103 protein-coding genes and 23 pseudogenes (1 of these 126 running past the window's edge) are annotated in these 113,409 nt (G+C 67.5%); 80 read left to right on the plus strand and 46 right to left on the minus strand.

The window, feature by feature from the left end; translation table 11 throughout:
- From OHA88_RS43380 to OHA88_RS43400, 6 genes are all read right to left on the minus strand, one after another.
- Window positions 1–80, minus strand: the 5' end (the start) of a protein-coding gene (locus OHA88_RS43380) for a hypothetical protein (protein ID WP_328623786.1). The gene continues 118 nt to the left of window position 1, outside the view; the window shows 80 of its 198 coding nt (coding positions 1–80); it begins with the start codon at window positions 78–80; its stop codon lies off the left edge, out of view.
- Window positions 77–271 carry a hypothetical protein gene (locus OHA88_RS43385; RefSeq protein ID WP_328623785.1) on the minus strand — a complete coding sequence of 65 codons (195 nt, stop codon included), beginning with the start codon at window positions 269–271 and terminating at the stop codon, window positions 77–79. Before OHA88_RS43385 ends, OHA88_RS43380 begins: the two co-directional genes overlap by 4 nt.
- 204 nt (window positions 272–475) lie before the next feature.
- On the minus strand, window positions 476–583 hold the full coding sequence (locus OHA88_RS44815) for a hypothetical protein (RefSeq protein ID WP_328629548.1): 108 nt from the start codon (window positions 581–583) through the stop codon (window positions 476–478).
- A gap of 184 nt (window positions 584–767) precedes the next feature.
- Window positions 768–1,841 (minus strand): aldo/keto reductase, encoded by a 1,074-nt coding sequence (locus OHA88_RS43390; protein WP_328623784.1) that lies wholly within the window; start codon window positions 1,839–1,841, stop codon window positions 768–770.
- A 79-nt stretch (window positions 1,842–1,920) separates the two neighbouring features.
- Window positions 1,921–2,907, minus strand: a complete 987-nt coding sequence (locus OHA88_RS43395; RefSeq protein ID WP_328623783.1) for a zinc-dependent alcohol dehydrogenase family protein — start codon at window positions 2,905–2,907, stop codon at window positions 1,921–1,923.
- Between the two features lie 63 nt (window positions 2,908–2,970).
- On the minus strand, window positions 2,971–4,452 hold the full coding sequence (locus OHA88_RS43400; RefSeq protein WP_328623782.1) for an MFS transporter: 1,482 nt from the start codon (window positions 4,450–4,452) through the stop codon (window positions 2,971–2,973).
- 85 nt (window positions 4,453–4,537) lie between these two features.
- Between OHA88_RS43400 and OHA88_RS43405 the strand changes: the two genes are divergently transcribed.
- Window positions 4,538–4,924 carry a MarR family winged helix-turn-helix transcriptional regulator gene (locus tag OHA88_RS43405; protein WP_328623781.1) on the plus strand — a complete coding sequence of 129 codons (387 nt, stop codon included), beginning with the start codon at window positions 4,538–4,540 and terminating at the stop codon, window positions 4,922–4,924.
- Window positions 4,925–5,197: 273 nt separating this feature from the next.
- Here OHA88_RS43405 and OHA88_RS43410 read toward each other — a convergent pair.
- Window positions 5,198–5,476: pseudogene (locus OHA88_RS43410) on the minus strand (IS110 family transposase); the annotation flags it as partial.
- 109 nt (window positions 5,477–5,585) lie between these two features.
- Here OHA88_RS43410 and OHA88_RS43415 point away from each other — a divergent pair.
- From OHA88_RS43415 to OHA88_RS43425, 3 genes are all read left to right on the plus strand, one after another.
- Complete coding sequence (locus OHA88_RS43415) at window positions 5,586–6,401, plus strand: alpha/beta fold hydrolase (protein WP_328623779.1); 816 nt, start codon at window positions 5,586–5,588, stop codon at window positions 6,399–6,401.
- A gap of 707 nt (window positions 6,402–7,108) precedes the next feature.
- Entirely contained in the window at window positions 7,109–8,206 is a 1,098-nt protein-coding gene (locus OHA88_RS43420; protein ID WP_328623778.1) for an integrase core domain-containing protein, read from the plus strand.
- A gap of 167 nt (window positions 8,207–8,373) precedes the next feature.
- Window positions 8,374–9,012 (plus strand): HAD family hydrolase, encoded by a 639-nt coding sequence (locus tag OHA88_RS43425; RefSeq protein ID WP_302004021.1) that lies wholly within the window; start codon window positions 8,374–8,376, stop codon window positions 9,010–9,012.
- Between the two features lie 52 nt (window positions 9,013–9,064).
- Here OHA88_RS43425 and istB read toward each other — a convergent pair.
- The 4 genes and pseudogenes from istB to OHA88_RS43445 all read right to left on the minus strand — a co-directional run bounded on the left by istB (window position 9,065) and on the right by OHA88_RS43445 (window position 12,742).
- A pseudogene (gene istB / locus OHA88_RS43430) lies at window positions 9,065–9,859 on the minus strand (IS21-like element helper ATPase IstB).
- The gene (locus OHA88_RS43435; protein ID WP_328623776.1) at window positions 9,856–10,164 is read right to left on the minus strand and encodes a hypothetical protein; all 309 of its coding nucleotides are present in this window, start codon (window positions 10,162–10,164) and stop codon (window positions 9,856–9,858) included. Before OHA88_RS43435 ends, istB begins: the two are co-directional and overlap by 4 nt.
- Window positions 10,165–10,314: 150 nt before the next feature.
- Window positions 10,315–10,923: a hypothetical protein gene (locus OHA88_RS43440; RefSeq protein ID WP_328623775.1), complete on the minus strand. Its 609-nt coding sequence runs from the start codon at window positions 10,921–10,923 to the stop codon at window positions 10,315–10,317.
- A gap of 241 nt (window positions 10,924–11,164) precedes the next feature.
- Complete coding sequence (locus tag OHA88_RS43445) at window positions 11,165–12,742, minus strand: ISL3 family transposase (protein ID WP_443044143.1); 1,578 nt, start codon at window positions 12,740–12,742, stop codon at window positions 11,165–11,167.
- Between the two features lie 255 nt (window positions 12,743–12,997).
- Between OHA88_RS43445 and OHA88_RS43450 the strand changes: the two genes are divergently transcribed.
- Window positions 12,998–13,537, plus strand: coding sequence for an SMI1/KNR4 family protein (locus OHA88_RS43450; protein ID WP_328623773.1), 540 nt, complete (start codon window positions 12,998–13,000; stop codon window positions 13,535–13,537).
- A 1,021-nt stretch (window positions 13,538–14,558) separates the two neighbouring features.
- Here OHA88_RS43450 and OHA88_RS43455 read toward each other — a convergent pair.
- Window positions 14,559–15,497, minus strand: coding sequence for an NAD(P)-dependent oxidoreductase (locus tag OHA88_RS43455; RefSeq protein ID WP_328623772.1), 939 nt, complete (start codon window positions 15,495–15,497; stop codon window positions 14,559–14,561).
- A 517-nt stretch (window positions 15,498–16,014) separates the two neighbouring features.
- Here OHA88_RS43455 and OHA88_RS43460 point away from each other — a divergent pair.
- Window positions 16,015–16,392 carry a VOC family protein gene (locus OHA88_RS43460; RefSeq protein WP_328623771.1) on the plus strand — a complete coding sequence of 126 codons (378 nt, stop codon included), beginning with the start codon at window positions 16,015–16,017 and terminating at the stop codon, window positions 16,390–16,392.
- A gap of 219 nt (window positions 16,393–16,611) precedes the next feature.
- Here the strand turns inward: OHA88_RS43460 and OHA88_RS43465 are convergent, their stop codons facing one another.
- Window positions 16,612–20,559 carry a S8 family serine peptidase gene (locus OHA88_RS43465; protein ID WP_328623770.1) on the minus strand — a complete coding sequence of 1,316 codons (3,948 nt, stop codon included), beginning with the start codon at window positions 20,557–20,559 and terminating at the stop codon, window positions 16,612–16,614.
- Between the two features lie 413 nt (window positions 20,560–20,972).
- Here OHA88_RS43465 and OHA88_RS43470 point away from each other — a divergent pair, with 413 nt between their 5' ends.
- Complete coding sequence (locus OHA88_RS43470) at window positions 20,973–21,194, plus strand: hypothetical protein (RefSeq protein ID WP_328623769.1); 222 nt, start codon at window positions 20,973–20,975, stop codon at window positions 21,192–21,194.
- Between the two features lie 155 nt (window positions 21,195–21,349).
- Here the strand turns inward: OHA88_RS43470 and OHA88_RS43475 are convergent, their stop codons facing one another.
- Window positions 21,350–22,204: an NAD-dependent epimerase/dehydratase family protein gene (locus OHA88_RS43475; protein ID WP_328623768.1), complete on the minus strand. Its 855-nt coding sequence runs from the start codon at window positions 22,202–22,204 to the stop codon at window positions 21,350–21,352.
- A 137-nt stretch (window positions 22,205–22,341) separates the two neighbouring features.
- Here OHA88_RS43475 and OHA88_RS43480 point away from each other — a divergent pair, with 137 nt between their 5' ends.
- The 5 genes from OHA88_RS43480 to OHA88_RS43500 all read left to right on the plus strand — a co-directional run bounded on the left by OHA88_RS43480 (window position 22,342) and on the right by OHA88_RS43500 (window position 24,252).
- Complete coding sequence (locus OHA88_RS43480; RefSeq protein ID WP_328623767.1) at window positions 22,342–23,190, plus strand: helix-turn-helix transcriptional regulator; 849 nt, start codon at window positions 22,342–22,344, stop codon at window positions 23,188–23,190.
- A 77-nt stretch (window positions 23,191–23,267) separates the two neighbouring features.
- Window positions 23,268–23,480 (plus strand): hypothetical protein, encoded by a 213-nt coding sequence (locus OHA88_RS44820; protein ID WP_443044142.1) that lies wholly within the window; start codon window positions 23,268–23,270, stop codon window positions 23,478–23,480.
- On the plus strand, window positions 23,470–23,700 hold the full coding sequence (locus OHA88_RS43490) for a hypothetical protein (RefSeq protein ID WP_328623766.1): 231 nt from the start codon (window positions 23,470–23,472) through the stop codon (window positions 23,698–23,700). The genes OHA88_RS44820 and OHA88_RS43490 overlap by 11 nt, the downstream gene beginning before the upstream one ends.
- Entirely contained in the window at window positions 23,697–23,954 is a 258-nt protein-coding gene (locus OHA88_RS43495; RefSeq protein ID WP_328623765.1) for a hypothetical protein, read from the plus strand. The genes OHA88_RS43490 and OHA88_RS43495 overlap by 4 nt, the downstream gene beginning before the upstream one ends.
- A gap of 133 nt (window positions 23,955–24,087) precedes the next feature.
- Complete coding sequence (locus OHA88_RS43500; protein ID WP_328623764.1) at window positions 24,088–24,252, plus strand: hypothetical protein; 165 nt, start codon at window positions 24,088–24,090, stop codon at window positions 24,250–24,252.
- A 103-nt stretch (window positions 24,253–24,355) separates the two neighbouring features.
- Here OHA88_RS43500 and OHA88_RS43505 read toward each other — a convergent pair whose 3' ends face one another.
- Complete coding sequence (locus OHA88_RS43505) at window positions 24,356–25,063, minus strand: SDR family NAD(P)-dependent oxidoreductase (RefSeq protein ID WP_328629547.1); 708 nt, start codon at window positions 25,061–25,063, stop codon at window positions 24,356–24,358.
- Window positions 25,064–25,141: 78 nt separating this feature from the next.
- Here OHA88_RS43505 and OHA88_RS43510 point away from each other — a divergent pair, with 78 nt between their 5' ends.
- Window positions 25,142–25,942, plus strand: a complete 801-nt coding sequence (locus OHA88_RS43510) for a helix-turn-helix transcriptional regulator (protein ID WP_326580615.1) — start codon at window positions 25,142–25,144, stop codon at window positions 25,940–25,942.
- 58 nt (window positions 25,943–26,000) lie between these two features.
- Here the strand turns inward: OHA88_RS43510 and OHA88_RS43515 are convergent.
- Window positions 26,001–26,738, minus strand: a pseudogene (locus OHA88_RS43515) (transposase); the annotation flags it as partial.
- A 289-nt stretch (window positions 26,739–27,027) separates the two neighbouring features.
- On the opposite strand from OHA88_RS43515, the gene OHA88_RS43520 reads away from it, so the two are divergent.
- Genes OHA88_RS43520 through OHA88_RS43530 form a run of 3 tightly spaced genes read left to right on the plus strand, consistent with a single transcriptional unit; the run spans window position 27,028 to window position 28,880 of the window.
- Entirely contained in the window at window positions 27,028–27,861 is an 834-nt protein-coding gene (locus OHA88_RS43520; protein ID WP_328623763.1) for an alpha/beta fold hydrolase, read from the plus strand.
- Entirely contained in the window at window positions 27,854–28,450 is a 597-nt protein-coding gene (locus OHA88_RS43525; RefSeq protein WP_443044141.1) for a TetR/AcrR family transcriptional regulator, read from the plus strand. Before OHA88_RS43520 ends, OHA88_RS43525 begins: the two co-directional genes overlap by 8 nt.
- Before the next feature lie 22 nt (window positions 28,451–28,472).
- Window positions 28,473–28,880: a hypothetical protein gene (locus OHA88_RS43530; RefSeq protein WP_328623762.1), complete on the plus strand. Its 408-nt coding sequence runs from the start codon at window positions 28,473–28,475 to the stop codon at window positions 28,878–28,880.
- A 15-nt stretch (window positions 28,881–28,895) separates the two neighbouring features.
- On the opposite strand, the pseudogene OHA88_RS44825 reads toward OHA88_RS43530, so the two are convergent.
- Window positions 28,896–29,054 (minus strand): annotated as a pseudogene (locus tag OHA88_RS44825) (IS5/IS1182 family transposase); the annotation flags it as partial.
- Window positions 29,055–29,255: 201 nt separating this feature from the next.
- On the opposite strand from OHA88_RS44825, the pseudogene OHA88_RS44830 reads away from it, so the two are divergent.
- Both OHA88_RS44830 and OHA88_RS43545 read left to right on the plus strand, forming a co-directional pair.
- Window positions 29,256–29,343 (plus strand): annotated as a pseudogene (locus tag OHA88_RS44830) (transposase); the annotation flags it as partial.
- Window positions 29,344–29,641: 298 nt separating this feature from the next.
- Window positions 29,642–29,851 (plus strand): annotated as a pseudogene (locus tag OHA88_RS43545) (transposase); the annotation flags it as partial.
- A gap of 20 nt (window positions 29,852–29,871) precedes the next feature.
- Here the strand turns inward: OHA88_RS43545 and OHA88_RS43550 are convergent.
- Window positions 29,872–31,134, minus strand: coding sequence for an IS110 family transposase (locus OHA88_RS43550; RefSeq protein ID WP_328629538.1), 1,263 nt, complete (start codon window positions 31,132–31,134; stop codon window positions 29,872–29,874).
- Window positions 31,135–31,609: 475 nt separating this feature from the next.
- On the opposite strand from OHA88_RS43550, the gene OHA88_RS43555 reads away from it, so the two are divergent.
- Window positions 31,610–31,849 (plus strand): transposase, encoded by a 240-nt coding sequence (locus OHA88_RS43555; RefSeq protein WP_443044396.1) that lies wholly within the window; start codon window positions 31,610–31,612, stop codon window positions 31,847–31,849.
- Between the two features lie 140 nt (window positions 31,850–31,989).
- Here the strand turns inward: OHA88_RS43555 and OHA88_RS43560 are convergent, their stop codons facing one another.
- Window positions 31,990–32,895, minus strand: a complete 906-nt coding sequence (locus OHA88_RS43560) for a helix-turn-helix domain-containing protein (RefSeq protein ID WP_328623760.1) — start codon at window positions 32,893–32,895, stop codon at window positions 31,990–31,992.
- A gap of 154 nt (window positions 32,896–33,049) precedes the next feature.
- On the opposite strand from OHA88_RS43560, the gene OHA88_RS43565 reads away from it, so the two are divergent.
- From OHA88_RS43565 to OHA88_RS43590, 6 genes and pseudogenes are all read left to right on the plus strand, one after another.
- Window positions 33,050–33,790: an SDR family oxidoreductase gene (locus tag OHA88_RS43565; protein ID WP_328623759.1), complete on the plus strand. Its 741-nt coding sequence runs from the start codon at window positions 33,050–33,052 to the stop codon at window positions 33,788–33,790.
- Window positions 33,791–33,958: 168 nt separating this feature from the next.
- A pseudogene (locus OHA88_RS43570) lies at window positions 33,959–34,732 on the plus strand (NAD(P)-dependent oxidoreductase); the annotation flags it as partial.
- An 81-nt stretch (window positions 34,733–34,813) separates the two neighbouring features.
- Complete coding sequence (locus tag OHA88_RS43575; RefSeq protein WP_328629545.1) at window positions 34,814–35,641, plus strand: alpha/beta fold hydrolase; 828 nt, start codon at window positions 34,814–34,816, stop codon at window positions 35,639–35,641.
- On the plus strand, window positions 35,634–36,245 hold the full coding sequence (locus OHA88_RS43580; RefSeq protein ID WP_328623758.1) for a TetR/AcrR family transcriptional regulator: 612 nt from the start codon (window positions 35,634–35,636) through the stop codon (window positions 36,243–36,245). The genes OHA88_RS43575 and OHA88_RS43580 overlap by 8 nt, the downstream gene beginning before the upstream one ends.
- Complete coding sequence (locus tag OHA88_RS43585; protein WP_328623757.1) at window positions 36,242–36,385, plus strand: hypothetical protein; 144 nt, start codon at window positions 36,242–36,244, stop codon at window positions 36,383–36,385. Before OHA88_RS43580 ends, OHA88_RS43585 begins: the two co-directional genes overlap by 4 nt.
- The gene (locus OHA88_RS43590) at window positions 36,352–36,609 is read left to right on the plus strand and encodes a hypothetical protein (protein WP_328623756.1); all 258 of its coding nucleotides are present in this window, start codon (window positions 36,352–36,354) and stop codon (window positions 36,607–36,609) included. Before OHA88_RS43585 ends, OHA88_RS43590 begins: the two co-directional genes overlap by 34 nt.
- 159 nt (window positions 36,610–36,768) lie before the next feature.
- Here OHA88_RS43590 and OHA88_RS43595 read toward each other — a convergent pair.
- Window positions 36,769–37,035: pseudogene (locus OHA88_RS43595) on the minus strand (transposase); the annotation flags it as partial.
- A 692-nt stretch (window positions 37,036–37,727) separates the two neighbouring features.
- Window positions 37,728–37,928 (minus strand): hypothetical protein, encoded by a 201-nt coding sequence (locus tag OHA88_RS43600; protein ID WP_328623755.1) that lies wholly within the window; start codon window positions 37,926–37,928, stop codon window positions 37,728–37,730.
- Between the two features lie 99 nt (window positions 37,929–38,027).
- On the opposite strand from OHA88_RS43600, the pseudogene OHA88_RS43605 reads away from it, so the two are divergent.
- Window positions 38,028–38,219, plus strand: a pseudogene (locus OHA88_RS43605) (transposase family protein); the annotation flags it as partial.
- Window positions 38,220–38,290: 71 nt separating this feature from the next.
- Window positions 38,291–38,728: a hypothetical protein gene (locus OHA88_RS43610; RefSeq protein WP_328629951.1), complete on the plus strand. Its 438-nt coding sequence runs from the start codon at window positions 38,291–38,293 to the stop codon at window positions 38,726–38,728.
- Window positions 38,729–38,863: 135 nt separating this feature from the next.
- Here the strand turns inward: OHA88_RS43610 and OHA88_RS43615 are convergent, their stop codons facing one another.
- Entirely contained in the window at window positions 38,864–39,229 is a 366-nt protein-coding gene (locus tag OHA88_RS43615) for a hypothetical protein (RefSeq protein ID WP_328623754.1), read from the minus strand.
- Window positions 39,230–39,428: 199 nt separating this feature from the next.
- Here OHA88_RS43615 and OHA88_RS43620 point away from each other — a divergent pair, with 199 nt between their 5' ends.
- Window positions 39,429–39,650, plus strand: a complete 222-nt coding sequence (locus OHA88_RS43620) for a hypothetical protein (protein WP_328623753.1) — start codon at window positions 39,429–39,431, stop codon at window positions 39,648–39,650.
- A 139-nt stretch (window positions 39,651–39,789) separates the two neighbouring features.
- Here the strand turns inward: OHA88_RS43620 and OHA88_RS43625 are convergent, their stop codons facing one another.
- Window positions 39,790–40,785, minus strand: coding sequence for a helix-turn-helix transcriptional regulator (locus OHA88_RS43625; protein WP_328623752.1), 996 nt, complete (start codon window positions 40,783–40,785; stop codon window positions 39,790–39,792).
- Window positions 40,786–40,875: 90 nt separating this feature from the next.
- Between OHA88_RS43625 and OHA88_RS43630 the strand changes: the two genes are divergently transcribed.
- The 3 genes from OHA88_RS43630 (at window position 40,876) to OHA88_RS43640 (ending at window position 43,160) form a co-directional block, all read left to right on the plus strand.
- Complete coding sequence (locus OHA88_RS43630) at window positions 40,876–41,274, plus strand: VOC family protein (protein ID WP_313935094.1); 399 nt, start codon at window positions 40,876–40,878, stop codon at window positions 41,272–41,274.
- Between the two features lie 363 nt (window positions 41,275–41,637).
- Entirely contained in the window at window positions 41,638–42,459 is an 822-nt protein-coding gene (locus OHA88_RS43635; RefSeq protein WP_328623751.1) for a hypothetical protein, read from the plus strand.
- Between the two features lie 32 nt (window positions 42,460–42,491).
- Window positions 42,492–43,160, plus strand: a complete 669-nt coding sequence (locus OHA88_RS43640) for a hypothetical protein (RefSeq protein WP_328623750.1) — start codon at window positions 42,492–42,494, stop codon at window positions 43,158–43,160.
- An 18-nt stretch (window positions 43,161–43,178) separates the two neighbouring features.
- On the opposite strand, the gene OHA88_RS43645 is transcribed toward OHA88_RS43640, so the two are convergent.
- Genes OHA88_RS43645 through OHA88_RS43655 form a run of 3 tightly spaced genes read right to left on the minus strand, consistent with a single transcriptional unit; the run spans window position 43,179 to window position 46,581 of the window.
- Window positions 43,179–43,778: a hypothetical protein gene (locus OHA88_RS43645; protein ID WP_328623749.1), complete on the minus strand. Its 600-nt coding sequence runs from the start codon at window positions 43,776–43,778 to the stop codon at window positions 43,179–43,181.
- Window positions 43,779–43,798: 20 nt separating this feature from the next.
- Window positions 43,799–45,391, minus strand: a complete 1,593-nt coding sequence (locus tag OHA88_RS43650) for a helicase associated domain-containing protein (protein ID WP_328623748.1) — start codon at window positions 45,389–45,391, stop codon at window positions 43,799–43,801.
- A 56-nt stretch (window positions 45,392–45,447) separates the two neighbouring features.
- Entirely contained in the window at window positions 45,448–46,581 is a 1,134-nt protein-coding gene (locus OHA88_RS43655) for an IS630 family transposase (protein ID WP_328623695.1), read from the minus strand.
- A 140-nt stretch (window positions 46,582–46,721) separates the two neighbouring features.
- Between OHA88_RS43655 and OHA88_RS43660 the strand changes: the two genes are divergently transcribed.
- On the plus strand, window positions 46,722–47,321 hold the full coding sequence (locus OHA88_RS43660; RefSeq protein ID WP_328623747.1) for a P-loop NTPase fold protein: 600 nt from the start codon (window positions 46,722–46,724) through the stop codon (window positions 47,319–47,321).
- Window positions 47,284–47,537 (plus strand): annotated as a pseudogene (locus OHA88_RS43665) (tyrosine-type recombinase/integrase); the annotation flags it as partial. The gene OHA88_RS43660 and the pseudogene OHA88_RS43665, both read left to right, overlap by 38 nt.
- A 105-nt stretch (window positions 47,538–47,642) precedes the next feature.
- Here the strand turns inward: OHA88_RS43665 and OHA88_RS43670 are convergent.
- The 3 genes from OHA88_RS43670 to OHA88_RS43680 all read right to left on the minus strand — a co-directional run bounded on the left by OHA88_RS43670 (window position 47,643) and on the right by OHA88_RS43680 (window position 49,151).
- Window positions 47,643–47,942: a hypothetical protein gene (locus OHA88_RS43670; RefSeq protein WP_328629539.1), complete on the minus strand. Its 300-nt coding sequence runs from the start codon at window positions 47,940–47,942 to the stop codon at window positions 47,643–47,645.
- Window positions 47,943–47,973: 31 nt separating this feature from the next.
- On the minus strand, window positions 47,974–48,702 hold the full coding sequence (locus OHA88_RS43675) for a transposase (RefSeq protein ID WP_328623746.1): 729 nt from the start codon (window positions 48,700–48,702) through the stop codon (window positions 47,974–47,976).
- A gap of 95 nt (window positions 48,703–48,797) precedes the next feature.
- A complete protein-coding gene (locus OHA88_RS43680; protein WP_328623745.1) occupies window positions 48,798–49,151 on the minus strand; it encodes a transposase family protein in 354 nt (117 codons plus the stop codon).
- 869 nt (window positions 49,152–50,020) lie between these two features.
- Between OHA88_RS43680 and OHA88_RS43685 the strand changes: the two genes are divergently transcribed.
- The 15 genes and pseudogenes from OHA88_RS43685 to tpg all read left to right on the plus strand — a co-directional run.
- Window positions 50,021–52,960, plus strand: a complete 2,940-nt coding sequence (locus OHA88_RS43685; RefSeq protein ID WP_328623744.1) for an IPT/TIG domain-containing protein — start codon at window positions 50,021–50,023, stop codon at window positions 52,958–52,960.
- 1,095 nt (window positions 52,961–54,055) lie between these two features.
- Complete coding sequence (locus OHA88_RS43695) at window positions 54,056–55,447, plus strand: class-II fumarase/aspartase family protein (protein ID WP_443044140.1); 1,392 nt, start codon at window positions 54,056–54,058, stop codon at window positions 55,445–55,447.
- The gene (locus OHA88_RS43700; RefSeq protein ID WP_328623742.1) at window positions 55,444–56,400 is read left to right on the plus strand and encodes a thiamine pyrophosphate-dependent dehydrogenase E1 component subunit alpha; all 957 of its coding nucleotides are present in this window, start codon (window positions 55,444–55,446) and stop codon (window positions 56,398–56,400) included. Before OHA88_RS43695 ends, OHA88_RS43700 begins: the two co-directional genes overlap by 4 nt.
- Complete coding sequence (locus OHA88_RS43705; protein WP_328623741.1) at window positions 56,393–57,394, plus strand: alpha-ketoacid dehydrogenase subunit beta; 1,002 nt, start codon at window positions 56,393–56,395, stop codon at window positions 57,392–57,394. The genes OHA88_RS43700 and OHA88_RS43705 overlap by 8 nt, the downstream gene beginning before the upstream one ends.
- A gap of 67 nt (window positions 57,395–57,461) precedes the next feature.
- On the plus strand, window positions 57,462–58,484 hold the full coding sequence (locus tag OHA88_RS43710; protein ID WP_328623740.1) for a sugar ABC transporter substrate-binding protein: 1,023 nt from the start codon (window positions 57,462–57,464) through the stop codon (window positions 58,482–58,484).
- A 59-nt stretch (window positions 58,485–58,543) separates the two neighbouring features.
- Window positions 58,544–60,070, plus strand: coding sequence for a sugar ABC transporter ATP-binding protein (locus OHA88_RS43715; RefSeq protein ID WP_328623739.1), 1,527 nt, complete (start codon window positions 58,544–58,546; stop codon window positions 60,068–60,070).
- Between the two features lie 16 nt (window positions 60,071–60,086).
- Window positions 60,087–61,364 carry an ABC transporter permease gene (locus OHA88_RS43720; protein WP_328623738.1) on the plus strand — a complete coding sequence of 426 codons (1,278 nt, stop codon included), beginning with the start codon at window positions 60,087–60,089 and terminating at the stop codon, window positions 61,362–61,364.
- A 362-nt stretch (window positions 61,365–61,726) separates the two neighbouring features.
- On the plus strand, window positions 61,727–62,968 hold the full coding sequence (locus OHA88_RS43725) for an extracellular solute-binding protein (RefSeq protein WP_328623737.1): 1,242 nt from the start codon (window positions 61,727–61,729) through the stop codon (window positions 62,966–62,968).
- A complete protein-coding gene (locus OHA88_RS43730) occupies window positions 62,965–63,744 on the plus strand; it encodes an SDR family NAD(P)-dependent oxidoreductase (RefSeq protein ID WP_328623736.1) in 780 nt (259 codons plus the stop codon). Before OHA88_RS43725 ends, OHA88_RS43730 begins: the two co-directional genes overlap by 4 nt.
- Before the next feature lie 16 nt (window positions 63,745–63,760).
- A complete protein-coding gene (locus OHA88_RS43735; RefSeq protein ID WP_328623735.1) occupies window positions 63,761–64,231 on the plus strand; it encodes a VOC family protein in 471 nt (156 codons plus the stop codon).
- Window positions 64,232–64,242: 11 nt separating this feature from the next.
- Entirely contained in the window at window positions 64,243–64,623 is a 381-nt protein-coding gene (locus tag OHA88_RS43740) for a muconolactone Delta-isomerase (RefSeq protein WP_328623734.1), read from the plus strand.
- A 304-nt stretch (window positions 64,624–64,927) separates the two neighbouring features.
- A complete protein-coding gene (locus tag OHA88_RS43745) occupies window positions 64,928–66,013 on the plus strand; it encodes a Gfo/Idh/MocA family protein (RefSeq protein ID WP_328623733.1) in 1,086 nt (361 codons plus the stop codon).
- Entirely contained in the window at window positions 66,010–67,068 is a 1,059-nt protein-coding gene (locus tag OHA88_RS43750) for a LacI family DNA-binding transcriptional regulator (RefSeq protein WP_328623732.1), read from the plus strand. The genes OHA88_RS43745 and OHA88_RS43750 overlap by 4 nt, the downstream gene beginning before the upstream one ends.
- Window positions 67,069–67,164: 96 nt before the next feature.
- Window positions 67,165–68,298, plus strand: a complete 1,134-nt coding sequence (locus tag OHA88_RS43755; RefSeq protein WP_328623695.1) for an IS630 family transposase — start codon at window positions 67,165–67,167, stop codon at window positions 68,296–68,298.
- A gap of 113 nt (window positions 68,299–68,411) precedes the next feature.
- Window positions 68,412–68,708: pseudogene (tpg, locus tag OHA88_RS43760) on the plus strand (telomere-protecting terminal protein Tpg); the annotation flags it as partial.
- A gap of 159 nt (window positions 68,709–68,867) precedes the next feature.
- Here tpg and OHA88_RS43765 read toward each other — a convergent pair.
- Window positions 68,868–70,385: a restriction endonuclease gene (locus OHA88_RS43765; protein ID WP_328623730.1), complete on the minus strand. Its 1,518-nt coding sequence runs from the start codon at window positions 70,383–70,385 to the stop codon at window positions 68,868–68,870.
- A gap of 329 nt (window positions 70,386–70,714) precedes the next feature.
- On the opposite strand from OHA88_RS43765, the gene OHA88_RS43770 reads away from it, so the two are divergent.
- From OHA88_RS43770 to OHA88_RS43780, 3 genes are read left to right on the plus strand one after another with little or no spacing between them, the layout of a single operon-like run.
- Window positions 70,715–71,317 (plus strand): helix-turn-helix domain-containing protein, encoded by a 603-nt coding sequence (locus OHA88_RS43770; protein ID WP_328623729.1) that lies wholly within the window; start codon window positions 70,715–70,717, stop codon window positions 71,315–71,317.
- A gap of 22 nt (window positions 71,318–71,339) precedes the next feature.
- Window positions 71,340–73,502: a hypothetical protein gene (locus OHA88_RS43775; protein WP_328623728.1), complete on the plus strand. Its 2,163-nt coding sequence runs from the start codon at window positions 71,340–71,342 to the stop codon at window positions 73,500–73,502.
- The gene (locus OHA88_RS43780; protein WP_328623727.1) at window positions 73,502–74,218 is read left to right on the plus strand and encodes a helix-turn-helix domain containing protein; all 717 of its coding nucleotides are present in this window, start codon (window positions 73,502–73,504) and stop codon (window positions 74,216–74,218) included. The genes OHA88_RS43775 and OHA88_RS43780 overlap by 1 nt, the downstream gene beginning before the upstream one ends.
- Before the next feature lie 500 nt (window positions 74,219–74,718).
- On the opposite strand, the gene OHA88_RS43785 is transcribed toward OHA88_RS43780, so the two are convergent.
- Window positions 74,719–74,982, minus strand: a complete 264-nt coding sequence (locus OHA88_RS43785) for a BlaI/MecI/CopY family transcriptional regulator (RefSeq protein ID WP_328623726.1) — start codon at window positions 74,980–74,982, stop codon at window positions 74,719–74,721.
- A gap of 64 nt (window positions 74,983–75,046) precedes the next feature.
- Complete coding sequence (locus tag OHA88_RS43790; protein WP_328623725.1) at window positions 75,047–75,526, minus strand: MarR family winged helix-turn-helix transcriptional regulator; 480 nt, start codon at window positions 75,524–75,526, stop codon at window positions 75,047–75,049.
- A 386-nt stretch (window positions 75,527–75,912) separates the two neighbouring features.
- Here OHA88_RS43790 and OHA88_RS43795 point away from each other — a divergent pair, with 386 nt between their 5' ends.
- The 5 genes and pseudogenes from OHA88_RS43795 (at window position 75,913) to OHA88_RS43815 (ending at window position 78,017) form a co-directional block, all read left to right on the plus strand.
- Window positions 75,913–76,287, plus strand: a complete 375-nt coding sequence (locus tag OHA88_RS43795; protein WP_328623724.1) for a hypothetical protein — start codon at window positions 75,913–75,915, stop codon at window positions 76,285–76,287.
- Window positions 76,288–76,479: 192 nt separating this feature from the next.
- Window positions 76,480–76,686, plus strand: a complete 207-nt coding sequence (locus OHA88_RS43800) for a hypothetical protein (RefSeq protein WP_328623723.1) — start codon at window positions 76,480–76,482, stop codon at window positions 76,684–76,686.
- Between the two features lie 439 nt (window positions 76,687–77,125).
- Window positions 77,126–77,307: pseudogene (locus OHA88_RS43805) on the plus strand (mycothiol transferase); the annotation flags it as partial.
- Window positions 77,250–77,804, plus strand: coding sequence for an SMI1/KNR4 family protein (locus tag OHA88_RS43810; protein WP_328623722.1), 555 nt, complete (start codon window positions 77,250–77,252; stop codon window positions 77,802–77,804). The pseudogene OHA88_RS43805 and the gene OHA88_RS43810, both read left to right, overlap by 58 nt.
- Window positions 77,805–77,834: 30 nt before the next feature.
- Window positions 77,835–78,017, plus strand: coding sequence for a hypothetical protein (locus OHA88_RS43815; protein ID WP_328623721.1), 183 nt, complete (start codon window positions 77,835–77,837; stop codon window positions 78,015–78,017).
- Between the two features lie 73 nt (window positions 78,018–78,090).
- Here OHA88_RS43815 and OHA88_RS43820 read toward each other — a convergent pair whose 3' ends face one another.
- Together OHA88_RS43820 and OHA88_RS43825 are read right to left on the minus strand one after the other, a co-directional pair.
- The gene (locus OHA88_RS43820) at window positions 78,091–78,585 is read right to left on the minus strand and encodes a hypothetical protein (protein ID WP_443044397.1); all 495 of its coding nucleotides are present in this window, start codon (window positions 78,583–78,585) and stop codon (window positions 78,091–78,093) included.
- Window positions 78,580–78,999 (minus strand): annotated as a pseudogene (locus OHA88_RS43825) (NAD(P)-binding domain-containing protein); the annotation flags it as partial. The gene OHA88_RS43820 and the pseudogene OHA88_RS43825, both read right to left, overlap by 6 nt.
- Window positions 79,000–79,713: 714 nt before the next feature.
- On the opposite strand from OHA88_RS43825, the gene OHA88_RS43835 reads away from it, so the two are divergent.
- The 3 genes and pseudogenes from OHA88_RS43835 to OHA88_RS43845 all read left to right on the plus strand — a co-directional run.
- Window positions 79,714–80,310, plus strand: coding sequence for a TetR/AcrR family transcriptional regulator (locus OHA88_RS43835; protein WP_313935013.1), 597 nt, complete (start codon window positions 79,714–79,716; stop codon window positions 80,308–80,310).
- A gap of 661 nt (window positions 80,311–80,971) precedes the next feature.
- Entirely contained in the window at window positions 80,972–82,162 is a 1,191-nt protein-coding gene (locus OHA88_RS43840) for an IS110 family transposase (RefSeq protein WP_328623720.1), read from the plus strand.
- Window positions 82,163–82,310: 148 nt separating this feature from the next.
- Window positions 82,311–83,606 (plus strand): annotated as a pseudogene (locus OHA88_RS43845) (NF041680 family putative transposase); the annotation flags it as partial.
- A 198-nt stretch (window positions 83,607–83,804) separates the two neighbouring features.
- Here the strand turns inward: OHA88_RS43845 and OHA88_RS43850 are convergent.
- Window positions 83,805–84,461, minus strand: coding sequence for a TetR/AcrR family transcriptional regulator (locus tag OHA88_RS43850; RefSeq protein ID WP_327128861.1), 657 nt, complete (start codon window positions 84,459–84,461; stop codon window positions 83,805–83,807).
- A 107-nt stretch (window positions 84,462–84,568) separates the two neighbouring features.
- Here OHA88_RS43850 and OHA88_RS43855 point away from each other — a divergent pair, with 107 nt between their 5' ends.
- From OHA88_RS43855 to OHA88_RS43870, 4 genes are all read left to right on the plus strand, one after another.
- Window positions 84,569–85,579: a zinc-binding dehydrogenase gene (locus OHA88_RS43855; RefSeq protein ID WP_328623719.1), complete on the plus strand. Its 1,011-nt coding sequence runs from the start codon at window positions 84,569–84,571 to the stop codon at window positions 85,577–85,579.
- A gap of 20 nt (window positions 85,580–85,599) precedes the next feature.
- A complete protein-coding gene (locus OHA88_RS43860) occupies window positions 85,600–86,202 on the plus strand; it encodes an NADPH-dependent F420 reductase (RefSeq protein WP_425900939.1) in 603 nt (200 codons plus the stop codon).
- Window positions 86,203–86,287: 85 nt separating this feature from the next.
- On the plus strand, window positions 86,288–87,376 hold the full coding sequence (locus tag OHA88_RS43865; RefSeq protein WP_328623718.1) for an alkene reductase: 1,089 nt from the start codon (window positions 86,288–86,290) through the stop codon (window positions 87,374–87,376).
- A 134-nt stretch (window positions 87,377–87,510) separates the two neighbouring features.
- On the plus strand, window positions 87,511–87,678 hold the full coding sequence (locus OHA88_RS43870; protein ID WP_327128864.1) for a hypothetical protein: 168 nt from the start codon (window positions 87,511–87,513) through the stop codon (window positions 87,676–87,678).
- 82 nt (window positions 87,679–87,760) lie between these two features.
- Here the strand turns inward: OHA88_RS43870 and OHA88_RS43875 are convergent, their stop codons facing one another.
- A complete protein-coding gene (locus OHA88_RS43875) occupies window positions 87,761–89,029 on the minus strand; it encodes an IS256 family transposase (RefSeq protein ID WP_267008273.1) in 1,269 nt (422 codons plus the stop codon).
- A 399-nt stretch (window positions 89,030–89,428) separates the two neighbouring features.
- Complete coding sequence (locus tag OHA88_RS43880; RefSeq protein ID WP_328623717.1) at window positions 89,429–90,127, minus strand: TetR/AcrR family transcriptional regulator; 699 nt, start codon at window positions 90,125–90,127, stop codon at window positions 89,429–89,431.
- A gap of 262 nt (window positions 90,128–90,389) precedes the next feature.
- Between OHA88_RS43880 and OHA88_RS43885 the strand changes: the two genes are divergently transcribed.
- Complete coding sequence (locus OHA88_RS43885) at window positions 90,390–90,770, plus strand: hypothetical protein (RefSeq protein ID WP_328623716.1); 381 nt, start codon at window positions 90,390–90,392, stop codon at window positions 90,768–90,770.
- 168 nt (window positions 90,771–90,938) lie between these two features.
- Window positions 90,939–91,640: pseudogene (locus OHA88_RS43890) on the plus strand (arsenic resistance protein); the annotation flags it as partial.
- A gap of 339 nt (window positions 91,641–91,979) precedes the next feature.
- Here the strand turns inward: OHA88_RS43890 and OHA88_RS43895 are convergent.
- Window positions 91,980–92,189, minus strand: a pseudogene (locus tag OHA88_RS43895) (transposase); the annotation flags it as partial.
- Here OHA88_RS43895 and OHA88_RS43900 point away from each other — a divergent pair.
- A pseudogene (locus tag OHA88_RS43900) lies at window positions 92,184–92,318 on the plus strand (transposase); the annotation flags it as partial. The pseudogenes OHA88_RS43895 and OHA88_RS43900 overlap by 6 nt on opposite strands.
- 161 nt (window positions 92,319–92,479) lie before the next feature.
- Here OHA88_RS43900 and OHA88_RS43905 read toward each other — a convergent pair.
- Window positions 92,480–93,676 carry an IS110 family transposase gene (locus OHA88_RS43905; protein WP_328623715.1) on the minus strand — a complete coding sequence of 399 codons (1,197 nt, stop codon included), beginning with the start codon at window positions 93,674–93,676 and terminating at the stop codon, window positions 92,480–92,482.
- Window positions 93,677–94,078: 402 nt separating this feature from the next.
- Between OHA88_RS43905 and OHA88_RS43910 the strand changes: the two are divergent.
- A pseudogene (locus OHA88_RS43910) lies at window positions 94,079–94,321 on the plus strand (transposase); the annotation flags it as partial.
- 171 nt (window positions 94,322–94,492) lie between these two features.
- Here the strand turns inward: OHA88_RS43910 and OHA88_RS43915 are convergent.
- Window positions 94,493–95,743 carry an IS701 family transposase gene (locus OHA88_RS43915; RefSeq protein ID WP_443044341.1) on the minus strand — a complete coding sequence of 417 codons (1,251 nt, stop codon included), beginning with the start codon at window positions 95,741–95,743 and terminating at the stop codon, window positions 94,493–94,495.
- A 129-nt stretch (window positions 95,744–95,872) separates the two neighbouring features.
- Here OHA88_RS43915 and OHA88_RS43920 point away from each other — a divergent pair, with 129 nt between their 5' ends.
- Together OHA88_RS43920 and OHA88_RS43925 are read left to right on the plus strand one after the other, a co-directional pair.
- Window positions 95,873–96,061 (plus strand): transposase, encoded by a 189-nt coding sequence (locus tag OHA88_RS43920; protein ID WP_328623713.1) that lies wholly within the window; start codon window positions 95,873–95,875, stop codon window positions 96,059–96,061.
- 159 nt (window positions 96,062–96,220) lie between these two features.
- Window positions 96,221–96,550 (plus strand): transposase, encoded by a 330-nt coding sequence (locus OHA88_RS43925; protein ID WP_328623712.1) that lies wholly within the window; start codon window positions 96,221–96,223, stop codon window positions 96,548–96,550.
- Here the strand turns inward: OHA88_RS43925 and OHA88_RS43930 are convergent.
- Window positions 96,490–97,752 carry an IS110 family transposase gene (locus OHA88_RS43930; protein ID WP_328629540.1) on the minus strand — a complete coding sequence of 421 codons (1,263 nt, stop codon included), beginning with the start codon at window positions 97,750–97,752 and terminating at the stop codon, window positions 96,490–96,492. The two genes, OHA88_RS43925 and OHA88_RS43930, sit on opposite strands and share 61 nt — an antisense overlap.
- Before the next feature lie 419 nt (window positions 97,753–98,171).
- Between OHA88_RS43930 and OHA88_RS43935 the strand changes: the two are divergent.
- From OHA88_RS43935 to OHA88_RS43945, 3 genes and pseudogenes are all read left to right on the plus strand, one after another.
- Window positions 98,172–98,447, plus strand: a pseudogene (locus OHA88_RS43935) (transposase); the annotation flags it as partial.
- A gap of 39 nt (window positions 98,448–98,486) precedes the next feature.
- On the plus strand, window positions 98,487–98,918 hold the full coding sequence (locus tag OHA88_RS43940; protein WP_328623711.1) for an ankyrin repeat domain-containing protein: 432 nt from the start codon (window positions 98,487–98,489) through the stop codon (window positions 98,916–98,918).
- Between the two features lie 189 nt (window positions 98,919–99,107).
- Window positions 99,108–100,565, plus strand: a pseudogene (locus OHA88_RS43945) (NF041680 family putative transposase).
- A 317-nt stretch (window positions 100,566–100,882) separates the two neighbouring features.
- Here the strand turns inward: OHA88_RS43945 and OHA88_RS43950 are convergent.
- Complete coding sequence (locus OHA88_RS43950) at window positions 100,883–102,265, minus strand: dihydrolipoyl dehydrogenase family protein (RefSeq protein WP_328623710.1); 1,383 nt, start codon at window positions 102,263–102,265, stop codon at window positions 100,883–100,885.
- 704 nt (window positions 102,266–102,969) lie between these two features.
- On the opposite strand from OHA88_RS43950, the gene OHA88_RS43955 reads away from it, so the two are divergent.
- The gene (locus OHA88_RS43955; RefSeq protein WP_328623709.1) at window positions 102,970–103,617 is read left to right on the plus strand and encodes a cysteine hydrolase; all 648 of its coding nucleotides are present in this window, start codon (window positions 102,970–102,972) and stop codon (window positions 103,615–103,617) included.
- A gap of 393 nt (window positions 103,618–104,010) precedes the next feature.
- Window positions 104,011–104,169 (plus strand): annotated as a pseudogene (locus OHA88_RS44835) (DUF1622 domain-containing protein); the annotation flags it as partial.
- 162 nt (window positions 104,170–104,331) lie between these two features.
- Here the strand turns inward: OHA88_RS44835 and OHA88_RS43960 are convergent.
- Entirely contained in the window at window positions 104,332–104,916 is a 585-nt protein-coding gene (locus OHA88_RS43960) for a hypothetical protein (protein WP_328623708.1), read from the minus strand.
- Between the two features lie 657 nt (window positions 104,917–105,573).
- Between OHA88_RS43960 and OHA88_RS43965 the strand changes: the two genes are divergently transcribed.
- The 5 genes and pseudogenes from OHA88_RS43965 to OHA88_RS43985 all read left to right on the plus strand — a co-directional run bounded on the left by OHA88_RS43965 (window position 105,574) and on the right by OHA88_RS43985 (window position 109,360).
- Window positions 105,574–105,837 carry a helix-turn-helix transcriptional regulator gene (locus tag OHA88_RS43965; protein WP_328623707.1) on the plus strand — a complete coding sequence of 88 codons (264 nt, stop codon included), beginning with the start codon at window positions 105,574–105,576 and terminating at the stop codon, window positions 105,835–105,837.
- A 156-nt stretch (window positions 105,838–105,993) separates the two neighbouring features.
- Window positions 105,994–106,947, plus strand: a complete 954-nt coding sequence (locus tag OHA88_RS43970; RefSeq protein WP_328623706.1) for a DUF6083 domain-containing protein — start codon at window positions 105,994–105,996, stop codon at window positions 106,945–106,947.
- Window positions 106,948–107,100: 153 nt separating this feature from the next.
- Window positions 107,101–108,027 (plus strand): annotated as a pseudogene (locus OHA88_RS43975) (UvrD-helicase domain-containing protein); the annotation flags it as partial.
- Window positions 108,028–108,110: 83 nt separating this feature from the next.
- Entirely contained in the window at window positions 108,111–108,959 is an 849-nt protein-coding gene (locus OHA88_RS43980) for an IS5 family transposase (RefSeq protein WP_267007542.1), read from the plus strand.
- Complete coding sequence (locus tag OHA88_RS43985; protein ID WP_327129827.1) at window positions 108,956–109,360, plus strand: hypothetical protein; 405 nt, start codon at window positions 108,956–108,958, stop codon at window positions 109,358–109,360. Before OHA88_RS43980 ends, OHA88_RS43985 begins: the two co-directional genes overlap by 4 nt.
- A gap of 100 nt (window positions 109,361–109,460) precedes the next feature.
- On the opposite strand, the gene OHA88_RS43990 is transcribed toward OHA88_RS43985, so the two are convergent.
- Window positions 109,461–109,883, minus strand: coding sequence for a hypothetical protein (locus OHA88_RS43990; protein ID WP_328623705.1), 423 nt, complete (start codon window positions 109,881–109,883; stop codon window positions 109,461–109,463).
- Between the two features lie 113 nt (window positions 109,884–109,996).
- Between OHA88_RS43990 and OHA88_RS43995 the strand changes: the two are divergent.
- Window positions 109,997–110,554, plus strand: a pseudogene (locus OHA88_RS43995) (3'-5' exonuclease); the annotation flags it as partial.
- 191 nt (window positions 110,555–110,745) lie between these two features.
- Here the strand turns inward: OHA88_RS43995 and OHA88_RS44000 are convergent.
- Together OHA88_RS44000 and OHA88_RS44005 are read right to left on the minus strand one after the other, a co-directional pair.
- A complete protein-coding gene (locus tag OHA88_RS44000) occupies window positions 110,746–111,573 on the minus strand; it encodes an alpha/beta fold hydrolase (RefSeq protein WP_328623704.1) in 828 nt (275 codons plus the stop codon).
- A gap of 986 nt (window positions 111,574–112,559) precedes the next feature.
- On the minus strand, window positions 112,560–113,147 hold the full coding sequence (locus OHA88_RS44005; RefSeq protein WP_328623703.1) for a TetR/AcrR family transcriptional regulator: 588 nt from the start codon (window positions 113,145–113,147) through the stop codon (window positions 112,560–112,562).
- Window positions 113,148–113,409 lie beyond the last annotated feature (262 nt).

The following is a 113,409-nucleotide window of genomic DNA, read 5'->3' on the forward strand; positions in this document are numbered from 1 at the left end:
GCGTTCTCCTCTTCGCAGAGCGTCAGTTCCCGCTGGTTAGGGATAGCGGTGGCGATCGGGCGGGGCTGGTGGGCTGTCATGTCTGAAGCTTCCCCTCGATCCGATCTCGGGGAAACTCCAAGTCCCTGCGCACCAGCGCCGACGACAGCGCGTCGGTCAGCCCGGTCTTGTCCGCCACCCTGCGCACCGGCACGATCCCCGCCTTGCCCACCAGCTTCCGCCCACCCGCCGACAGCGACAGGCCCTCCGCCCACTCGGTAAACTTCGACACCCGGAGGGTGCCTCCTTCCCAGCATGATCCAGTTCTGGTCGAACCAGATCACAGGTACAGGCACCCTCCCTGCCGATCTCACGATCCGTTACCAGAGCTGGCCGGCACGGTGAATTCATGAGGCAAGACGGCCCTGATCGACGGCGGTGCCGCGCTCGAACAAGCTTTGTTGTCCACGGCACGCCCACCCCAGCAGACGGCCCTTCAATCAATGATGACCGGGCGCGGGCTGCGCCCGGTCATCATGAGGACGTACTCGTAGCGCGGCGGCCGGTTTTGGTAACGCCGGCGCTCCAGCGGGCCGGCGTCCACCAGGGACTTCAAGCGGCGGTCAGCATGTTCGGGGCGATGCCGAGGCTGCGCTCGAACCCGTCGAAGTGGGTGAAGCCGTCGAAGGCATCAGGCATGATCAGCATGCTCCATCACTCGCCGACGTATTCCAGGCTGCGCGCGATCGGGCCACTCCATGTCCTCCAAACTGGTCCGCCGCCTGAGATCACGCTACCGGGATCGTGGGCTCGTCGATCACGCTTGCGTCACCGCCGCGGATGGGGCTCACGCTCCACGCGTTCAGCTCGTGCGGGGTACCGAGCCTGATCGCGCTCACCTCGTCGAGCCGGGCGAACTGCGCCGGGGTCAGCGTCACTTCCAGCGCGCCCAGGTAGTCGTCGAGCTGCGCGACGCTGCGCGGGCCGATGATCGGCACGTACGCCGTGGCCGCCCGCGCGCCCTCCTGCCGCATCCAGGCGATGGCGACATGGGAGGCCGGCACGCCGAGCTCGGCCGCGACGTCGAGGACGGCGTCGACGATCGCGGTCTTCTGCGCGGTGTCCTCGAAGAACCCGACGGCCTTGAGGTCGCTGATCCGGCCGGTGGCGCCCTGGCGGTACTTGCCGGTCAGCAGACCGCCGCCGAGCGGACTCCACAGCGCCGCGCCCAGGCCAAGCGCCTGCGCCATTGGCAGCAGCTCCCGCTCGGCGGTGCGGTCGACCAGGCTGTACTCGACCTGGATACCGGCGACCGGGGACCAGCCGCGCAGCTCGGCGATGGCGGCGGCGCGCGACACCCGCCAGGCCGGGAAGTTCGACAGCCCGAAATAGCGGATCTTTCCGGCGCTGACCAGGTCGTCCAGGCCGCGCAGGATCTCCTCCATCGGGGTCAGGCCGTCAGGGGCGTGCACCCAGTACATGTCCAGGTGATCGGTGTTCAGGCGGCGCAGGCTGGCCTCGAGAGCCTGGACCATGTATCGGCGGCTGTTGCCGGTGTTGGAGACGGTCTGCGGTCCGACGCCGTTCATGCTGTACTTGCCCGTCAGCACGAAGTGGTCCCGGTCGGCGCCCAGGAACTCGCCGAGCAGCTGCTCGGATTCGCCGGCCTGATAGTTCTCGGCGGTGTCGATGAGCGTGCCGCCGGCTTCGGCGAACCGGTCGAAGATCTTGCGGGCCTCGGCGGGCTCGGCACCGGGGCCCCAGCCGCCACCGGCGCGCCAGCCGGTGCCGAAATTGGCGGTGCCGAGGCCGTACTCGGACACGCGCAGGCCATTGTTGCGCCCGAAGGTGGTGTATCGCATGGGTGGACATCTCCTAAGACGAGTAACTTGCGTTGTGTAAGGAAAGACGCGGTTCTTGGCGCCTATGAGGTGTGTCGGGTCAGCGGGGGACGGTCACGACGATCTTGCCGACCTGGGATCCTGACTCGAGACGACGGTGGGCCCTGACGATGTCCTCCAGCGGGAAGACGGTGTCGATGACCGGTCGCAGGGTCTCGCGGGCAAGGCCGTCGAGGACCCAGTCGACGGCGACCTTGCGGCGTTCGACGTCGGTGGTGAGGTCGAAGACCTTGTATCCCCGGATGGTGAGGCTCTTGCCGATCAACTCCCACACCGGCACTGTCGTGGCCTCGCTGCTCAGCGCACCGTAGATGATCACGGTCCCGCCGGGCGCGGCGGCGCCGATCAAGCCCGCCAGAGCAGGTCCTCCCACGGGGTCGAAGATGACGCGGGCGCCGTGGCCGTCGGTGAGCTCGTTCACGCGGGTGACCACGTCTTCCTCGCCCGTGACGATCACTGCCTCGGCGCCTTCGTCCAGGAGCCGCTGGCGCTTGGCGCTGGTGCGGGTCAGTGCCACGGGCCGGGCCCCCACGCTGCGGGCGATCTGGATCGCGGCCAGGCCGACGCTGCTGGAGGCCGCCGGGATGAGCACCGTGTCACCGGCCTTCAGGTCCGCGGTCTCGATGAGGGCGCCATAGGCGGTCAGGTACTGCCCCCACAGGGCCGCGGCCTGTTCCCAGGACAGTGTGTCGGGGTGCTTGACCACCGCGGTGGCGGGCGCGATGGCCAGCTCGCCGTGGATGGGGTAGTCGATGGGCCTGAAGCAGGGGATCAGGCTGACGGCATCGCCGACGGTGAAACCTTCGACATCCGGGCCGATGGCGTCGACCTCACCGGAGGCCTCCCATCCGATACCGGAGGGAAGCTCCACGAGGTGGTTGTTGCGGAGCACGGAATCCGCTCGGTTCACCCCGAGAGCCCTGGTGCGGACGCGGATCTCGCCGTGTCCGGGTTCGCGGACCTCGATGTCGTCCAGGGTCAGGACCTCGGGGCCGCCGGTGGCGTGAAATCGGACGATCTTGCTCATGTGAGTGGTCTTGCCTTTCAAGTCTGCGGAAGGAAGTGGCAGTTCAGGCTCGGCGGTCGGCCGTCACCTGGTGATCTCGGGCACCTTGTCGAGCTCCAGTTGGTCGGCGCTCCTGTCCGTCTGCGCAGTCGTCTTGCGGCGCCCCAGCGTTCCGGACAGGGCGGCGAGCAGGCCGATGGCCGCGAGCACGTTGACGGTGATCATGGCGGGGGTGAAACCGGCGAGCAGGGCGTCGGGCCCGCTCTTGCCTTCGTTTCCTGCGGTGAGGGCCGCGGTGACGATGGCGAGGCCGATCGCGCCGCCGATCTGCATGGAGGTGTTCAACAGGCCGCCGGCCAGACCTTGTTCGTGGTCAGGGATTCCCGAGGTGCCCTCGATCTGGAAGGGCGCGAATGCCAGTGTCATGCCGATGCTGAGCAGGAGCATGCTGGGCAGCACACCCACGGCGTAGGAGTGGTCCCGGGCGATGGCCAGGAGGAGCGCGTAGGCGGCCACGTGCGTGATGACGCCGGCGATGATGCTGCGCGAGGTACCGAATCGTGCGATCAGGTGCGGGATGCGCGACGAGGCCAAGGTGACGATGGCGGCGGCGGGAAGGAAGCCGAACGCGGTCTGCAGCGCCGACCACTGCAGCACCTGCTGGAAGTACAGCGTCACCACGAACTGGAAGCCGACATAGGCGCCGAAGAACATCGACAGGCCCACGTTGGCGCGCACCAGGGAGCTGGAGCGCAGGATGCCCAGACGGATCAGCGGCTGCGCGCCGCGGAGCTCGATCACCACGAAGGCGGCCAGCAGTGCGGCTGCGAGCCCGAACTCCACCAGTGTGCTCGCCGTGGTCCATCCCTTCTGCGGCGCTTCGACCACGACGTAGACGAGCAGCAGCATTCCGGCGACCAGGGTGAGTGCGCCGGGCAGGTCATAGCTGCCGACGGTGCGCGGGCCGTCCTTGGGCAGGACGCGGATGGCCGCTGCCAGGGCGATCAGCGCCACGGGCACAGGCAGGAGGAACGTCCAGCGCCAGCCGAGCTCGGTCAGTGCACCGGACAGCACCAGGCCGCTTGAGAAGCCGCTGGCACCCATGAGCGTGTAGATCCCGATCGCCTTGTTGCGGGCCGGCCCCTCGGCGAACGTGGTCGTGATGATGGACAACGCCGCGGGTAGCGTGAACGCCGCCGACACGCCCTTCAGGAGACGGGCGACGATCAGAAGGTTCCCGTCGTCGACCAGGCCGCCGACCAGTGAGGTCAGGGCGAAGACGGCGACCGCCGTCAGGAAGACGCGGCGGCGGCCGAGGATGTCGGCGGCGCGTCCGCCCAGCAACAGAAAGCCGCCGTAGCCGAGGACGTAACCGCTGACGATCCACTGCAGTGCGCTTGTGGACAGGCCGAGGTCGGCCTGGATCGAGGGCAGGGCGACACCCACCATGTTCACGTCCAGCGCGTCGAGGAACCCGACGATCGAGACGGTGAGCAGGATCCCCCACAGCCGCACGTTCCATGCGAGCGAGGACGTGGACAAGGGTGGTGGTGCGGAAGGACTCATGCCGATACGCTGACATGCTCCTACTTCGAATGCAAGTGCATCTAATGCAAACGCATTAAATGTCGGTGCATGATACGGTGGCCGCATGAATGCTGGTGACGAGCGGCACCTGGTCAAGGAGTGGCGCGATCTCCAGGTTCGGCATGCCGTCGTGTACCAGACCCTCGAGCGTGAGTTGCAGGCAGGGCACGGCATCGGCGTCAGCGAGTTCGAAGCGCTCGAAGCCCTTGCCTGCTCCGAGAACACCCAGTGCCGCGCCCAGGACCTCACCGACGTCGTGCACCTGAGCCAGAGCGCCGCGAGCCGACTGATCGCCCGAATGGAACGCGACGGTTTCCTCGAGCGCGCCATATGCGAAGCCGACCGCCGCGGCATCCTCGCCGTCCTCACCGACGAGGGCCGCAAGCGTTATCTGGAGGCCCAACCCACACACCGCTCCGTGCTCGCCAGAACACTTCGAGAGACAGGCTGACCGCTGTCCAGGTGCTAGTGAGGTGACCCCCGGAACGTGGACGCGGGGGTTTATGCCGCGAGTGAGAGTTAGCCGTCGCGTGGTGTTGCTGTTTGAACTCCATGGGGGACAGGTAGGCCGGCGCACTGTGACGCCGACGTGCGTTGTAGTGCGTGAGCCTGCGGAAGATTTCCAGCCGGGCCCGGCTCATTGTTGAGAACGTCGTCCGGTCAGGGCCTCGCGTTTCAGGCTCTGCCACAGGCTCTCGGGCGGGGCGTTGATGTCCTATGGATGTCAGGCGGCACCTCGAGCTGGTTCCGTGTCGTTGGCCGCGATGTTGGTGGGGACGATGAGTCGGTAGATCTCTCGTGCGACGTACCGCTTGAGGCAGCGGATGATCTCGCGTTTGGTCTTGCCCTCCGTGAGGCGTCGCCGCAGGTAGTCCTGGGAACGCTCCTCCCGGCGCAGGCGGCTGAGGGTGATCCTGTAGAGGGTGGCGTTGGCCTGTCGGTCACTGCCTCGGTTGAGTCTGCGGCGCTGGGTCTTGCCGGAGGGCGCCTCGACGGGGCCGCTCCATAGGGGACATGGTCCGGCGCGCGTACGCATCCGCCAGTTAGGAGTATATACTCGTATTAGTGGGGCGATCCACGCGTGAACCCCGATGACACGAGAGGGCGAACGCATGAGTGAGATCAAACCCCGGTTCCGGACGATCGACGGGCTGTCCGTCCGGTACGCCGAGAGCGAGGGGCCCCGCGACCGCGTAGCCCTGCTGTTGAGCCCGTTCCCGGTCAGCCTGTATGCCTACGACGCGACCTGGTCGCGGCTGGCCGAGCACGCTCACCTCGTCGCAGTGGACCTGCCGGGGTTCGGGCATTCCGAACTCCGGGAGGACCTGCTGTCGCCCACGGCGATGAGCGAATTCATCGTGCGGCTCGCCGACGAGTTCGAATTGGCGAAGCCACACGTCGTGGGCCCGGACATCGGCACCAGCGCGGTGCTCTTCGCCGCGGCCCACCACCCCGACCGATTCCGCAGCGCCGTCGTGGGCAGCGGCGCGGCCGCGGCCCCGGTGCAGCTGGGAAGTCCGGTGAACGACTGGGTGCACGCCGAGGACCTGGCGCCGTACCGGGCCCTGGGCCCCAAGGACATCGTGACGATCGCCCTCGACAAGATGCAGGGCTACCAGCTGCCGCAGATCGTGCGCGAAGACTATCTCGCGCCCTACGTGGGCCAGCGGATCGTCGACCAGATGGCCTACCTCCGCGCCTTCCCCATCGAACTGCCGCTCCTGCGCGAGCTGCTGCCCGGGATCGAGACGCCCGTACAGATCATCGCCGGCCGCAGGGACCACGTGGTGCCCGTGGCGAACGCCGAATACCTGCACGAGCACCTGCCCAACAGCACCCTCGATGTCCTCGAAGTCGGCCACTACACCTGGGAGGAGGGCGCGGACGACTACGCCAGGATCGTCACCGACTGGTGGCGGGCGAACTGACCTCGTCGCGGGGCGGACCGCGCACCACTGCCTCCGCTGGATGTGCTCGGCCTCGTCGAATCCGTGTGAAGGCTGGGAGTTGTCGTCAAAGTGCGCACACGCCGCTCGACGCGCTCGACGATGCCACTTCAGCGGCGGCGACTTGGCGCACCACCGGCGGGCCGTCGGAACATTGCCCTTATCGAGGGTCAGGACGGCGCCGCCCGGTATCAGGCCGCGCGGAGGGCTCGGCGGTGACGCCACCACTCGGTCACCGATCCCGTCTCGCCGCGCCGGTGGGGCGGCACCAGGGACTCTGGCCGGTTGAACCACGCGATGGTGCATGCAACACCAGCAACGGCAACGAGCCAAGGACGAGGAGCACTTCGACCACTGTGGCAGTGGGGCTCGCGGCGCCGACGACATCCGCGACACCGCCGATGGTCAGAGTCACCACCCAGACCGCGAGAGGAACGATGCCGCGCTCATGGCACTGGCCCGCTCGGCCAACGACCTCAAAGAAGGCCGCCGTACCTCCCACCCTGAGCTGGTTCTGTTCGCTACCTGGGGTGACCTGCAGGACTACGCCGAACACGAACCGTGCCCTTGCCGAAAACCTCATCCGCCCTGGTGGGAGCTTGGTGTGCGGGGTGTGCGGGGTCTCGGGCCCGGGGGCTCGAATTGGTCCTCTCGCGCGACTGGTAACCGCCCCGGCATGATTGCCGATCGTGCTGCTGCGATTGGCTTACCTGACCGTGACGAATGCGTTCGCGATGCTGCGTGTGCTGCCGATGAGCGATCGGGACAAGGACGCGGAGATCCTCGCCTTGCGCCATCAGATCACGGTGCTGGAGCGTCAACTCGGTGGCGAGAAGATCCGGTTCACCCCGAGCGATCGCGCGTTCTTGGCGGCGTTGCTGCATCGGATGCCGGTTGAGGTGCTGCGCAGGGTGCGGCTGCTGGTGCGTCCGGACACGGTGCTGCGCTGGCACCGCGATCTGGTCGCACGCCGCCATGCGGCCCGGTCCCGGCCGAAGCGCTCGGGACGGCCGCGGATCCTGCGCTCCATCCGCGCCCTGGTCCTGCGGCTCGCCCAAGAGAATCCCAGCTGGGGGTATCGCCGCATCCACGGTGAACTTCTCGTTCTCGGTATCAAGGTGGCCGCCTCCACCGTCTGGGAAATCCTCAAGGAGGCCGGGATTGATCCGGCGCCCGAACGGGCCTCCAGCACGTGGTCGGACTTCCTGCGCTCGCAGGCCGACGCCCTGTTGGCGTGCGACTTCCTGGAGACGGTCACGCTGTCCGGGGCGCGGCTGTATGTGTTCGCGGTGATCGAGCACGCCAGCCGGCGGATCAGGATCCTGGGCGCCACCGCGCACCCGACCGCCGCGTGGGTGACGCAAGCCGCGAAAAACCTCGTCATGGACCTCGAAGACGCCGAATGCCGGGCAAGGTTCCTGATCCGTGACCACGACGGGAAGTTCCCCGCCCTGTTTGACACCGTCCTCAAGGACGCGGGGATCGAGGTCGTGCTCAGCGGCGTACGGATGCCGCGCATGAACTCGATCATGGAAAGGTGGGTGCAGACCTGCCGGTGTGAGCTGCTGGACCGCACCTTGATCTGGAACCAGCGGCACCTGCTCCACGCGCTACGGGAGTTCGAAGAGTTCTACAACTCCCACCGGCCGCATCAGGGCATCGCCAACGCCCGTCCGCTGCACCCGCTGCCGGTGCCGATCACCGATCCGGAGCAGATCACCCGCCTCGACATACGGAAACGCGAACGACTCGGCGGCATCCTCCACGAGTACCAACATGCCGCCTGAACTGGGCGGATGAGGTTTTCGGCAGCAGCAGGCTCGCAACAGGGCTGCCACAAGGTTTCAAGATCGCTTGACCTTGCCCCAGAGGGAAGGGCGACAGTGTCTCCGTAGATCACACGAGCGAGCGGTGTGCGCTCGCCAGCCGGGCTGGACGAAGAGGGGGAGTTCGAGTGACGGCGACCTGCGTCATTCTCGATATCGGTGGCGTGCTGGAGATCACGCCGGAAACGGGGTGTGTGCAGCGGTGGGAAGAGCGGCTGGGGTTGCCGTTCGGCACTGTGCATGAGCGGATGCGCGACGTGTGGCAAGCCGGGAGCGTCGGGAGTATCAGTGAACGAGAGGTTCACGAGCAGGTGGCAGCACGCTTGGGGCTCGACGCGCCCCAGGTTGAAGCCTTCATGGCTGATCTCTGGGCGGAGTACCTGGGAACGCCTAACGAGGAGCTCATCGCTTACGTGCGTGGGCTGCGAGGAAGCTGCAGGCTGGGCATCCTAAGCAACAGCTTCGTCGGTGCCCGGGAACGGGAGACCGCGCTGTATCACTTCGACGAACTGGTCGAGCAAATCGTGTACTCGCACGAGATCGGCATCGAGAAGCCGGACCCGCGTGCCTTCGAGACCGTATGCGCCAGCCTGGAGGTGCGGCCGGAGAGCTGTCTGTTCATCGACGATCTCGCAGTAAATGTTGAGGCTGCTCAGGCGGCGGGCATGCAGGCGCATCTGTTCCAGGACAATGCCCGGACGATTACGCGCATCGCAGCTCATCTGGACGCTGGTCCCCGGGTTGGAGGGCCTGTCCCGCTCGGATGATGTCGGCCTGGCCGACCTTTAACGGTTGCCGGCCAGGCGGTGGAGCGGTTGATCAGCCCGCTTCTGCGTGTTCGGCACGGGCTCGGGTGCTGGCCAGGCGGTAGGAGTCGGATCCGGTCTAGATGATGGTGCCGTTGAAGGTGAGCCGGTCGACGATGGCGGCGCAGAGACGGGGGTCGGGGAAGGTCTTCGTCCAGCCTCCGAACGACTCGTTTGAGGCGATGGCGACGCTGTTCTTCTCCTCCCGCTCGGTCAGAACCTGGAACAGCAGCTCGGCGCCGTGCCGGTCCAGTTCCATGTACCCGAGCTCGTCGATGCACAAAAGGTCGACGCGGCCGTAGCGGGCGATGGTCTTGTTCAACTGCTTCTCGTCGGCGGCTTCAACCAGCTCGTTCACCAGCTTGGTGGCGAGCGTGTAGCGGACGCGGTAGCCCTTCATGGCGGCCTCGGTGCCCAGGGCGATGAGCATGTGGGACTTGCCGGTGCCGGAGTCGCCGATCAGGCGGAGCGGCTGTCCCTTCTTGATCCACTCGCAGCTGGCGAGGGTGTTGATGGTGGCCGCGTCGACGTTGGGGTTGGCGTCGAAGTCGAAGGCCCGTAGTGACTTCTCCCTCGGGAACCCGGCCGCCTTGATCCGCCGTTCCGAGCGTCGGCGGGCCCGGTCGTCGCACTCCGCCATCAGCAGCTCGGCGAGGAAGCCGCGGTAGGTCATCTGGTCCTTGGCGGCCCGGTCGGCGATGTCGGCGAACTTGTTGCGGATCGACGGCAGCCGCAGCAGACGGCAGGCGGTGTCGATGGCGGTGGTGGCGGCTTGCTCGGTCAGTCCTCGCTGGCGAGGCAGGGTCACTGTGCTTCTCCCTCTCGGTGGTCACCGCCGCTGGCGCGACGTCGGAGCAACTGGTCGTAGGGCGTCACCGAGGGCAGTGGCCTGGTGTCCGGCGGCAGGTGGTTCAGCTTCCACTCGTGCAGGAACGTCACGGTCGCCGGCGGCTGCCCGGTGGCCAGCGCAGACGAGGTGGCTGGACCGGGTTCATCCTCGGTCTGGGCGGCTTTGCGGGCCTCCAGGGCGACCGCGTCCGCGGTCAGGGCCCCGGCCCGCAACGCGGTCGCCAGACCGGCGACCAGGTACTCGTGCGGGATGTGCCGGGCCATCAGGAGCACCTCGATCAAGGCCCGGGTGCCCTCGGTGTCGCCGTGTGCCTTGACCTGGCTTTGTTCATGAGAACGGGCTCTGGCTCAACTTGTGTGACGCGGCCACTCTGAGTGATCAACAGATGCCTGGGGGTGCTGCGTGTCCCTGAGTCAGAACGGTGGGTCTTCGGAGTAACCACCTGTCCGGTCGGTCGCCCACCAGGAATCATGTTCCGCCTTGAGACGGGCGTAACGCTCGCGGGCTGCGATGTCGTCCGCGTTCTCCAGGGCGCTGGTGTCGTGACCCCATGCCTTCATGGCGTCCAGGACGCGGTCTCGATTGTGGCGGTCGGTGCTGGTGGTCAGCACACGACGGGCGTGGTCGACCAGCTCGGCCCGGTGCGCGGTGAGGACGGGGTGCTCTGCGAGGGGGATCGCAGCGACGAGGGCCGCGTCGCGTACGTCCGCGTTGTCGTGGCTGAGAAGGGCATGGACAGCGGAGAAGATCGCCGGGCGCAGGTCTCGGAACGCTCGCATCTCCCTGTCCTCGTCGAGGAACCCCTTGCCGCAGTGGCGTTCGCCGATGGCGACGCACTCGTCGTCGGCGTCGTAGGCGGTGTCGCTGAGCCACTCAAGTAGTCTCACGAGGGTCGGGCGGTGCGATGGCGTGTCGGCGTAGTGACCGAAGTCGTCTACCGCGATGGCCGGGTGGTTGAGGACGGCCGCGACGTAGAGCGCTACGGGCACAGTGGCTTCGTAGATGGTGTTCTGGTGGGTCACTTGTCTGAGCGCGTTGTCGGTGGCGGCCGCCCTGACGGCCGGGTCGGAGTTGATGATGTGTGCCAGCGCTGTCGGCAGGGATTCGCCTGTCCCGCGTACGGTGGCGAGCGACGCCCAGTCTGTATCGTCCAGGAGCGCTTGATAGTGAGGTAGCTCGTGAGGACGAGGATGCCCGGTCCGACTGCGGCGATAGGTCACAGCCGGAGGCTATAGCGTCGTCGAGTCGGCGTGGCGCGGGGTGTCATGTGTAAAGCAGGGTGCGCTTCCGTAGGAGGTTGAATCCGGCGCGCCCGAACATCTGGCGTTTCAGCATCTTGATCCGGTTGACATGACCTTCGACCGCGCCCGAGCTCCAGGGCAGGGTCAATCCGGCGATAACGGCGTCGAGGTCGCGTTCGATGCCGACTGCGAGGGTGTGGAGGCTGGGCAGGTCGTCCTGCCGGACGGCGTCGAGCCAGTGCGGCAGACGTTCGCCCTGGCGCTCAGTGAGCATGATCGCGAAGGAGCGGACGTGCCGGGCGAGGGCGTCGAGTTCGGGGCAGTGGGTTCGGACGGTCTTGAGCTGGAGCTGTTCGGGCTCAGTAAGGGTTTCTGGGCGGCTGAGAATCCATCCGGCGACGGCTCGAGGCGAGGGCGGCTGGGCGGTCACCGGCCGCGGCGAGGTGCGCTTCTTGTACAGGTAGGCGCGGACGCGCTGGTAGCTGCCTTTGTAGCCGAGCGGCACAATCTCCTCCCACAGCCTCCAGGCGTTGGTGCAGCCCTCGTTCCAGCGTTCGTCGAGGTAGGTCTTGTACTCATCGAGGATGGAGGGTCGGTTCTGCCACTGGCCAGTGAAGAGTTCTTCCGGCCGGGCGGCGTCGGCAAGCTGTTTGACGGTCCGCCAGGTCATTCCGAGCTGCCGCTGGATCGAGCGGTGACTGTGCCCGGCCTCCAGCAGTGCGTGGACGGCGGCGTGCCGGGACCGGGTTCGGTCGGCGAACCTGTGGCCGGTCGGCCACGGTGAGCCGGACTGCTCCGCTTCCTGGGCGGACTCCGGCTCGGATTCGGCGGCCGCAGGGACCAGGGCTCGCAGGCAATGGCGGTGTTGGGCGACGGCCCGTTCGGCGGCTTCGCTCAGGTTGTGCCACAGGTGCCACCGGTCCGCCACCTGGACGGCCTGCGGGGCGCCGGCGGTGGCGCCTTCGGCGAAGAACGGTGCCCGGTCCCGGCAGATGACCTCAACGCCTGGCCGTTCGGCGAGCCAGGCCGCCAGGCTCGATGCCTCCCGGTCGGGCAGCAGGTCGATGGGGACGGTGCCGTAGTGACGGCCCTTGCGGGTGGCGTACTCGTCGACGCCGACCACACGCGGGGCGTACACCTCAGGCTCGGGAAGAGCATCGACCAGCCGGAGCACGGTACTGCGGCTGACGGACACCCCCAGGACGCGGGCCATACGGGCTCCAGCCCGGCCCGCGAGGGCCAGACCGACCGCGGCCAGGGTCGACCGCAGCCGCTCGGTCCGCTGACCGTGTCGGCGTGTCAGGCCGGGTATCTGCTCGACGAAGGTACGGCGTGCGCACCCCGAGTCCCCGCAGGCGAAGCGACGAACCCTCAGCTGAAGAACAACGCTACGTCCACCGCTTGGAACATCAGCGGGAAACCGCAGGTAAGAGCCATGAACCCGGCTCGACCAGACTCCGCAGCCCGGGCACACGGCGCCGCCCGTGGTGCACTGCGCATCAACGCGCACTGTCTCGATGTTCACGTGCACCGACAGCACCGCGACGTCCGCGATCGACGGGAACAACAATTCCTTCAGCCGGAGCATGACCTCTTCCACGGCCCCGAACTGTCAGCCCAACCGCCCTTCCACCGGCCGTTTTCGGGCAACTTTGAGTACGTTCCGAAGCGGCTCAACTGTCACTCAGAGTGGCCGCGTCACACAAGTTGAGCCAGAGCCTGAGAACGGACAGCAGATGTTCACCACTTCGGGAGGCGCCTCGGCCGGGCCGTGTTCGATGTTCGGGATTTCGGACGGCACCAGCGCTGGACGGTGCCGAGATCGGCTGTCAGCCCCTTCTGTCAGCATGCTGCCGTGACAACCACACATGATCAGCGTCCCGCCGAAGCCACTCTGGACTTCCTGCGCTCCGCCTTCCCGCTGGAATGGCGCGAACCGGCGCTCGGCCATGAAGCCGTTGCAGCGTGGGAGGCGGAGAACGGCGTGGCCCTTCCGGAGCCGTACAGGACCTTCGTCGCGGACATCAGCAACGGATCGAGCCTTGGCCCCGCCGGCGACGGTGGTCTCCAGCCACTCGGCTGGCTGCCCGATACCTGGCCCGATCTCGGCCCCCGCCAGCCAGGGAAGCCGTTCCCTCTGCGGGCAGCCTGGCACTGGGAGAGCGACGATGTGGACCCCGAGGACCCCAGAATCGAAGCCACATTCAACAGCGGGTCCATCGTTCTCGGTTGTGAGGACGGGCTCTCCTTCTGGCTCCTACTGACCACCGGTCCCCGCCGTGGCGAGGTCTGGATGGTCGCCGACGTCGGTGCCGTCCCGGCGCCTGGCGACCAGGCATGGGGCTTCGAGGAGTGGGTTCAGCGCTGGCACACCGGCGACGACTGGTGGGACTGAACGCTCCGCCCTGCGCGGTCGTAGATCAAGCATCGTTCGATTTCTTGGCGCTGCTCCCGCCTCCCGAAGTGGTGAACATCTGCTGTCCGTTCTCATGAACAAAGCCAACCTGTGTAAGTCGGGGGACTCGGGGCCCATGATGGACGCGGCATCAGGGATCCTCGACCTGGTCGGCGAGCCGCTTCGCGAGGGCTATCGCAGGACCTGGCACGGTGTCATCGAATCGGTAGCTGCTGCCTCCGGGCGCTGACGGGCTGAGGCCGGTGACGGCGTCAGCGCTATCGAGTGTGGTCGCCGGGGGTGTAAGTGCTGGCAGGTTCCGGCGGCTTCGGCGGCAATGGCCTCAGCGTGGATGGTGTGGTAGCCGAGCATCTCGGCGACCGCAGATGGCGGTGCCTGCAGGACCAGTTGCCGCAGCGTGGCGGTGTGGCCGTGCCTGCGGCGGCGAGCCGTCTTCCGACCGTCGCGGCCTCCGCGATGCCCAGTTCGCGGCACAGCCGCCGCGCGGTCCAACGGCAAGCGGGGGAGTCTCTGGCTTCCTCCTTGGCGGTCCGGGGGCCGCAGGCCGCAATGGAGTAGCCCACTGCCCTTGGTCCCCGCTTGTCCTTAAGTCTGGCCCTGTCAATGACTGCAAGCCCGTGACCTTGGAGCTTTCCCTGGACGGGCCTTGGCAGGCGGTGAGGGGCTCAGGGGCGTCCGAGGGCGCGGACGGTCCAGCCCGCCTCGCGCCAGGTCTCGGTTCAGGGCGGCACCCCCGGAACGGCTCACGATTCCCAGTCTGAGAGCACCCGTTTACTTGCGCTCGGAGCCCCAGCATCCGATGACCCACGCGGCGGACGCAGACGGGCAGTCGGTCGCCCGACTCTGCGAGGCGGTGGGCCTCGTTGCGTTGATAGCGACTGTCATACGGTCACCACAGGTACGCCGTCCGGGCGGTCGGCGAGCAGAGCCGCGATGTGGTCCGCGCAACGTAGGGTGGCCGTGGCCATGGCGCTCCTGGTCATGCCGGCGACATGGGGGGTCAGCAGGGCGTTCGGCAGGCCGAAAGCGGTGAGGCGAAGGCGGCGTGTTCGTGCTCGAAGGTGTCGATGGCGGCTGCCGCGAGCGGGTGTGCGGGGTCGCGCAGCGCGTCGGCCAGCGCCTGTTCGTCGACGATCCCGCCCCGGGCTGTGTTCAGCAGAATCGACCCTGGACGCATCAGTGCCAGTTCCGCCCGCCCGACCAGCCCTTGGGTCTGCGCAGTGAGCGGCACGTGCAGGGAGACGACGTCACTCGTCGCTAGCAGTGCGGTGAGGGAGTGGGCCCGGGGCACCGACGCCTCGGCCGGACGCCGCGAGAGGGCCTGGACTTCCATGCCCAGGGCGGTCGCCCGCTCGGCCAGTGCTAGGCCGATCCGACCCAGCCCGACGATGCCCAGGGTCAGCTCCGGCAGCTCCATCGCCGGTGTGGCCGGTGGGCGCCAATTCCCGTCGTGCGAGGCCTCGTTGTGTGCCGGGAGATCTCGGATCAGGGAGAGTAGCTGGGCCAGGGTGAACTCGGCAACCGCGTTCGCGTTGGACCCCGGGGTATGGGTGACCGTGACCCCGTGACGGGCGGCTGCTGCCAACTCGACGTGATCGGTGCCCGCCCCGGCCCGCCCGACCACGCGGAGCCGGTTGATCAGCATCGCGTCGGTCGCCGCCGCGAGGAACGCGGCGCGCAGCGGCACACCGGCACGGGACTTGACCGCGTGGTAGCCGAGTCCGTCCCGGACGGTCTCGGCGAGCAGCGCGGACTCGTCGAAGGCGTCGAAGTCGGTAAAGTCCACCCGGCCGGCCCAGGCAGCCCGCGCCCCGGCGTGATCGGCCACCCGCCGGAGGTTCAGCGTGACGGCCAGCCCGTGGCCGAGCAGACGCTCCAGCTCCCGACCAAGCAATTCTCCAGGAGCCGCGTCCAGCAGCAGGACTCGGGCCCGCCACACGTGGTCCCCCCTTCCCCTGCACGACCCTACTGAGGTCCCGGGACTGCACCGCCGAGGGCCCCCGCGCTCAGATCGATCCGCACCTACTGGCGGAGCCTCTTAACGCGTCCTCTGTCGGCGTTCGGTGATCACGACGCAGCCGCGCCGGTCCCGGCCTCGCAGAGCTTCTCCTCAGCCCGGCGCCGCCGACTGCAACCCCAGCTCTTGGCACTGAAACACGGCCAAGGAAACACCGCCGCGCGTTTCACCCCTGACCTGCTGCGGAACCCCGGATCAGGCTTCTGGGACCGATGTTGCACCACCGTGTTGCAGTGTGTCGGCCGGGGCCCGGGGCTGCGCTGAGTGTTGTTGGACTGTCAGAGGCGTGCGGCATCATCGGCAGATGGCCGCCATACAAGCTCCGCCGACGTACCTGGATCGCCTTCGGTCCGACCTGGGCCTGAAGAGCGGCAGCACCGCCTCGGGTGCTGCCGAAAAATAGATCGCCAGGGCGGACAAAGCCTCCTACCGTTCCGCCATGCAGATCGTTGTGACGCTGGACTGTGTTGACACCGAAGCGCAAGCGAACTTCTGGCTCTCCGCGCTCGCCCCGCTGGACTACCGGCGCGGCTTCCACGGACCTCCCTACCTGAGCCTGGTCGGGCCCGCTCCTGCACCAACCCTTCTCCTGCAGCACGTCCCAGAACCAAAGCAGGGCAAGAACCGCATGCACCTTGACCTCGACTTTGGGACCGCAGACCTGGTGTCGGAGGTCAATCGCCTCGAACGGCTCGGCGCTGCGAGGCTCTCTGAAGAACTCAGCGAACACGGCTTTCGCTGGATCGTCGTTGCCGACCCGGAGGGCAACGAGTTCTGCGTATTCAATCCCCCGAACAGCACCAACGTTGCGGAGTAGTCATGCGGTCGGGCTGAGGTTCCACCATGGCCTGGGAAGCCGCCTGCGGCGGCTTCCCAGGCCGAAGCCTGTTCATCCGTCGATCCCCGACCCTTGCAGAGTCGTCTGGGCCTCCAGTGCCGGTATCCGGCCTTTCCGGACACTCACTAAGGGGGATCTGGCAGAACAGCCGGTGCCCTATGCCATCAAAGGTGGGGGGGCGCCGGCTGCTCTCGACGGTCACTTGAGGCCGAAGGCCCGGGTGATGGTCTGGGTGATGCCGCCGCCGTTGCGCTGCTTGGCGGTGATCCGGATGGACACGTAACTCGCCCGGGAGGGCGCGTTGACGGTCGTCTGCCAGGTGCCCTTGTTCTCCTTCAGGTCCTGCGGTCGCCAGGATGCCCCATCGTCGTAGGAGACCTCGAGCTTGAGGGAGGAGACCGCGTCCTTCGCGGCGTCACTGCCGAGGACGACGGGTGTGATGGAGAAGGCCGACTTGCGCTTCGCGCGCCCCGCGAGGTCCAGGTCCGTTCCGTAGTCGAGTTGGGCCAGCGGGATGGCTAGGTTGTTGGTGGTGCCGGAGAGGAATCTCCACTCGGTGTGTGTGGTGGTGGAGTAAGGAATGGAGTCGGTGTTCCCCTTCGTGTCGACGACGAGCCGGTACGGGAGTTTCTGCGGTTCCAGGTCGCCCACTCCGAATTCGGGTCGTGCCCCGTTCTGCATCAGCAGTTTGTCTCCTTGGTGGAGCGAGAAGCTCCGCGACATCATGCCGGTGTCACCGCTGTGGGCGGATCCTCCGTCGCCGAATCCGGCGATCATTCCGCCCATGGCGTTGCCGAAACGGTGCGGGACCTCGAAGCTGACCATACGCGGCCGGGTGATGGGCCCGAACCAGTGTTCGCTCTGCACGCTGCGCGGACGGTAGCTCACGACGTCGGTGAAGGTGGACCAGCCGTCGATGGATGCGTACTGCTGCCACTTGACGCCGTTTCCGGCGGAGACCCAGTCGGTACGGTGTCCTGCGGCGACCGGCTCCCTCGGGAACGGCGGGACGCGCGTCATCCCGTAGCCGGCATAGGGATAGGCGGCCGGCCAGTACTCGTACGACGGGCTGTCCTCCCGGCTCTCTCTGACCTGCTTGCCGGCGGGCGGGGCGAAGTTGTTGTCGATGCGGGCGAGGCTGCCGGGATCCGTTGCCGCGGAGGGGTCGTCCGGCACGCCGCCTTGGTGGTAGTCGGCCAGGTCGTACAAGTACTGCGGCGTGGGATGAGCTTCAACTGCCAGCTTGGTGCCGGAATTTCCTGCGGACCCGATCCTCTTGATCAGATCCTCGCCCTCATCCATGGTGAGCGAGGCGACCGGGATCCGTCCGGTCGTCGTTCCGTCCGCGTCGCCGTACCAGTCGGTGCTGCGGCCGTTGCCGTCGTTGACCACCAGGAGCATCGCCGCACCCGCGGCGCGCGCCGCGGCTGCCTGGCCCGTCGGGACCACGGCGCCGCCGCTGCGAACGACTACCGCCTTGCCGCGGGCGGACAGACCGGCGTAGTCGGCGGGCTTGCCGGTACCGGCGAAGACGGCGTTGACGTGCGCGGTGCCGTCGCGGAACTGAGCGGATCCCGGCTGCACCAGCAGGGTGTCGTCGAGGCTGCGGCGGCCGTAGGTGATTTCCAGTGGGGTCTGCTTGGCACGGATGCGGGTGGTGAAGACGAAGCTGCCGTTCTTCACCTTGCCCTTGGTCGGAAGCGCCCACAGGCTGTCGTACTCGGCGGATGGCAAGAGGATCTGGTGCAGAGCCTGCCCATCGTTGGGTGTGGGCTCACTTGAGGTGAAGGAGCGGAAGAGGTCGATCCTGCTGGTGGTGACAGCCGTGGGCTTGGGGGTGGCCACCTTGATCTGGCGGATGCGCGATGCGTCGAGTTCCACCTGCCGGTCGGACCTCAGGTCGAGTTCGGGAACGGTCAGTACCGCGTATCCGAGGGAGTGCGGACCGTGGCGGCCTTCCACGTCCAGTGTGGAGACGACGGTGTAGGAGCCGGGGGCCCAGCGGCTGGTGAGCGTGCCGTCCGGGGCCCACATGATGGTGGTCTTCCCGTCGGCACCTGTGATCTCGACGTCGCCGCTGACGGGCTTGCCGGATCGGTCCTTCAGGTGGACGGTCAGGTCATACTTCTCGGACTCGACGGAGAGTCCCACGGCCGTGTGCACGGCACCGGCCGCGGAGCGTGCGGTGACCTGGGCCGCGTACTGGCCCGGCGCGAGGTCCTTCGGGTCCGCCACGAGGTCGACCGTCGAGGTTCCGCGCGCGGGTACCGTGACGCGGTCGGTGGCCGACGTGAACACCCCCGCGGGCGAGTCTCCGCGGTCCACCGAGAGCTGCAACGTGATGGGGCGGTCGGTGGTGTTGGTGTAGGTGATCTTCCGCTTGACCGGCTTCCGCTTCTGGTCCGCCGACCACCGCACAAGTCCCGCGTCCACCGAACCGCTCGCGATCACCTGGTCCCTCAGGTAGGCGGCGGCGACGTCCAAGCGACCAGTGCCGGCCTGGTAAGGAGTGTAGGCGGGGGTCGGCGCGCTGGTGCTCATCAGAGCGTCCTTGATTTGCTGCCCGGTCCACTTCGGATACTTCTGGGCCAGCAGGGCCGCCGCCCCGGCAACATGGGGAGCCGCCATGGAGGTGCCGCTCTCCGTGCGGTAGTAGCCTTCACCCCCGCCGTCCATGTACTGCGAACGCGCCGCCAGCACGTCCACACCGGGGGCTGTCAGATCGGGCTTGAGGGCGTCATCCATGAGGCGTGGCCCGGCGCTGGAGAACGGGGCGAGTTGGTCGGACGAGTCGACCGCGCCAACGGTGAGTGCGGCGTCCGCAGTTCCCGGCGAGCTTACGCTGTGGGGGCTGTTCCCGGAGTTGCCCGCGGCGATGACGAAGAGCGCACCCGTCTCGGCACTCAGTTGGTTGACCGCCCGGCTCAGGGGATCGTCTTGGGTGTGCCACACCGGCGTGCCCAGACTCATGTTGATCACCTTGGCGTGCTCGGTCCGCGCCGCCCACTCCATGCCGGCGATGATCCCCGAGATGGGACCTGATCCGTTGTCGCCGAGGACCTTGCCCACCAGCAGATCCGCGCCAGGAGCTACACCCCGTTCCGAGCCGTGGGAGGCAGCGCCGGTTCCGGCGACAGTGGACGCGGTGTGCGTTCCATGGCCGTTCCGGTCAATGACGTCCTCACCGGCGACGAAACTGCGGGACGCCACGATGCGCTTGGCGAGGTCCGGGTGGGTGGTGTCCGCCCCGGAGTCCAGCACCGCGACCCGTACCCCGGCACCCGTGCCCCCCGCCCCCCATGCCTGCGGGGCGCCGATCTGCGCCGTGGTGTCGGCCAGTGCCGCCTCCGCCTTGCCGTCGAGCCACACCTTGTCGACACCGGCGGTGAAGGACGGCGCGGCTACGTCGTTGTCCGAGCTTGGACCGGTGCGCGCCGTCGACCGCGAGGGGTCCTGCCCGCTGGGGCCGGTGAGGGCCGACCAAAAGGCTGCGGCCTTCGACCGTTGGGCTTCGACGGCCGCTCCGCGGACGGACGGAAGGCCCAAGGTGGTCTTCGCCCCCGGCAGCGCGGCAGCGGACGGCAGTCCGTCGTCGGACGCGCCGCTCTTGTGAGCGGACACACCATCGGACCGGGTGATGATCAGAGGGAGCGCGCCGGTGTGGGCGTCGTCGTAGTCCTGGGCCACCAACTGTGTGACGTTGAAGAGTTGCTTGTCGAGTCGGCCGGAGGCGATGTAGGGCATGGCCTCATCGGGGTACACAAAGGTGTCACCCCCCTCAGTGGCGACGCGAACCGACCCCTTGGCTCCCGGCGCACGCTCCACGTCCACCAGAGGGCCACGACCATTGCCCTGAGCCAACGTCACCTTGTCACCCGTGATCAGCGTCACCGTGATCGGCGCACTCTGAGAGCCGCCGTGTCCCTCATAAGCCACATGGGCACCGGGGGCATGGGCGGCACCGTAGGCGGCCGCGGCGGGTGTCTCCGTACCCGGCACGGTGTCCCCGCTCGGTGTGGCCGCCCCGGTCGCCTGCGCGGGAGAGGTCAGGCCGGTGACGCTCAGGGCCGCTGTGACCGCAAGCAGCGCCGACAGACCGGCGCGTCCGGGTCTGCGGGCAGGCCGATGCCGTATGTGTGATGACATGTACAAGTGCCTCCGACGGCCCGGTACAGCCCGGGTCCGGTAGTGGGACATCAGATAATCGGCGCACCATCGCGCCCGCGGCTCGGACTGCACCTTTGTCGCCCCGCAGATGAACCACAAGGGGATCTCCGGGGCCAGTAAGCGCAGTTGCACAGGTGCGAAGCAGCAGGTACCCGAACCGTTTCCAGAGCAGGTGCGTGGATGCTGACGTCGTGGAGCCGTCATTCAGGCAGACCCGCAAGATCGCGGCCGGCCCGGAACGTCTGCAGGCACGGTGAAACTTGAGTGGCACCTCGCGTGCGAAGCCGTGCCCAAAGGAGTGGTCGACAGACCGGTGTGGCTGCTGGTGCTCCAAGTGCGCGCTGGCCCGGCCTGGTCGGCCAGGGGCCTTCGTTCGTAGCCCGGCCCCGACGGTGACGTGCTCCACAGGCAGTGAAGGCGCCTGTTCCGCGGGCTGCCGGCACGCCTACCTCGACAGCCTGTTCATCGACCCCGGCATGGCGGAGGACGCCTGGGCCGACGTCGCCGACAGTGATCCCTCGGAGCCTTGGCGAAGGACCGTCGAGGAGTGGCTGGACAAGGAACTGCCAGCCTGGACGATGAGGAAGCCGTCGGACTGGGCGGGGTGGAGCTGATCCGGGCCGCGATGCGCAAAGCGGCCGGGCAACTCGGCTGGAAGGTCACCTGTCACCAGCAGCACGTGAAGCAGAGGCGATGTCACCGCCCCTGCACCCCGCGGACGGATGCCGGTTGGGCGGATCACAAGGGTGGACTGACGGCGCAGTGACCGTCACAGGGCTCCGGCGTCCCGGGCCGTCCAGACGCTCGGGTAGATCGGCCGGAAGCCGAGCTCCCGGCGGATCCGCTGGTTGGACACGATCCCGAACCACGGGTCGGGGTCCGTGAGCTCGTGGAGTCCGGCGGGCACCTCGACGCCGTTGAGCTGGTACAGCTCGACCGTCGTGACGGGAGCGTCATCGGCGATGTTGTAGATCCGGCCGGCGATACCCGGCGCGTACAGCAGACGCATCAGGCCCTGGGCGACGTCAGCGTGGTGGGCCATCTGCAGGCGCTGGTGCGGCGCCCAGCGGGCGGCCCAATGCAAGGAGTTGGCGAGGTGCGGATCGCCCTCGCCGTAGACGAAGGGGAGCCGCCCGATGCGTACGTCCAGGCTCTTGAGCGCGAGCAGTTCGCGCTCGGCCTCGGCCTTGGACTCGGGGTAGGCGCCCCACATCGCGCCGCCCGGCCGACTCTCGTCCTCCTCGGTCAGCGGGCGGCCCCGTCCGAGGCCGTACACATTGTTCGTGCTGACCTGCACGAACCGCTCCACGCCGGAGGTCTGCGCGGCGCGGCCCAGGGCCACCGCGGCGTCCCGGTTGACGGCCCACGCCTCCTCATCCGGCACCCCGCGGAAGGCGGCGGCGACGTTTACGACGGCGTCCACACCGGCGAGTGCCTTGCCGAGTGCCTCCTCGTCGCGCATGTCTCCTACGGCGACCTGGGCGCCCAGCTCTGCGAAGCGCTCGCCACGGGCCGCGTCCCGCACCAGGACCCGCACCTGCTCGCCCGGCTGTCGCTGGGCCAGCAGCCTCGGCACGAAGCGCCGTCCAACTTGTCCCGTCGTACCGGTCACCAAGATCAGCATGATGTGCTCCTTAACGCACTGTGTCGCCTGTCGTTGATGACCAGCCTCGGCGGATGCGGGGACGACCGGGAGAGACCTCTTCATCAGGGGATCGGGAGTCCCTGGATAAGCCGGCCCGCATCCCGCACCCTGGCGAGGTGAACCGAGCCGAACTCGCCGACTTCCTGCGCCGCGCTCGTGCCCGCCTGGACCCCTCCGACGTGGGTCTGACGGCCGGCGCCCGCCGCCGTACGCCGGGGCTGCGCCGCGAGGAGGTGGCCCAGCTGGCCGGCATGTCCGTGGACTACTACACGCGGTTGGAACAGTCCCGGGGCCCGCGTCCCTCCCGCCAAATGCTCACTGCGCTGGCCCGCGCCCTGCGCCTGACGGAGGACGAACGCGACCACCTCTTCCACCTCACCGGTGAAGAGCCGCCGCGCCGGGAGGCAACCAGCACGCATGTGCTCCCGGGCCTGCTCCTGGTGCTGGACCGGCTGTACGACACCCCGGCGATGGTGGCGACCGACTGCGGTGAGGTCCTGGCCCAGAACGCGCTGTCGCGGGCACTGAGCGGAGACGCTCTCGCCCGCCCGCCCCGAGAACGCAACATGATCCGCCGCTTCTTCCTGGACCCGGCGGCCCAGGAGCTGTTCCCGCCCGAGGACCGCCCGGAGCGCGCCCGCGAGCAGGTCGCCGGCCTGCGAGCGGTGGCCTCGGCCCGCCCCACGGACCCCGAACCCGCCGCCCTCGTCGCCGAACTGTGTGCCGCAAGCGAGGAGTTCGCCCACCTCTGGGACGAACACGAGGTCGCCGTACGCCGCGCCGCCACGAAACGCTTCAGGCACCCTACGATCGGCATCCTCGAACTCGACTGCGAGATCCTCGTCAACTCCGACCACAACCAGCAGCTCGTCATCCACACGGCCCGCCCGGGCACGGCGTCGTACGAGCGCTTGCAGTTGCTGCGGGTGGTGGGCTTGCAGGACCTCACGCCGACGACCCCCTGACCGCGTGCGCGCCTCCCGAGTTCGCTCCCTGCCCACCGCAAGCCTGCTTATGTGACAGCTATCGCGCCTCGGCTCATATGGGGTGTATCCGACCATCAGGCCGGAGGCATTCAGAAGCTGAGTTCTACGTAGTCGATGTCGGTGAATTCGACCAGGACCCCGTCGGCACGGCGGCCGCGGTCCTTGAAGTACTCCTGCTGGAGGCCTTCGGCGAGGACGGCCTGGAGCTGCTGCTCCGGGGCGCCGGCGGCCTGCGCGTCGAAGAGGCGGGCTGCGTAGGTGGCGGGTGAGCAGGAGGAGCGGCGTGCGGCTCAGCGAGAGAAGGAGCGGCGCGAACAGACGGAGCAGCAGCTGACGGAGCGGCGCGAGCGGAACGAGGCCGCCCGACGGGAGCGGGTGGAGCGGGCGTTGGCCGTGCAGCGTGAACAAGAGGAGGCAGCGGAGCGCCAGGCGCAGCGGGAACGCGCCGAGAAACTCGGCTACCTGGCGCCGTTCGTCATGGGAGCGTGAAGAAGGCGGCCCGTGAGGAGGGGGTCACCACCTGGCGCGAAATGGGGGACAAGACCGGGCAGCGTGAGCTGAGCCGCCTCACCCACCAGGACAAACTGACGCTGCTGGAGACAGCGGAGAACAAGACCCTCCCTGGCAGTCCCCTGTGGTCCGTGATGCGGCCCCGCAAGAGCAAGAAGGACACCACCAGAGCCCCAGCCGCCCCGGCGGCCCCGGCCAAGACCGCTGCCCGCAGTTCTCAGAGAGGGAGGTGACCTCATTCAACCCTGCCCGACAACTCCACCTCACGCGTCCACTGATCCTTCCACCGCGAACACGCCTCGCCGCCCCGCCACCCCGCGCACCCAATCCGGCCTGGCGCGACAGTCCGTCCTGGTCTGCATCGGCGTGAAGAACGTCGAGGTGGACGGCTGGTCCGGCCGGCCCCCAACCGCCGCCGCCCTCGGCGGGAACACGGTCGTACTCGCCGGCCAGGGCAAGCGCGTGTCCTTCGAGGCCACCGGGATGCGCGCCGAGTCCGCAGCCGGACGCCAGCGGAGCCCATCGCGGTGACATCGCTCGCCAGTCCAGGAGTGGATCGGCGCACCGGAAGCCTCACCCGAGAGATGAAGGGGTCCCGGTGGCGCGGTGTGCCTTGCCGATGACCATGGGGCGGCTACCAGGGGACCGGTGTTCCGTCCCAGGAGAAGAACGCGCCGGAGGGTCCGTCGTCAGTCAGCGTTGCCAGCCGGACCGCGCCGGCGGCCGCCTCGGCCGGGTCCCCGCCCGCAGCCGCGGCGGCGTTCAGATCGGTTCGTCGCAGACCAGGTGCCAAGGCGTTGACCTTGAATCCGTCGCTGGCAAGGCTCTGGGCATAGAACAGGGTCAACGCGTTCAGGGCCGCCTTCGATGAGCGGTAGGAGGCGAAGGCACCCCGGAACCCGGAGTGCTCGGTGGCGGCGGCCGCAAGCGACCCGGTCCCGCTGGAGATGTTCACGATTCTTGGGTGGGCGGAGCGCCGCAGGGCCGGCAGTAGCGCGTTGGTCACCGCCACCACGCCAAATACGTTCGTCTCATAGACCCGGCGGAAGGTATCGACGTCCTCGTCCTGCGCGCCCATACCCTCAGCGGGGGAGACGCCCGCGTTGTTGACCAGGACGTCCAGAGCGGCGATACGGTCCGCCGCCGAGGCGATGCTCACAGGATCGGTGACATCGAGGACCAGAGGCCTCGCGTCACCGCCGATGTCGGCGACGGTATGTTCCGCACGTTCGGCGGTCCGCGAGCCGACGTAGACGGTCAGTCCCGCCTGGACGAGCTGGCGGGCGATTTCCTTGCCGATCCCTTTGTTCGCGCCGGTGACCAGCGCAGTCAAGATTTCCATGCCACCAGCCTCGCCGCCGGCCCGGCACGCGACCAGGGACAATCGATACCAGGAAGACACAGCCCGAGGAGATGCCCGGTGGCCCGAGACGAACTGGCCCGCTTCTTGCGCGACCGTCGTGCGGGACTGCGCCCCGAGGACGTCGCCCTGCCCGCGGTGCCCCGGCGCCGCACCGGCGGTCTGCGCCGGGAAGAGATCGCGGACCTGGCGCACATGTCCGTCGACTACTACGTCCGCCTGGAGCAGGCGCGCGGGCCGCGTCCCTCCCCGCGGATCCTCGACGGCCTCGCGGCTGCGCTGCGACTGGCTCCGGCCGAGCGCACTCACCTCTTCCAGCTGGCCGGCCAGACCCCCCAGCCGCCCACGGCACCCCCGCGGCGCGTGCGCAGGCACATTGCCGACCTGCTGCACCGGCTCCCGGACACCGCCGCCCTGGTCACCGCGGCGAACTACGACGTCCTGGCCTGGAACCCGCTGGCCCAAGCACTGCTCGGCGACCTGGACCGGCGGCCGAACCTTGCGCACCGCCGTTTCCTGCTCCGCGAGCAGGTCCTGACCACTGGCCACGAGGACTTCGCCGAGATCGTCGTCTCCCGCCTGCGCACCGCCGCCGACCGCTACCCCCACGACGAAAATCTGTCCGGCCTCCTGGCGGACCTTACGGCGAACAGCGCGGAGTTCCGCGAGATCTGGGCCTCCCACCCGCTGCGGATCCCCGGGCACCGGATGAAGACCTTGGTCCACCCCGAACTCGGCGAGCTTCGCCTCAACTGCGACGTGCTCAATCTCCCCGAGGACGACCAGCAAGTGCTGTTCATGACGGCCGACCCCGACACACCGACCGCCCGCGCCCTGCGCCGCCTGTCCACCCGGCCTTGAGGCCCGCCCCGAGAGTGCCGTCAACGAGCAGGGGCCACGTGACGGGCAGCTCACGCTTCTGGCGGTGGCATTCCTTGTCCTCGGCGTGCTCGCGTGCCTTCTGTGCGGCTTCGGCCTCGATCTGGGCGCGGGCGGTCTGCAGCTTGGCCAGGCGCTTCTCGCGGCGGTCGAGTTCGGCGGGCAGGTCGGTGTCCTTGCCGTCACTGCCGAAGGCGTGGTCCTCGGCGGTGTCGACGTGCTCGGCGTCGGCCAGCAGAGCGGCGGCCTGGGCCTCCAGGGCTGCGATCTCGGCTTCGATCCGTTCTTCCTTGTCGACCAGCCGGCCGTAGCTCATCGCCTTGTGCTTGGAGGCGCTGGCCTGCATCGTGCCGTCCAGGGCGACGCGGTCCATCTTGACCATGCCCAGATTCTGCGCGAGGTGCAGGGACTGGGCGAACAGGTCGGCGAGGGCGTCCAGGTGGCGGCGGCGGAACCGCGATATCGAGCGGAAGTCCGGGGCCTGGTCGGCGGCCAGGAACCGGAACGCGATGTCGTCGGCGCACTTGCGCTCGATCGCCCGTGAGGAGCGGACCCCGGTGGTGTAGCCGTAGATCAGCAGCCGCAGCATCAACCTGGGGTCGTAGGGCGGGTAGCCGCGCTTCTCGGTGTAGTCGGCCAGGACCGGCCCCAGATCCAGGACTTCGTCGACCAGGTCGGCGACGAACCGGGCCAGATGGTCCTGGGGCAGCCAGTCGTCCAGCGACGGGGGCAGCAGCAGGACCTGGTGCGGGTCGAACGCCTGGAACCGCTTGTCCACCGCCGCCCCACGGCCCTGTGACCGCCTCCTCTCGACCGGTTCGACCTCGAACAGCCCATCCCCACCACCCATACCGCCATAATCCCGCACGAATGATCACGAAACGTAGGCGGGTTGCCGGTTGCTGGAACCAACGACTACGCGCCGGGCAGCTGCCCCGCCGCCCAGCGCTACTCCGCCACCCTCGGGTGCTGGAACCAGCCGATGATCGGGGAGGTGCGTTGACACATGCAGCTAACGTCACTAGCCTCTAGCTAATGCAGTTAGCCAACTCCCAATGGAGGAAGTCATGACCGAGCACCTGACCATCGGCGACAACACCATCGCCTACGACCTGATTGGTGAGGGCCCTCTCGTCGTTCTGGCGCACGGCCTGGGCGACAGCCGGCACTCCTACCGCTTCGTCGCCCCGGCCCTGGCCGCGGCCGGTTACCGGGTCGCGAACGTCGACGTGCGTGGCTGCGGCGACTCCGGCCTCGGCTGGGACGGCTACAGCCGCTCCGACATCGCCGGCGACCTGGTCGCCCTGGTGCGCCTCCTCGGCGGCCCGGCCGTCATCATCGGCCAGTCGATGAGCGGCGGAGCTGCGACCATCGCGGCCGCCACCGCGCCCGACCTGATCACCGGCGTCATCGAACTGGCACCGTTCACCCGCAAACAGCTGAACGACCTCGGCGGACTGGTGCGGGTGAAGCGCTACCGGGCCGGTGCCACTCTGATGGGGCGGGTCGCCTTGCTGGGAAGTCTGCCAGCCTGGAAGAAGTACCTCGACCTGGCGTACCCGGTCAAGCCCGCCGACTGGGACGGCGAACTGGCGCGCATCGAGGCCAAGATGAGCGAGCCCGGCCGGATGAAGGTTCTGCAGGCCATGTGTCAGTCCGCGGCCGACGCCGGCGCGCAGTTGCCCAACGTCGCCTGCCCGGTCCTGGTGATCGAGGGCAGCGCCGACCCCGACTGGGCCGACCCGCGCGCCGAGGGCGAGCGGATCATCGCCGACCTGCCCCAGGGCCTCGGCGAACTGGTGGTCATCGAGGGTGCCGGTCACTACATGCACGCCCAGACACCCGAGAAGGTCGTCGCGCTGGCCCTGCCCTTCCTGGCCAGGACGCTGACCCTTGCCTAGGGCCGGACTGTCCCCGGCGTCGATCACCGAGGCCGGCGCCATGCTGGTCGACGAGATCGGGTTCGCCCAGCTCAGCATGGGCCTGGTCGCCGAACGGCTCGGGGTCAAGACCCCCTCGCTCTACAAGCACCTCACCAGCCAGGCCGACCTCGCCCACCGGATCGCCATCCTGGCCGTGACCGAGCTCGGCGACGCCATCCGCGACGCAACGCAGGGCCGCGCCGGCGGCGACGCCCTCGCCGCCGCCGCGCAGGCCATGCGTACATACGTGAGAGAACATCCCGGCCGGTACGCGGCAGTCAACAGTGCCCGCCCGGACGGGCCCGACGACCCGTTCATCCCAGCCAGCAACCGGGCGCTCAGCTCCCTCTCGGCCGTGCTGCGCGGATACCACCTGGACCCCGCCCAGGAGGTCCACGCCCTGCGGATGCTGCGCAGCATGCTGCACGGGTTCTCGACCCTCGAAGTCGCAGGCGGCTTCCAGTACGACACAGACGCCGACGACAGCTTCACCTGGATGATCACCTTCATCGACCAAGGACTCCAGGCCACCACGCCAACCCCCGGGCCCGCAGCGCCCACGCCCTGACAAACGACAGGCGGCCACTACTGTGATCGACAAGAATCCGTCCCAGAACGACTATGCCCGAGGGGCACTGCGATTCCTCACCGAACTCATCGCGTGGGTGGGCGCTCCCTGGGCCCTGTGGCCGCACTCGATAGCCCTGGCGATCGGCGCCGTGGTGATACTGATCGGGCTGCCCGCGGTCTTCAGTACGCCGGGCGACAGGCCCGGCGGCCGCACGCCCGTATTGGTGCCCGGTATCGTGACGATCCTCCTGGTGCTGATGCAGCTCGCAGCCGCCACAGCGGCAACGTGGGCGCTCTGGCCCTGGTGGGCTGCCACAGCAGCGACCGTGCTGTGCCTGACCGTGACAGTCACCGAACAACCGCGCTGGCGCTGGCTGCTCAGTGCGCCGGGTAACCCCACCGGAGCGCAACCTGGAAGGTCGTCATGACCGACTCCCCGTCCACAGCCGCACCATCAACCTGGGGTCGTAGGGCGGATAGCCGCGCTTCTCGGTGTAGTCAGCCAGGACCGGCGTAAGGTCCAGCACATCGTCGACCAGGGCGACGAACCGGGCCAGGTGGTCCTGGGGCAGCCAGTCGTCCAGCGACGGGGGCAGCAGCAGAACCTAGTGCGGGTCGAACGCCCGGAACTGCTTGTCCACCACCGCCGGACGAACCTGCGGCTGCCTCTTCTCGACCGGCTCGACCTCGAACAACCCATCACCGCCACGCATACCGCCATCATCCCGCACGAATGATCACGAAACACAGGCGGGGCGCTGGTTACTGGGACACGCTCCGGGGTGCTCTGGCGGTTCCGCGCCGGTACGGGCTGGCGTGATGTCCCGGAGCGGTACGGGGCCTGGTCCACGATCTACTCCCGGTTCAACGGCTGGGCCAAGGCTGGGGTGTTCCAGTCCCTGATGGACGCGTTGATCGCCGAGGCCGCTGCGCGGGGGCAGGTCGGTCTGGAACTGGTCAGCGTGGACTCCACGATCGTGCGGGCACACCAGGAATCGGCTGGGCTGGCGGGGGCCGGAGAGACCCTGGACGCGCTGGAGCAGGCACTGACCGAGGAAAAGGGGGCTCCACTTCCGCAGCAGCCACCAGTGCTGCGGGTGATCCGGCAACAGCCACTGCCGATCCGGACACGGCGGACGCGGCCTCGGACGAGGATCGGGCCGCAGCGCGTCGCCGCCGCAGGGCCAAGGCGGACGCCGCCGGGCTCGGCCGGTCCCGAGGCGGACTGAGCAGCAAGATCCACGCGGCAGTCGACGCCGCCGGACTGCCCCTGTCATTCGTCCTCACCCCCGGACAGGCCGGGGACTGCCCGCAGTTCCAGGCCGTGCTGGACAAGATCCGCATCCCCGGACCTGTCGGCCGCCCCCGCACCCGACCGAACGCCGTGGCCGCAGACAAGACATCCCACGCCGATAAGCGTCAAGCCGCTGCTGCAGCAAGTTCGGGTGACGGCTGCGGGAAGGCGATTGTTTCGTCGTAGATGTGACCGTTCTGGAGGCAGTAGAACAGCATTCCCATGAAGCGGTTGAAGAGGTTCCTCTGTGCGGCAACGTGGCGGTCGCCGGCCGCTCGGCGGCGGTCGTAGTGGGCTCTGGCGCCTGGTGAGCGGGTAAGGGAGACGAAGGCCCAGACATAGCCGACGGCAGCCAATCTCTGATTCTTGATCTTCCGACTCATGACCATGCAGCTCTTGCCGCTGGACCTGGTGACCGGGGCGCTTCCTGCGTAGGCCTTGAGGGATCGGGCGTTGGCAAAGCGGGTCCGGTCATCGCCGATCTCTGCCAAAATCCGGGCGCCGGTCAGTGAGGCAAGTCCCGGAAAGCTGCGGATGATCGGGGCATCGTGATGCTCTGCGAAGGCTTGCGTGACGGCTTCTTCGAGCTGTTCAGCGTTATCGCAGGCGGTGTTCAGCTGCCTGAGCAGGGCGGATGTCTGATGCCCGAGGGCTGTTTCGACCTGCGGGAGCTGGTGGAGATACTCCCGCTTGAAGACTTCGTGGAGCCTTTCGGCTTCGGTCTGGATGCCGCGGACCCGGCCGGCCTGCTTGAGCAGGGACTGCAGGCGTCGCCGTGTCAGCTTCGCCGCCATGGTCGGGGTCGGGGCTGCAGCCAGGATGCTGCGGGCTTCTCTCGAGCACAGGCCGTGTTTGTGCTGGGCGTAGGCGTCGAGGATCGCCGGGTAGAACTCCCTGAGCTGAGAACGGAGCTTGTTCTGGGCCTGGCCGCGGGCCCAGACGGCGTCCTGCTGGGCACGCGCGAGCACGGCGATGGCCTGCACGAGCTCGGAGTCCGCGGGCAGCGGCCGGTGGGCGGCCATGTCGGTTCGCAGGATGTTGGCCAGGGCCGCGGCGTCGACGGCGTCTGACTTCTTGCGGGCGACGGAGTGACGGTCCCGATAGCGGGCGACTGCCAGCGGGTTGATCGCGAAGACCGGCCGGCCGGTGGCCCGCAGGCAGGCGACGAGGAGCCCGCGCGATGTCTCGATCGCCACGGGGATCGGGGCGTCCTCGCTATCGCCATGTTCAGTCAGCAGGGCCGTGAGCTGGGCGAACCCCGCCGCGTCGTCACTGATCCGCACTTTGGCGAGTTGCTTTCCCCCGGCCTCAACCAGGGCTATGTCGTGGTGGCCTTCGGCCCAGTCCACCCCACAGAAAACTGGCGTCGGTAACCCGACGATCTCCATCCGGCTCTCCTTCGTCCCGGCTCTTTTCCCAGGCCAGAGCCTGTGCAGGGTGCGCGTGCTCCCTAATGGAAGTGCTCAAGGCACGTCATCCCACCAGCCGTTCGCAACCCCAGCGAGTCATACGGTCCTCGGTCCGTGTCAGAGCTGAGGGCTCAGGCAGAGGTGAGAGGTGATCCGCATAACCGGCTCGGACTACGAACAGCAAACCGCGGAGCAGTCAGATACGGGCCTGCCTACACAAACGGGACCACGTGAATGCCGTCGGAGACGGATCTGTACCTGTTCTTGCCCACTTGAGGTCCATGCTGCTGGGCGCGAGCCAGCCTCGTCTTGTCAACAGGACTCTCAGGCCCGGGCCTACTCAAAGGCTCGGCTCGCGCCCTGAAGATCAGCTCCCGCCGACCTTCGCTTCCCATTAGGCCTACTCCTCCCGGGCCAACCGGCCTACTTACGCCGGCGCCACATCAGCGGTGTCATCCCGGAGAAGACCGACCAGCAGGTTAATCGGAAGAAGAAGGGCTCGGCCGGCGGCCGGCCCGTCACCTACGACCCCGAACGCTACAAACAGCGCAACACCGTTGAACGTTGCTTCCAGAAGATCAAAACATGGCGCGGCCTGGCCACCCGCTACGACAAGACGCCCGCGAGCTTCGAGGCCGGACTCCACCTCCGAGGATCGATCATGTGGCTGAAACTCCTGACCGCAACCACATGATCCGAATCCCAAACAGCCCCTAGGACACATCGCGGCGAGGAATCGCGGTGCCGGCGGCTGAGGCCGGTCACACAGGCGGCGGACCCGCATGCCCCGAGTCTCTTGTGACCGCCTCAGCAACGGTCGGAGCGAGCAGGGCGTCACGGTCTGCGTCGGCCCCGACTGCCCTGCGATTGGTGGCAGGCGTCGGCGTCGCGGCCTGTCAGCGGGTCGACGGCCGCAGCGGGCTGCTGCCCGCCGGCGGGGGCGAGGGAGGTCAGCAGTTGGAGCTTCTCGGCGGCGTCGCTGTCCTGGTCCGGGTAGTAGAGCACGAGCAGCAGGTCTCCGACGGCGAGCTTCTCGCGGTTGAGGTGCAGTTCGCCCACGACTGGATGGTTGACGGTGCTGGTGTAGCCGAGCGCTTTGATGTCGTGCCGTGCCCACAGGGTGCGGAAGCGGTTGCTGGCCAGGGACAGCTCGCCGACGAGTTCGACTGAGCGCTGGTCGGTGACGCTGTCGTCCACCGAACGGCGAAACGCCGCGACGGAGTCGACGACCGCCGCCTCCCAGTCGTGCTGGAAGTGGCGTTCCTCGGGGTCGAGCAGCAGGGAGCGCAGCCGGTTCCCGCCAGGCCGCAGCCGCGGCGACAGCGCCATCGCGAGCCGATTGGAGGCCAGGACGTCGAAGTGCCGGTCCTCGACGAACGCCGGCACGTCCACGGCCGCCAACAGATGGTGCAACCGGGCGGGCAGGCGCGGCGTGCGCTGCTTGCGGCGGGCCGGCGGGCGGGGCACGTTGAGTCCGAGCAGGTACTCGGTTTCCAGGTCGTCGAGGTGCAGGACACGGGCGATGGCCTGGAGCACCTGCGGGGAGGGGTTGTGATCCCTGCCGCGCTCCAGCCGCAGGTAGTAGTCCGCACTGATACCGGCAAGCATCGCGACCTCCTCGCGGCGAAGCCCTGGGACGCGCCGGTTGGCGCCACCGGGGATGCCGGCCTGCTGCGGCGTGACCAGGTCGCGGCGGGCGTGCAGGTACTTGCCCAGCCGGTTCGCGTCGTCTTGAGGCATACCTCCCACGGTAGCCGCGGCCGACGGTCGCAGAGGGGGTCCTGGCACACCCCGGATCGGCAGGGCCTTTCTAGTTCCAAAGCATGTGAGCGAGCCTGGTTGCGGAAGAACGGGTAGTTGTTGGACGGCTACCGAACGTTATAGGGAGGTTCTGGTGAAGCTCACCAATCGCACAGTGCTCATCGTCGGTGGCACCTCTGGCATCGGGCTCGAACTCGCGCACCGGTTCGCGAAGGACGGCAACACGGTCGTCGTCGGCGGGCGCCAGCCCGAGCCACGGGACGGCCTGCAGTCCGTTCAGATCGACGTCACCGACCCCGCCTCGGTCCTGCGGGCCCGCGACGAAGTGCTCGCCGCGCACCCCGACCTCGACGTTGTTGTCACGATGTCCGGAGTCCTGCTCACCGAAGACCTGCGCGACCCCGCGCACATCACCGACGCCGAGAACATGGTCGCCACGAACCTGCTCGGTACCATCCGGGTGATCGACGCCTTCACGCCGCACCTGATCGGCCGCGGCGCCGGAACGTTCATCACGGTGAGCTCGGGAATCGCGTTCCTGCCCTTCCCGCTCATGGCCACCTACGGCGCCACGAAGGCCGCGGTCCACTCCTACACCGAGTCGCTGCGGGCGCACCTGGCCGGGACCGGCGTGGAGGTGGCCGAGCTCGTGCCACCGGCCGTCGCGACCCCGGCGATGGCGAAGCTCAACCCGGCGGCCGTTCCGGTCGACGATTACCTCGATGAGGTGATGGAGCTGCTGGCCGTGGAGCCTACGACCCGCGAGATCATTACCGAGGCCGCGCTGCCGCTGCGCTGGGCCGAGCGGGACGGCACCTACGCCGAGCTCCTGGAGCGCCGCTCCGCGCCGCTGAACAACCTGCCCGGCCGCTGATCGGCCCGGTTCCCGGCCCGGCTGCTGATTCCGCTGTCGCGGGGCACCGACCCGCCGCGACCTCCTGAACACGGCCTACGTCGTGGGCGGGTCGGCGTCGCCCCGCCCACCTGCCTCGTCGCAGCGGCCCGGCCTGCAGTCTCCCGAACCACCAGAAGGGATCCACCGATGACTACCCCCAGCAACGGACGATCGGTTGTCGGCTTCATCGGCCTGGGTGACCAGGGACTGCCGATGGCCGAGGCCATTGCCGGGGCCGGGTTCCCGGTCCACGCCTGGGCGCGGCGCCCGGAGGTGTGGGACGACCCACGCCTGAGCGCGCTGACCCGGCAGGATAGCCCGGAGGCGCTGGCCGCCGCAGCCGACATCCTCGCGGTGTGCGTCAACACCGACGCCACCGTGCTCGACCTGGCGGCGTCACTGCTTCCGGCGATGCGGCCCGGAACGGTCTTCGTCAATCACGGCACCGGGACCCCGGCCAACGCGGTCGCGATGGCCGAACTCGCCGCCAGGCACGGTATCGCCGCCGTTGACGCCCCGGTCAGCGGCGGCCGGCAGGGAGCCGAAGCGCGCACGCTCACCACGCTCGCCGGCGGAGAGGAATCCGCGATCGAGATGGTGCGGCCGGTGCTCCAGTCGTTCTCGAGCCGCGTCGTCCATCTGGGCCCGGCCGGCACCGGTCAGCAGGCGAAACTGTTCAACAACGCTCTGATGCTGATGAACATGCGCGCCATCAACGACATGCTCACCCTCGCCAAGGACACCGGCGCCAACCCCGCCGCGCTGGTGGACGCGCTGCGCTCCGGCAGCGCGTCCAGCCGCGCCCTGGAACTGCTGGGCACCATGGTCCGGCCGGAGACCGCCGATCACCTGTCGGAGGTCTGCGTGCTCGACATGGAGATCTTCTCAGCGGCGATGAACGGGGCTGGCGTCCACTCGGAGACGGTGCGACGGGTGACCGACGCCGGCATGGCCGGAGCCCGCGGGCTCGCCCAGACATTGAAAGTAGTTACGGAGGTCGACATGACTGAGTTCCTGAACGTTAAAGGCGGCACCCTCGCCTACGAGGTGACCGGCTCCGGGCCGCTGATGGTGCTTGCGCACGGGATCGGCCAGAGCCGCGACGCCTATCGGTTCCTGGTACCGGAGTTGGTGGCCGCCGGTTACCGGGTCGCGGCCGTGGACCTGCGAGGCAGCGGCGAGTCGACCGCGACGTGGCCGTCCTACACCCGGACCGACATCGCCAGCGACCTGATCGCGCTGATCCAGCACCTCGGCGGTCCCGCGGTGCTGGTCGGCCACTCCATCTCCGGCGGCGCCGCGACGATCGCCGCTGCCAAGGCGCCGACGCTTGTGAGCGCCGTCGTCGAACTGGCGCCGTTCACCCGTAAGGTGGAGTACTCGCTGAGCGCCCTGGGCCTGTCCCGCTACCGCAGGGGCGCGACGGCGATCTCGGCCGTCGCGATGCTCGGCAGCCACAAGCAGTGGCGGAAGTACCTGGAAATTGCGACCCCGGAGCCGCGCCCGGCGGACTGGGCCGCGAGCCTGGAGCGCACCGACGCGATGCTGCGCGAGCCGGGCCGGATGAAGGCCCTGCAAAAGCAGATGAACAGCGCCGCCGACGCCGGGGCCCAACTCGGCAACGTGCATTGCCCGGTCCTGGTCGTCATGGGCACCCTCGATCCCGACTGGGGTGACCCGAAGGCCGAGGGCGAAGCCATCGTGGCCGCGCTTCCGGAAGACGTCGGCCGACTCGAGATGCTCCCGGGGGCGGGCCACTACCCGCACGTCCAGTTCCCGTCGGCAGTGGTCGGCCTGATGCGCTCGTTCCTCGAGACGGCCCGTGCCTAGGGCCGGATTCGACCGGGCCACGGTCATCGCGGCCGCGTCGGAACTTGCCGACGAGGTCGGCTTCGCTGGCCTGACCATGGGCCTGCTGGCCGAACGGGTCGGCGTACGGACACCGTCGCTGTACAAGCACGTCGATTCGCTGGACGCCCTCCACCGGGGCGTCGGCCTCCAGGCCGTCCGCGACATCAGCGCCGTCCTGACTCGGGCCGCCGTCGGCCGGTCCGGTCTGGACGCGGTCCGCGCGATCGCCGAGACGTACCGGAAGTGGGCCCTCGACCACCCCGGCCGGTACGCCGCCAGCGTCCGCGCCCCGCGCCCCGCGGACGAGGAATACCAGGCCGTGGCCCACGAATCGGTGCAGATCCTGTTCGACGTGGTCGCCGGCTTCGGGCTGACCGACGAGCGCGCCATCGACGCGGTCCGAGCCCTGCGCACCGTCATCCACGGCTTCGTCGGCCTCGAAAGCGACGATGCCTTCCAGATGGAGCGCGACCCCGCCGACAGCTACCGGTTCGTCGTCGACACGCTCGTCAACGGCATGCGGGCCGAGGCCGCCATCGACGGGCCCGGCACTGCGCCGCTCCATGCCGGGGAGGGATCATGACCCAGGCCGCTGACTCCCCGAACCGCACCAACGCCGCTTCCGGGCTGCGGTTCCTGACCGAACTGATCGGCTGGACGGCCACCCCGTGGGCGCTGCACAGGGTCGATTGGGCGGTCGCGATCACCGCGCGGTCCTACTGATCGGACTGCCGGCTGTCGTCGGGACACCCGGCGACCGCCCCTTCGACCCGCCGGTGGCGATCCCCGGCGCGGCAATGCTCCTGCTCGTGCTCCTCGAAGTGGCCGCCGCAGCGGTGGCCCCGTGGTTCGTGTGGCCCACGGGGGCGGCGGTCGTCGCGACCGCGCTGGCCGCGACGTCGGTCGTGCTCGAACAGCCTCGCTGGCGTTGGCTGTTGCGCCACTGAATCACAACTCGATACGCACCCTAGCTGAGGAAGACAGCGGGAGGGCTGTCTCCCTCTTCGCGTCAGACGCGACCTTCGATGACCTCACCCTGCATACCTCCCAGCTCTTGTCGCCGATGATCGTCTGGCCGGGGTGGGAGGTGGTCACTCGGGGGCGGTGTCGAGCATGTCGCGCAGGGTCTCGCGTTCGTCGGCCTTTGCACCGGTGAGTGCGAACAGGACCGGAAGGCCGCCGGGTGTGCAGACCAGGTGCAGGCGCAGGCCCCAGAAGTACCGGGAGTGCGAGGCGCAGTAGCCGTGCTGGGCCCAGCCCGCCAGGTCCGATCGCTTGGCGGTTTCCCGGGAGCAGCCGCAGCCGACGGGTGTGGAGTCGACCAGCCATACGTCGTCGCTCCACAGGGCAGTGTCCCGGGCGAGGATGCGGATGCTGCGGCCGACCCCGCCCGGCACCGCTGTCGCGGCACACCAGCTCGCACATCACGGGATCCAGCAACGCGCCGGCGACCGCCTTCACTTCGTGGAAGACGGCCGCATCACGGCCGACCGCCCTCCATTCCTCACGCTCCCAGTGCAGGGGCCTGGTCCCACCACCGGGCGATCACCGCGTGCGTAAGCCCGAACACCTCACCGGGCTCCGTACCCGCCCGCCGGGCACGCCGCGCGACACCATTCCGTCGCCGCTGCGTTGCCGCTACCTCCGGCAGGCCGCGCAGGTCCAGGCACTCGAGCGGCTGGTCGGCGTCCGCGTCCATACCCCACCGCCCATGCGTGGCGCACAACCGGTCCCGTCGCGCCGCGTATTGGGCCACCCGGACCGCCTGTCCGGTTCGTCGCGCCGCACACGGACGACGGTCGAATGCCACCGGACCGGCCACCCACCACAGCCCTTGCGGTGTTTCGTCCCCGCCACCTGCGACAGTCCCTGGGGTGTTTCGTTTCCGCTCTGTTCGGCGAGCGGCTCCTCCTGCGCCAGGATGGCAGTGCCCACGCGGGTATCTCCGGTGCCAGTGCCCCGGCGGAACGTCGGCGTCCACGCCGTAGCCGGCAGCTGTCCTCTGCGGCAGCGACCACGCGCGGCCAGTCGTCTCCCATGCGCGCCGGGTGCCGCCGGCCGGAACTCAACCGGCTGTCACCCGGTCGTCGATCAGGACTGCACGGGTCCGGGACCGATCGAGGAACCGCGCCTCGTCGACAGCCACGCGTTCGTCCGAAACGGCCTGCATCCACGTTTGGAAGGCGTTGCGATCGGTCCAGCCCAGCTCGGTCACCACGTCGAAGTCGATCAGGTCCTCATTCAGGTTGAAGGCGTCGCCGCGCACGGGAGTGTCTAATAAACGGCCCTGTCTCACTTTCGGTGGTGACGGAGAGTCGTGGGGGTCGTTGTTGTTGGTGTGAGGGATGTCAACGAGCTTGTGCGGATGGTGTTTTCGGGGTTGTTCCCGCTGGTCGTCGAGGATGTGGTCGACGAGGGTCAGCGGATCGAGGTGCGCGCGCGGACTCCGCAGGATGACGCGGTCTGTCCGGTGTGTGGGGCCCTGTCGGGGCGTGTGCACGGCTATCAGCTGCGGACGGTGGCCGACGTGCCGGTCGACCACCGCAACGCCGCCGTGGACGCCGCCCGCAAGGACCGCGGGAGGCGCGGTTCGAGGGCGACCTGGTCGTCCCGTCGGACGACAACCTGGTGCGCCCGGCCCCGTCGCCGGCGCTCATCCCCGCCCGCGACGCGACCGGCTCTCCGGGGGAGCTCCGCCTCTACTTGCAGAACAACTTCACGGCGAAGGAGTTCTCGGAGAACTACGAGGCCCGCGAGCAGGGTCTGCCGCTTCCTCACCGGGCCGCCGGCAGCGTTACGGTCCGGGACGACCGGGACAACGACGTCGTCGACTCCTGGACGGTCAGCCTGACCGGCTGCCCGCTCCAGCCCCACGAGTCGCGCGGCAGCGTGTGGGTCCAGGTGCCGCACCACATCACCGAGGGAGCGGGGCTGCGCAGCCTGGAGTACGAGCTGCTGCCGCCCCGCCGTCGCACGTACTGGGTTTCCAGGCAGGACCAGGTCCAGCTTCCCAACCCGGCGTTCGCGCAACGCACCGGCTGGTGGGGGCGCCTGCTGGGCAGGTAGCCCGCCCTCCTGCCTCTGAGCGACAGGGACCGGCCCCGGCGTCCCTCTGCTGGGGGAGAGCCGGGGCCGTCGCGCCCGGGAGGCCCGTAGGGGCCACCGTAGCGCCGCCCGCCCGGGTGGTCCTGGCAAATGCCGCTACGGCCGATGAGCGGCATCAAGTGACTCCGGCCGGACCAGCTGAGCGGCCGGTGGAGCTGGTCCCCCCGCCGGAGCGGCGGTGGCGAACGGACCACCGGACGGCAGCTGCAGTCCAACCACGAGCTCGGGATGGTCCTGCGCTACCCGCTCCAGCGCCCGCGTCCGGATCGGTGCGTCGTTCATCCAGCTCCGGTGCCTCTGCCAGCGAATCCGGCAGTCGATGAAAACGGGCACTGCCGCCATGACCATCCCCGCGAAGCCCACCAAGGCCGCCAGGAGCGGGCTGCTGTTCAGCAGCAGGGCGACGACGGTCCCCGTAGGCGGGACCGCCAGAGCGGCCAGGACGACGCGGGAGGGCAACATGCGGGCTCCGGATGTGCCGCCGGCGGACCCCGACGCGGTGCCCGCCTCAGTCCGGCACACAGCGCGCTGCTGACCGCGATGGCCGGCATCGGCTCCCTGGACGGATTCTCTGCGGGCCACGCCGTCCGGCTGGCCCAGGCCGACCCGGATGCCGTCCTCGCACTGGCCCGTGGATCCAGCAGTCCGCGGTGAGCGGGCGGTGAGCGGCGAAGCGGACGCGGTGATCGCGACGTGGGTGACGTCAACCGACTGCGGCGCCCGGTACGAGACGCTGCACGCCGACGGCCAGGTCCACGTCGACGTCCAGCCGCCGATCGGCGAACCCGAGTTCGACGGCCAGGACGACCCGGACCACAACCCGGTCTGCAACTGCCCCCGGGCACCACGCTCCTGGTGCGACCGCTGCGCCGGTGTTCTGTGACAGCGAACCTGGACCGTTTGCCATCGAAGTCGGACCGTGATCCATCTGGCGGTGTGGCTTCGACGGCGCGAAATAGCCCACGTCTCGTATCCGAGCGGCGCAGGGCTGACCGGTACCGGGGGGAGGGCTGAGCGATCCGTCATTCGTGAGGTGGGCTTCGCCGGGCAGAGTTCGTGAGCCGTTCGGCGAGAGCTTCGACGAGGCCGCGGAGCTCATCTGGGCGTTCGACGATGAAGGGCCGGTCCAGCGAGGCGAGGACAGCCGGCAGCCAGTCGAGCCGTTCCACCCGGAGTCCGACGCGGGACCAGCGCACGGTCTGCGGATCTGCGCTGCTCGGGGAAGGGAGTTCCTCCACGATCGCGATGCCGGCGGGAAGCCGGGTGTGGATCTGCTCGGCCGTCCCCTGGATCCGCAGGGTTACCTCATGCCGGTACGGAGCTGTGGCGAGCCCGGTCAGTACGCGCTTCGCCGGGTCGAGTCCGGCGGGTGGTTCGAACGAGCCGGGTAGGGTTCTCACCCCGGTGATGCGATCCAGCCGAAACGTCCGGTCCTCGCCGGCCGTGAGATCCGCAGCCGTGACGTACCACCGGCCCGAGTGGGCGACGACCCCGTGCGGGTGCAGTGTGCGTTCGCTGCGCCGGCCGTCGGCGGCTGTGTACCGGATCGAGATCGGCCGGTGATGGTTAACCGCGTCGGCGATCGCGAGCAGGACCGTGGATTCCGGGGCGACTGCCTCGCCGGGCCGATCCGTGAAGGCAAGGGAACCGAGCACGGCGTCGAGTCTGCGGCTCAGCCGCTCGGGCAGCACTCGTCGGATCTTGGCCGCCGCCGTCTCACTCGCCGTGTCCGTGGCCAAGCCGGCTCGCCGACCCGCGACCAGGCCGAGCAGCACGGCGAGCGCTTCGTCGTCGCTCAGCATGAGCGGAGGCATGCGGTAACCGGGGGCGAGGCGGTAGCCGCCGTAGCGGCCGCGCACCGACTCGACGGGCACATCGAGGTCGACGAGGTGACCGACGTATCGCCGTACGGTGCGTTCGTCGACGTCGAGCCGATCGGCGAGTTCGGTCACGGTCCGGATGCCGCCCGACTGCAGGAGTTCCAGCAGGGCGAGCACGCGGGCAACGGGGCGAGGCATGCCCCGAAGTCTCCCGCATATACCGGGCGGGTTCCGCCCGGTATTCGTCGTAGCTTGCGATCAGAAGCACCGACGGACCAGGAGAAAACCATGGACTTTGTCTCTATCCGCATCATCACGGGCGACGTCGCCCGCCTCGTCAACTTTTACGAGTGCGCCACCGGAGTATCTGCCGACTGGTCCAACGAGGACTTCGCGGAGCTCAGGACCACCTCGGCCACCCTCGCGATCGGCAGCACCCGCACTGTCCCCCTGTTCGCGCCTGGCTCCGCCCGCCCGGCCGACAACCACAGCGTCATCCTCGAATTCCTTGTCGACGACGTGGACAGCGTGCACAAGAACCTGACCGGCTTCGTGGAGGACTTCGTCAACGAACCCACCACGATGCCCTGGGGCAACCGTTCGCTACTGTTCCGCGACCCCGACGGCAACCTCGTCAACTTTTTCACCCCCGTCACACCGGCCGCCATCGAGAAGTTCGCTCGCTGAGCGACAACACAGCCGCCCGGCAGGCACACGGTTTCGCCGTCGGTCCAACTTCGTTGGCAAACGGTCCGGGTTCATTGTCACCGGACAGCTGGCTGCGCGGCCTGCGGCGAGTGCGCCCACCAGCCGGGACGGGTGTAACGCTCACCGGCAGTGAGCGTTGCGGGTGTCACGCTGCCGTGAAACGCGGCGTGGCACCCCGAGGGAGCGTGACACCCGGCGTGACACCCCGGAATCCGCCCACCGGTGGCCGAAAGATCGGGCCGAAAACGCCCGGACAGCACGGTTCCCGGGAATCCTCCGCCATCCGGCAAGTTTGGCAGCGCCCCCCTCGCCTCCGGGCATCACCACCTCGATGAGGTCTCGGTGCTGACCAATCAGGCGGCTTACCTGGCTGACGGGGCCGAGCACGCGATACGCCTCCAGTTGCGCGAGGACAAGCCTGATGCCACGTGGCGTACCACCGTCACCGGCATTGTTGAGTCCGAAGACTCCTACGCGCTCGTCGCAGTCAGCCTCGAAGTGTTTCCCAACGCCGAGGTGCCGCTCCCCGGCCGGCCACGCCTGGTTCGTGACCTCGTCCGGGACCTGAAGCCCGTGGACGGTCCGGCGTCGCTGACCCTTCATCCTCAAAGCGTCAACGCTGAGGCAACCGACACACTGATCGACGTCCTCTGCGACCCCATACGCCGCAGGCCCGTAATCGTGGCAGCCAAGCCGCTTTATCCCGATCAGTTGTGGACCGAGCGCATGGGGATAGCGATGCCGCTGTGTGCCGGTGCGGCCTCGCTGTACTTGCTCGCGGACACCGAAGCCGTTGAAGCGTTCCGTGCGGTGATCGGTGAGTACCACCGTGTAGCCCCGGGCTCGGTGCGAACGTTCCTTACCGAGGTGGATCCGGCATGGCCGAAGGATGCCTCGCGCCACCGGTTCTTGACCATGGCTCGAATGAGCGATCCGCAAGACAGCGCATGGCGTGGTCTTCCCCGTGCTGTTCACCGACTCTCCACCGAGGTTCCGCTGCCGGAGGCTTTGCGCGGCGCCCTCTGGTTCCCAGATGATGGCCAGCGCCACAGGAAGGAGAGACAGGCCGCTCTGGCGGCGGGCGCCCCTCCGATGAGCTGGCTGGGGCGCTCAAGGACGTCGAAGAGCTCAAGGCACTGCTGGCGCAGGCGGACGAGGAGCTGAAAGAAGCGGAACGCGACGCCCAACTGTCGGCGGTGAGCCTAGCCTCCCTGGAGGAGCAGCGGAACGCGGCTGTGGATCGGGCGGAGGGGGACATGGAGGAAGCCGTGCGGGCCTTGGATGGTACCGAGCGAGTACGGGCCGAGGCGGATGTCTTGCGGCGCCGACTCCGTGACGAAGGCCGCTACGAGGACGCCGTCGTTGTCGAGCCGCCGTCGGGAGCGCCGGACTCGTTCGAAGATCTGTGGGAACGGCTGGGCGCATTCGAGGGGGTCCTTGTCACGGCGGGCAAGAGCAAAGCCCTCGAACTGGACGAGGCGGAGCGGGCTCGTGTCTGGGCGGCGAAGGCATGGAACGCGCTGCGGGCGCTGGATTCCTACGCCCAGGCGGCGCGGGACGGGTTCAACGGCGGCTTCTACCAGCACTGCACATCGGACCGCGCAGGGGCGGTGAGATGGCCACACAAGCAACTGGTCCCGTGTGAGTCCGATACAACGATGAACAGGTGGGGCGCTGAACGGATCTTCGCTGTCCCCGAAGAGGTAGATCCAACCGGGCATAAGGAGATGCAAGCCCATCTGAGACTTGAGTCCAAAGGCAGCGCCTCGCCGAGGATCTACTTCCAGGACGACACGAAAGGTGTCACAGGGCAGGTCATCGTGGGCTACATAGGGCCCCACCTGACCAATACAAGAACCAACTGACCATGCCCTGACCGGGATTCAGTACTCCTGCGACCGGGTGGAGCACGGCCGCGGGCCGCCGATCCAGTACAGGGCGGTGTCCAAGTCGCGCGCCGTCCACCCTGTTGCCCGCTCCCCGCCCTGGCTCAGAAGGCGGTCGAGGAGATCCATGTAGCGGCCGTACCGCCCTGGTGCAGGGGTGAGCGTGAGGTCCAGAGAGTTTAGGGCTTGCTGCACGCGGCGGTCGTAGACCGCCATCCGTACCGGTGCCGCTGCTGCGAGGACTGCCGATGCCAATGCGTCGCCGGTACGGAACCCGGGGAGCTCCCCTATGACGCCGCGACCTGCGCGGGCTGCTTCGGCGCGTGAGACGTCCATGTCGCGGACCGTCTGGACGGCGCGTGTGGTGACCGTGCGTACATCTGTGTCCGGCCAGGACATGAGCTTCGACGCCCACGGGGTCCGCGCCGACAGCCTTTTCCACACCACCAGCGCCCCGATGTCGGCCTTCCCGAGACAGCCCTCCGCCTCTACGCGGCCTGCGACCTCCCAGAACACCTCGTCGTAGTGAGGCGAGACTTCGGACAGGTAGGACGCCTGAGCCGCGGCAAGCACGTCCCACACGCGACTGGCGCTCATCGATGGGTCCATCATGCTTCTCAACTCCATCTCATGCCGATTGTGGTGAGTTCTTCGACCCGCTCGAGTGCGAGGTTGGTTCTGCGGGCGCGGGAGTTAGCGATGAAGACTCCGAGGGCGTGGTCGGTGCCGTCGACGGTTTCGATGTGTGGTCGGGGGACGTTCAGGTGGCCTTCGCGGTGTGCGTACTGGCGGGCGGCGGTGAGGTTGGCGGCCCACATCTCGGCTCGGCTACGCCGTGGCGTAGCTGTTGTCCGGGCAGAAACCGGCACCGGTTCTTCGAGGGGCTCGAGTCCGAGCATCTCGGCGAGCAGCCACTGCTGCGCGGGCACCAGGGTGTTCCATTCGGCGCGCTGTGCTTGCGCCCAGTGGCCGATGTCCTCGCCCTGGATGAGCAGCAGGCCGCTCTCCTCGGGCAGAGGTCTGCCGCCGGACAGGTGGGTGCGGGCGAGGTGGAAGCGGCGTTGCCAGGCCACCGGCCAGCTAGGGCACCAGGACGGGTCGATGTCGTCCAGCTCCTGCCAGCGCTCCGCGCTGACGGAACTCGCCACCTGCCGATCTGCCTGCTGCTCTGGCGTCTCCGCGTTGCGGGCGCGGCGTGCGGCGGCGCGCTGGTTCTTCAGCCAGACGCCGACCGGGTAGTCCTGCCAGGTGGCTTCGTGCGGGGCGAGGAGGTGTCCGTGCTCGGCGGCCCAGCCGCGGGCTGCGGCCAGTCCTTCATCGAAGGCCACTGTGTAGCGGGACCAGATCATCCCGACCTCGTCGAGCTGCTGCACCCGGTCCTCTGCAAGATTGCCTTGCCGGTGCGTGCGCCGTTGTGCGGAGATCCACACCCCCAGCGGGAACCCGTCGGGTGCTGTGTGTCCATAAGGGACACGCAGATGACCGTGATCACTGTGGTAGGCGAGGGCGGCCTGCAGGCCCCGGCGCCAGTACTCGCCCTCGGGCTTGAGGACCCGCGCGGTGATGAACGCCGCCAGCTTCGCCGGGTCCCGCGGAGCGGAAAAGGACAGCAGCCCCTGCGCCGGCCCGCTGAGCCCTCCTCCACCGGCCTCCAGAGCGGTACCGCCGACCGACGGGCGACCGGCAGCCTGGGGGACAGCGAGCTGCTCGACCGCTTCGGTGTCGTGCGCGCGCAGTGCGGTCAGCACCTTGGCCAGGTCCGTGTAGGCCTTGGAAACGAGCATCTCGTCGGGCTCCTCTCCCGGCCCGAGAAACACCGGCACCACCAAGGAGGCCGTCTTGCCCTCTCCGGGCTGCATCCGCAGCGCCCGCCCCACAGTTTGAACGACATCGGGGGTGGAGCCCCGCACGTCCGCGAAGACGACCGCGTCGCAGTTCTTGGTATCGACACCCTCGCCGAGCACGCGCGCCGACGACAGCACGCATCGCTCCATCACCATCTCGTCCACGACACCCGTCGCGAACTCCTCCAACACCTGGCGACGGTGCGACGTCTTGTGCTCCCCGCACAACCAGTCCGCCCACACCGCCCCCGGCTCCGAGTACACCGCATCACCGGTCTCCCACAGAGACTTCGCTACCTGCGATAGCCCGCTCGCGAAGGCCTCCGCCTCACTGGTGCGAAAGTGGAACGTCAGCAGCCGGCGCAACCGATGCTCCGCAGCCGTCTTCAAAACCGCCTGTCAGTCTTCCGTCTAGTGCCGCCTCAGGCAACGTTTGCCCTGTCGACGACGGCTTGTAGGTGCTGGTCGTCGGCATGGCGGTTTCGCCAGATGATGTAGCGGCGGATCATGCTGCCCTGTTCCTTGTGGTCGGCGTGGTCCGTGCCGTCCAGAGTGAAGTAGCGCAGGGCCGTGAACTGGGCCTCGATGCGGTTGAGCCAGGAGGAGTTGGTCGGTGTGTAGGCGATCTCGACGTTGTTCGCGGCAGCCCAGGTGCCGACCCGCTGGCACCTTTTCGTGGTCAGGTGCGGGGAGAAGTTGTCGGCCACGATCGCGATCCGGACGGTGTCCGGGTAGAGGCTGCGCAGGTAGCGGCAGAACTCCAGGAACTGGGTGCGCTTCTTGACCGGTTTGATGTGGCCGTAGAGCTTGTCCTTGGCCAGGTCCAGGGCGGCGAACAGGTGTCGCACCCCGCCGTAGCGGTTGTAGGTCGCTCGTCGCCGTCGGCGCGGTTCACGGTCGGGGTCCTTGTGTGTGCCGCCGCGCTCGGCCCACTGCCGGCCCGGGTGGGGCATCAGGTTGAGCGGCCCGAACTCGTCCATGCAGAAGATGACTTCGGGTTCGCCGTCCTCGGGTATAACCTCGCCGTCGGCGATGGCGTACAGGTGCTCGACCCGCGCTTTCTTGGCCGCGTAGTCCGGATCGCGTGAGGTCTTCCAGGTCTTCAGGCGTTGAAACGAGACGCCTTCCTCGCGGAGCAGGATGCGCAGGCCCTCGTGGCTGATGTCGTCGACCACCCCCTCGGCGACCAGGAAGTCCGCCAGCTTGGTCAGGCTCCAGGTCGAGAACGGCAGGTCGTGCTCGGTCGGCTTCGACTTCGCGATCTTCTTGATCTCACGGCGCTCCGGCAGCGTGAACGTCTTCGGCCGGCCACCGGAGTACTTCGGATACAGAGAGTCGAAGCCGTCGGCGTTGAAGTTGTGGATCACGTCCCGGACCCGGTCGTCGCTGGTGAACGACACCTCGGCGATCTTCGCCACCGGCATGCCCTGCGCGGACAGCAGCACCATCTGGGCCCGCCGCCAGGTCACCACCGACCCGGCGCCTCTGCGGATAATCCGCAGCAGTCGCCGCCCCTCATCATCATCGATCTCTCGGACACGCACTCGTTCTGGCACCCGGACAGAATGATGCCCACGCGCCGTCCACTACAGCACCCGGACGGCGCGTCACATCACAACAGGGCAAACGTTGCCTGATCCGGCACTAGCAGCGAGTTCAGGCACGTCAAGCGGTTGCTCCATCTGCCCATCGTGCCGTGATCCGAGACCGGCCAAGCCCCGTCCTGGTGGTCATGGACGACCTGGACCGCCTGACGCCCGACGAGTTGCTCCTGGTCTTCAAGCTGGTACGCCTGGTAGGCCACCTACCGAACGTCTACTACCTGATCAGCTTCGACGAGCAGACTCTGCTGGACGTCCTGCGGCGCAGCGACCTGGTCGGGGACAGCGAACCGAGAGCCCGCGAGTTCCTGGAAAAGATCGTCCAGGTGCGGCTGGACCTTCCCGCGTTCCGCGAACGTAACGCCGACGTCTTGGTCGACCGCTCGCTCACCGCGGTCCTGCACTCACACGAGCTGACGATGATGCCCAACGAACAGCGACGGTTCTCCGAGGCGTATTTCCGGCATCTGCAGGGCCGCCTGCGCACACCTCGAGCGATCAAGCGGTTCTTCGGCCAGGTCGATGCCACCCTCGGCTCACTCGCCGGAAACGTGGATCTCGTCGACTTCCTCCTCGTCACCTTTCTGCGCACCAGCGAACCCGGCGCCTACCGGGTCCTCGGGCGGCATCGCGCCGAACTCACCGGCACCAGTTTCGATCCGCCGCGCCAGACTACGCCGCATCCGTTTCCATGATCTTCGACACTCGGCAGCGACACTCCTCCTGGAACAGGGCGTCGAACTCGTCGTGATCAAGAAGCTGTTGGGACATGCCCACATCGGCGTGACCGCGACGGTGTACGCCCATGTCCGACTCCGCCTCCAGCGCGCGCCCTCCGCAAACCCCACGAGACCGCCGTCCGGCCCGATGACGGCGACGAGCCCCCGCTCTGTGCAGCACTCGTCCGCTGACGTTGCCGTCAACTACTGCCGTCAAACACCCCAAGAGCCCCACCGGGAGGTTTCCCGGTGGGGCTCTTGGGGTTGCTCGCAGTCGGGTCAGAATGGCATCGCAGCTCAATTGCGAACAGCTGATGAAACCCAGACCGTCACGTCAGTCGCGATCCTCGACACCGTTCCTCCCGCAACGACGCGATGCTCTCGCCTTTCCGGGTTCCGATATTCCACTTCATGTCGCCCATCCGAATCCAGCGTCACGACCACGTACCACTGATTTTCGGACCCACGGGACTCAACGGTAAGGAACGAGTTGTCGGGATAGCGCAATTCGCCGATCAACTCGAACACTAGATCTTCCGAAATCCCGTCGTACGACTCGCCATTCTCTGACTCGATGATGTACGGGTTAGTCGACATGACGCCTCCAGCCTTCAACCAGGCAAAACATCTAGCCCCCGTCTCGATCCGCAAAGAACCTACCGCCAGTTACATACCGGAGATCTTCCTCCCAGGATTGCGTCGGGGAAACCGATCCGCGGTGCGGCTCCAAGTTCAACGGCCCAGGATGCCTCTCCGTCATATAGCCCTGTTCCTTGATCTCCTCCCATAGTTTCCAGGCGTTGGTGCAGCCTTCCTGCCATCGCTGGTCGAGGTAGGGCTTGTAGGCGTCGAGCTTGGTAGGGCGGCTCTGCCACTGACCGGTGAACAGCTGCCCCGGCGCGGTGGCACGGGAGAAACGGAGAACGGTGTTGAGGCCCATACCGAGCTGCCGTGCGATGGACCGCTTGCTGTGCCCGGCGACCAGGAGCGCGTGGACGGTGGCGTGCTTGGCTCGGGCGCGTTCGGCAAACCGATGACCTGTCGGCCACGGCGATGACCAGGTCGTCTCCGGCACCTGCTGTGGCTCTTCCAGCGGTGTCGGTGCAGTGCGCAGGCAGCCGCGGTGTCGGCAGACGCATTTCTCGGTGGCTTCGCCGAGGTTGTGCCAGAGGTGCCACCTGTCAGCGACCTGGAGTGCCTGCGGGGCGCCGCGGGTGGCGCCTTCGGCGTAAAAGAGGGCGCGGTCCCGGCAGATGATCTCGATCCCCGGCCGTTCGGCTAGCCAGGCCGCGAGGGTGTCCGCCTCCCGGTCCGGCAGGAGGTCCACCGGGCGGCGTGTCTCGACGTCGACGAGCACGGTTCCGTAGATCCGACCCTTGCGCTGAGCGTATTCGTCGACGCCGACAACGCGGGGAACGGCGGTGGGCGGGTCCGGCAGCGAGGTGATCAGCCTCAGCAGGGTGTTCCGGCTCGGACTCCGAAGGCGTCCGACATTCGGGCGCCGGCCCGTCCTGCGAGCGCGAGACCGACAGAGACGAGCGTCGATCGCAGCCGCTCCGTCCGCCGACCGAATCGACGGGTGAGGCCGGGCACCTGCTCGGCGAACGTCTTGCGCGAACAGGAGTCCGCCTCGCAGACGAACCGGCGCACCCGCAACGACATCACGACGAGCTTGCCCGACGTGGGCAGATCTCGGGGAAACCGCAGGTAGGAGCCGTGTATTCGCCCCGACCAGCACCCACAGCCCGGACAGGCCGCCTGCCCGGCCGTGGCCCGGGCCTCCACTCGGACATGTGTGTCAGCCACCTCGACCGACTCCACCGCCACGTTCTCAACCGACCAGAACAGCAGCTCATTCAGGAACCGGGCCCTGTGGCCGGCGTGGATGCAATATCTGGCACGTACAACCTTGTTCCAGCTCCCTATCGCTTCCTGTCACATCGAGAAGCCCGTTCCTGTTAACGCCTTGTGTCCGACTGAAGCTGCCGCCTATGCTGCGTCCACCCGTCACGGGTTGAATTGGTCGCTTTCCTCTAAATCGCATCGCCTCCGGGCGCTCGTCGTAGTTTTCCACCAACTGCAACAAGGGGTGCGGGCTATGTAGCAGATCAATCGATTGACTAGCGCTAGGTATCCAGTCACAGCTCGGCAGAGCCGTCGTCGGCGCACTGTAATTCGCCAGGATGGACACCACTAGCGATGCCTTTTAGTGCTGCACGTGGTTGGCTCGACGATCCCGTCGGCACCGTCCGGGGCTGTAACCGCCGCCCATTGCCAACAGGAAGGGCTGTCCGGGCGGTGTGCTGCCGGCCCAGTAGCGCGTGGCCGGCTGCACGTTCGGAGCCATGTGCACGGATGCCCCGCAGGGCCACGCCGGAACCTCGGATGCGAGCCCGAGGGCCGCCGGCGTCGCCCGGCGCGGTGCCCGTACAACTGGGCACCACCCCATTCACTCACTGTTTTGACGGTGCCCGTCGCGCACCATGATCAATCGTTTGACTCGTCAGTTGCCAGCAGTACGGCAAGGGCGGGGATGACGGGCGGCACACCGAGCAAATCCAAAATGATGGCCGCCTGCAGTCGTCTTCTTCGAAGGCGGGTCATCGGTGCCGTTCAGTTTCAGCGTCAGCAGTCTTTTCGGAGAACAATCGTTTGACTAGGAGGGTGTTACGCATATGAAGACACTGGTAGGAGGGCGTATCGCACTGACGATCGCCCTACTCTGCGCGGCCCTGGCGATCGCGGGCGGATTCTCCGCTCCGGCGCGGGCCGCGGTCCAGCAGACGGTGTACGTGTCGCCGAGCGGTTCGGGAAGCGCGTGCACCTCCGCCGCGCCGTGCTCGCTCACCCAGGCGCAGTCGTCCGTGCAGGACCTGGCTCCGTCGATGACCGGGGACATCGTGGTCCAGCTCGCCGACGGAACCTACCGGCTCGACTCGCCGCTCGACCTCACCGCCGCTGACAGCGGCCGGAATGGCCACACGGTGATCTGGCAGGCCGCGCCCAACGCGCACCCGGTACTGAGCGGGGCGAAGAAGATCACCGGCTGGTCGCTCGCTGACTCCAGTAAGAACATCTGGAAGACAACCGACATTCCTGCGAACCTGAACACCCGGCAGCTCTATGTCAACGGGCTGCGCGCCCCGATTGCACAAGGCGCACCACCGGTGGGCCTGACAGGCAACACCACCGGCTACACCGCCGCGGATTCCACCTACTCGACCTGGCGCAACCCGGCCTCGTTGGAGTTCGTCTACCCGGCGGGCAACGGGCTCTGGACCGAGAGCCGGTGCAGAGTCGGCAGCATCTCCGGAACGGCGATCACCATGTCGCAGCCGTGCTGGAAGAACGTCACGCAACGTCCGGCCGGGGCGAACGGTGGCTTCCCGTTCCCCTCCATGTCCACAACCACCAGGCCGACTCGTATTGAGAACGCCTACGAGTTGCTGCACGCCGGGCAGTGGTATCTGGACAAATCGTCCTCGACGCTGTATTACATACCGGCCCCGGGCCAGAACATGCCGACGATCGACGTCGAGGCCCCGAGTATCGAGTCGCTTCTCACCGGCACCGGAACGCTGGGCTCGCCCATCCGCGACATCACCTTCAGCGGGCTGCAGTTCGCCTATGCCACCTGGAACGGCCCGAGCAGTAACCTCGGTTTCGCCGAGGTCCAGGCCAACCTCACCATGACCGGCGCGACCACCGACCCGCCGCAGGGAACCTGCAACTTCAGCAGCCCTGCCGGCACCTGCCCGTACGGTGCCTACACCCAGGAGCCCGGCAACGTCTCCTGGAAGTACGCCCAGTACATCACCTTCGAGGGCAACACCTTCACCCACCTCGGTGCGGCCGGCCTCGCCTTCGGCGACGGCAGCCAGCACAACACCATCATCGGCAACGTCTTCACCGACATCTCGGGAATCGGCGTCGAACTGGGCAGCGCCGGCAACCCGAATCCGACAGACAGCAGAGAGTTCAACTCCTACAACACCATCAACAATAATCTCATCACCCGCATAGGCGTCGAATACCCCGGCGCCGTCGGCATCCTGCTGTTCTTCACGCAGCACACCCAGGTCGCACACAACGACATCCATGACGTCCCGTACTCGGGAATCTCCAGCGGCGCGGTGGCCGGGCACGCCGATACAGCGGCCCACCCGAACCTGACAACCAACGTCAACTCCACCAACGACATCAGCTACAACGTCATCTACAACTACATGAACACTCTTGCCGACGGCGGGGCCATCTACCTGGAGGGCCACCAGAACGAGACGGTCCTCAACACGGACAGCACCGTCAATGAATCGGCGAGCTTCGCCGGAGGCCTGACAGTCACCGGCAACGTCGTCTACAACCAGGGCGGCGACTTCTTCGCGTACTACAACGACATCGGCAGCCAGTGGATCACTTACAGCAACAACGTGCAGTGGAGCGCACCCAACGGAAACGGCGGCTGCTACCCGGTCGGCCACATCTCGTTCACCGGCAACTACTATGCCAACCCGATCAACCAGCTGCCGTGCGGCTCCTCGGTCGACATGCAGTTCTCCAACAACACCCAGATCCCGGGCTCTCCTTCCGCGGGAGATCTGCCGCAGTCGGTTCTGTCGGGCGCAGGTCTGGAGCCCGCTTACCAGGGCATCGCCACTAGTGCCACGCCACGGCTGGGGTACGCGTACCCGCGCACCGGCAGCGCGACCGCGGGCCAGCAGGTCCTGGTCGCGGGCAGCGGTTTCTCCTCCGGTACGCAGGTCACTTGGGGCTCGGCGTCGGCGACCTCGGTCAATGTGCTCTCCTCTGAATTCCTGATCGCTACGGCTCCGGCCGGCGCAGCCCTCTCCCAGATTGCCGTCGCGACGGGGGGCGGGAAAACGCTACCCGTGGTCGACGACACGAACTCGGGTATCAGCTATACCGGGAGTTGGACGGCGCAGACCTACAACGGCAACTTCGGCAACACCCAGCACTACACCACCACCAACGGCGACTCGTTCAGCTACACGTTCAGCGGAACGGGCATCGACTACATCACCGCAATGGACACCAACCGCGGTAACGTCAATGTCTATATTGACGGCGTGCTGAATCAGCAAGCCAACTGCTATGCCCCGAGTACGCAGCCTCAGCAGGTCTGCGCGAGTGTGCGCGGCCTGAGCAGCGGAAGCCACACGATCAAGGTGACGAAAGTCGACGGCACTTACATGACCCTCGACGCGCTCATCGCCTACGTCCAACCACCGTCCGATTCCGTGATCGACGACACGAACTCGGGTATCAGCTATACCGGGAGTTGGACGGCGCAGACCTACAACGGCAACTTCGACGACACCCAGCACTACACCACCACCAACGGCGACTCGTTCAGCTACACGTTCAGCGGAACGGGCATCGACTACATCACCGCAATGGACACCAACCGCGGTAACGTCAATGTCTATATTGACGGCGTGCTGAATCAGCAAGCCAACTGCTCTGCCTCGAGCACGAAGTTGCAGCAGGTCTGCGCGAGTGTGCGCGGCCTGAGCAACGGGAGTCACACGATCAAGGTGACGAAAGTCGACGGCAGCTACATGACCCTCGACGCACTGCAGCTCTCGGGAGGGTAACCCTGAAGCTGCCGCGCCGACTGGTGTGCTGCTCAGTACCGCCGACCTGCCGTTGATCGGTCTTGCGGTTGAGCGCACGATGTACGGAGCCGCTTCGGCCAGGCGGCCGCCTCGCTCAATGCCGAGGCGGCCGCCTGTGAGCGTGGTATTTCCGTGCGCGACGCGCACAGCATGTAGGGCATACATGACCCGCGGTGCCTACGGAACCGCGGGCACCGGATGACCCGGTCTCGGGGTATCACTTGCACCGCGAGCGGCTCTCAAGTTGGCGAGTCCTCAGGTGGCCTCGAGGGGCGAGATCGTCGGGGCGCTGATGGGAAACGACCGCGCGGTGCTCATAGGCGTCGACGTCGACGGCCCGGTCCAGGCCGCGCTGGTAGACGGTGCGTGTGCCGACAATGTCATCCGTGCAGGTCAACGGCCAGATAGGCAGCCGTTAGGGGAGTCTCCGCGAAGCCGGAGTTGAACGCGTTTCGAGCAGGCTGCCGGATTCGTAGAACGCGTTCAGTTCCCACCTTTAAGGAGCAGGCGCCTCGATCGGCCGCAAGTACGCTGACCAGAGCGGACGTGGTTCTCGGCACCTGCAATGCCGCGTGACCTGCGGTGACGGCTTTTCGAGCGGCGCAAGATGACCACTTACGTCACGGCGAGACGCCGATCCGCACCGCGCGCTTGTTCCAGCAGCCAACGGGCCGGACGGATTGCGGACCGACGCACGAGCGCAGGTCACGTCGGCGCTGGCAGCGTTGCTGGCATGACGAAGCTGGCGGCGCTTGCGCGCGAAGAGACACCGATCGATGTCGAGAGTGACGGCGGTTGCGGGTGGGATGCCGGGTTCGTTGAGGATGCTCCACGCGGTGGAGGCGGCGATCTTGATGGCGAGCGAGGCCAGTTCGCCGTGCGTGCGCCGACAGCCCACGAGGAGTTTTCTCGAGCGAGACGCAGCACCAGTTCACGGACAGAGCGGACGGTACGCGGTCGCCAACGGTCGCGTTCCGACTGTGCGACACAGACTCTTGCGCCTGGATCGCACCGCCCCTATGGTTCAGTCAAACGTTTGAGTCAAGCGATTGACCGACGATTGCTGAGGCATTTGTGACCTTTGATCTATTGACCGCTGTCGGTGCTGATGAAGAGATGGCGGCCGTCTTTTCCGAGCAGAGAGCCGTGGCGGACTGGCTTGTGGTTGAGGCTGCCCTGACCCATGGTCTGGCGGCCGCCGGTGTCGTCGAGGGCGATACGGCTGAGCGGATCATCGCCGCCTGTCGGCCCGAGGTCGTCGACACGGAGGGACTCTGGTCGCAGTCCGCTACGGTCGGATACCCGATCTTTCCCTTGGTGCGGATGATCTGCGCCTCGCTGGACGACGAGGCTGCCGGCTTCGTGCATTTCGGCGCGACGACCCAGGACATCATGGACTGCGCGCTGGCGCTGCAGCTGCGGGATGCCGCCGGGCGGCTCCTCGACCTTGTCGGACAGCTCGGTGACGGGCTTGCGGTGCTGGTACGCCGGCACGAAGGCACGCTCATGGCCGGTCGTACTCACGCTCAACAGGCCGTGCCCACCACGTTCGGCGCGAAGTGCGCGGTGTTCCTGGACGAGTTCACACGTCACCGGGAGCGGCTGACCGTGGCCAGGCAGCGGGTGTCGGTGCTGTCCTTGTTCGGCGCCGGAGGCACTTCCGCCGCGCTGGGCGAGCGTGCCGCCGTTGTGCGTGATGAGATGGCTCGCCGTCTCGATCTGGCCGCGACCGAAGTGCCGTGGCATGTGGCCAGGGACCGGGTGGCCGAGTTCGCCATGGCCGCGGCACTGGTGACTGCCACCTGTGTGCGCCTGGCACGGGAGATGGTGGACCTCTCCCGTACCGAGATCGGCGAGGTCGCCGAGGCGGACGGCTTGTACCGGGGTGCGTCCTCGACGATGCCGCAGAAAGCCAATCCGATCTCCGCGGAGCTCACCATCGGTTTCGGGGTTATGGCCCAGGCCGCCGCTTCCGCGATGCTGCGCGCGATGGAGGCGGGCCATGAACGGGCGGCGGGGGAGTGGCAGGTCGAATGGCAGGCACTGCCCGCAGCCTCTGCCTCCGCGGCGGGGGCACTACGCGCGGCTATCGCATTGACCAGCGGCCTTCGTGTGTTCCCCGGGCGGATGCGCGCCAACCTGGACGCCGACGGAGGCAGGATCATGGCCGAGGGGTACATGATCGCGCTCGCATCCCAGCTGGGCCGCGACCGCGCACACGAGGTTCTCTACGAGGCGGTGCGCCGATCGCGGGAGAAGGACCAACCCCTTGTAGCCACCCTGCGGTCGAGCCTGGACGCGGAGGCATGGTCCGCTCTGGAACCGGTGCTGCCGACCCCGTCGGACTACCTCGGCTCGACAACCCAGATATGCCAGGCAGCGGTGACCGAGTGGCGCCGTGGCGCGCAACCGGATTCTACAAGGACAGATCCCGTCGTCATCACGGAAGAGGAGGGAAACGAATGACTTCACACCAGCCGGCTGAGATCGGTGATCTGGCGGCGATGCAGCGTATTCGCAGCTTCGAGGAGAAGACACGGGAGCTGAGTCTGGCTCGCCAGATCATCGGATCCGTGCATCTGTCCATCGGCCAGGAGGCCATCCCCGTGGGCGCCTGTGCTGTGTTGCAGCCGCAGGACGCCGTCTTCGCCACCTACCGCGGACACGGTTGGGCGCTGGCCCGCGGAGTACCGCTGGCGCCCAGCTTCGCCGAGCTGTTGGGGAGGAGCACCGGTCTCAACGGCGGCCGAGGTGGCTCGCCCTACTTCTCAGCTCCGCAGTACGGATTCTTCGGTGAGAACTCCATCGTCGGAGCCGGCGCCCCGATCGCGGTCGGTGCCGCGCTGGCCGCCCGGTACGACGGGTCGGGCCGCGTGGCGGTGGTGTCCTTCGGGGACGGCGCCACCAACCAGGGTGCGATGCACGAAGCCATGAACTTCGCCGCGGCGTTCTCACTCCCGGTGGTCTTCGTCTGCGAGAACAACACCTACTCGGAGCTGACGCCCATCGCGGAGATGGTCGGTGAACCCGAACTATGGCGTCGAGCGGCGGGCTACGGCATGCCCGGCTCCCGGATCGACGGCAACAGTGTGACCACCGTACGCGACGCGATGGCCGCCGCGGTGGACCGAGCCCGCGCCGGTGAGGGGCCAAGCTTCATCGAGGCGATGACGGAGCGTCTGGTCGGCCACTACATCGGCGATGTCGAGCACTACCGGCCCGCCGGTGAGGTGGCCAGTGCCTGGCAGCGCGAACCGATCGGGCGGCTGGAGCGGGAGTTGGTGGCCCAGGGTGTGACCGAGGCCGTCTGCCGGGCGGCTGTTCAACAGGCGGCCGACGAGGTCGAACGGGCCGTGGCCGAGGCGCTGGCGGCGCCTTTGGCTTCTGCGGAGGACGTGAAGGAGCACTTGTATGCCTGAGACGGTGAAGTTGAGGTTCGGCGAAGCGGTCAACGCGGCACTGCGAAGGGCCATGGAGACTTGGCCCGAGGCACTGCTGTACGGCGAGGACGTGGCTAAGCCCGGCGGCGTCTTCGGCGTCACCAGGCGGTTGCGCAATGACTTCGGTGAGCGCGTCTTCGACACTCCGATCAGCGAGAGCGCCATCATAGGTTCCGCGGTCGGTGCGGCGATGATGGGCCGACGGCCGATCGTCGAGATCATGTGGATCGACTTCACCCTGGTGGGCATCGACCAGGTGATCAATCAGGCTGCGAACGTGAGGTATGTGTCGAACGGAGCGCTCAGCGCCCCGCTGACCATCCGGACCCAGCAAGGCGCCACGCCCGGCTCGTGCGCGCAGCACTCGCAGTCGCTTGAGGCCCTGTTCGCTCACGTTCCGGGGCTGCGGGTCTGCCTGCCCTCGACCCCGCAGGACGCCTACGACCTGCTGCTGTCTGCCGTGGCGTGTGACGACCCCACCTTGGTCATCGAGGCCCGGGGCCTTTACGCCGGAGAGCGGGAAGAGGTCGTCATCGGTGGCCCGATCGCTCCCGTCGGCGGCAGTCGGCACCGGCAGCACGGATCCGATCTCACCATGGTGACCTGGGGCGCGACGGCAAGGACGGCAGCCCAGGCGGCCCAAGCCCTGGCCGCGGAGGGCATCAGCACCGATCTCATCGAAACCGTCTGGCTGAACCCCTTCGACACCGACGCGGTGCTCAGCAGCGTCGAGCGAACCGGCCGGCTTCTGGTGGTTCACGAGGCCAATGTCACCGGTGGCTTCGGGGCCGAAGTGATCGCCCGGGTCGCCGAATCAGGCGTCGCACTGCGGGCCGCTCCGGGCCGACTGGGCCTGCCCGATCTGCGGGTGCCCGCGGCTCCCCATCTGTCGGCCGCGGTCCTGCCCACCGCCGACCGGATCACCGACGCGGCCCGCCGGATCGTTGCCGGCACCCCCGTTTTTTGCCGCTAGCCGCAGCTCCCTGCCATTACCTAGCCCCGTCTCCCATGACCCCTGCACGGAAAAGGAAAAACTTGCCATGAACAGATATGGAAGATCACTGCGCCACCGGGTAGTGCTCGCCGGGGTGACGGCTCTTGCCCTCGCCACGACCGCAGCCTGCAGCGTGTCGACGAACACCGCCGACAAGGCGCCGTCCGCCGCCGCCAAAACCAAGAGCGGTTCGCTGACGATCGGTCTGGCCAACCAGCAGGAATCGGTGACCTTCCCGGCTGCTATCGCCAAGGGTGCTGAGGCGAAGGCCGCCGAGCTGGGGGTGAAGCTGGTCGACATGGACTCGCAGGGCGACCAGGCCAAGCAGGCGAGCCAGGTCCAGGACCTCATAGCGCAGAAGGTCGACGGCATCCTGCTGACGCCGCTCTCGCCCGGCCCGGCTCAGGCGCTGGTGGACCAGGCGACCGCAGCCGGGATCCCCGTCGGCACCGTGCACGGCTACGTGGGGGCTGATCGCAAGGTTGAAGTTCCCTACGCCAAGCTGAAGTTCGTGCTGGACGAAAATGAGCTGGGCGCCGGAGGCACGGCCGGGGAACTGGCACTCAAGGCCCTGCCCGGCGGAGGCAAGGTCGCGGTTATCACCGGCGCGGCCGGATTCGTGGAGAACACCACCCGGGTCACCAAGTTCAAGGCCGCCCTCGGCGGCGCCGGCGCGGACAAGTACACGATCGTCGCGACTCAGCCAGGCAACTGGACCAAGCAGGACGGTCAGTCCGCCTGCCAGAACATCCTGGCTGCCAACCCCGGAATCGGTCTGTTCTACGCCATCTCCGACGACATGGCCGTGGGCTGCGCCGCCGCGGTGAAGTCGGCCGGCTCCAAGGCGAAGATCATAGGCATCGGCGGTTCGAAAGGCGGCATCGCGGCGATCAAGTCTGGCGACCTGTACGGGACGGTCTGCTACAAGCCCTATGACGAGGGCGCCATGGCAGTGCAGATGATGCACGACGCACTGACCGGCAAGCTCACCGGTGCGCCGAAGACCACCTTCTACAACACCCCGGGCGTCACCGCCGCCAACGTCTCCAGCTGCACCCCGCAGTGGTGAACGCCTGACTCGGGCACCGCGCCGACCAGCACACGCACACCACAAACCATGAGGCCAAGATGACCGATCGCCGCAGCGCCCCTCCGCCGGTACTCGCTATCACCGACGTGCACAAGATCTACCCCAGTGGCACCCATGCCCTGCGAGGGGTCTCCGTCAAGGTGCGCCCCGGCACCGTTCACGGCCTCATCGGCGCGAACGGCGCCGGCAAGTCGACGCTCATCAAGATCATGTCAGGGGTGCAGACCGCCACCAGCGGCACGGTCGCGTGGCGGGGCGAACCAGTGACCTGGACCAGCCCCGCCCACGCGCTGTCCGCCGGACTGGCGGCCGTCCACCAACACACCCCGCTGGTCGAGGTCATGACGGTGCTGGACAACGTCTTCCTTGGCCGGCACGACTCCGCCCGATGGGACGCCGCTGCCCGCGCCGATGAGCTCACCGCACTGTGCGAGCGGATCGGCTACCACCTCGACGCCACCGCAACAATCGGCCAACTGTCGGTGGGCGCCCGGCAGATGGTCTCCATCCTGCAGGCACTGGCCCGCGATCCCCAGCTGGTCCTGCTCGACGAACCGACCGCAGCCTTGTCGCCCACCGAACGGGAGGTGCTCTTCCGTACGGTCCGCCGGCTACGTGACCAGGGCACCACCTTCGTCTATGTGTCCCACTTCCTCGACGAGGTCCTGGAGCTCACCGACCACATCACCGTGCTGCGGGACGGCAAGGTGGTAGTCGATACCGAGACCGCCGCGAGCGGCAAGGACCAACTGATCACCGCGATCGTGGGGGAGAGGCTGGCTCGGCTGGAGGAGGCCCGGCTGGAGGAGCAGCCGCCGCCCGCCGCCTGCATGCGGGGCGAGCCGCTGCTCACCGTGGAGGGGCTTTGCTCACCAGGACGTTTCGGACCGGTGAACCTGAACATCCATGCCGGCGAGGTTGTGGGTCTGGCCGGACTGCTGGGCAGCGGTCGCACCGAACTGCTCGAAGGGATATTCGGTGCCGACCCGGCGGCCTGCGGCAGCATCCGGGTGGCCGGGCGCGCCCTGCGTAAACCCTCACCGCGTACCGCAGTGCGCCGAGGTCTCGCACTCGTTCCCGAGGATCGCTCGCGTCAGGGGCTCCTGCCCGACTGGGAGATATGGCGCAACATCTCCCTGCCATACCTGGCGAGCATGTCGCGGTACAGGCAGCTGCCGGAACGTCGTCGTGAACGAGACCTCGCCACGCGTGCGATCGCAGATCTGCGCATCGCCGCCCCGTCGCCGGAGGCCCGGGTCAGTGAGCTCAGCGGGGGTAACGCGCAGAAGGTCGTCTTCTCCAAGTGGCTCTACGGCCCAGCCCGGATCTTCTTGCTCGACGAACCCTGCGCCGGGGTCGACGTCGGCGCCAAGGCCGACATTATCCAGCTCGTCCGGCGTCTCGCGGCGGCCGGGAACGCGGTGCTCATCGTGGCCTCGGAGTTCGAGGAACTGCTGAGCGCATGTGACCGCGTACTGGTGATGCGCCGTGGAGAACTGATCGCCGAGCGCGAGGCACTCCACACGAACCTGCACGAACTCACCGCTCTCGCCAGCGGACTGTAAGAAAGGCGTCCAGATCGTGAATTACGGTACCAAAACCGGCGAGAGCCGTACCCGACAGCTGAGCACCGCCGCCCTGCGTCGCGCGCTATCGCCGCGCTCTGCGGGAGTGGTCTACGCCCTCGGAGCCCTGGTAGCGGCGCTGACCATAACCTCGTCGGTGCAGGGCCGACCCGCCTACCTCAGCGCCGTCAACATCAGCAACATCCTCGACCAGTCAGCGCTGATCGGCATCCTTGCGATCTTCATGACGGTTGTGCTGATCAGCGGCAACTTCGACCTGTCCATCGCGTCCACCGCCGCGTTGTCGGGAACGATCGCGCTGGACCTTGTCGACCAGCACGGCGTTGCCGTGGCGCTGGTTGCGGCGCTGCTGGCCGGGATCGCGGTGGGGCTGGTCAACGCCGTGCTGGTGCAGAAGGTCGGCGTCAACGCGTTCATCGTCACGCTCGGAACACTCACTGCCGTGCGCGGCGTCGTGCAGGTGATCCTCGACGGACAGAGCATCACGGCCACCGACACCTCCTTCCACACCTTCGAGACAGCACGACTGGCACCAGACCGGTCTGTCGCCCTCGCCGTCGGCGTCGTCCTCGTGGCCGTGGCCGCAGCGGTCGGCGCCTACGGCAGGAACAAGAACAGGCCGGTTGGGACCGTGGTGGCCGTCGCCGTGGCCGGCTTCGCAGTGCTGGCCGTGAGCCTGTTCCAGCCCGACCTGCTCAACCAGACCGTGCCTGTGTGGATCATGCTGGCTCTGACCGTCGTTACCAGTGCGGTGCTGCGCTACACGGTGGTCGGCCGGAACCTCTACGCCGTGGGCGGCAACGCGGAGGCGGCCCGCCTGTCCGGGATCAATGTCGACCGCTACAAGATGTCCGCGTTCGTGCTCAACGGGGCCATGGCAGCTCTGGTAGGGGTGCTGTTCGCGGGCAAGTTCAACTCGGTCGACCCCACCGTGCTCACCGGTGGTGAGCTGACCGTCATCGCCGCCGCTGTTCTCGGCGGAACCTCCCTGTTCGGCGGTTCCGGATTCGTGGCGAAGTCCGTGGTCGGAACTTTGATCCTCTTCACCTTGAGCAACGGCTTCAACGTCCTCAACATCGGCTCCAACTACCAGAATGTCGTGCAGGGCGGCGTCCTGATCGCGGCTTCGGCGCTCTACACAGCCACCTCCTCGCGCGGGCAATCCTTCCTTCGCTCACGCTGGTCTGCGTGGCGCGGCAGCAGCTCGCAGGCGGCCTCGACGCAAGAGGAGGCCGCACCGATCGCCCTGCCGGAAACCAGCCTGGTCGAGTGACCCCAGCCTGCCGGGCACACCGCTGGCACCCACCACTTCGCCCCCAGCGCGCGTACCGGCGCCGCCGCGCCAAGGCGACAGGACTGTATTGCAGAAGGTTGTGAGTGGGCGCCCGGGCCCCGTGCGGACTGCGTGATCGCACTCTGCTCATGCATGGCATGTACACAGTCGGCTGGTACCCGCGCTTGAATGGTGGGACGGGCTGAGGTGCTCGTCGGTGCCGCCGGGACGCGGCGCGGCTTGCGTGGGCGTCCGGGGGAGCGGCCGCGGGCGGCCAGTCTTGGTAATCATGTGCGGTCCTTCCTTGTTCGGGAAGCCCCGTGATAAAAATCAGTCAATCGTTTGAGTGAAAGGGGTCCAGAATGCCTGAGACCACACCACTGGTGCTTTTGGGTCGCAAATTCGACGGCTTCGAGCGGGCACTCACCGCACAGTTCCGAGCGATACCCGACGTGTCCGCACGATTCGAGCTGGTGGAGATCGGTGACCTGGAGGACAAGGTCCTGCACGGGGACGGCGCCACCTCCGGTGCCAACGACGTACTGATGTTGATCACCGACTGGCTGCCCGCGCTGATCGAATCGGGTCGACTGCTTCCGCTCGACGAGCATTTCGCTGCGGCTCCGCCGCAGGGATGGCCGGACGCGTGGGTTCCGTCACTGCGAGAGCTGCAGCGCGGTCCCGACGGCAAGACGTACGGCATCGCGTACCACGACGGTCCGATGATGCAGCTCTACCGCACCGACCTGTACGGCGACCCCAAGGAACAGGCCGGGTTTGCCGAACGATTCGGATATCCGTTGGCCCCGGCCACCAACTGGTCGCAGATGCACGACCAGGCGATCTGGTTCAACCGACCCGACGAGGGCCTCTACGGTACCGTCCAGGCGGGCTTTCCTGACGAGCACAACAACGTCTACGACTTCCTGACACATCTGTGGAGCCGCGGCGGTGAACTGATCGACGGCTCGGGCCGGTCCGGGCTCGACCGGACCCCAGCCCTCGAAGCCATCGACTACCTGCACGATCTGTGGCATGTGAGCCGGGTGGTCGACCCCGCAGCCGCGGACTGGGACAGCGTCGCCTCCGGTGTGCATTTTGCCGCCGGAGAAGCGGCGATGATGGTCAACTGGTGCGGCTTCGCGGCCCTTTCCGCAGATCCTCAGTCCCCCACCCACGGGCTGGTCGGCTGCGCGCCGGTACCGGGCGGCGAAGGCCCGGACGGCTCCACCGTGACCATGAACGCCTACTGGGTACTCACCGTGGCGTCCGGCACCTCCGACCCCGACCGGGCGATCGACCTGATCCGGCGGCTGGCCACGCACGAGATGGACGTACGCACCGCGATCGGCGGAGGCTCGGCAACCCGGCGCGATTCCTGGGCCGCCACGGAGGTCCAGGCGATTGCACCGTACTACGGGGTCCTCGAGCAGGCACATGCGCACGCCCGGTCCGTGCCGGTTGACTCACGCTGGCCGGTCATCGCGGGCATCCTCAACGAGATGATGCGTGCTGTCGTCGTGGACGCGTCCGGCCGCCGCGCACTGGAGCAGGCACACGCGCGGTTGAACGAGTTCCTCGCCGGCACGAAGGACGCAGGATGAGCGGGAGAGCCCCCGTCGCGGTCGTGACCGGTGCGGCCGCAGGCATTGGTGCGGCAACGGCCGAGAAACTCGTCGGCGCCGGCTACTCCGTAGCCCTGTGGGATATCGACGAAGCCGGCTCGGCCGCCCTTGCCGCACGCCTCACGGACCAGGGCGGGCGCACGGTCCCAGTGCTGACCGATGTCGCGGACCCCTCATCCGTAAGGGAAGCGCTCGCCGTCACCCGTGAGGCCCTGGGCACGCCCACGGCAGTGGTCTGCGCCGCTGGCATCATGGCGCCGCAGCCGTTCCTCAAACTGTCCGCCGAGACCTGGAACCGCACACTGCGCGTCAACCTCACAGGTACGTTCACGGTGTTGCAGGCCTGTGCCACAGCGATGACCGAGGACGGTCTGCCAGGAGCCATGGCGGCGGTGGCGAGCGTCGCGGCCCGCGGGCCTCGCGCCGATGCTGCCGACTATGCGGCCAGCAAGGCCGGCGTGGTCAGCGTCGTGCGGTCGGCAGCCGTCGCACTCGCTCCGCACGGCATCCGTGTCAACGCCGTCTGCCCCGGCGTGGTCGACACCCCGATGACCGCACATAACACTCAGGAACGTGCCAAGCTCCAAGGCATTCCCGAGGAGCAGATCACCAAGACTCTTGTCACGAAAGTGGCGCTGGGCCGGATGGCCGCCGCACACGAAATAGCCGCCGTCGTGGCCCGCCTGCTCGGGGACGAGTTCGGCTACGTCACCGGGCAGGCGCTCAACGTCTGCGGCGGCCTGGAATTCGACTGAACCGGAGAACGTACACATGCTGGCTGTCTGGCACTTCAGCTTCACCGTCTCCGACCTCGATGCGGCCGTCGCCTTCTACGTCGACGCCCTCGGATGTACCTGTGTTCACCGGCAGGAGCAGAGCAACGAGTACACCCGAAAGCTCGTCGCCTACCCCGACGCGCATCTGCGCATCGCCCAGCTGCGAATCGGCGAGGGCGTGCAGGTGTCCGGACACCACCTCGAACTCGTGCAGTACCTTGCACCGCGCGGTGAACGCGGCGACCGCAACATCGCCAATCCCGGTGCGGCTCATCTCGCGTTCGCCGTCGCTGACATCGAAGCCGAGTACGCCCGGCTCAGTGCACTCGGCGTACGGTTCTTCTCCACCCCGAACCTGATCACCGACGGTGTGAACAAGGGCGGAGGCACGGTCTACTTCTACGGGCCGGACGACATCGTGCACGAACTCGTTCAGCCACCCCACCGCACAACGCCCTTGCCGTGAACGGAGGCACCATGGAGTTCCTCGTGCGGTTGGAAACCCAGCTCCCTGCGACGATGTCCCCGGCGGAGCGCAACGCGCTGCTGGAGCGCGAGTCCGCACAGGGACGCGAGCTGCGCCGGGATGGTGTCATCAAAGCGATTTGGCGGCTTCCGGGCCGCCTCGCCAACGTCGGTATCTGGACGGTTGACGGCGCCGAGGCCTTGCACTCGGCCCTCGCCAGTCTCCCGGCCTGGCCCTGGATGACAGTCACGGTCACCACCCTGGCCGCCCACCCACTGATGTCCGACGAGACGCAGCAGTCGTCTCCCGGCGCCAGGCCGCCTGCCGAGGTTCCGCAGAAGTCCGCTTGCCGCATCCTCCCTGGTCAGTCCGCATGCTGTGACTCTAGGTGACGGGGCTTCTGCGGAACCCCGGGCCTACGTAGTCTGCATTTGCCACCAGCGGTGTGCTCATGCACGGTCGAGCGAGGCAAGCACGGATGGGGTGGCCGAATTGGATTCCGGGGACGTCGACGCGTAAAACCACAGCAGGGCTTCCTGATTCTCACCGGGGCTTGTTGGGCTCTGAGTTGAGAGTTACAATGCCACCAAGTCAATCGTTTGACCTCGACGGGATGAGCCGCATGGTCGGCGCTCTCGCGGCGGGGTGTCGCGGCCTGGCCGAGGCCGGCCGGTAGAGCCGGCAGAAGGGAAAGACATGCTTGAGCTGTTTGCTCCGATCGCGGCGGCCTGCGACCTCACTGTCGCGGAGCAGGACAAGCGCCCGATCGCCATCGTCGGTGCGGGAGTCATCGTGGACGTCGCGCACCTGCCCGCCTACCGTCGCGCCGGACTCGACGTAGTCGGCATCTACGATCTCAATGCCGACCGTGCGGCCCAGGTCGCGGCCCGTCACGGCGTGGAGAAGGTCTACCGGTCGCTGGATGAGCTCCTCCTCGACGAGCGTGTAGAGGTCGTCGACATTGCAGTTGCCCCGCAGGCACAACCTGCTGTCGTCCGTCAGGCATTGCGCGCGGGTAAGCACCTGCTGTGCCAAAAGCCGTTCGCCCCGGACGAGGAAACGGGCAAGGAACTCGTCGCGCTGGCCCGCAAACTCGACCTTCAGATCGCGGTCAACCAGCAGCTGCGCTTCGACGAGGGCATCGCCGCTGCCCGCGCCATGGTACGGGCGGGATGGATCGGCCACCCCACCGCCATGTCCGTCACGGTCAACATCGCCACCGACTGGACCGCTTGGGAATGGCTGCTCACGACCGACCGGCTGGAGATCATGTTCCACTCCATCCACTACCTCGACGCCATCCGCTCCATTCTGGGCGATCCTGTACGCGTGTTCTGCACCGGCAGCCGCACCCCCGGCCAGCTTCCGAAGGGCGAGACGCGAACGATGAGCACACTTGTATATCCTGGCGACGTGCGCGCGCTCGTACACGTCACACATGAGAACAGGACCGGAGACCCGGAAGCCTTGTTTCGCATCGACGGCAGCGAGGGCAGCATCAAGGGCACACTCGGTCTGCTCTACAACTACCCCGACGGGCGCCCAGACACCCTGGAAGTCAACAGCCGCATACTTCCCACCGACGGCTGGCTGCCCTACCCGGTCACGACGCGATGGATACCGGACGCCTTCGCCGGCCCGATGGGCTCGCTGCTCAAGGCGATCAGCACCGGATCCACCCCCGAGACCACAGCCAGCGACAACCTGCACACCCTGCGTCTGCTCCACGCCCTCTACGATTCGATGGACACCGGCGAGAGCCGGGCGCTGGAGAGTTCATGACTACGAAGCCCTCGCCTGGCGGTCGTCAAGCGCGCGTGACCCTGGCGGACGTGGCGGCGCATGTGGGAGTCGACCCTTCGGTGGTCTCTCGCGTCATCAACGGCGACCCACGCCTGTCCGTTCGGCCCGAGACACGCGAGCGCGTGGTCGCCGCCATCAAGCAACTCCGCTACCGCCCGAACGCCGCCGGCCGCAGCCTACGGACCGCGCGAGCAGGCATGCTCGGACTGTTCATCCCGGATTTCGCCAACCCTGTCTACGCCGAGATCATCAAGGGCGCTCAGGCAGCGGCTGCGACGCTCGGATATGTCTTGGTCACCGGCAGCGCTACGGGCGACAAGCCCGGGACACGCCAGTACATCGACCTGCTCGGCCAGGGCCGGGTTGACGGGCTCCTACTGGCAGGAACCGACACCGACAAAGCGCTGATCGACAGACTCAACGACGTCGCAATGCCCTGGCTCCTCGTCAACCGGCGAGCAAGCTGGGCGCGACGTTGCGTCATTCTCGATGACGAGCGCGCCGGTGACCTAGCAGTCGAACACCTGGCGGCGCTCGGGCACCGCCGCATCGCACACCTGGCCGGCCCGACCGGGGAAGACACCGCCCTACGCCGCCGCGCCGGCTATCTCGCCGCGATGGAACGAAACGGGTTGCCTCACGAGGACGGACTCATCGTCCACGCCGACTACGCCCACGCCGGCGGCGCTATGGCCATGGCCGCGCTACTCGCGCTCGACGAGCCTCCAACCGCAGTGTTCGTGGCCAACGTTGCATCGGCCATCGGCGCCCTCCACGCCGCCCACGCCGCGGGCGTCGAGGTGCCCCGCGACCTGTCGGTGGTGGCGGTACACGACCTCCCGCTGGCCAGCTATCTCACACCGCCGCTCACCACCGTGCGGATGCCGCTGGAGGACCTCGGCCGACGCGCTGTCGAACTTCTGGCAGGCAGCAGTCCTGACGACCCCATCGAGGAGATCGTGGACGACGCGGTCGAGCTGATCGTGCGCGGCTCAAGCGCACGCGCCCCACGACGCCGCGGGAAGAAGCCCTAGCTAGCTAGTGCCGGATCAGGCAACGTTTGCCCTGTTGTGATGTGACGCGCCGTCCGGGTGCTGTAGTGGACGGCGCGTGGGCATCATTCTGTCCGGGTGCCAGAACGAGTGCGTGTCCGAGAGATCGATGATGATGAGGGGCGGCGACTGCTGCGGATTATCCGCAGAGGCGCCGGGTCGGTGGTGACCTGGCGGCGGGCCCAGATGGTGCTGCTGTCCGCGCAGGGCATGCCGGTGGCGAAGATCGCCGAGGTGTCGTTCACCAGCGACGACCGGGTCCGGGACGTGATCCACAACTTCAACGCCGACGGCTTCGACTCTCTGTATCCGAAGTACTCCGGTGGCCGGCCGAAGACGTTCACGCTGCCGGAGCGCCGTGAGATCAAGAAGATCGCGAAGTCGAAGCCGACCGAGCACGACCTGCCGTTCTCGACCTGGAGCCTGACCAAGCTGGCGGACTTCCTGGTCGCCGAGGGGGTGGTCGACGACATCAGCCACGAGGGCCTGCGCATCCTGCTCCGCGAGGAAGGCGTCTCGTTTCAACGCCTGAAGACCTGGAAGACCTCACGCGATCCGGACTACGCGGCCAAGAAAGCGCGGGTCGAGCACCTGTACGCCATCGCCGACGGCGAGGTTATACCCGAGGACGGCGAACCCGAAGTCATCTTCTGCATGGACGAGTTCGGGCCGCTCAACCTGATGCCCCACCCGGGCCGGCAGTGGGCCGAGCGCGGCGGCACACACAAGGACCCCGACCGTGAACCGCGCCGACGGCGACGAGCGACCTACAACCGCTACGGCGGGGTGCGACACCTGTTCGCCGCCCTGGACCTGGCCAAGGACAAGCTCTACGGCCACATCAAACCGGTCAAGAAGCGCACCCAGTTCCTGGAGTTCTGCCGCTACCTGCGCAGCCTCTACCCGGACACCGTCCGGATCGCGATCGTGGCCGACAACTTCTCCCCGCACCTGACCACGAAAAGGTGCCAGCGGGTCGGCACCTGGGCTGCCGCGAACAACGTCGAGATCGCCTACACACCGACCAACTCCTCCTGGCTCAACCGCATCGAGGCCCAGTTCACGGCCCTGCGCTACTTCACTCTGGACGGCACGGACCACGCCGACCACAAGGAACAGGGCAGCATGATCCGCCGCTACATCATCTGGCGAAACCGCCATGCCGACGACCAGCACCTACAAGCCGTCGTCGACAGGGCAAACGTTGCCTGAGGCGGCACTAGACATACGCCGCCGCGACCGCCTCGGCGGCACTCTCCACGAATACCAGCATGCAGCCTGACCTCGGTGGATGAGGTTTTCGGCAGGGGCAACGCCGCCGTGCCCATAAAAAGGTCCTCAACCACCAGCATCAGGGCATGTGGGTGCACTTCAGAGCCTGGTTCGGGTTCACCGGAGCAGCCGGCAGTTCTGACGACGGCCGGATGCGCCATATCTCCGAACACCTGCCCACCGCCTACGCGGCCCGGCTGTTCCAAGCCCGGTACCGCAACGGGGACGAACACGAACTCCGCACCATCGTCGGAGACGCCGTCGGCGAGGCCTATTTCAAGGTCTCACCCACCGGCGGCCTACACATGGTGCAGCTCACTGACATCGACTACATCGAGTTCTCCTACTGATAGTTGAATTGCGCTGATATGTGCCCAGACGCTCTGAGGGCGTCGATGACGCGCAGCCCGCGGCCGCTCGTGCCCAAGGGTGTGGCACGTGAGCCCAACTGGCCACCGGATCCGTCATGCTGCTGGTTGCCCGGACCTCCAGAGCCGCTCCCTTTGGTGTCAGGTGAGGTCGCGGGTTTCCCAACCGGGTGGGAGTTTGGGCAGGCCAATGAGTGCGTCGATGCCGAGGTGCTCGAGGAGGAGGGCTTTGAGGTGGCGGCCGTCGATGAGTTCCATGCGGCCGGTGCGGTGGGCGAAGTCCCAGCTGGCTTTGCCGAACCATGCGGTGGTGACGACGATGCCTTTGGCGGCGGCTTTGTCGTGCATGACGCCGGCGAGTGCGCGTACGGCTTCGGCGGGCACGGCGTTCTTGGAGCGTTTGGCCTGGATGATGCACAGGCCGCCGATGAGGGGTTCCTCGTTGACGGCCACGGCATCGACTCCGTCGTCGCGGGAGGCCTGGGTGACCCAGGACTTGAGGCCGATCTTCTCGAAGAGACGCCGGATGAGGTGCTCGAACTCGATGGGATCCAGCGTGACGAGGTCGGGCCGGCTGTCCAGCCCGGCGACGACATCGCGCTCAGGAGCCAATTTGTACTTGGCGAGGTCGAAGGTGACCACGGGCCGGACGGGTTCCAGGTCGTAGGGGTGCTGGGAGACGATGGCGTTGAGGAAGTGCAGGCTCTGAACCGGGTCGAGTTCCGGCTCGTCCAGGACGAGGTCCTCGAACGTGTCCCGGCTCGCCCTCAGACTGATCAGACAGGGCCGGATGGCTTTCCCGGTGGCGCGGTCCTTGGCGTGGACGTGCCCGTTGAACGCCACCACGTCGACCAGTGAGGGCGGGGCCACCGTGAAGGCCTCGTCGATGGCCCTCAAAGCGAGCCGTGCGACGAGGTCTCTATACATGGCCTTGCACTCGGCCTCTTTCCGTGGCTGCGGCACCACTGCCGCAGGTGCGGATGCCTTGTACCGGTACTGCGTGACAGCCGGCACTACCACCTGGCCAGGCAGTTCGACTTCCAGGACCAACTCCCTCGCTTCCGGCGCGAAAGCCACGCGACGCCCACCGCGAAGACCGTCGGGGTAGACAACTCTGCTGAGCGTCTCCTCCACGCAGCCGGTCAGGCCATCGGAGCCACCTTCGCTGAAAGCTTCTTCCACCCGCAGTCGGAGCGTGCGAAGACCACCAGGCCGTGTGTGGAGTACGGACATCAAGCGATCCACTTGTGTCTCGACCTCAGCTGTCTTGAGAGTCGCCTCCTGACGCAGGCGGTCGCTCATCTCCTGCTTCGCACGCCGTTCTGCCGCCGTCCTCTCACGCGCTTCGGCCCGCTTCCTCTGCTCAGCCTCCTTGGCCCGGGCTGCCTCACGCTTCTCCAGATCCCGGACGATCTGCTCGGCCTTCCGGGACTCGGCGGAACGCTGAGCTTCCTTCTCCTTCTGCGTACGGACCCAGGCCTGGGCCCGCTCACGTTCCCGCCTGGCCTCCTCCTTGGCGCGCTGAGCGGCCTCCCGTTCCGCCGCGCGGGCCTGACGATCACGCTCTGCCTCGGCCCGCTTGGCAGCAGCGGCCTTCGCCTCCTGCGCATCCCGATATGTCTGCACCAACTGCGCCGCCAGAGACTTCCTGCGAGCCATCCGCCCCCCTTTGTTACAGACCGAAGAAGGAGAGCTGCCCTGCGGCACGGACCGTCAATCCGAATGACTTGCTTGATGGCTCAAGAGGTGGCTCGGTGGGCGACTTTGAGACACCCGGGGAGCTGAGACCTTCACGTGTCCGCCGACGGATCGGATTCGCATCCCCAACCGAGAGGCCCTGCCCACATGCCCCCGCTACCGCAAGATCACCCGACCACCGTCACAATGACAGCATCCCAACTCAGATATCTGATCAGGCTTGCATGAGGGATGTGTGTGCCGATATCGTCCAGGCACGGCACAGGCACGCGTCCCCAGGGAGACAGGCAATGCTGCTCACGACGGGACAGGCCGCCGAGGAACTGGGCTGCGCAGTCACCACCTTCCGTCGCCTCGTCAATGCAGGCGTGCTTCCCGGTCTCTCCCGCCGCGGCGTCCGTGTGATGACGCCTCTCTGGGTCGTTCAAGCCCTGCAGGAACGCCCCCACGCCCCCTTGCACCACCTGGATGCCAAAGAACTCGGGGTGCTGCGCGTCGACGTGGCACGCCGAGTCGGCGACACCGACCGGCAGTGGATCGGATACGCATCTGCCCTCGGCCCCGAGGATCTCCTCAGGAGCCTGAAAGGCTGGTGGCGCTGCGACGCCGCCAGTGTGGCCGCCGGGGGAGTGCTGCCGGTGACTCTGTCGGGGTACGTCGTGGCCGTCCTGACCGGCTTGGACACCTGGGAGAGAGGTGAGGGCGGACGACACGCATTCCCGGACGCAGTCCTCGCCGGATACCTCACCGACCTGGCCACACCCGTCAAGCACCTGACCGCACCGCAGCAAACCGACCGTGACGTGGCGGACCTCCTCCTGGGCACCCGCCTCACTTCGCACTCGGGCGGCGCCATCGCGTACGTCGCAACCGGTAACCGTTCCGCCAACTGACCTGCAGGCACAAGGGATCGTGATGGACGCAAAGACCTACAACGCGCAACTCGCCGACTTGCGCGCCCTGCGCGACGACATCAAGAAGACCCAGGCCGCGCTCGCGAAACTGGAAACGGACCGCGCCCGGCAGATCACCGCGCTGGCCGGATACGAGAAGGCGAAAGCCGAACGCATCGCACCCGCAGCCGGGCTGAGCCTCGCTGACGTCGTGGCGATCGCCCCGATCCTTGCCCCGAACCGGCTCGCCGGCAACGTATCAGCAGCGGAGACCGCCACAGTGCCTCCGGCCCCCGAACCCGCCGCCGAGACGGCACCGGTCAACGTCGCCGAAGAGGAACCCGCCCAGACCGGCACAGTTGCCCCGGCCATGACCCGCCCGGTCCCCCAGCCGGCGTCGGAGCCCGAACCACCCTCAGCACCCCCCGCTGCTGCTCCGCCAGCAGCGGCACCGCAGACTGCGCCGACTCCTCCCAACCGTACCGGGGAGCAGCGCACTCTTCCCGGCATCCCTCAAGGCCCCGACGGCGACCGGTGGTTCACCCACACAGCGAACCTGGCCTCCACCCACCCGAACTTCACCCAGCAGGCCCGCAGCACCGTCTTCCTCGACACTGATGCGGGCGTGCTGGTCCACCGCGACCAGACCTTCCGCCTGGACCTGCCGACCGCCAGTGCCGCCGAAATCCTGAACACGGTCTTCCACGCTCTGCCCGGCGGCGTCGAACGGATCTACATCACCGCCGGAACTCCCTGGCACCACCAGGCCGACCAGCACCCCTTCCTCAAGGACGCAGTCGCCGCCTGGCTGAACGCCGACACTCCCGGGTGGCGCACCGACACCGGCCGCGGCAAGGACCGCATGGCCGGACACTTCGTCCACCCCCGCAACCCCGTCGGCCGCTACCAGCGCGCCGACGGCGAACACCACGTCGAAATCCGCTCAGCGGGGGAGTGGTTCGACACCGAGGGCGCCGAACCCGCCATCATCCGGGACGCGTTCGTCCTGCTGTGGAAGGCCCTGCGCCACCACTGGCCCGACGCCGTCATCATGGGATCCCCCTCCCAGACCGGCCGCGACCTGTGGACCCGCACCATCCCCACCAAGGGCCAGTACGCCGACGGCTACCCCGTCCTGTCCGAAGAGCTCCGCGGCCTGTTCCACGCCACCGCCGGACAGGGCCGCACGGAACTCATCACCCCGCCCCGCGTCCCTGAACAGCTTCCCGGCCTGGCCGAGTACGACCGCACCTTCGCCTACGCCAAACACACCTGGAAATCCGGCGTCGGCACACCCCGCCGCGTCACCGCCGCCACCTTTGCCTCCTGGTCACAGAAGGAACAGACCAAGGCCCTGTTCGCCTGCGGCCACTGGCACGTCCGCGTCACCGTCCCCGACACCTGGAACCACGTCGGGATCCTCCCCGCGCCCGCCCCCGGCGACCGCGCCTGGCACTACCCGGCCACCCCGGGAACCACGTTCACCACCTGGGCCGGCGGACCCGAAATCCACACCGCCCTGTCCAACCCCCGTGGGCCGTGGAAGATCGAAATCCTCGACGGCATCCTCTTCGACGACGGCAAACCACTGGACGACTGGTCCAAGAAACTCAAAGAAGCCTGGGCATCCCTCACCGCCCAAGCCGACCTCAACGGCGACCCCGCACAGCGCACCGCCGCCCACCTCGCCTCCCGTGCCGTCCGCGCGATCCTCCTCTACGGCATCGGCGCCTTCGCCCAACGACCCCGCACCGTCACCGGCACCACCCCCCGCACCCACGAGCGCGACGTCCCCCCGGACGCCGAAATCATCGGCTTCGACAACGACACCATCACCTGGCAACGCCCCACCGGCTTCACCCGCGACCCCAACGCCCACCCGGAATGGGCCGCCCACATCTGGTCCTCCGCCCGCGTCGCCCTGCTCTCCCAGCGACACCGCGACGACGACACCTACGCCGGGGCCCTCCACGCCCCGCCCGGCACCGTTATCGCCTTCCGCACCGACGCCGTCTACCTCACCCAGCCCCAGAACTGGCCCTACCACGGGCAGCCCGGCGACTACCTCCACAAAGGCCACCTCACCGGCCCCGTCCCCGCACCCACCACCGAAGACGAACTCCTCGCCCTGCGCGACCACGCCCGCACAGCCCTCCACCAACCCCGCACCAACCAGGAGGCCTGATGCCACCCCGTGCTCGACGCCGGACCCCGGAACCACAACTCAACGAAGCAGCCCGACTCGCCGACCAGCTCCAGGCCCACGGCTACACCAAACGCGACATCGCCCGCATCATCAACCGAGACCCCTCCCTCGTCTCCCAGTTCTATACAAAACACAAAGGCGCAGCCTTCGTCCCCGCCCTCACCCACGTCCTCGCCGCCGTGCAAACCGCGGGCATCACCGACACCACGGAACTCGCCACCCTCGCCGCACGACACATCACCCGCCGCACCACCGCCACGGGCACCAGAGCCCGCGTCCGCACCAAAGCCGTCCTCATCACCCCCACCGGAACCGGCACCGGCCGCGCCGGCGCACAAGCCATCGCCTCCGGTTCCGCCCGCCTCCGCCCACTCATCGCAGAAGCCGCCAACCAAGGCCTCCGCATGGCCTTCACCGTCCGCATGGCCAAGACCAGCTACCTCCACGCCTCCGGCAGTCGCACCGACTCACCCGGCATCCGCCGCGACGTCATCCAACGCGCCGACCACACCGAAGAACGCTCCTACGGCTCCGCCACCACCGGCGGCTTCGATGCCGCAGACTTCGCCCACCGCGTGGACCAAGCAGGCGGCGACGTCACCTCAGCCGTCCACCAATGGCTCGTCCAAAACGGGCGCATCCACCCCGACGCCCACATCACCCACCTCGAGATCCGCACCTGGCGCCCCCGCTGACCAGCACGGAGCCTGGCAGCCACTGGTCGCGACGCTGAAGGAGCCGCTAGGTCTGCATGCCCATCAGCTGCCCGGCACTCCTGCCGAAATTCAGCATCTACACGCCAGCGCCGGACCTGGGCCGCGAAACGAACCTCGTGATCACCCCAGGCCCTGCCCCTTGTCCCCCCGTCCACGGCGAGACGGCTTCCAGCGGCTTGTCGTAGACGCGGTGCAGCGGGGGTGGGCCGCCTTGCCCGGGGGGAATGCGTCTCGGCGCGGACCGCAATAGACTCTTTTCAACTTGAAGGGGCACTCGCCACATCATGGCCACTGCCCCTCTCTTCTTGCCCGCATACCGCTCCAGCGGTCTTTGAGTCTCGGGTGTGCACGGTATCCGCGACGGCGCAGGCGGCTAGCACTCGGGGGCCGTGGATGGTGACAACACGGGCCCTTGTTCCGGCCCGGGGCGCCGTCGGTCCGCGGCCTAGCGGCGATGAGATGGGCGCTCCTGAGAGTGCTCAGCCGGCCACTGCCTCCTGCTGGGAGCCGGCCGCAGCAGCCTCCGAGGCGGCCGTCGCGGTGTAGAAGACGGACGGGCCCTGCTTGGTGCGCTGAGCCTGGCTCTTGGCGACCAGTCCTTCGAGGGTGGTACGCACCGCGGTGGTCTTGACGCCGCGGTCAGGGTGGGCCTGAGTGAGCGCGGCGGAGATCTCGGTGGCGGACCGCGGCTCGTTCAGGCGCGATCTGCAGGAGACAGTCAGAGCTATGGCAGGGCCGCACATGGATAGTGCGCGCTGTACTTTTCCCGTTCCGCTGCGCGGACGGGGGCCGGAACGGGCGCCGGGGTCACTCCTCGGAGCGGACCTCGTCGCCCCGCGAGGTGCGCACGCGGGCCAGGAGTCCGCGGAGCACCGCGATCTCCTCCGGGGACAGGTCGCCGCAGAGGCACCGCTCGACCTCGTCCACCGCGGCCCGGGCCTCGGCCAGGACGCCGCGCCCGCGGTCGGTGATGGTGACGATGTGGCGGCGCCGGTCGGCCGGGTCGCGACGGCGCTCGACGAGCTGCGCGGACTCCAGGTCGTTGAGGATCGCGACCATGATGCTCGGATCCACCTCGAGCGCCGCGACGAGACCTTGCTGCCCCATGGATCCGCATCCGCCGAGCAGCATCAGCGTGGCTCCCGCCCGCGGCGCCAGGCCGCAGGAGTCGAAGGCGCGCTGGACGCGGCTGTTGGCGATGGCGCCGTGCCGGGCCAGCAGGAAACCGAGCTGCTCCAACGGGTCGCCGCCGGCAGCACCCTCAACCGTGATCTCGTTCACTGCCATACCTCCACCATAGCACGACGACAACCATCGTGAGGGTCTGGTAATCCATGACTCTCAACGATTTTCGCGCGCGCGAGGACGCGATGATCCGACGCGCCCGCTCTCCTCGGCGGCGGATGTTCAGGCCAGGTTATTCCACTTCTCCGGATTCCTTGCGCGAGGCGATGGTCACACCCCATAAACCATTGACCACCATCAACCATCTGTTAGGTTCCATTCAGCAGCGATTCACAGCAACGCCGGCCCTCACGGATCCAGCGCCTGCGAACCAGGAACTCCGCCCCGGCGGCCCCGCGGAATCGCCCCCGCACGACGGGGACCGGCCCACCGGCCGGACCGTCGTCCGACGCCCCGCACACCGGGGCACAGCAAGGAGAGAACCAGTCATGAACAAGTGGACGCGCATCATCGCCACCTCCACCGCCTCGGTGGCGCTCGCCGGCACCGCCCTGCTCGGCGCCACGGGCTCCGCTTCCGCCGCTCCCCGGCCCTCCGGCCAGGACCGGCAGACCGTGACCGTCAGCAGCACGGCATGGGACAGGAACGCCGATCGCGCCGGGAACGACAGCCGGCGCTGGAACGACGACCGGCGCTGGAACGACGAGATCCGTCACCACTACGACTACGGCCACCACGGCGTGCAGTACTGGCACGGGTATGACGGCAAGCTCTACCGGTTCGACGGCCACCGCCTGGCCCGCTGGAGCCACGGCCACTGGGTGACCGTCTGGCTGTCCTACGGCCACGGGCCCGTCCGCTGAGGCGCGACCGGATCCGGCATACCCCGCCGGACCACGCGCGCCCCGGCGACCGGACGACGACGTCCCGGCCGCCAGGGCAGGGAGCCTCGCCGGTGCCGAGCCGTCCCGTCCTCGCACGGCCCGGCACCAGCCGGCTCCCGCCCCTCGTCCTGCCCCGATACCGCCGGCACACCGAAAGACCCGGAGAACACCATGCTCAAGACCATGCCGACGACGAAGTCCGGCGGACTGCTCAACAACGCCTTCGTAGCGGTGCGGCGCCGACAGTCGGCCGCCGCCTCCAGCACCGGACGGCACCGCGGCCGGCCCGCCAGTGAAGGCCTCACCTCCATCGCCGCACCTGGCCTGGGCGCCCACCGCCGCCCACTCGACACCCCCCCCGCGGCCGCTCAGGACTGAAGCACCGCCAGTGCCGCTCCACGACACCAAGTCCCGCGGACGGCTCCGACATCGACGAATCACCGGTCCGCGCCCTGCTGCGTGACCTGCATCCGGGCCCCGTCGACCTGCGCTGGGTCGACGCCGGAGGGGGCAACCAACTCTGGCGCTTGCGAGACGAGTCGGCCGTGCGTCTGCCTCGCACACCGCGCGCCCAGCGCTCCTGCGCAAGAACAGCTCCCGTCCCGGCTCAGAACCTTTCGCTCCCGGTGCCCCTCCTCCGCACCGCATTCGGCGCGCTCCACGACGCCCTCGGCCGTGACTCACCAACGGGTCGGGCAAGGCGGCCCACCGCGAAAGCGAGCTCTTCGAGTCGATGGCACCGTGACGAAGATCATTATCACGGAGGGGCCGTAACTTCGGGTGCCCCTTCCCGACCGCACCGGTAGCGTGCGGCGGCATGACATCGGACGTGCAACGCCCGCCCCCGCTCCAAGCGGGAATGCACCGCGGTCATCGGTTGGCTGGACCTGCAGCGGCAGATCCTGCGCTGGACATGAGGGCCTGAGCGACGAGGACGCGCATTGCCCGGTCCTCCCGACCTCACCGGTGATGACGATGGCCGGTCTGATCTCCCACATGCCTGGAAGCCCCGCAGCAGCTACGGAGTACACCAGCCGCTCACTGATAAGGAGGTGCGCAACGCCGAGCGATTGCTCGGTGTCACGCTCCCGACTTCGCTTCTTGACCTGCTGCGCACTCAGAACGGGGGCGAGTCCGCAGCCGACCGGAACGCCTTCCCGACAGTCAAGCCGACTTCCTGGAGCGCCGATCACATCCCTTTCGACCACTTGATGGGCATCGGCGACCGCGAACACGCGGTCTCTCTGCTGGACAGTCCGTACCTGATCGAGGAATGGGGTCTTCCCGCGCCTGCCGTGCTCCTCTCCGGCGGCGGGCACTACTGGATTGCGCTCGACTATCGGTCATCCGGCCGACATGGGGAACCATCGGTGACGTGGTTCGACGCCGATCGCAATGAAGAGCTGGCCCTCGCCTCGGATTTCCGATCCTTCGTCGAGGGCCTTACCTCCGCCAGTGACTTCGACAGCGAAGACATACCCACGACTGATGTCTGACCGGGGAAGGGTGGAAGACAGCAGCTGAGGGTGGCACGTCCCGAAGGACACTCCCGCGGCCGCCTCAGTACTTCCGCTCAAAACCCGCTCGCCCTCACCGTCGAAGCAGACATCACCCCCGGCAGCGGCTTCCTGCACTCACACGCTGGAGCGGCCTATCGCGTGGACGCCACCGGCGTCGACCTGACCCACCTGCGCCGCATCACCCTGTGACTCCGAGCGGACGAGCTCGTCGACGAGCACCTCTCCCCGGACGCCGGATACCCCCTCAAGATCGGCTCCAGCATCAGCCGGCAGGCCGGACCAACCCACCGTGAGTACATCGTCGAGATCGCCGATGTGCAAGCGGTCGACCGAACACGCGTACGAGCCGCGCGTCTCGGTCGAGGGCGGTCTGTACGGTCCAGCGTCCGGTGCCCTTCTGTCCGGCGCTGTCGGCGACGATGTCGACGAAGGGGAGCCCGGTGGAGCTGTCCGTGTGGGCGAGGACTTCGGCGGTGACTTCGATGAGGTAGGAGTTGAGGCGGCCGGTGTTCCAGGTCCGGGAGATCTCCGCGATCTGGGACGGCTCGTATCCGGCGGTGTGCCGCAGCAGATGGTAGGCCTCGGCGATGAGCTGCATGTCGGCGTACTCGATGCCGTTGTGGACCATCTTCACGAAGTGACCGGCGCCGTCGGGACCGAGGTGGGCGACGGTGCGGGCGCTGTCCGGGGCGGTGGCGGCGATGTCTTCCAGAAGGGGGGAGAGCAGCTGATAGGCCTCTTCCGAGCCGCCCGACATGATGCTGGGGCCGTGGAGGGCGCCTTCCTCGCCGCCGGAGATGTCCACGCTGGCGAAGTGGATGCCGCGGGCGCGCAGGGCCGCTTCACGGCGGCGGGTGTCGGCGAAGTGGGCGTTGCCCCGTCCACCAGTACGTCTCCGGGATCGAGCAGGGGTGCGAGTTCGTCGATGACTGCGTCGGTGGGTCTCCGGCCTGCACCATGATGATCAGGCGCCGTGGTCGCTGTAGTGAGGCGACCAGCTCTCCTTCGTGGACTCGGCCGGGACGAACGTTCCTTCGTCGCCGAACTGCTCGACGAAGGCGTGGGTCCGCGCCGGGGTGCGGTTGTGGACGGCCACGGTGTAGCCGTTGCGGGCGAGATTGCGGCCCATCACGGACAGGCCGGGGACGCCGACGTGCGCGGTTGCAGTCATGGCTGTTCCTTGTCTGTGGTGGCGGAGTCGGGGATGGCCGCGTGAGGGTGCGGGCAGCTGCGGGGGACCTGTAGGCCTGGCCGGCAGCTTCGTGCCGTGGCGGAAACGGCCTGCAGCGCGGACACGGTGCCGGGGAGGCGGATCCGGCGCAGTCGGGCAGGGGGAATGGTCGTGCAGGTGATCGGCATGGACGTGACTCTCGGTGTTGCTCTGCGGTGGGTCATGGGCTCGTCGCCGTTGACGAAGCTGGAGGCGTCCGAGGCCAGGTTTGAGGGGGTGTGGTGAGATTTGGGCCTGGCCTCTGTCGGCGAACCAGTCGTCGCCGTTGACGAAGCTGGAGGCGTCCGAGGCCAGGTTTGAGGGGGTGTGGTGAGATTTGGGCCTGGCCTCTGTCGGCGAACCAGTCGTCGCCGTTGACGAAGCTGGAGGCGTCCGAGGCCAGGTTTGAGGGGGTGTGGTGAGATTTGGGCCTGGCCTCTGTCGATGAACCAGTCGTCGCCGTTGACGAAGCTGGAGGCGTCCGAGGCCAGGAACGTCGCTGCGGCGAACCGCCTGGCGATGGCGAGCCCGATACCGCTGTTGGCCCCAGTGACGACCGCCACCTTGCCTGCGAGTACTTCCGTCAGGCTGCGCCCACTCCTCAGTTCTTGACTGGATCGTCCATAAGGCTAACCATTGTGGACGAACCAGTCAAGTATGCGTAGGCTTGCCCCCATGGCACGACCTCGAAAGTTCGACGAGCAGCAGGTGCTGGACACCGTCCGGGAGCTGTTCTGGGCGGGCGGGTACGCCGCGACGCGCATGGACGACATCGCCGCGGCGACGGGCCTCGGCAAAGGCAGCCTGTACGGCGCGTTCGGCGGAAAGCAGGAGCTGTTCCAGCGCGTGTTCGAGGAGTACTGCCGCGCGATCGTCGACGCCACCGCCCAGCACCTGCGCGGTGACGACAAGAACGCGTACGCGCGGCTGTCCGCTTACGTCCACGCGGTGGCGGCGGCCACCGCCGCAGACACCGCTCAGCGCGGATGCCTCCTGGCCAAAGGCGCCGCCGAGCTGACTGAACACGACAAGACGGTGGCCAAGCGGGCGCACGCGGCCATCGAGGCACTGCGCGCACTGCTGGAGGACGACATCGCCGCCTGCCAGCGCAACGGCGACCTCGCCGCGGACGCGGACCCCGGAAAGCTGGCCGCGCTGGTGCTCGCCGTACTGCGCGGCATCGAAGCACTGGGCAAGGCCGGAGCGAACGAGGAGACGCTGACAGACATAGCCCGCACCGCCCTCGCCGTACTGCCCCGCCCCACAGGCTGACGGCCCCGCCACGCCACGCCGTCAGGACTGCAGGTAGGGCCTGACGTGCAAGAAGTCCGGGACGGTGTGAAGTAGCGTCGACGTAAAGTCCCGAATCCCTCCACCAGGGGTGTCCAGGGACTCCAGTTCTTCGGGCTCGGACGCAGGCGTTCCAGACGGTGGGCGCGGACCCTTTGCGGGTGCTCGACTGAGCACCTGACCTGACCGGCATGACTCGTGCGCCGGCGATGATCGGGTCTCGCCTGTGAGCCAAACGTCTGCCGCGCACGGCAGCATTACGGAGGGGGGCTCACCGAAAGCTGTGGCAATCGACCCACCGACTCCACCCTGAAAACCTCAGCAGTGCCGCATCAAGCAACGTTCGCCCCACCCTGCCGGACGGGTCTGCGGCAGGTAGCGGTGGGAAGCGGTCCGCGTAGTCTCAGCTTGTCCTACCTTCCAAGCGTGGGTCTGAGCTGGTCCTTCGTAAGATCAGCGGGCCCGGGGGTTCTGGGTATGGCTGTGAGCTTGTCGCCGTTCCATGGCTCAAAGAACTTGGCCGCCCGGAGCCCCGCGACGACTCGACCGCTAATTGGGATACGCGACTTGATCGCTGTGTAGGACAACGTCGGCGAGGTCGTCTGCGGGTCCGTGTGTGACGACGAGCTGGCGGAGGTGACCCGTGCCCCAGATCTGGGCCGGAGTGGACATCGGCAAGGAACACCACCACTGTGTGGTGGTCGACGAGCGAGGCGAACGCCTCCTTTCCCGCCGAGTTTTCAACGACGAACAGGCTCTGCTGGAGCTCATCGCAGACGTACTCGCGCTGTGCGAGGACGCCCTGTGGGCGGTGGACATCAACCATGGCGGCGCCGCGCTGTTGATCGGCCTTCTGCTCAACCACCGGCAGCCGATGGTCTACATCACCGGCCTCGCCGTGCACCAGGCGTCGACGGCCTACCGGGGTCAGGGCAAGACGGACGAGAAGGACGCGTTCGTCATCGCTGACCAGGCACGTATGCGCCAGGACCTCGGTCTCCTGCGGCCCGGTGACGAGATAGCCGTCGACCTGCGCACCCTGACCGCCCGCCGCCTTGACCTGGTCAACGACCGCACCCGTCAGACCAACCGACTGCGAGCTCAGCTACTTGAGTTCTTCCCTGCTCTGGAGCGGGCGTTGAACTTGAGCAAGAAGGGTCCGGTCGTGCTGCTGACCGGTTACCAGGCGCCGGCCGCGATCCGCCGCAGCGGGGCCAGCCGGATCGGAACCTGGCTGAAGAACCGCAAGGTGAAGAATGCAGCAGCGCTCGCCGAGACGGCCGTCGAGGCGGCCAAGTCGCAGCACACCGCACTGCCGGGTGAGACTCTCGCGGCCGCCATGGTGGCCCGGATCGCCAAGGGCGTGCTGGCTCTCAACGAGGAGATCGCCGAACTCGACGCGCTCATCGAGGGCCGGTTCAGCGAGCACCGACACGCTACGGTGATCCGGAGCCTGCCTGGCATGGGCTCCCTCCTCGGTGCCGAGTTCATCGCCGCTACCGGCGGAGACATGGAAACTTTCGGCACGGCCGACCGCCTGGCGTCCTTCGCCGGCCTCTCACCCGTGCCGCGGGACTCCGGACGCGTCAGCGGCAACATGCGCCGCCCACGCCGCTACCACCGAGGCCTGCTCCGGGCCTTCTATCTCTCCGCGATGGCCAGCCTGAGAACCTGCTCCGCCTCCCAGGCCTACTACGCACGAAAGCGCAACGAGGGGAAGGGCCACAAGCAAGCCTTGCTCGCTCTGGCTCGTCGACGAGCCAATGTCCTGTGGGCCATGATCCGCGACGGAGCATGTTACGAGGCCCTACCAACCGTCACGGCAGCGGCTTGACATCGTCATTGGGAAGTTCTTTATCTCTCGCCCTTGAATGGCGTCTCGAACTGGGTCGCTCACCTGGGGATTCGCCGGACGTGGGGGCGGCCTTCGTCTGATCATGTGCTCCGACCAAGGTGCACGTGACCAAGACGAAGGCCGTGAGGTGAGTCTGCTGCCTGATGCTGTCCGGAGGGACGTTCGCGGAGGTGTCACGCTTCCGGGGAGAGTTCTACGAGTGTCTGACCGCTCGGCGGACGAGTTGTTCGAGCTGGTGGACGCGGTGCTGTGTGCGGACGGTGCGGTGAAGTCCCCGGTGGACTTGACGCTGCTGCCCGAGCATCGTCGTGGGCACGGAGCGATGTACGGCGGGCTGAACCATGGCCGGATCGATGTCGGTCGGCTGAGGACAGTACTGGCCGACCTGTCACTGCCGCGTTTCGACGGCGGGCGCCTGGTTCTGGCGGTTGATGTGTCGCCGTGGCTTCGCTCGGACGCGCCGTGCTCGGCAGAGCGGCTGTTCTGCCACGTCTACGGCCGTGCGAAGTCGGCATCGCAGTTCATTCCGGGCTGGCCCTACTCCTTCGTCGCCGTGCTAGAGCCGGGCGCCACGTCCTGGACCGCGATCCTGGACGCGGTCCGGCTCGGACCGGCGGACGACGCGACCGCGGTCACCGCCGCCCAGCTGCGGGGCGTCGTGGAGCGGCTCATCGCCGCGGGCCAGTGGCAGGCCGGTGACCCTCATATCGTGATCGTCAGCGACGCCGGCTATGACGTCACCCGCCTGGCCTGGGTCATGCGTGACCTCCCCGTCGAGCTGGTCGGCCGGGTCCGCTCCGACCGCGTCTTGCGTCTGCCGAGGCCGCCGAGGATGCACGGCGTCAACGGCCGTCCGCCCAAACACGGCCCGGAATTCCGCTTCACCGAGCCGAAGACCTGGCCCGAGCCCGCAATCACGACCGTCACTGACACCACCAACTACGGCAAGGCCGAAACCCAGGCCTGGGACCGGGTCCACCCAAGGCTCACTCACCGCTCTTCCTGGCTCGACCATGACGGCGAACTACCCCTGATTGAGGGCACGTTGATCCGACTGAAGGTCGAGCACCTCTCGAAGGAACGGGACGCCCCGCCGGTGTGGTTTTGGTCCTCGAAGACCGGCGCTACCCCGGACGACGTAAACCGCTTCTGGCAGGCTTTTCTCCGTCGCTTCGATCTGGAGCACACCTTCCGCTTCGCGAAGCAGACCCTCGGCTGGACCACCCCGAAACTCCGTACCCCCGAAGCCGCGGACCGCTGGACCTGGATTCTGATCGTCGCTTACACCCAGCTCCGACTTGCCCGTCCGCTCGCCGAAGACCTCCGCCGCCCCTGGGAGAAAGCCGCCGCACCCGACCGGCTCACCCCGGCCCGAGTCCGCCGCGGGTTCAGGAACATCCGCGCTCATCTCGCCTGCCCGGCCGTTGGCGAGAACTCTGTTTGTCCTGGGCCGCTACAGTTTCAACGCCTCCGTTCCGTGCGTGGGTCTACGTCCGCTGCGTGACCCGGATGCGATCGAGCTCGACGAAGACGGCGCGCAGGAGTGGAGCCCTCAACCAGGTCGGGCCGATCGGCCTGGTAGGGGGCGTGTCCGTTCCTGTGCCTGTCGGGGCCGGGCCGTCTATCGCGAACGCCTCGGTTCCACGTCCGGCAGCGGCCCTGAGTCGTATCGGTCGAGGGCGTGGCTGCGGCTGGTCTGCAGGATCTCGTCGGAGAGCTCGGGCTCGACGTGGCATACGGCGCGGGCGAGCATCAGCGCGCCGACCATTTCGCTGAGCAGGCGGATGGCCCTGTGGCGGGCCTCGGCCGGGTCGGGCTGGTGGCCCTTGTCCTCGGTTTCGCGCAGGAACTCGGCGGCGAAGCCGGTGAGGTAACCCTCGACGCCTTCGGCGTATGCGCTCTGTACGGCTTCGCTGTGCCGTCCGGCGTCGGTGACCAGGGAGGCGGAGGGACAGCCGCCGTCCGGGGCGTCACGGTGCGCGGTGGACAGATACCCGGCCACGACCCGCTCCAGCGGAGAGCCGGCCTGGCCCGGACCGTCCTCGATCGTCCGGGCCAGGCCCCCGAGCGAGGCGGCGTAGGAGGCGCCGCACACCTCCACGACCAGGTCGTTCTTGGAGGCGAAGTGGTTGTAGAAGCCGCCGTGGGTGAGTCCGGCTTCCTTCATCAGCTCGGCGATGCCGACCGCGTCGATGCCCTGCGAGCGAAACATGCGGCTCGCCGCTTCGAGGATGTTCTGCCGGTTGCGGGCCTTGTCCTCCTTGGTGATCCGCGGCATGGCCGTCCTCTCGCGTCGCTCTCGATTTGACATTTTTAATGATGCCTCTCATCATAGCAGGACAGTTTCAATGATGACCATCATCAATAGTTCGGAAAGAGAGCGTCATGCGCGCCATCGCCTACGACCGGCACGGAGAAGCCGGGCAGGTACTACGCCTGAGCGAGCAGCCGGCCCCTGCTGCGCCCGCGGCCGGGCAGGTGCAGGTGCGGGTGCTGTCCCGGCCGATCCACCCCGGCGACCTGGCGGGAGTGGAGGGCCTTCCGGGTGGGCCGCGGCAGCGGTTCGCCACGCCACGGATTCCCGGCGTGGAGGGAATGGGCGTCATCGAGACCGTCGGCGTGGGTGTGCAGGATCTGCGGCCCGGTCAGCGGGTGGCGTTCTTCCCGGTGCCGGGCGCGTGGAGCGAACTCGTCACGGCGCCGACCGATCTTGTGGTGCCGGTGCCCGAGGACCTCAGCGACGAGACCGCGGCTTTGATGCTGGTCAACCCGCTGACCCTGCTCTCCTTGCTGCGGGCGGTCGAGGACGCCCAGCACGGCCAGGCCGGTCCGGTGGTGCAGACGGCCGCCGGTTCGTCGGTGGGAAAGCTGGTCAGCGCCGCAGCACTCAAGCACGGCATCGAGCTGGTCAACCTGGTACGCAGTGCCACGGGGGCGCAGACCTTGCGGCAGCGCTTCCCCGGACTGCCGACCATCTCGACGGCCGACGCCAACTGGCGCACTCAGGTCCAGGACGCGACCGGCGGCCGGGGTGCCCAGGTCGTACTGGACGCGGTGGGCGGATCCCTGACCGGTGAGCTGGCCGGGCTGCTCGCCGACGGCGGTACGCTGATCACCTACGGAGGGCTCGGTTCCGGCAGCACGCCGCTGGAGTCGCTCGCGCTGACCCCGCGGGCTCTGACCGTGCGGGGCACGTCCATCTTCCAGTGGATGGCCGCCCGCACGCCTGAGGACCGGGCCGAGGACGTCGCCTTCGCCGCCCGTCTGGCCGCGACCGCCCCGGAACTCTTCGAGGTCGCCGCCAGCTACGACCTCGCCGACTTCGCGAAGGCCATCGACCATGTCCGCCGCCCCGGCAAGAGCGGAACCGTCCTGCTCACCAGCCCCGCACCCTGAACCCCACGAAGGGCACCGCCATGAAGATCGGAACCCTGGGCGCCGGAACCGTCGCCCAGGCCATCGCCCGCCACGCCGTGGCCCACGGCCATCAGGTCGTGCTGAGCAACAGCCGCGGCCCCGCCTCCCTGGCCGGCCTCGCCGACGAACTCGGACCGCTCGCCCACGCCGGCACCCCGGACGAAGCCGCCGCGGCGGAACTCGTCGTGCTCGCAGTCGGCTGGCCCCAGATCCCGGACGCGGTAGCCGGCCTGCCACCCTTCGACGGGCGCATCGTCATCGACGCCACCAACCAGTTCGCCTCCCCGCCCCCGCCCATGATGATCGCCGACCTGGGCGAGCTGACCGGCAGCGAACACGTCGCCTCACTGCTGCCCGGAGCCCGCGTCGTCAAGGCGTTCAACACCCTCTACGGCCAGTACATCGCCGCCGACCCGCGCCACCGGGCCGGACGCCAGGTGCTGTTCCTCGCCGGTGACGACGCCGACGCCAAGACCACCGTCAAGGACCTCACCGCCGCCTTCGGCTTCGCCCCCGTCGACCTCGGCTCCTTGCGCGAGGGCGGACGCCTCATGCAGCTCGGCGGCCCACTCTCCGGCCTCCACGCCCTCAAACAGGACTGAGCCGGGCCCTCGCCCATTCCCCGCTCTCCTCCTCATCCACCCCCCTCAGTGCTCATCCACCCCCCTCAGTACAAGGAAGTTACTCATGACCACCACCCAGCCCCTGCTGCAGCCCGTCCGCCTCGGCGCGCTGGAGCTCCCCAACAGTGTCGTCATGGCCCCCATGACCCGCGCCCGCGCTCAGAATGCCGAGCTGGCCCCCACCGACCTGCACGCGACCTACTACGCACAGCGCGCCGGCGCCGGCCTGATCGTCACCGAGGGAACCTGGGTCAACACCGACGCGATCGGCTTCATCAACGTCCCCGGCATCTACAGCGACACGCAGACCGCCGGCTGGGTGAAGGTCACCGAAGCCGTCCACGAGGCGGGCGGGCGGATCGTCTCCCAGTTCGGCCACGTCGGCGCGGCCTCCCACCCCGACCACTTCGGCGGCCGCCTGCCCGCCGGACCTTCGGCCATCAACCCCGGCGAGAAGTCCTTCACCCCCTCCGGGCCGAAGGACACCGTCACCCCGCGCGCCTACACCGCCGCTGAGATCGCCGCCACCATCGCCGACTACCGCCGTGCGGCCGAGAACGCCCGCCGCGCCGGCTTCGACGGCGTGGAAATCCACGCCCAGCAATCCCAATTGATCCCGCAGTTCCTCAACCCCCGTCTCAACCAGCGCACCGACGCCTACGGAGGCAGCAGCGAGAAGCGGGCCCAGTTCCTCCTCGACATCCTCGACGCCGTCAGTGACGTGTGGGGCAGCGACCGCGTCAGCGTGAAGATGTCCCCGACCTGGGACAACGGAGGCACGTTCACCGCGGACGAGGAGGCACTCGCCGACTACGACCAGCTGTTCAAGAAGCTCAGCGACAGCAACCTGGCCTACCTGCACCTCCTGGGCACCCCCGGCACCATCGAGGAGCGCATCGCCCTCTTCTCCCGCTACCGCGCCCACTACCAGGGCAACATCGTCGCCAACCTCGGCTTCACCCAGGCCCTCGGCAACGAGATCCTCGACCACGGGATCGTCAACGCGGTCTCCTTCGCCGAGCCTTTCATCGCCAACCCCGACCTGGTCGAGCGCTTCGCGCAGGGCCACCCGCTGGCCGACGGCGACCGGGGCACCTACTACGCCGGTCACAGCGAGGGCTACACCGACTACCCCGCCTTCACCGCCAACTGAGCAACTACGTCTTCCTGCGCCTTTGACGGTTGATCGGAGGCCCGCCGCGCCCGCTCCTCGCCACAGCGAGGAAACGGCGCGGCGGACCTCGGCGCGGCGGCTGGAGGTGACTTGTGCACCCTGGCTCAAAAACCGTGCGCACGGACCTGTTCGGTCCGGTCGACGAGACGGTCGGCGAGCACCTGCGGGGCGGCCGGATCCACGATCCCGGACAGGACCACCAGGGCCTGCTCAACGGCTGGAAGGGCTACAGCCCTTTGGCCATCGCGGAGTTGCCCCCACAGGTAGGCCACCGGAGCTAGAGCCACCTGCAACCGAGGGTCTATCAGGAATGAGGTGTGATTCGTCTGATTGGCCTACAGGTTCTTCGGTGGGCTGATTGGTCTACACCCGTCCGGCGGTGAGGCGGCCGTCGAAGAGGAGGTCGAACTCGTTCAGCGCGCTCTTCCAGCGGTTGTTCCAGCGCTGGCGGCCGCGTCCGGTGGGGTCGAGGGCGAGGGTGGCCAGGTAGAGGCGCTTGAGGGCGGCGGTCTCGTTGGGGAAGTGTCCGCAAGCTTGGGCCGCGCGTCGGTATCGGGCGTTCAGCGACTCGATGGCGTTGGTGGTGTAGACGACCTGGCGGATGGCGTCCGGGAGGCCGAGGAAGGGAACGAATTCGCTCCAGGACCGTTCCCAGATCCCGGTGATCGACGGGTACTTCTTGCCCCATGTGCCGTCGAAGTCGGCCAGTCGCTGCCGGGCCTGCTCCTCGTTGACGGCCGTGTAGACGGGCTTGAGGTCGCGGGCGACGTCGGCCCAGTCGCGGCGGGACGCGTAGCGCAGGCTGCCGCGGATGAGGTGGACGATGCAGGTTTGCACCACGGTCTGCGGCCAGACGGTGTTCACCGCGTCGGGCAGGGCGGAGAGGCCGTCGCAGACCAGCATCAACACATCGCGGACGCCCCTGTTCTTGATCTCGGTCAGGACGGTCTGCCAGTACTTGGCGCCCTCGCCGCCGTCGCCGGCCCACAGTCCCAGGATCTCCCGGTAGCCGTCGGCGGTGACCGCGATGGCCACATAGACGGGTCGGTTCGCGACGTGCCCGTCGCGGATACGGACGTGGATCGCGTCGATGAAGACCACCGGATAGACCGCGTCGAGCGGGCGGGTGCGCCATTCCGCCATCGACTCCAGAGCTTTGTCGGTGATGGTGGAGACGGTCTCTTTTGTGGTCGTCATCCCGTACACCTCGGAGAGATGGGCGACGATCTCGCCGGAGGTCAGGCCCTTCGCGGTCAGCGACAGGACCATCTCGTCCAGCGCACCCGTCCGGCGGGCGTACTTGGGCAACAACCGTGGGGTGAAGGTGCCCAGGCGGTCCCGGGGGACCTGCACGGTCACCGTGCCGACCTCCGTCATGACTTTCTTGGCCCGGTAGCCGTTACGCATGTTGCCGCCCGAGCGTGAACCGCGGCCGCCGGCCCGCCCGGCCTCCGCCGCGAGATGCACATCCATCTCGGCCTCCAGGGCGGCCTGCATCAGATGCTGGGCCAGCTCGGGCAGCAGCCCGCCCTCGCCCATCAACCGCAGCCCTCCTAGGCGCACCTTCTCGGCCGCCAGCGCGGCCAGCTCCTCCAGCAGCTCGCTGGACAGACCATTCTCGGATACCGGCATCGACTTCACGTCGGCACCCTCGATGCTCTCACCAGCCACGGCAAGCGACACACCGTCAGCGGCCTCGATCAGGTGATCCGTCGTCGTACTCATCAGGTGACTCCTTCGGGGAAGCACACACCTGATTCATGACACTCCCGCAACCGAAGATCGTAGGGGTCGGCCTGGCGCTGCCTTCAGCCACGATGAGGTGCACGAAGGGTGCTGTCGCTGCCTGTACCGCTTCGGCCGGCGAAGCCGGGCGACGTGCAGAGCCGCGTGCTTCTGCCGGATGGAGATGGCGCGGGCACCGGAGTCCTTGGGCATGCCCGAGGCCAGGGTCACCCACCCGCCCTCATCGAGCGGCGCGTTGATGTCCAACTGTTCGTAGCCCGGAGTCACGTTGGACGTGTCGGTGGGTCAGGGGCGCTGCTCGCGGCAGTCCTCTTCGGTGCACTCGAGAGCGGTGAGGGTCTGGTCGGCCTGCTCGCTGGTCAGGGGAGGTTCGGGCAGTTCGTGGGCGCCCTGGGTGCGGAAGGCGTCGAGCATCAGGTGGAGGTGGCGGCGCCAGGCCCGGGGGGCGATGGTGCGGGTGGCCTGGATGATTCCGGCCTGGGACCAGATCACGAAGGCGATGTCCTGCGGGGTGACGTCGTCGCGCAGGGCGCCCTGTTCCTGGGCGTTGCGCATGATCTGGGTGCAGATTTCCTTGGCGCGTTCGTGCATTTCGCGGCCGGTCGCGTGGAGGGGGAGCCGTGCCGAGACCAGGTCGTTGAAGGCGCGGTCGCAGGCCTGCAGCTGGCAGAGTTTCTCCATGTAGCGGCAGAATCCCTCCCAGGCGTCGTCCATGGCCGCGGCCTCTTCCGCGGCGATGAGCAGTTCCGTGTACTTCACGTTGAAAAGCGTTTCGACCAGGGCGAGGCGGGTGGGGAAGTGGCGGTAGAGCGTGCCGATCGCGACGCCGGCCTCGCGGGCGACGCCCTCCAGGGACGCTCCGAGGCCCTGCTCGGCGAAGGCGGTGCGGGCGGCGGCCACGATCGCGTCCCTGTTGCGCTGTGCGTCACGGCGCAGGGGTTTCGCCGGGGTGTCGCTCAGGGACGGGGCGTGGTGCTGGCTCATGGCTCGACAGTAACATGAGGCACCCCTCCAATTGGATGGTTGTTCTGTTTCCGATCGCAATCTCGTGCCTCCGACGTGCTGTGATGATGCTCACTGCAAACATGAGGCGCCCCTCGGGTACGGTGGCGGAGTCGAACGTGAGGCACCCCTCCGGATGACCTTGAAGCCAGCCGACTGACCCGGGATTTCCGGATCTCGGTTCACATGGAAGCGGCGCCCGCAGGATCGGCGAAGCCGCGGCAGTTTTGTAAGGGAAATGACCATGAGCAGCATGACGAAGCGCCTCTCGATCGCACTCGCCTCCACGGCACTGGCCGGCGGAGCGCTTCTCGGGGCCGGCGGCTCGGCGTCGGCAGCCACGGTTTCGGTGCCCGTGCAGCACACGCAGCACGTGTCCGCCACCTCCGTGACCGGCAGCGAACGAGTCGGCCGCTACGCGGACCACGAGGCCGAGGCGGCGTCGTGGCACGGTGTCAGTGCCGCTCGCTGGTACGAGGACCAGGTCGACGAGGCGGCGTCGTGGCACGGTGTCAGTGCCACCCGCTGGTACGAGGACCAGGTCGACGAGGCGGCGTCGTGGCACGGTGTCAGTGCCGCCCGCTGGTACCAGGACCAGGTCGAGTGGTCCCTGAACCACAGCTGACGCGGCCCGGACCGCCCCACTCCGGAACGGCGGCACCTGCCCGGACAGCAGCACGGCCGCACCCCCGGCCGACCGGGATCCCGGACCGCGCCCCCACGGCGCTCCGCACCCGCATCGGGAAGACCACCGCACGCAGGACGAAGGCACTCCGGCCCCCAGCGCCCGCCAATGCCGACCACGGCCAGGCCTGCGCCCGCGCATGAACCCCACCGGCCGCATCCCCGGCCGACCGCTTCCCCGCACACCGTGACACCCGGCCGGACCAGGCAGGTCCTCTCCACACGGGGACGGTCACCCGCGACGCGAACACCACGCCACGCCCGGTTCCTTTCCGCCGCGCTGGTCGTGAACTTCGTGATCGTGCCGCTGGTCGTCGCCGCGATATTCACGTTCCTCCCCGCCGACCAGACCGTCCGGCTCGGTGTCCTGCTGGTGCTGCTGTGCCCGTGCGTGGACTACGTGGTCGTCTTCTCCGGCCTGGCCGGCGGATTCAACCGTCGGCTGCTGGCCGCGACCCCGCTGCCGCCCGTGTTCCTGTACCTCTTCGTGGGCTCCGAGCTGGCCGACATCGTCGAGGTCAAGCCGTTCCTTAAGGCGTTCCTGATCCTGATCGTCATCCCGCTCGCCCTGGCATGGGCGTTGCAGGCGTGGGCGGCGCGTCGTGCCTCCGGGCAGAAGGTCTCCGACGCGGCGACGACCATGATGGTGCCGCTGATGGCCGCCACCCTGCTGGTCGTGGTCGCCTCCCAAGTCCCCAAGCTCGGCGACAGCCTCACCGCCGTCATCCCCTTCTACGCCGCCTTCCTGATGGTCATGGCGTTCGCTGGCAAGGTCATCGCCCGCCTCTTCCGACCCGAAGCCCCGGCCGGCTGCAAAGGCGGCTACGCGTCAATGACCGGCCCGGTGATCGACGAGACGGGCGCCCGGCCGCGGGAGGACCGGCTCCTGGCCGAGCGGATCCGCGAAGTCCATGGCGAGTCCAACAGCGCTTCCGGCTCCCCGCGGGTGACCGCGAGCTCCGGGAGAAGGGCCTGCGGGTCAACGAGAAACGCGTCGCCCGCGTGATGCGGATGTTCTCCATCACCGGTATCCGCCTGCGCAGACACGTCCGCACCACGACCCAAGACTCGGCAGCCTCCCAGGTCCCGGACCTGTTCCAGCGGGACTTCACCGCCACCGAATCCGGCCTGAAATACATGGGCGACATCAGCGGAACGAGTTGCGCAGGAGGTGGACCACGCAGGTCTGGACGGTCGTGGCCGGCCAGACGGTCTCGACTGCGTCGGGCAGGCCCCTGAGGCCGTCGCAGACGAGCATGAGGACATCGCCCGCGCCGCGGTTCTTGATCTCGGTCAGGATGTTCAGCCAGTGTTTGGCGCCCTCGCCGCCGTCTCCGGCCCACAGGCCCAGGACTACACGGCCGCGACCGAAGACGCCGCCCTGGAGCGGTTCGCCGAATTCGCCGACACCTGGGGCAAAAATTATCCGGCGATCGTCCGGCTCTGGGAGAACGCCTGGGAGGAGTTCATCCCGTTCCTGCGGTTCGACTGCCGCCCGCCAGGACTGGGACAAGATCGCCAAGGCCCTCAAGCCCACCTATCTCCCCCTGGAAGACGGGGAGTTCCTCTATCTCGCGACCGTGCTCGACTGCTTCAGCCGCAAGGCCGTCGGCTGGTCCATCGCCGACCACATGCTTCCTAATATTGTTGTCAAACGGCTGTGGTCGCAGGGGGTGTGACTTCGTAGCACCGTCGGTCACGGATCAGGGCCCACAGGACGTTGACGCGTCGGCGGGCAAGGGCGAGCACGGCCTGGACATGCTTCTTGCCCTCGGCGCGTTTGCGATCGTAGAATTTCCGCGAGTTCGGGTCGAACTGGACGCTCACCAGCGCAGAGGTATAGAAGACGCGCTGGAGTCTTCGGTGGTAGTTGTTCGGCCGGTGGAGATTGCCGCTGACCTTGCCCGAGTCACGAGGCGCGGGAGCGACGCCGGCGAAGGCCGCCAGCGCGTCCGGGGAGTCGAACCCGTCCAGGCCTCCGCCGACCGAGGCGAGGAACTCCGCGCCGAGCACAGCACCGATACCCGGGACGCTCTGGACTATGTCGGCGAGTTCGTGCTCGCGAAACCGGCCCTCGATGAGCTTGTCCATCTCGGAGATCTGCCCGTTGAGGGCCATCACCTCCTCGGCCAGGGTGTGGACCAGCTTCGCGATGGTCTTTTCTCCGTGGACAGCTGTGTGCTGGCGCTCGGCGGCCTCGACGGCCGTTTCGGCAAGGGATCGCGCGTTGCGGACCTTGCGATTGGCCAGCCACTTCGTCAGCCGCGCGGTGCTGGCGCGGCGGATCGAGCCCGGGGTCTGGTAGCCCGTAAGGAGCTTGAGCGGGCCCATATTGGTCACGTCCAGTGCCCTCTCCAGGGCCGGGAACATGCTCAGCAGGGTGCCGCGCAGACGGTTCACCGCGCGGGTGCGGTCCTCGACCAGGTCGCCGCGGCGGCCGGTCAGCAGCTTGAGCTCGATGGCGGTTTCGTCGCCGGGGCGGATGGGCCGCAGGTCGCGGCGCATCCTGGCCTGGTCGGCGATGATGTAGGCGTCACGGGCGTCGGTCTTTCCCTCACCTCGGTAGCCGTCGGAGGCCCGGTTCACCAAGCGGCCGGGGATGTATAGGACTTCCTGGCCATGGTTAATCAGCAGGGCCAGCAGCAGCGCGGGCTCCCCGCCGGTCATGTCGATGGCCCAGGTGACCTGATGGCCGTCAGCCAGCTCCAGAACCTCACCGATCAGCTTCAGCAGCTCGGGCTCGTCGTTGGCAACTCGCCGAGACAGCAGTGTCTTTCCGCCGGCTTCCAATGCGAGGCCATGGTGGTGGCCCTTGCCGCTATCGATCCCCGCCCATATCCGGCTCATCGCGCTCCTGACGTGCTCGTTCGTACAGGTCGTACCACGGACGACTTCGCCGGCATTGCTCTACTCAGCGACTTGTTCGCACTTCCTAATCGGCGGCCGAGTCGTCGTGGGGAGCCGGGCGGCCAAGCATGTGGAGCCACAAGGCGGCAGCGCACCGAGAGCCACACCCGCCTCCCCTGGGTGCCGCAACCCTACGAATAGCTGGGGCTTCCCAGGAAGAAGGTAGAGCGCACCGACCTGGTCGCCGACGCACTGCGGATGGCCGCCCGAACCGGGGGCAGCCTCGACGGGGCGGTATTCCACCGATAGAACTCAAGCGGTCTATCCGGTCGTCTGGTGCGGTCGCCAACCGTCCGGTCTATGTGGCCCTGGCCGTCACCACGGAGGGCCGCCGGGAAATCCGAGATCCGAAGGATCGTCTGCACGACCAACGCCATCGAGTCCGTCAACGCTCGGATCCGCCGGGCGGTCAAGGCCCGCGGTCACTTCCCCAACGAGCAGGCCGCACTGAAATGCGTCTACATGGCGATCATGTCGCTGGACCCCACCGGCAAGGGACAAGCCCGCTGGACCAGCCGCTGGAAGACCGCTCTCAACGCCTTCGACATTACCTTCGACGGCCGACTCAGCGCAGCACGCCACTAACCACAACAACCCCAATTACACCGTTGATTGGACAGTCCCTCCGTGGGCTGCAGCGCCTAGTAGGGCTTGGTCAGGTTCGTATGGGGGTGGGTATGTTGCGGTGGCAGGTGGGGCAGGCGCCGGCCCATAGGGCGAGGAGTGTCTGGAGTTCGTGGAGGACCTGGTAGAGGCTCAGACCTGCGCTGTGTCTTTTGGGTGGTGTGCCAGTCGTTGCAGGGTGCAGAAGGCATGGGCGGCGGAGACGAGGGTGACGTGGTGGTGCCAGCCGTTCCAGGTGCGGCCTTCGAAGTGGGCTAGACCCAGGGCCTGTTTCATCTCGCGGTAGTCGTGCTCGATGCGCCAGCGGAGTTTGGCCAGCCGCACCAGCGTGGCCAGCGGCATCCCGGAGGGCAGGTTCGAGAGCCAGAACTGCACCGGCTCGGGCTCGGTGGCGGGCCATTCGGCCAGCAGCCAGCGCTCGGGCAGTTCCGGACCGTCGCCGGCTGTGCGGACACCGCGTCCGGCCGGACGGACGCGCAAAGCAACGAAGCGTGAGTGCATGCGCTTGAAGCCGCTTCGGCCCTGGCCTGGCCGGGAGCCTGCCCGCCAGGACACCGGTCTCGCAGCAGCCCGGCCGGCTGCGATGACCAGGTTTTTCATGGTCTGTGCGGGCTCGGGATACTGCATCTTCGGTGGCCGGCCGGTGCCCGCATAGGCGGGCTGGACGGGCCGGGCCCCAGCCCGATGGGCGGTGTGGCGGGAAGAAATGCCCACCGCATAAGGCAGGTTGCGGTCCTCCAAGCCCAGACGGAAGGCGGCGGCATCACCGTATCCGGCGTCCGCGACGACCAGGGGAATGTCGATGCCCCACGACCGGGCCTCGTCGATCATGTCCAGGGCCAACTGCCACTTCTCCACATGCCCCGCCTGGGCGGGGATGCCGCAGCGACTGCGGCGGGCGACCTTGTCCGCATCCGCCTCCGGCGAGGCCGGATCCCAGGAAGCGGGCAGGAACAGCCGCCAGTTCACCGCGGCCGAGGCATGATTGCGGGCCAGGTGCAACGACACCCCGACCTGGCAGTTGGTGACCTTGCCCGCGGTGCCGGTGTACTGCCGGGACACACACGCCGAGGCGTCCCCGTCCTTCAAAAAGCCGGTGTCGTCGACGATCAGCGCCTCCGCGCCGATGACGTCGTGCATCCTCCAGGCCAGCCGGGCCCGCACATGGGCTGGATCCCACGGGCTGGTAGTCACGAAGTGGGCCAGTGCCTGCCGGTTACCGTCCTCGCCCAGACGCGCCGCCATCGGCTCCACCGACTTGCGCCGACCCTCCAGCAGCAGCCCACGCACATACACCTGCCCCCACCGCCGCTGATCCGCACGGAAGAACCCGTCGAACATCTCCGTCGTGAATGCCTCCAGGTCCTCCCGGACCCCGGCCATCTCTTCAGGTGTCACACCACCTCAACGACACTCACCAACAGACAGACACGCCACCCACGAGTGAAGCTGACCAAGCCCTACTAGGGCGTGTATCGAAAGTGGATCTTGTTCGTGAGATGATCTTGGTTCGTGGCGCGTGGAGATCTGACAGACGAGCAATGGGCCGCGCTGGAGCCGCTGTTGCCGAAGGGCAAGAAGCCCGGCCGGCCACCGACATGGACCCGGCGGCAGCTGATCGACGGCATACGCTTCCGGGTCCGCACCGGCATCCCGTGGCGGGACTTGCCCAAGGTACGGGCCGTGGGGCCGGGCGTATGACCTCTTCCGTCGCTGGCAGCGCAACGGCACCTGGCAGCGCATCTTCACCCAGCTCCAGGCCCAGGCCGATGCCAAGGATCTGATCACCTGGGATCTCAACGTCGACTCCACTGTCTGCCGGGCCCACCAGCACGCCGCCGGAGCGCGAAAAAGGGGGCGATGCAAAAGGAGCCGCCCGGCGGCGTCGCCACGGAGCCCGACGACCACGGCCTCGGGCGCTCGCGCGGCGGCCTGACCACCAAGCTGCACCTGGCCGTCGAGCAGGGTCAGAAGCCCATGTCCATCGTGGTCACCGCCGGGCAGCGCGGGGACTCACCGCAGTTCGAGGCCGTCCTGGACCGCGTCAGGGTCCCCAGACTGGAACCGGGCCGACCGCGCACCAGGCCGAGGCGGGTGCGCGCCGACAAGACATCCCACGCCGATAAGCGTCAAGCCGCTGCTGCAGCAAGTTCGGGTGACGGCTGCGGGAAGGCGATTGCTTCGTCGTAGATGTGACCGTTCTGGAGGCAGTAGAACAGCATTCCCATGAAGCGGTTGAAGAGGTTCCTCTGTGCGGCAACGTGGCGGTCGCCGGCCGCTCGGCGGCGGTCGTAGTGGGCTCTGGCGCCTGGTGAGCGGGTAAGGGAGACGAAGGCCCAGACATAGCCGACGGCAGCCAATCTCTGATTCTTGATCCTCCGGCTCATGACCATGCAGCTCTTGCCGCTGGACCTGGTGACCGGGGCGCTTCCTGCGTAGGCCTTGAGGGATCGGGCGTTGGCAAAGCGGGTCCGGTCATCGCCGATCTCTGCCAAAATCCGGGCGCCGGTCAGTGAGGCAAGTCCGGGAAAGCTGCGGATGATCGGGGCATCGTGATGCTCTGCGAAGGCTTGCGTGACGGCTTCTTCGAGCTGTTCAGCGTTGTCGCAGGCGGTGTTCAGCTGCCTGAGCAGGGCGGATGTCTGGTGCCCGAGGGCTGTTTCGACCTGCGGGAGCTGGTGGAGATACTCCCGCTTGAAGACTTCGTGGAGCCTTTCGGCTTCGGTCTGGATGCCGCGGACCCGGCCGGCCTGCTTGAGCAGGGACTGCAGGCGTCGCCGTGTCAGCTTCGCCGCCATGGTCGGGGTCGGGGCTGCAGCCAGGATGCTGCGGGCTTCTCTCGAGCACAGGCCGTGTTTGTGCTGGGCGTAGGCGTCGAGGATCGCCGGGTAGAACTCCCTGAGCTGAGAACGGAGCTTGTTCTGGGCCTGGCCGCGGGCCCAGACGGCGTCCTGCTGGGCCCGTGCGAGCACGGCGATGGCCTGCACGAGCTCGGAGTCCGCGGGCAGCGGCCGGTGGGCGGCCATGTCGGTTCGCAGGATGTTGGCCAGGGCCGCGGCGTCGACGGCGTCTGACTTCTTGCGGGCGACGGAGTGACGGTCCCGATAGCGGGCGACTGCCGGCGGGTTGATCGCGAAGACCGGCCGGCCGGTGGCCCGCAGGCAGGCGACGAGGAGCCCGCGCGATGTCTCGATCGCCACGGGGATCGGGGCGTCCTCGCTATCGCCATGTTCAGTCAGCAGGGCCGTGAGCTGGGCGAACCCCGCCGCGTCGTCACTGATCCGCACTTTGGCGAGTTGCTTTCCCCCGGCCTCAACCAGGGCTATGTCGTGGTGGCCTTCGGCCCAGTCCACCCCACAGAAAACTGGCGTCGGTAACCCGACGATCTCCATCCGGCTCTCCTTCGTCGCGGCTCTTTTCCCAGGCCAGAGCCTGTGCAGGGTGCGCGTGCTCCCTAATGGAAGTGCTCATGGCACGTCATCCCACCAGCCGTTCGCAACCCCAGCGAGTCATACGGTCCTCGATCTGTGTCAGAGCTGAGGGCTCAGGCAGAGGTGAGAGGTGATCCGCATAACCGGCTCGGACTACGAACAGCAAACCGCGGAGCAGTCAGATACGGGCCTGCCTGCACAAACGCGACCACGTGAATGCCGTCGGAGACGGATCTGTACCTGTTCTTGCCCACTTGAGGTCCATGCTGCTGGGCGCGAGCCAGCCTCGTCTTGTCAATAGGACTCTGAGGTCCGGGCGTACACAAAGGCTCGGCTCGCGCCCTGAAGATCAGCTCCCGCCGACCTTCGCTTCCCATTAGGCGTACGCCTCCCGCAAGAACCGCGCCTACCTACGCAGACGCGGCATACGCTGCACCATCCCGGACAAGGCCGATCAGACGCGCAACCGAAAGAAACTCGGCTCCCGCGGTGGCCGCCCGCCGAGGTTCGACCCGGAGGATTACAAGGCCCGACATGCGGTTGAGTGCGGCATCAATCGTCTCAAAAGGCACCGCGCAGTGGCCACGAGGTACGACAAACTCGCGGTCCGCTACGAGGCGACCGTCCTGGTTGCAGCCATCAACGAGTGGCTGTGACCGAGCCCTTCGCTCACCTCCTCGTTAGTCTGAGCGATTGTGAACAGACGGCGGCAAAAGAAACTGTCGGAGCGTCTCGTCGGGGCAGCGACCTTCGGCGACAGCGCCCATATCAATGCACTGCTGCTAGCCGGGGCCTGCCCGGAGACAAGCAACACCGAAGGCACCACGCCTCTATACGCGGCATCAGTCCACGGAGCCACCGACAACGTCCTCTGCCTGCTGGCAGCCGGGGCCTCGCCCAACACCGAAAGCGGACGCGGCGCGGAAGGCACACCCCTGTGCGCGGCAGCATGCTGGGGCCATACCGAAACGGTGCGTGCACTCCTCACCCACGGCGCCGATCCCAATCTCCACGAAGATCACGGCATGGGCCGTTCGCCGCTTCAATGGGCGACGACCGGGCCCTACCCCGAGACGATCGCCGTGCTTCTCGCGGCAGGTGCCCGACCACACGACCCAGCCACGTGACCCATCCCGTAATTCCAGGTCTCGCCATCCACTTTCGATACACGCCCTAGCTTGATCTTTAACATCCGACGTCGAATGGTGCCTCGAACTTGATCACTCGGTTCGGTAACTGCCGTACGCCAAAGCGGCCTTCGTCTGAACATGTGCTCCGACCAAGGAACACACACGTTCAGCACGAAGGCCGTGAGGATGAGTCTGCTGCATCGCGATGCCCGGCGAGAGCCGTTGGCCCAACTGTCATGCTTCCGGGGCGAGTTCTACTCCTGTCTCACCGCTCGTTCGGATGCGTTGTTCGAGCTGGCTGATGCCGTTCTGTGCGGTGACGGGCCGGTGAGGTCGCTGGCCGAGTTGTCGCTGGTGGGTGAACACCGCCGCGGCCATGGCGGGCTCTACGCCGCTGTCGCCCGTGGCCGGGTCGATACCGGCCGGCTGCAGCGGGCCCTTGCCGCGGTGGCACTGCCACGGGCTGTCGACGGCCGGCTCGTCCTGGCCATCGACATCACCTGCTGGCTGCGCCCCGACGCCCACACCTCACCGCAGCGGATCCTGTGTCACACCTACGGCCGGGGCAAAGACCAGCACATCCCTGTCCCCGGCTGGCCGTACTCGATTGTCTGCGCGCTCGAGCCGGGCCGCAGTTCATGGACCGCACCCCTGGACGCACTCCGCCTGGCCCCCGGGGGATGACTCCGCTACCGTCACCGCCCGACAACTGCGTGATCTGCTCCATCGACTGATCACCGCCGGGCAGTGGCAGGAGGGCGACCCGGACGTCCTCGTCATTGCGGACGCCGGATATGACGCACCCCGCCTTGCCTTCCTGCTGAAAGACCTGCCGGTCCAAGTACTCGCCCGGATGCGCTCGGATCGGGTCATGCGCCGGAGTGTCCCGCCTCGGCATCCACACACGATGGGCCGCCCACCCCGGCACGGCAGCGAGTTCGTCTTCGGACAGCCTGACACCTGGGGCACCCCGGACACCGAAACGGTTACCGACACACGTCTCTACGGCACCGCCAGGGCCCGTTCCGGGACCGGCTCCACCCCAAACTGACCCACCGCTCCTCCTGGGCCGCAACCGACGGCACCCTCCCGATCGTCGAGGGCACCGTGATCCGCCTGGACATCGACCACCTGCCCAGCGGAGCAACACCGAAGCCGGTCTGGCTGTGGTGGTCAGGCACCGACGCCACCCCGGCGGACACCGACCGCCTCTGGCAGGCCTACCTGCGGCGCTTCGACATCGAGCACACCTTCCGCCTCTTCAAACAGACCCTCGGCTGGACCTCCCCGAAGATCCGCACCCCCGAGGCGGCCGACCGGTGGACCTGGCTGATTCTCGCCGCCTACACCCAACTCCGTCTCGCCCGCCCACTCGCAGCCGACCGGCGCCGCCCCTGGGAGAAGCCCAGTTCCCCGGACAGGCTCACTCCCGCCCGCGTCCGCCGCGACTTCCGGCACATCCGCCCACAGACCGATTGCCCAGCCAGAGCACCGAAACCCTCCCGTCCCGGCCCCGGACGACCACCGGGCCGAAAGAACACCCGGCCCACACCCCGCCACGACGTGCACACAGCCCAGAAAACACAGCCAGCGAAACGACGAAGGAAGAAGTCAACCACCCCGAATCCCCGCCGCACAGGTTAAAGATCAAGCTAGAGCTTTACGGCACATGGCGAGTGGGACAGCCGCCTGAGCAAGTCCGAGAAGGATCAGCCACGAACCCGCGGACAGCGGATGGGGCGTGAGGAGTTCCCTGCCTGGCCAGGGCTGCAGCGTCAGCGGCGCGAGGCTGAGCGCAAGGAACAGGAAGCGGCTGCACTTTGCAGCGACGCGTTTTACACCGGCCCTGGCCAGGGCCGTCAAAGCGGCTGAGGATGGTGGGATGACGAGGGCTGTACGGCCCGTCTGGCACAGCGTTGATGAGATGGGGACTCGCTCAGCACCTCGGCCATATCCGATCGTTAGTCCTGAAGTGTGGCGAACAAGAGATTGAGTCCCTCGGTCATGGTGGGGTGAGTGATGATCATGTTGCGAAGGGCTGTATAGGGGAGGTTCGCTAGCATCGCTGTCTGGACGGTGGTCAGCGTTTCGCCAGCCTCTGGGCCCAGCAGCGCAACGCCCAGGATCCGGTCGGTGTGTGCGTCGACAACCGCCTTCCAGACGCCGTCCGTCTCCCGCATGGTGCGTGCCCGGGGAATGGCAGCCACCGGCAGCTTGGCGACCCTTACGTTGTAACCTGCCGCACGGGCCTGATTTTCGGTCAGACCGACCCGGGCAAAGTCGAGGCCGAGGAATGTGGTGTGCGGGATGAGCCGGTCCCTGGTTGACCGTGAACAGCCTGCCAGGTTGTCCTTGAGGATCCGGTAATCGTCCAGGGAGACGTGGGTAAATTGTGGGCTGCCAGCGACATCGCCAGCGGCCCAGGTGTGGGGTGCATCCGTGGCCAGGTGTTCGTCAACGGCCACGAAGCCGTGCTCGGTGGTTCGTACGCCACCGGCGTCGAGGTCGAGTCCGTTGGTGACGGGTTGGCGTCCCGCCGCGACAAGCACGTCGTCGCCAGCCACCGTGGCACCGTCGGAGAGCGTCAAGGTGACTTCTTCGTCTGTGCCCCTCTGGACGGAGGCGACTGAGCGGCCGGTGATGATGTTCACGCCGTGGGCCGTAAGGAGCCCGGCCACCGCTTCAGCGATGTCCTCGTCCTCCCCGGCCAGCAGTCGAGGGCCTCGCGCCACTAGGGTGACCTTGCTCCCGAAGGCCGCGAACATGTCTGCGAACTCCAGGCCGACTGTCCCCCCGCCGACAATCACCAGGTGAGCTGGCAAGCGCTCAAGACGCAGCAAGGTTTCACTCGTCAGCGGGCGCGCCCCCAGCAGGCCGGGGATGTCGGGTACGCGCGGCTCGGTGCCAGTGTTGATAACGGTCTCGGTGCCGCGCAGCAATCGCGTGCCGCCCTCGTTCAGCGCCACCTCCACAATGCGCTCCCCCGTGAAATGAGCCTGCCCGAGGATAAAGTCCATTCCTGAGTCGAGGAATTGTTTGTGGTTGATCGCGACCATGCCTTCGACGACGCCGCTCGTATGGTCTCGTAGCAGTTCGGCGGTGACGCGTGGTACTTCGGCATCTAGCCCCAGTTGTCGAGCGCGGGCAAGGATTCGCGTGGTGCGTGCACTGGTCACCAGAGCCTTCGTGGGTATGCAGGCGACGTTGATGCATGTTCCCCCGATCATGCCGCGCTCCACCATGGCCACCCTTTTGCCGGTCCGCGCCCAGTCCATGGCTAGCGTTTTGCCGGCCTTGCCGCCACCCACCACAAGCAGGTCCACGTTCTCTGCCGTCTGAGCCATGTCAGGCTCCTCACCGTTTCTTCTTTGAAAGCTAAGCCCGCTTGCCGGCAATGCAGAGGGAAATGGCTGTCGGTCGGATGGGAGTTTCCACTCGCCACTTTTCACGCTAGCTCGGGCAGAGTCACGCTGCAGCCGGTAGCTGGTGCAGCAAAGCGCACGGCGGCGGCAGGCCACCGGCTTCGGCCGCTTCCCATCCCGCCACTTCCTCGTCAACGCCACTCGGCGCAACTCAGCCTTGCAGCGATCGACGTTCTCGCCCGGACCCCGTCCTCCTGCTGGACGGCGATCTGCCACCGCCGAACCCAGGAAACTGCGCTACCGAATCCCTAGTAGGACACCGTCTAGAGCACCGACGACCCCGAAAGCACGGAGCCTAATTTTTCTCCCCACCATCCCCGCAGACCGTTCACACCTCGGGGATGGCAGGGACGGCGACCGAGGTGCAGCAATTCGCCGATGCAGAACGCCCCGCGATGGGTCACAGTGGAACGGAGGGCCGGATGACCGGGACAGCGCCTCCTCAGGGCACACACCCCGGAGGTGAGCGCGGCACTCGAGTGATATCGCTAGGTGTCGGAACAGTCCGCACGGCTCAGGAAGAGACCTCGCGTCACCGGACCGGAATGTGCTTCGGAAGGACATCCGGTGTACCGAATACGAATACTTACTACACCGGTGGTTTGTTATTGCGTGAGGAGCGCCAGGTGGAAATCACGAAGACCGACACTGCGGTTGTGTTCATTGACCCACAGAACGACGTGCTGAGCGAGGACGGAGCGAACTGGGACGCGGTGGGAGCGAGCGTCACAGAGAACAGAACCGTCGAAAATATGGAGAGAATCTTCGAGGCGGCGAAGGCGGGCGGATATGAGGTCTTCATCTCACCCCATTACTTCTACCCGACCGACAACGGATGGCGAATGAACGGGCCGCTGGAGACGAGCGAGCTCGAGACCCACACGTTCGCACGGACGGGACAGCTCGATCTGACCGGGTTCCGCAACTCCGGTGCAGACTGGCTGGACCGCTTCAAGCCCTATATCGAAGACGGCAGAACGGTGGTCGCCAGCCCGCACAAGGTATTCGGGCCGGAAACCAACGACTTGGTACTGCAACTGCGCAAGCGGGGAATACAAAGGATTATTCTTGGCGGGATGCTGGCGAACATGTGCGTCGAGTCCCATATGCGTCACCTCATCGAGGAGGGATTTGAGGTCGCCGTGGTCAGGGATGCAACAGCTGGACCCCGACACCCGGTCTGGGGCGACGGCTATCAGGCGGCGATCATCAACTACCGTTTCTTCGCCCATGCGTTGCTGTCGACTGACGAAGTACTCGATCGAATGCCCTGAGAAGTTCGCAGTCGGAAATAGTGCTCGCGTAGTCCGATAGTTGCGCTTTCAACAGGCGCCGTCGACGGTCGCCCTGCGCGGGGAGTGCCGTGGAACATGTCTGCCCGACAATAGCCGGTGCTCGGAACGAGGCTTCGGTAGCAACAGAGGTTGTGGACCACAAACGAGCGGATTCGGGTCGGCGCGAGAGGGCATACCGTGGAGTTCCAACACATCGTGGAGCTGGTCGGTCGAGCCGTTGACGCCGCCGGCGTAGCCATCATAGTCGTGGGAACGCTCTTGGCGACCGTTCTCGCGGCTATCCGGCTCAGTCGCCGACAGGCCGGTGTGTACCGCGGCTATCGCCGTCGCGTCGGGCGGTCGATCCTGCTGGGGCTGTAGTTCCTCGTAGCCGGCGATATCATTCGTACAGTCGCCGTCGCACCGACGTACGCAAGCGTCGGAGTACTGGCCGTGATCGTGGGTATCCGCACCCTCCTCAGCTTTTCTCTCGAGCTCGAAATCACCGGGCGGTGGCCGTGGCAGAAGCCAGTGACCGAAGCCGAGGACTGACCCCGCGTGACGCCGGAGGCCAGCGGAGCGGAGACATCCCTGCCGTGAATTCTTAGTACTCCAGTCAGAATTCGTGTCTACGGGTCCGGGCGAGGCGGACATCGGACGTCACCGGCTGGACGCACGCAGCCCCACCACGGGCCTGATCGCGGCATGTAAACCTCATTTCGCCGAACAAGACGACGTCTTATGAGGCGGGTCCCAGGACACGTCTTCCGTGGCCGGTTCGAACGTCCATGCTCCGACGGCGTTCACGGTCACGAGGCGGTCGAGCGTCGCGGTGAGTATGTTCTGGTCGAGTCCGCAGGTACGGGTCAGGTGATCTGCTTCCATGCTGGTACGACAGGAGCCGGGGGAGCGGTGCGCAGTGAGTACGAGCGAGGTCAGGCGGTCTGAGGCCGGCAAGGCGCGCAGTCGTGGCTGGGAGACCGCACGCAGGGCCCAGTCGGCGGCCTGGTGACGGTCGTGCCGGGCGGGTTCCTGGGTGAGGACGGTTGCATCGAGCAGTTGCGCGGCGGCAGTTCTGTGTCCCGTCTGTTCTGTGGGATGTGGCAGGCGGCGTAGCCAGCGGGCGTTCTCCAGCTCGTCCCAGGGCGCGAGGGTTCGGGCCAGGCGCATGCCGCGGAGCAGTCCGGCCGGGAGATGTACCTGTCCGGATGTGTTGCTGCGCAGTGCGCACTGCAGGGCCAGGAGTCGCCCTTCGGCGCTTGCATCCGGGGGAAGCGTGGCCGCGAGATAGCTGAGCATGTCGCGGACACGATGCGCTGGAAGGGCGCCATCGGGCAGCCTGGCACACCGTGCCCCGGCGGAACTGGGGCCGGTATCGGGCCTTGCTGGGGTTGATGTGATGGCGGTGTCGGGGACGATGGCGCTGCCCGGGGTAGAGCTCGCGCAGGCGGCGCAGGCGTCGGCCAGACGCCAGAGACGACCTCCGCGTTCACGCGCGAGGACGAGCAGGACGGGGCCGGCGCAACCCCGGTGGCGTGGATGCCACCGGCATCCGCGTTCGTGGCACTGGCAGGTGCGCAGGTGCGGGGGCAGCACATCGCGGCGCGCGTGGTGGGCCAGGTGCGCCAGGACCGCGGGCCGGGCCGCAGCCCCTGCCAGGGCGTGACCGCGTGGTGCGCACAAGGCGCAATAGAGCACGGTTTTGCCCTGCTGCGGGCGTAGTTCCACGGTCCAGGTGCGCCGTACTGGTGGGCGCAGGGTGCACAGCCTCATGGGGCGCCCGTTCCTCCTGTCTTCAGCCGGGAGCCGACCCGCCCCTGGGGGTTGTGGTGAGGGGAGGGGTGTCGGCGGCACACCGTAGTGCAGACCTCTGCCCTTCGTGTGGGGCGGTCACCTGCGGAAATAGGGCAGAGGTCTGCACTGACAGGGCAGGGGTCTGCACCTTCGGATGGGGGAGTGACCAGCTTCCCGCCCGACCCGAACCTCACCGCCCTCCGCCTGGAGCTCGCGCGGTTGAGGAGCGAACGCGGCTGGACCTACGACGAGCTCGCCCGCCGCACCGGCCTGGCCAGACGCACCCTCATCGAAATCGAGCAGGGCCGCACCATCGGATCCCTCAAAACCTGGCACGCCCTCGCCCACGCCCTCGACGTGTCCGTCGACCACCTCTTCGCCACCCTCTGCGAAGGACACGAGCGACCCGCCGGGCCCGCCGAATAGCACTGCTGGCCCGGCTGCCGAGGATCACCCGATCCAGTCATCGACGGGAACTCCCGTACGGGAAACTGCACATCAGTCCCGCCCGGTTGAGCCATCCGCAGGACAATCCGGCACGCTCCCCGTGGCTGCGGCGCGGCGCCTGTCACCTTCGCCGTCATGTCCTCCACTGCCTCATCCGGCCGCCGATGGGACGGAACACCCGCCCGCCCCCACCGCCAACGTGCCCTGCGCGTCGCCCCCGACAGCCTCACCCGTCTCGTGCGCAGCGCCCAGTCCAGTCGCTGCCGTGACTGCGGTAACCGCATCGACTGGTACACCCGCACCGACAACCGCCCGGTCAGCCTTCACCCGCACGAACTCGACGCCACCGCCGTTCCGGTAGCCAGCCGCTGGCATGTCAGTTCCGGCATCGCCCACCTCGCCGGCGACGGCACCCCCTGGTGCCGCATCCCGCACCTCGCCCTGTGCCCCGCACGCCCCGCCCCCTCCCCGCTCACCCCGCAGGTCGCCGCACTGCGCCGCCACCTCGCCCTGCACACCCGCCGACTCCTCGACGCCGGCACCCTCACCCCATCCACGCCGGACGCAGCCTCACCGGCAACCGCCCTGGAGTCCTGCCGCCCGGCCCGGCCCATCGTCCTGCTCCTGCACACCCGCTACCTCGCGGCCCAGCCTGTTGACACCATCCAGTGTGTAGCCCAGACCCGCCGACGCCACCGCTGCACCCACCCCGTCCTCAGCCCCAGCGCACCGGCCGGCACGTGGACACTCGTCCCCGCCACCACCGGACGCAGGCAACTGGCCCGCACCGGCGGCCTGATGGCCGCCTACGACCTCACCCACCTCACCTACGCGGAACAGCTGCGCTGGCGCCACCAACGCTGCCCCACCACGCCGCCACCCCGGGCGCAGCCGACCTCGCCCTCGCCGAATGGGAACCCTTCGACCCGCTGCTCCACCACCAGCACATCCACAACCGCCTGCCCACGACGGTCCGACACCGCACCCAGGCACGGGCATGAGAACCGCACACCACCACACACAGCCGAACTTCACGGAGACGGTGCTCCAGGAGCCCGTTGCCGCGCACCTGCCCCGCCTAGACCGTGACCCGGGCGTCGGCAGCGCCGTAGCCGAGCGGCCGCAGGGCGCGACATCGCCCTGGAGCGACTTCCGGCCCATGTCACCTCGCAGCAATCGCCGGCCGCTGCCGCACACAAGCTCACCACCCCCCGCAACCGACGGAGTATCAGGGTGCTCAACCTGAATCCCACCGACGAACAGACCGCCGCCGCCGACGCTTTCCATGCCGGCGACCACCTGGCCCTTCAGGCAGGCGCCGGCACCGGCAAGACCAGCACCCTCGCCCTTCTCGCCCACCACACCCGCCGCCGCGGCCGCTACCTCGCCTACAACAAAGCCATCGCCCAGGACGCCGCTGCCCGCTTCCCTTCTACCGTCACCTGCAAAACCGCCCACGCCCTGGCCTATGCGGCTACCGGCTACCACTACGCCCGGCGCCTGAACGCCCCCAGACGCCCCGCCTGGCAGACCGGCCAAGCACTCGGCATCACCAAAACCATCCGCATCGGCGAACGCGACCTGTCACCCAAGGCCCTCTCCTACGCCACCCTGCGCACCGTGACCAGCTTCTGCCACTCCGCCGACCCCACCATCACCCGCCACCACGTCCCCCGCCTGCGCGGCCTCGAAGACCCCGACCTGCACACCCAACTCGCCCAACACATCGTTCCGTTCGCCCGCCGAGCCTGGACCGACCTCCAGCACACAGACGACGGAGCCGTGCGCTTCGACCACGACCACTACCTCAAGATCTGGGCCCTCACCCAGCCCAAAATCAACACCGACTTCCTCCTCCTCGACGAAGCACAGGACACCAACCCCGTGGTCGAGGAAATCTTCCTCAACCAGCGCAGCCACGCCCAACTGGTAATGGTCGGCGACTCCGCACAAGCCATCTACCAATGGCGCGGGGCACGGGACGTGATGACCACCTTCCACGGCACACGACTGGCTTTGTCGAAATCCTTCCGCTTCGGACCCCGTCTTGCGGCCGAAGCCAACCGGTGGCTCACCATCGCCGGCGCGCCCCTGCGCCTCGAGGGAACCGAGACGATCTGCACCGAGATCGGCCCTGTCGAGCAGCCTGAGAGGGCGGTTTGTGAGTCATTGATGCGTTCTGCCGTCACCTGATGGTGTGGGTGGGGGCGGAATCTGCTGGTCCGTGGCCGTTGGTCTGCTGGGGTGGCGGGGTGAGTGAACGCAAGCCGTACCCGAGCGACTTGTCGGACGGGCAGTGGTCGTTGATCGAGCCGGTGATCACGGCGTGGAAGGACCGGCACCGTTCGGTCAGCGGTCACCAGGGCGCCTACGCGATGCGGGAGATCGTGAACGCGATTCTCTACCAGGGCCGGACCGGCTGCCAGTGGGCCTACCTCCCGCACGACCTGCCGCCGAAGAGTGCGACGTACTACTACTTCGCCGCGTGGCGCGACGACGGGACCGACCAGGTCATCCATGAACTCCTGCGCTGCCAGGTACGTGAGAGAGCCCGCCGATTAGAGGACCCGACCCTGGTAGTGCTGGACACGCAGAGCATCCACGTCGCCGCCGGGGTCCCCGCCACCACGACCGGGCGGGACCCGGCGAAACGGGTGCCGGGCCGCAAGCGGGCACTGGCGGTGGATGTTCTGGGCCTGGTCATCGCCGTCATCGTGCTCGCCGCCAGCACGCATGACAACGCCGCGGGTATCGCCCTGCTGGACCAGGTCGCCGAACGCACCGGCGGCACTGTCAGCAAGGCGCTCGTCGATCAGGGCTTCAAGAAGCAGGTCGTCGTGCACGGCTCCGGCATGGGTATCGATGTCGAGATTGTCGAACGCAACCTGCAGGACAGGGGGTTCGTCCCGCAGCCGATCCGGTGGAGGGTCGAGCAGACCTACGGGATCCTGATACTGCACCGGCGCCTGGTCCGTGACTACGAACACCACCCGGCCTCCTCCGCCTCCCGCGTCTACTGGGCGATGACCCACACCATGACCCGCCGGCTCACCGGCACGATCACCCCCACCTGGCGCGACCCGCAGGCCGTGACCGCATGAACATCCAGCCCCTGCTCGAAGCACTGGATGTCCAGGAAGACGCAGCCCGGACCCTGACCGACGACCTCCGAACCCAAGCCGAAGAGCTACAGGCCCGACTACGGGAGGCCGAGACCCACCTCGAGCACCTCGCGATCACCCGAAAGACCGTCACCGCCCTCGCCGACCGGATCCCTACCCAAACCGCCTCGCCGGACCTGCCCGAGCACCCGGACTACCCCCGCATCCTCGCCGTCTTCAACGAGGCCACCGGCCCCCTCCGCGCCCGCGACATCTGCGATGCCCTCGACCACGAACTACTGCCGAAGAACATCGAAGGCACCCGCGCCAAGCTGAAACGCCTGGTCAAACTGGACATCCTCACCGAGGACGACGCCGGCAGCTTCGCCACGAAGCAGTAACGGACCAAGTACCGCGATCGGCAACGCTGATACTGCCTCACCCGAAAACGACACTCCACGAACAGCCTCATGAAAGGTCGGACAAGGCAGGCGTCGAGCGTTACTGCGCACCGCTTGATGGCGATCGAAAGCGGGCCACGATCTGGTGTGCGTACTGATCCTCCGGGCCGAGGTCCTGGACCGCTAGATAGGCCGTCTGGGCTCGATTTGTCTCGCACAAAAGCCGGACAAAGACGTACAGAGCATCACGGTCACCATCTTTGGCGCGGCTGCGCAGCGCGGCCTCCATCCCCCGCTCGCGAAGCGATCTGTTGAGTCTCCGACGTGCATGGACGTCCGTGCGAGCGAGTTCCATGAGTTCCGGGAGCCGTTCCGAACGGGCGAGCAAATCCATGTGCCACAGATGGTTGTTGTGCATGTAGCGATCGGTGGAGTAGCACTCGGCCTGGGCGCTTACCAACGTGATGGCCGCATCCCAATCCCCGAGTTGTTCCGCTGCCCGGGCCTGCTCGAACCACTCCACAGGACAAGTATCGCGTAGCGCCGCCTCGTACAGCGTGGTGGAAGTGGTCGCCGATGAAGGTCCACCAGGCCCGCGCCCGCCACCCCTCATCAAATACTCTCAAACCGCCCTCTGACGCCGTCTTGTGCCGCACCAACGTCGGCGCCATGAACGAAGTCATGCAGCAGCTTGCGGCGGGCCATCGTGTGGCGCTGGTTGGGGGAGGGGAAGCCCTACGCGCCTTGGCCCACGCCGCCAACGACCTGAAGGAGGGCCGCCGCACCTCGCACCCTGAGCTCGTCCTCTTCCCTACCTGGGGCGATCTGCAGGATTATGCCGAACACGATCCGGCCGGTCGCGAGCTTCAGCCGCTGATCGAGCTTGTCGACACACATGGAACCGGGGCCATCCTCGCAGCCGTCAACCGGCTCGATGACGAATCCGACGCAGATGTGACTGTGTCCACTGCCCACAAGGCCAAAGGCCGGGAATGGCACCGGGTAAGAGTGGCCATCGACTTCACCCCGCCCCAGGACAGCGACGAATACGACGAACATGGCCACCCCCTGCCTGGACCCATCGATGGTGCCGAGGCCCGTCTCGCCTACGTCGCGGTCACCCGGGCCCGCAACCGCCTGGACGTTGGTGGTCTGTCATGGATCAATGCTCATCCCGACGGGCAGACGGCATAAGCATATTGACCCGCCATTCGTTTGGACCATCTGATCGTTGGTCTGCGCATGCCGTTGGCCGACGCGCGGTGTGCGCGGATCGAGCCGTTACTCCCGGACCGGACCCCGAAGCGGGGCGGGCGGTGGCGGCACCAGGGTCGCAGCGGGTGCACCTGTACCGCGGGCCGGGCAGGCAGCGGGCCCTCCTCGGCTCAGCTGCGTGCGAAGTCGAGCAGGTCGCTGTTGAACTGTTCGGCGAATACGGGCACCATCGACAGGCCGTGAGGGGCGCCGGGGTAGACCTTGAAGGTTGCGTCCTTGACGAGCTTGGACGACTTGTTGCCCGAGGCCACGATCGGAACGATCTGGTCGTCGTCGCCATGTGCGATCAGGGTGGGGACATCGAACTTCTTCAAGTCCTCGGTGAGGTCCGTCTCGGAGAATGCCTTGATGCAGTCGTAGGCGCCCTTGATGCCCACCGACATCGACCAGAGCCAGAACTCGTCGCGGGTGCCCTGGGTGACGGTCGATCCCTCGCGATTGGCGCCGTAGAACGCTGCGCTGAGATCCTTGTAGAACTGTGAACGGTCCTTCGCGACGCCCGCTCGGATCTCGTCGAAGACCTCGATCGGCAGTCCTTCGGGGTTCGCTTCGGCTTTGAGCATCAGCGGGGGAATCGCGCTGAGCAGCACAGCTTTGGCCACCCGGCCGGAGCCGTGCTTGCCGAGGTAGCGTGTGACCTCGCCCCCGCCGGTTGAGTGTCCGACCAGGATGGCGTCGCGCAGGTCGAGCGTTTCGATGAGCGATGCCAGGTCGTCGGCGTAGGTGTCGAGGTTATTTCCGTCCCAGGTCTGGCCGGAGCGTCCGCCGCCGCGCCGGTCGTGGGCGATGGCCCGGAAACCATTGTCCGCCATCAGTTTCAGCTGGGGGTCCCACGCATCGGCGATCAGTGGCCAGCCGTGGGAGAACACGACCGGCTGGCCCGATCCCCAGTCCTTGTAGAAGATCTCTGTTCCGTCTTTGGCGGTGACGAAGGGCATGGTGCGAGTCCTTTCGGACATATCCAGAACACGGTGCTTCGGCGGAGTTCTATGCCAGGCCTGAACATGAACTTCCTGCCCACTGTGCCGTGATCGCCGACCAGCAGTAGACGTACGGAGAATCGACGGGGATGGCAGCAGCGAAAGGTGACCGGAGGAGGATGTCGTCCCAATCACGCTACCCGAGAAGCGGTATATCGGCGCGCCGCCCAGACCAGTGTTCCCCTGCCACAGGACATCGAGCGATTGCGTTCCCGCAGCCGCGTCGCGAGGCGGCGGCCACCTTGTATTGAGGGCCAACATGTTTCTTGCCCAAGGAACGCACCCTCCTTGCCGAGGTCTTCCCGAATGGGGCCCCCGCCGTGTGGTCGGCTGGACGACCGCCGAGCATCTGAGGCTGGGGATCGACTTGGTCGCCGACGCTCTCAAAGCCGCATCGCCGCTAGCGCCGCGGGGTGAGGGCGACCATGGCTGCTGAGTGGGCGGTTGGAGCTGCAGCAGGCGTTGCGGAAGATGCGCCAGCGTTGTAGAAGTCCGCCACGGTCCGCCTAGTGTTGTCCTGCTGGTTTGCTCCCAACTTCGTCGGGCCTCACTACTTCGATCGAGGCGCTCTCACGCCGTCTCCCTGGAGAAAGCAAGCCCGTTGAGGCGCCTTGGTTGCTAGGACCTGGGAATCAGGTCCAAAGGCTGATCGCGGACATGATCATTGACGGACACCTGGCGGCGGATGCTCCAGCCGATGGCGATCGCCGCAAGGAGAAGTCGCGAAAAGCGGCAGACGTGGGCCCTCAACACCACTTGAACGGTCCCGCTCTGATCGGCGGGTGGCCCTGCGACCCAGGCCCTATGCGGTTGACTCCCACACGCTCGGCGCGAAAGACGTCGGCAATGGCTCTGCACGCCCCACGGGCCAGGGTTGCCGCTCGTCGCGGACGGGGTCGAACACGCCGAACATCGCGCCGCAGGGCGGCCTCACGCGCGTCGGGTCAGGGGCGAGGGAGGCTCAACAACGCGGTGCGGCCGATCTGCATGAGTGCCGAGGCGTCCATGTCGGTCTTGGCGAGGAACTCGATTCCCTGTAGGACCGCGAGCAGCAGGTTGCCCATTTCCTGCGGATCGGCACCTTTGGCCAGGTCGCCTTCCCGTTGTGCATCCTTCACACAGGCGGCCAAAAGGTCTTGTGCCTCCTGATAGGTCGCCCGGGCGCGAGAGACCACTTCGGACTCCTGGCCGTGCAGTTCGGAGGTGCTGTTGGCCAAGAAGCACCCGCGGCGGCAGGCATCATTCGCGTAACCGCCAGCGGCGCCGTCGAGGAGGCGCCCTAGGCGCTCCAGCCCCGAACCAGGTCCGGTGAGTATCTGCCGGACGCTGTCGAGCTGCTCCCTGCGATAGTCGTCCAGTGTGCGCAGGAAGAGCTGGCGTTTGTCGCCGAACGCCCCGTACAGGCTTCCTTTGCCCAGTCCGGTGGCTGACATGAGGTGTTCCAGCGATGTAGCCGTATAGCCCCGGTTCCAGAACTGCTCGCGCGCGGACTGTAGAACCTGGTTCTCATCAAAGCTTCGGGGGCGCGCCATCCGCCCACTCTAACAGTTCTTGACTTTTCAGTCCATTTGCATGAGGGGTCGCTCCCGAGGGTTCCGGTCGGTCGCCCGGCATGAGTTTCCACGGTGGTTCGCCGACGGCGAGGGGATGAAGGATCTGCCTACGACTCGGTGGTTCTGCCCTTATCGGCGGTCTACCGGTGCCTTCGGCGCGCGGTCACCTCCCAGATCGTGATCAAGAGGAGGAAGGGCTGCTGGGAGCCCGCTGTGGAGAGGTGGAAAAGATGCCGGGGGG

This window comes from Streptomyces sp. NBC_00353 (assembly GCF_036108815.1).
Lineage (GTDB): Bacteria > Actinomycetota > Actinomycetes > Streptomycetales > Streptomycetaceae > Streptomyces.

Bases quoted from the DNA above. Each gene is read 5' to 3' on its own strand.
- OHA88_RS43390 (WP_328623784.1), bottom strand. From the start codon at position 1,841: ATGCGATACACCACCTTCGGGCGCAACAATGGCCTGCGCGTGTCCGAG.
- OHA88_RS43395 (WP_328623783.1), bottom strand. From the start codon at position 2,907: ATGAGCAAGATCGTCCGATTTCACGCCACCGGCGGCCCCGAGGTCCTG.
- OHA88_RS43400 (WP_328623782.1), bottom strand. From the start codon at position 4,452: ATGAGTCCTTCCGCACCACCACCCTTGTCCACGTCCTCGCTCGCATGG.
- OHA88_RS43405 (WP_328623781.1), top strand. From the start codon at position 4,538: ATGAATGCTGGTGACGAGCGGCACCTGGTCAAGGAGTGGCGCGATCTC.
- OHA88_RS43415 (WP_328623779.1), top strand. From the start codon at position 5,586: ATGAGTGAGATCAAACCCCGGTTCCGGACGATCGACGGGCTGTCCGTC.
- OHA88_RS43435 (WP_328623776.1), bottom strand. From the start codon at position 10,164: ATGGCCCGGCACATCCCGCACGAGTACCTGGTCGCCGGTCTGGCGACC.
- OHA88_RS43460 (WP_328623771.1), top strand. From the start codon at position 16,015: ATGCAGATCGTTGTGACGCTGGACTGTGTTGACACCGAAGCGCAAGCG.
- OHA88_RS43465 (WP_328623770.1), bottom strand. From the start codon at position 20,559: ATGTCATCACACATACGGCATCGGCCTGCCCGCAGACCCGGACGCGCC.
- OHA88_RS43475 (WP_328623768.1), bottom strand. From the start codon at position 22,204: ATGCTGATCTTGGTGACCGGTACGACGGGACAAGTTGGACGGCGCTTC.
- OHA88_RS44820 (WP_443044142.1), top strand. From the start codon at position 23,268: ATGGGGTGTATCCGACCATCAGGCCGGAGGCATTCAGAAGCTGAGTTC.
- OHA88_RS43505 (WP_328629547.1), bottom strand. From the start codon at position 25,063: ATGGAAATCTTGACTGCGCTGGTCACCGGCGCGAACAAAGGGATCGGC.
- OHA88_RS43520 (WP_328623763.1), top strand. From the start codon at position 27,028: ATGACCGAGCACCTGACCATCGGCGACAACACCATCGCCTACGACCTG.
- OHA88_RS43550 (WP_328629538.1), bottom strand. From the start codon at position 31,134: ATGGAGATCGTCGGGTTACCGACGCCAGTTTTCTGTGGGGTGGACTGG.
- OHA88_RS43560 (WP_328623760.1), bottom strand. From the start codon at position 32,895: ATGCCTCAAGACGACGCGAACCGGCTGGGCAAGTACCTGCACGCCCGC.
- OHA88_RS43575 (WP_328629545.1), top strand. From the start codon at position 34,814: ATGACTGAGTTCCTGAACGTTAAAGGCGGCACCCTCGCCTACGAGGTG.
- OHA88_RS43585 (WP_328623757.1), top strand. From the start codon at position 36,242: ATGACCCAGGCCGCTGACTCCCCGAACCGCACCAACGCCGCTTCCGGG.
- OHA88_RS43615 (WP_328623754.1), bottom strand. From the start codon at position 39,229: ATGTTGCCCTCCCGCGTCGTCCTGGCCGCTCTGGCGGTCCCGCCTACG.
- OHA88_RS43625 (WP_328623752.1), bottom strand. From the start codon at position 40,785: ATGCCTCGCCCCGTTGCCCGCGTGCTCGCCCTGCTGGAACTCCTGCAG.
- OHA88_RS43630 (WP_313935094.1), top strand. From the start codon at position 40,876: ATGGACTTTGTCTCTATCCGCATCATCACGGGCGACGTCGCCCGCCTC.
- OHA88_RS43645 (WP_328623749.1), bottom strand. From the start codon at position 43,778: ATGAGCGCCAGTCGCGTGTGGGACGTGCTTGCCGCGGCTCAGGCGTCC.
- OHA88_RS43670 (WP_328629539.1), bottom strand. From the start codon at position 47,942: ATGTCGACTAACCCGTACATCATCGAGTCAGAGAATGGCGAGTCGTAC.
- OHA88_RS43685 (WP_328623744.1), top strand. From the start codon at position 50,021: ATGAAGACACTGGTAGGAGGGCGTATCGCACTGACGATCGCCCTACTC.
- OHA88_RS43700 (WP_328623742.1), top strand. From the start codon at position 55,444: ATGACTTCACACCAGCCGGCTGAGATCGGTGATCTGGCGGCGATGCAG.
- OHA88_RS43705 (WP_328623741.1), top strand. From the start codon at position 56,393: ATGCCTGAGACGGTGAAGTTGAGGTTCGGCGAAGCGGTCAACGCGGCA.
- OHA88_RS43710 (WP_328623740.1), top strand. From the start codon at position 57,462: ATGAACAGATATGGAAGATCACTGCGCCACCGGGTAGTGCTCGCCGGG.
- OHA88_RS43715 (WP_328623739.1), top strand. From the start codon at position 58,544: ATGACCGATCGCCGCAGCGCCCCTCCGCCGGTACTCGCTATCACCGAC.
- OHA88_RS43725 (WP_328623737.1), top strand. From the start codon at position 61,727: ATGCCTGAGACCACACCACTGGTGCTTTTGGGTCGCAAATTCGACGGC.
- OHA88_RS43730 (WP_328623736.1), top strand. From the start codon at position 62,965: ATGAGCGGGAGAGCCCCCGTCGCGGTCGTGACCGGTGCGGCCGCAGGC.
- OHA88_RS43735 (WP_328623735.1), top strand. From the start codon at position 63,761: ATGCTGGCTGTCTGGCACTTCAGCTTCACCGTCTCCGACCTCGATGCG.
- OHA88_RS43740 (WP_328623734.1), top strand. From the start codon at position 64,243: ATGGAGTTCCTCGTGCGGTTGGAAACCCAGCTCCCTGCGACGATGTCC.
- OHA88_RS43745 (WP_328623733.1), top strand. From the start codon at position 64,928: ATGCTTGAGCTGTTTGCTCCGATCGCGGCGGCCTGCGACCTCACTGTC.
- OHA88_RS43750 (WP_328623732.1), top strand. From the start codon at position 66,010: ATGACTACGAAGCCCTCGCCTGGCGGTCGTCAAGCGCGCGTGACCCTG.
- OHA88_RS43765 (WP_328623730.1), bottom strand. From the start codon at position 70,385: ATGGCTCGCAGGAAGTCTCTGGCGGCGCAGTTGGTGCAGACATATCGG.
- OHA88_RS43770 (WP_328623729.1), top strand. From the start codon at position 70,715: ATGCTGCTCACGACGGGACAGGCCGCCGAGGAACTGGGCTGCGCAGTC.
- OHA88_RS43775 (WP_328623728.1), top strand. From the start codon at position 71,340: ATGGACGCAAAGACCTACAACGCGCAACTCGCCGACTTGCGCGCCCTG.
- OHA88_RS43780 (WP_328623727.1), top strand. From the start codon at position 73,502: ATGCCACCCCGTGCTCGACGCCGGACCCCGGAACCACAACTCAACGAA.
- OHA88_RS43785 (WP_328623726.1), bottom strand. From the start codon at position 74,982: ATGTGCGGCCCTGCCATAGCTCTGACTGTCTCCTGCAGATCGCGCCTG.
- OHA88_RS43790 (WP_328623725.1), bottom strand. From the start codon at position 75,526: ATGGCAGTGAACGAGATCACGGTTGAGGGTGCTGCCGGCGGCGACCCG.
- OHA88_RS43795 (WP_328623724.1), top strand. From the start codon at position 75,913: ATGAACAAGTGGACGCGCATCATCGCCACCTCCACCGCCTCGGTGGCG.
- OHA88_RS43800 (WP_328623723.1), top strand. From the start codon at position 76,480: ATGCTCAAGACCATGCCGACGACGAAGTCCGGCGGACTGCTCAACAAC.
- OHA88_RS43820 (WP_443044397.1), bottom strand. From the start codon at position 78,585: ATGTCGGGCGGCTCGGAAGAGGCCTATCAGCTGCTCTCCCCCCTTCTG.
- OHA88_RS43835 (WP_313935013.1), top strand. From the start codon at position 79,714: ATGGCACGACCTCGAAAGTTCGACGAGCAGCAGGTGCTGGACACCGTC.
- OHA88_RS43850 (WP_327128861.1), bottom strand. From the start codon at position 84,461: ATGCCGCGGATCACCAAGGAGGACAAGGCCCGCAACCGGCAGAACATC.
- OHA88_RS43855 (WP_328623719.1), top strand. From the start codon at position 84,569: ATGCGCGCCATCGCCTACGACCGGCACGGAGAAGCCGGGCAGGTACTA.
- OHA88_RS43860 (WP_425900939.1), top strand. From the start codon at position 85,600: ATGAAGATCGGAACCCTGGGCGCCGGAACCGTCGCCCAGGCCATCGCC.
- OHA88_RS43865 (WP_328623718.1), top strand. From the start codon at position 86,288: ATGACCACCACCCAGCCCCTGCTGCAGCCCGTCCGCCTCGGCGCGCTG.
- OHA88_RS43875 (WP_267008273.1), bottom strand. From the start codon at position 89,029: ATGCCGGTATCCGAGAATGGTCTGTCCAGCGAGCTGCTGGAGGAGCTG.
- OHA88_RS43880 (WP_328623717.1), bottom strand. From the start codon at position 90,127: ATGAGCCAGCACCACGCCCCGTCCCTGAGCGACACCCCGGCGAAACCC.
- OHA88_RS43885 (WP_328623716.1), top strand. From the start codon at position 90,390: ATGAGCAGCATGACGAAGCGCCTCTCGATCGCACTCGCCTCCACGGCA.
- OHA88_RS43905 (WP_328623715.1), bottom strand. From the start codon at position 93,676: ATGAGCCGGATATGGGCGGGGATCGATAGCGGCAAGGGCCACCACCAT.
- OHA88_RS43915 (WP_443044341.1), bottom strand. From the start codon at position 95,743: ATGGCCGGGGTCCGGGAGGACCTGGAGGCATTCACGACGGAGATGTTC.
- OHA88_RS43925 (WP_328623712.1), top strand. From the start codon at position 96,221: ATGCAAAAGGAGCCGCCCGGCGGCGTCGCCACGGAGCCCGACGACCAC.
- OHA88_RS43930 (WP_328629540.1), bottom strand. From the start codon at position 97,752: ATGGAGATCGTCGGGTTACCGACGCCAGTTTTCTGTGGGGTGGACTGG.
- OHA88_RS43950 (WP_328623710.1), bottom strand. From the start codon at position 102,265: ATGGCTCAGACGGCAGAGAACGTGGACCTGCTTGTGGTGGGTGGCGGC.
- OHA88_RS43960 (WP_328623708.1), bottom strand. From the start codon at position 104,916: ATGCTCAGCTATCTCGCGGCCACGCTTCCCCCGGATGCAAGCGCCGAA.
- OHA88_RS43970 (WP_328623706.1), top strand. From the start codon at position 105,994: ATGTCCTCCACTGCCTCATCCGGCCGCCGATGGGACGGAACACCCGCC.
- OHA88_RS43985 (WP_327129827.1), top strand. From the start codon at position 108,956: ATGAACATCCAGCCCCTGCTCGAAGCACTGGATGTCCAGGAAGACGCA.
- OHA88_RS44000 (WP_328623704.1), bottom strand. From the start codon at position 111,573: ATGCCCTTCGTCACCGCCAAAGACGGAACAGAGATCTTCTACAAGGAC.
- OHA88_RS44005 (WP_328623703.1), bottom strand. From the start codon at position 113,147: ATGGCGCGCCCCCGAAGCTTTGATGAGAACCAGGTTCTACAGTCCGCG.